The 115,343-nt window shown below is 60.6% G+C and carries 89 protein-coding genes and 6 pseudogenes (2 of these 95 only partly in view); 57 read left to right on the forward strand and 38 right to left on the reverse strand.

The window, feature by feature from the left end:
- On the forward strand, positions 1-820 hold the 3' portion of the coding sequence (locus ACVRRC_RS10190) for a GGDEF domain-containing protein (protein WP_472996938.1). 197 nt of this gene lie to the left of the window's left edge; only the last 820 of its 1,017 coding nucleotides appear in the window; its start codon lies off the left edge, out of view; its stop codon occupies positions 818-820.
- Between the two features lie 54 nt (positions 821-874).
- On the opposite strand, the gene ACVRRC_RS10195 is transcribed toward ACVRRC_RS10190, so the two are convergent.
- A complete protein-coding gene (locus ACVRRC_RS10195; RefSeq protein WP_472996939.1) occupies positions 875-1,558 on the reverse strand; it encodes an SOS response-associated peptidase family protein in 684 nt (227 codons plus the stop codon).
- Positions 1,559-1,645: 87 nt separating this feature from the next.
- Here ACVRRC_RS10195 and ACVRRC_RS10200 point away from each other — a divergent pair, with 87 nt between their 5' ends.
- Positions 1,646-4,735, forward strand: coding sequence for an error-prone DNA polymerase (locus tag ACVRRC_RS10200; protein WP_472996940.1), 3,090 nt, complete (start codon positions 1,646-1,648; stop codon positions 4,733-4,735).
- A 186-nt stretch (positions 4,736-4,921) separates the two neighbouring features.
- Positions 4,922-7,510, forward strand: coding sequence for a putative bifunctional diguanylate cyclase/phosphodiesterase (locus ACVRRC_RS10205; protein WP_472996941.1), 2,589 nt, complete (start codon positions 4,922-4,924; stop codon positions 7,508-7,510).
- Between the two features lie 333 nt (positions 7,511-7,843).
- Here ACVRRC_RS10205 and ACVRRC_RS10210 read toward each other — a convergent pair whose 3' ends face one another.
- The gene (locus ACVRRC_RS10210; RefSeq protein WP_472996942.1) at positions 7,844-8,551 is read right to left on the reverse strand and encodes an endonuclease; all 708 of its coding nucleotides are present in this window, start codon (positions 8,549-8,551) and stop codon (positions 7,844-7,846) included.
- 103 nt (positions 8,552-8,654) lie between these two features.
- The gene (locus tag ACVRRC_RS10215) at positions 8,655-10,868 is read right to left on the reverse strand and encodes an ATP-binding protein (RefSeq protein ID WP_472996943.1); all 2,214 of its coding nucleotides are present in this window, start codon (positions 10,866-10,868) and stop codon (positions 8,655-8,657) included.
- A gap of 505 nt (positions 10,869-11,373) precedes the next feature.
- On the opposite strand from ACVRRC_RS10215, the gene ACVRRC_RS10220 reads away from it, so the two are divergent.
- The gene (locus ACVRRC_RS10220; RefSeq protein WP_048328966.1) at positions 11,374-12,174 is read left to right on the forward strand and encodes an NYN domain-containing protein; all 801 of its coding nucleotides are present in this window, start codon (positions 11,374-11,376) and stop codon (positions 12,172-12,174) included.
- Between the two features lie 62 nt (positions 12,175-12,236).
- Positions 12,237-12,578, forward strand: coding sequence for a DUF6968 family protein (locus ACVRRC_RS10225; protein ID WP_048328967.1), 342 nt, complete (start codon positions 12,237-12,239; stop codon positions 12,576-12,578).
- A gap of 118 nt (positions 12,579-12,696) precedes the next feature.
- Here the strand turns inward: ACVRRC_RS10225 and ACVRRC_RS10230 are convergent, their stop codons facing one another.
- Positions 12,697-13,029, reverse strand: coding sequence for a type II toxin-antitoxin system HicB family antitoxin (locus ACVRRC_RS10230; RefSeq protein ID WP_472996944.1), 333 nt, complete (start codon positions 13,027-13,029; stop codon positions 12,697-12,699).
- Positions 13,030-13,400: 371 nt separating this feature from the next.
- On the opposite strand from ACVRRC_RS10230, the gene ACVRRC_RS10235 reads away from it, so the two are divergent.
- Positions 13,401-15,071, forward strand: a complete 1,671-nt coding sequence (locus ACVRRC_RS10235) for an ATP-binding cassette domain-containing protein (RefSeq protein ID WP_472996945.1) — start codon at positions 13,401-13,403, stop codon at positions 15,069-15,071.
- A 61-nt stretch (positions 15,072-15,132) separates the two neighbouring features.
- Here the strand turns inward: ACVRRC_RS10235 and ACVRRC_RS10240 are convergent, their stop codons facing one another.
- Positions 15,133-15,729: a TetR/AcrR family transcriptional regulator gene (locus ACVRRC_RS10240; protein ID WP_472996946.1), complete on the reverse strand. Its 597-nt coding sequence runs from the start codon at positions 15,727-15,729 to the stop codon at positions 15,133-15,135.
- Positions 15,730-15,965: 236 nt separating this feature from the next.
- On the opposite strand from ACVRRC_RS10240, the gene bdcA reads away from it, so the two are divergent.
- From bdcA to ACVRRC_RS10255, 3 genes are all read left to right on the forward strand, one after another.
- Positions 15,966-16,679 carry an SDR family oxidoreductase gene (bdcA, locus tag ACVRRC_RS10245; protein WP_472996947.1) on the forward strand — a complete coding sequence of 238 codons (714 nt, stop codon included), beginning with the start codon at positions 15,966-15,968 and terminating at the stop codon, positions 16,677-16,679.
- Positions 16,680-16,711: 32 nt separating this feature from the next.
- On the forward strand, positions 16,712-17,392 hold the full coding sequence (locus ACVRRC_RS10250; protein WP_472996948.1) for an NADPH-dependent F420 reductase: 681 nt from the start codon (positions 16,712-16,714) through the stop codon (positions 17,390-17,392).
- A 256-nt stretch (positions 17,393-17,648) separates the two neighbouring features.
- Positions 17,649-18,128: a VOC family protein gene (locus ACVRRC_RS10255; RefSeq protein WP_472996949.1), complete on the forward strand. Its 480-nt coding sequence runs from the start codon at positions 17,649-17,651 to the stop codon at positions 18,126-18,128.
- 194 nt (positions 18,129-18,322) lie between these two features.
- Here the strand turns inward: ACVRRC_RS10255 and ACVRRC_RS10260 are convergent.
- The 3 genes and pseudogenes from ACVRRC_RS10260 to ACVRRC_RS10270 all read right to left on the reverse strand — a co-directional run.
- A pseudogene (locus ACVRRC_RS10260) lies at positions 18,323-18,454 on the reverse strand (LuxR C-terminal-related transcriptional regulator); the annotation flags it as partial.
- 21 nt (positions 18,455-18,475) lie between these two features.
- Complete coding sequence (locus ACVRRC_RS10265; protein WP_472996950.1) at positions 18,476-19,045, reverse strand: autoinducer binding domain-containing protein; 570 nt, start codon at positions 19,043-19,045, stop codon at positions 18,476-18,478.
- Positions 19,046-19,232: 187 nt separating this feature from the next.
- Complete coding sequence (locus tag ACVRRC_RS10270; protein WP_472996951.1) at positions 19,233-19,400, reverse strand: hypothetical protein; 168 nt, start codon at positions 19,398-19,400, stop codon at positions 19,233-19,235.
- 786 nt (positions 19,401-20,186) lie between these two features.
- Between ACVRRC_RS10270 and ACVRRC_RS10275 the strand changes: the two genes are divergently transcribed.
- From ACVRRC_RS10275 to ACVRRC_RS10295, 5 genes are all read left to right on the forward strand, one after another.
- Positions 20,187-21,503, forward strand: a complete 1,317-nt coding sequence (locus ACVRRC_RS10275; RefSeq protein ID WP_472996952.1) for an ImmA/IrrE family metallo-endopeptidase — start codon at positions 20,187-20,189, stop codon at positions 21,501-21,503.
- Positions 21,504-21,533: 30 nt separating this feature from the next.
- Entirely contained in the window at positions 21,534-23,144 is a 1,611-nt protein-coding gene (locus ACVRRC_RS10280) for an adenylosuccinate synthetase (protein WP_472996953.1), read from the forward strand.
- A gap of 12 nt (positions 23,145-23,156) precedes the next feature.
- Complete coding sequence (locus ACVRRC_RS10285; RefSeq protein ID WP_472996954.1) at positions 23,157-23,810, forward strand: DUF7002 family protein; 654 nt, start codon at positions 23,157-23,159, stop codon at positions 23,808-23,810.
- The gene (locus tag ACVRRC_RS10290; protein ID WP_472996955.1) at positions 23,807-24,364 is read left to right on the forward strand and encodes an AAA family ATPase; all 558 of its coding nucleotides are present in this window, start codon (positions 23,807-23,809) and stop codon (positions 24,362-24,364) included. The genes ACVRRC_RS10285 and ACVRRC_RS10290 overlap by 4 nt, the downstream gene beginning before the upstream one ends.
- A gap of 402 nt (positions 24,365-24,766) precedes the next feature.
- Positions 24,767-24,889 carry a hypothetical protein gene (locus ACVRRC_RS10295; protein ID WP_472996956.1) on the forward strand — a complete coding sequence of 41 codons (123 nt, stop codon included), beginning with the start codon at positions 24,767-24,769 and terminating at the stop codon, positions 24,887-24,889.
- A 53-nt stretch (positions 24,890-24,942) separates the two neighbouring features.
- On the opposite strand, the gene ACVRRC_RS10300 is transcribed toward ACVRRC_RS10295, so the two are convergent.
- The gene (locus ACVRRC_RS10300) at positions 24,943-26,511 is read right to left on the reverse strand and encodes an SNIPE associated domain-containing protein (protein ID WP_472996957.1); all 1,569 of its coding nucleotides are present in this window, start codon (positions 26,509-26,511) and stop codon (positions 24,943-24,945) included.
- Positions 26,512-26,715: 204 nt separating this feature from the next.
- Here ACVRRC_RS10300 and ACVRRC_RS10305 point away from each other — a divergent pair, with 204 nt between their 5' ends.
- From ACVRRC_RS10305 to ACVRRC_RS10325, 5 genes are all read left to right on the forward strand, one after another.
- The gene (locus ACVRRC_RS10305; RefSeq protein WP_472996958.1) at positions 26,716-29,691 is read left to right on the forward strand and encodes a toll/interleukin-1 receptor domain-containing protein; all 2,976 of its coding nucleotides are present in this window, start codon (positions 26,716-26,718) and stop codon (positions 29,689-29,691) included.
- 384 nt (positions 29,692-30,075) lie between these two features.
- On the forward strand, positions 30,076-30,345 hold the full coding sequence (locus ACVRRC_RS10310; RefSeq protein ID WP_472996959.1) for a hypothetical protein: 270 nt from the start codon (positions 30,076-30,078) through the stop codon (positions 30,343-30,345).
- Positions 30,346-30,434: 89 nt separating this feature from the next.
- Positions 30,435-31,649 carry a DNA cytosine methyltransferase gene (locus ACVRRC_RS10315; protein ID WP_472996960.1) on the forward strand — a complete coding sequence of 405 codons (1,215 nt, stop codon included), beginning with the start codon at positions 30,435-30,437 and terminating at the stop codon, positions 31,647-31,649.
- Complete coding sequence (locus ACVRRC_RS10320; protein WP_472996961.1) at positions 31,646-32,296, forward strand: Eco29kI family restriction endonuclease; 651 nt, start codon at positions 31,646-31,648, stop codon at positions 32,294-32,296. Before ACVRRC_RS10315 ends, ACVRRC_RS10320 begins: the two co-directional genes overlap by 4 nt.
- A 112-nt stretch (positions 32,297-32,408) precedes the next feature.
- Complete coding sequence (locus ACVRRC_RS10325) at positions 32,409-33,176, forward strand: GIY-YIG nuclease family protein (RefSeq protein WP_472996962.1); 768 nt, start codon at positions 32,409-32,411, stop codon at positions 33,174-33,176.
- On the opposite strand, the gene ACVRRC_RS10330 is transcribed toward ACVRRC_RS10325, so the two are convergent.
- The 3 genes from ACVRRC_RS10330 to ACVRRC_RS10340 form a co-directional block, all read right to left on the reverse strand.
- Positions 33,157-33,588, reverse strand: coding sequence for a very short patch repair endonuclease (locus tag ACVRRC_RS10330; RefSeq protein ID WP_472996963.1), 432 nt, complete (start codon positions 33,586-33,588; stop codon positions 33,157-33,159). The genes ACVRRC_RS10325 and ACVRRC_RS10330 overlap by 20 nt on opposite strands.
- Before the next feature lie 261 nt (positions 33,589-33,849).
- Positions 33,850-34,389 carry a hypothetical protein gene (locus ACVRRC_RS10335; RefSeq protein ID WP_472996964.1) on the reverse strand — a complete coding sequence of 180 codons (540 nt, stop codon included), beginning with the start codon at positions 34,387-34,389 and terminating at the stop codon, positions 33,850-33,852.
- A gap of 86 nt (positions 34,390-34,475) precedes the next feature.
- Entirely contained in the window at positions 34,476-34,802 is a 327-nt protein-coding gene (locus ACVRRC_RS10340; protein ID WP_472996965.1) for a hypothetical protein, read from the reverse strand.
- A 752-nt stretch (positions 34,803-35,554) separates the two neighbouring features.
- On the opposite strand from ACVRRC_RS10340, the gene ACVRRC_RS10345 reads away from it, so the two are divergent.
- The 3 genes from ACVRRC_RS10345 to ACVRRC_RS10355 all read left to right on the forward strand — a co-directional run bounded on the left by ACVRRC_RS10345 (position 35,555) and on the right by ACVRRC_RS10355 (position 39,106).
- Complete coding sequence (locus ACVRRC_RS10345) at positions 35,555-36,511, forward strand: hypothetical protein (protein WP_472996966.1); 957 nt, start codon at positions 35,555-35,557, stop codon at positions 36,509-36,511.
- Positions 36,512-36,587: 76 nt separating this feature from the next.
- Positions 36,588-37,733 (forward strand): protein NO VEIN domain-containing protein, encoded by a 1,146-nt coding sequence (locus ACVRRC_RS10350; RefSeq protein WP_472996967.1) that lies wholly within the window; start codon positions 36,588-36,590, stop codon positions 37,731-37,733.
- Positions 37,734-37,912: 179 nt separating this feature from the next.
- Positions 37,913-39,106 (forward strand): HNH endonuclease, encoded by a 1,194-nt coding sequence (locus tag ACVRRC_RS10355; protein WP_472996968.1) that lies wholly within the window; start codon positions 37,913-37,915, stop codon positions 39,104-39,106.
- A gap of 184 nt (positions 39,107-39,290) precedes the next feature.
- Here the strand turns inward: ACVRRC_RS10355 and ACVRRC_RS10360 are convergent, their stop codons facing one another.
- A complete protein-coding gene (locus ACVRRC_RS10360) occupies positions 39,291-40,253 on the reverse strand; it encodes a bifunctional GNAT family N-acetyltransferase/nucleoside diphosphate kinase regulator (RefSeq protein WP_472996969.1) in 963 nt (320 codons plus the stop codon).
- A 428-nt stretch (positions 40,254-40,681) separates the two neighbouring features.
- Here ACVRRC_RS10360 and ACVRRC_RS10365 point away from each other — a divergent pair, with 428 nt between their 5' ends.
- From ACVRRC_RS10365 to ACVRRC_RS10380, 4 genes are read left to right on the forward strand one after another with little or no spacing between them, the layout of a single operon-like run.
- A complete protein-coding gene (locus ACVRRC_RS10365; RefSeq protein ID WP_192476772.1) occupies positions 40,682-42,817 on the forward strand; it encodes a TonB-dependent siderophore receptor in 2,136 nt (711 codons plus the stop codon).
- 11 nt (positions 42,818-42,828) lie between these two features.
- The gene (locus ACVRRC_RS10370; protein ID WP_170801203.1) at positions 42,829-43,113 is read left to right on the forward strand and encodes an iron uptake protein; all 285 of its coding nucleotides are present in this window, start codon (positions 42,829-42,831) and stop codon (positions 43,111-43,113) included.
- Between the two features lie 10 nt (positions 43,114-43,123).
- Positions 43,124-44,806: a PepSY-associated TM helix domain-containing protein gene (locus ACVRRC_RS10375; RefSeq protein WP_472996970.1), complete on the forward strand. Its 1,683-nt coding sequence runs from the start codon at positions 43,124-43,126 to the stop codon at positions 44,804-44,806.
- Complete coding sequence (locus ACVRRC_RS10380; protein ID WP_472996971.1) at positions 44,799-45,116, forward strand: DUF3325 domain-containing protein; 318 nt, start codon at positions 44,799-44,801, stop codon at positions 45,114-45,116. The genes ACVRRC_RS10375 and ACVRRC_RS10380 overlap by 8 nt, the downstream gene beginning before the upstream one ends.
- A gap of 119 nt (positions 45,117-45,235) precedes the next feature.
- Here ACVRRC_RS10380 and ACVRRC_RS10385 read toward each other — a convergent pair whose 3' ends face one another.
- The 3 genes and pseudogenes from ACVRRC_RS10385 to ACVRRC_RS10395 form a co-directional block, all read right to left on the reverse strand.
- On the reverse strand, positions 45,236-46,537 hold the full coding sequence (locus ACVRRC_RS10385; RefSeq protein ID WP_061373346.1) for a HipA domain-containing protein: 1,302 nt from the start codon (positions 46,535-46,537) through the stop codon (positions 45,236-45,238).
- Complete coding sequence (locus tag ACVRRC_RS10390) at positions 46,537-46,818, reverse strand: helix-turn-helix domain-containing protein (RefSeq protein ID WP_042919813.1); 282 nt, start codon at positions 46,816-46,818, stop codon at positions 46,537-46,539. The genes ACVRRC_RS10385 and ACVRRC_RS10390 overlap by 1 nt, the downstream gene beginning before the upstream one ends.
- Before the next feature lie 555 nt (positions 46,819-47,373).
- Positions 47,374-47,472, reverse strand: a pseudogene (locus ACVRRC_RS10395) (helix-turn-helix domain-containing protein); the annotation flags it as partial.
- A 1-nt stretch (position 47,473) separates the two neighbouring features.
- On the opposite strand from ACVRRC_RS10395, the gene ACVRRC_RS10400 reads away from it, so the two are divergent.
- Positions 47,474-47,716: a DUF3325 domain-containing protein gene (locus ACVRRC_RS10400; protein WP_174862124.1), complete on the forward strand. Its 243-nt coding sequence runs from the start codon at positions 47,474-47,476 to the stop codon at positions 47,714-47,716.
- A gap of 414 nt (positions 47,717-48,130) precedes the next feature.
- Here ACVRRC_RS10400 and ACVRRC_RS10405 read toward each other — a convergent pair whose 3' ends face one another.
- The 4 genes from ACVRRC_RS10405 to ACVRRC_RS10420 all read right to left on the reverse strand — a co-directional run bounded on the left by ACVRRC_RS10405 (position 48,131) and on the right by ACVRRC_RS10420 (position 54,160).
- Positions 48,131-49,948 (reverse strand): pyruvate kinase, encoded by a 1,818-nt coding sequence (locus ACVRRC_RS10405; protein ID WP_472996972.1) that lies wholly within the window; start codon positions 49,946-49,948, stop codon positions 48,131-48,133.
- A 228-nt stretch (positions 49,949-50,176) separates the two neighbouring features.
- Positions 50,177-52,387 carry a TonB-dependent receptor gene (locus tag ACVRRC_RS10410; protein WP_230624877.1) on the reverse strand — a complete coding sequence of 737 codons (2,211 nt, stop codon included), beginning with the start codon at positions 52,385-52,387 and terminating at the stop codon, positions 50,177-50,179.
- A gap of 251 nt (positions 52,388-52,638) precedes the next feature.
- Complete coding sequence (locus tag ACVRRC_RS10415; RefSeq protein WP_221293319.1) at positions 52,639-53,589, reverse strand: FecR family protein; 951 nt, start codon at positions 53,587-53,589, stop codon at positions 52,639-52,641.
- A gap of 46 nt (positions 53,590-53,635) precedes the next feature.
- Positions 53,636-54,160, reverse strand: coding sequence for an RNA polymerase sigma factor (locus ACVRRC_RS10420; protein ID WP_170801193.1), 525 nt, complete (start codon positions 54,158-54,160; stop codon positions 53,636-53,638).
- A gap of 273 nt (positions 54,161-54,433) precedes the next feature.
- On the opposite strand from ACVRRC_RS10420, the gene ACVRRC_RS10425 reads away from it, so the two are divergent.
- Positions 54,434-56,344, forward strand: coding sequence for a sigma-54-dependent Fis family transcriptional regulator (locus ACVRRC_RS10425; protein ID WP_472996973.1), 1,911 nt, complete (start codon positions 54,434-54,436; stop codon positions 56,342-56,344).
- A gap of 138 nt (positions 56,345-56,482) precedes the next feature.
- On the opposite strand, the gene aldA is transcribed toward ACVRRC_RS10425, so the two are convergent.
- Positions 56,483-57,919 carry an aldehyde dehydrogenase gene (gene aldA, locus ACVRRC_RS10430; RefSeq protein WP_472996974.1) on the reverse strand — a complete coding sequence of 479 codons (1,437 nt, stop codon included), beginning with the start codon at positions 57,917-57,919 and terminating at the stop codon, positions 56,483-56,485.
- 16 nt (positions 57,920-57,935) lie between these two features.
- Positions 57,936-60,092: a PQQ-dependent dehydrogenase, methanol/ethanol family gene (locus ACVRRC_RS10435; RefSeq protein ID WP_472996975.1), complete on the reverse strand. Its 2,157-nt coding sequence runs from the start codon at positions 60,090-60,092 to the stop codon at positions 57,936-57,938.
- A gap of 517 nt (positions 60,093-60,609) precedes the next feature.
- Here ACVRRC_RS10435 and ACVRRC_RS10440 point away from each other — a divergent pair.
- The 4 genes and pseudogenes from ACVRRC_RS10440 to ACVRRC_RS10455 all read left to right on the forward strand — a co-directional run bounded on the left by ACVRRC_RS10440 (position 60,610) and on the right by ACVRRC_RS10455 (position 63,739).
- Complete coding sequence (locus ACVRRC_RS10440) at positions 60,610-62,610, forward strand: TonB-dependent receptor family protein (protein WP_472996976.1); 2,001 nt, start codon at positions 60,610-60,612, stop codon at positions 62,608-62,610.
- A 126-nt stretch (positions 62,611-62,736) separates the two neighbouring features.
- Complete coding sequence (locus ACVRRC_RS10445; RefSeq protein WP_048330453.1) at positions 62,737-63,009, forward strand: hypothetical protein; 273 nt, start codon at positions 62,737-62,739, stop codon at positions 63,007-63,009.
- A 278-nt stretch (positions 63,010-63,287) separates the two neighbouring features.
- Positions 63,288-63,476: pseudogene (locus ACVRRC_RS10450) on the forward strand (hypothetical protein); the annotation flags it as partial.
- Between the two features lie 53 nt (positions 63,477-63,529).
- Entirely contained in the window at positions 63,530-63,739 is a 210-nt protein-coding gene (locus tag ACVRRC_RS10455; protein WP_472997001.1) for a hypothetical protein, read from the forward strand.
- Positions 63,740-63,859: 120 nt separating this feature from the next.
- Here ACVRRC_RS10455 and ACVRRC_RS10460 read toward each other — a convergent pair whose 3' ends face one another.
- Entirely contained in the window at positions 63,860-65,431 is a 1,572-nt protein-coding gene (locus ACVRRC_RS10460; protein WP_049340161.1) for a sensor domain-containing diguanylate cyclase, read from the reverse strand.
- Between the two features lie 195 nt (positions 65,432-65,626).
- Here ACVRRC_RS10460 and ACVRRC_RS10465 point away from each other — a divergent pair, with 195 nt between their 5' ends.
- The 9 genes from ACVRRC_RS10465 to ACVRRC_RS10505 all read left to right on the forward strand — a co-directional run bounded on the left by ACVRRC_RS10465 (position 65,627) and on the right by ACVRRC_RS10505 (position 76,943).
- A complete protein-coding gene (locus ACVRRC_RS10465) occupies positions 65,627-66,337 on the forward strand; it encodes a response regulator transcription factor (RefSeq protein WP_472996977.1) in 711 nt (236 codons plus the stop codon).
- Complete coding sequence (locus ACVRRC_RS10470) at positions 66,334-67,677, forward strand: HAMP domain-containing sensor histidine kinase (protein WP_125842913.1); 1,344 nt, start codon at positions 66,334-66,336, stop codon at positions 67,675-67,677. The genes ACVRRC_RS10465 and ACVRRC_RS10470 overlap by 4 nt, the downstream gene beginning before the upstream one ends.
- A 139-nt stretch (positions 67,678-67,816) precedes the next feature.
- Positions 67,817-69,895 (forward strand): TonB-dependent receptor domain-containing protein, encoded by a 2,079-nt coding sequence (locus ACVRRC_RS10475; RefSeq protein ID WP_472996978.1) that lies wholly within the window; start codon positions 67,817-67,819, stop codon positions 69,893-69,895.
- Positions 69,896-70,065: 170 nt separating this feature from the next.
- Positions 70,066-70,320 (forward strand): hypothetical protein, encoded by a 255-nt coding sequence (locus ACVRRC_RS10480; protein ID WP_019406913.1) that lies wholly within the window; start codon positions 70,066-70,068, stop codon positions 70,318-70,320.
- Complete coding sequence (locus tag ACVRRC_RS10485) at positions 70,317-71,945, forward strand: PepSY-associated TM helix domain-containing protein (RefSeq protein WP_472996979.1); 1,629 nt, start codon at positions 70,317-70,319, stop codon at positions 71,943-71,945. The genes ACVRRC_RS10480 and ACVRRC_RS10485 overlap by 4 nt, the downstream gene beginning before the upstream one ends.
- Positions 71,942-72,280, forward strand: a complete 339-nt coding sequence (locus ACVRRC_RS10490) for a DUF3325 domain-containing protein (protein ID WP_019406911.1) — start codon at positions 71,942-71,944, stop codon at positions 72,278-72,280. Before ACVRRC_RS10485 ends, ACVRRC_RS10490 begins: the two co-directional genes overlap by 4 nt.
- Before the next feature lie 396 nt (positions 72,281-72,676).
- On the forward strand, positions 72,677-74,050 hold the full coding sequence (locus ACVRRC_RS10495; protein ID WP_472996980.1) for a hemolysin family protein: 1,374 nt from the start codon (positions 72,677-72,679) through the stop codon (positions 74,048-74,050).
- Positions 74,047-75,063: a CNNM domain-containing protein gene (locus ACVRRC_RS10500; RefSeq protein WP_423566258.1), complete on the forward strand. Its 1,017-nt coding sequence runs from the start codon at positions 74,047-74,049 to the stop codon at positions 75,061-75,063. The genes ACVRRC_RS10495 and ACVRRC_RS10500 overlap by 4 nt, the downstream gene beginning before the upstream one ends.
- 158 nt (positions 75,064-75,221) lie before the next feature.
- Positions 75,222-76,943 (forward strand): potassium/proton antiporter, encoded by a 1,722-nt coding sequence (locus ACVRRC_RS10505; protein WP_472996981.1) that lies wholly within the window; start codon positions 75,222-75,224, stop codon positions 76,941-76,943.
- Positions 76,944-76,977: 34 nt separating this feature from the next.
- On the opposite strand, the gene ACVRRC_RS10510 is transcribed toward ACVRRC_RS10505, so the two are convergent.
- On the reverse strand, positions 76,978-77,166 hold the full coding sequence (locus tag ACVRRC_RS10510; RefSeq protein WP_125842915.1) for a hypothetical protein: 189 nt from the start codon (positions 77,164-77,166) through the stop codon (positions 76,978-76,980).
- 650 nt (positions 77,167-77,816) lie between these two features.
- Between ACVRRC_RS10510 and ACVRRC_RS10515 the strand changes: the two genes are divergently transcribed.
- Complete coding sequence (locus ACVRRC_RS10515) at positions 77,817-78,539, forward strand: helix-turn-helix domain-containing protein (protein ID WP_472996982.1); 723 nt, start codon at positions 77,817-77,819, stop codon at positions 78,537-78,539.
- A 27-nt stretch (positions 78,540-78,566) separates the two neighbouring features.
- On the opposite strand, the gene radC is transcribed toward ACVRRC_RS10515, so the two are convergent.
- Positions 78,567-79,073 (reverse strand): RadC family protein, encoded by a 507-nt coding sequence (gene radC, locus ACVRRC_RS10520; RefSeq protein ID WP_472996983.1) that lies wholly within the window; start codon positions 79,071-79,073, stop codon positions 78,567-78,569.
- On the opposite strand from radC, the gene ACVRRC_RS10525 reads away from it, so the two are divergent.
- Complete coding sequence (locus ACVRRC_RS10525; RefSeq protein ID WP_368735198.1) at positions 79,072-79,218, forward strand: hypothetical protein; 147 nt, start codon at positions 79,072-79,074, stop codon at positions 79,216-79,218. The two genes, radC and ACVRRC_RS10525, sit on opposite strands and share 2 nt — an antisense overlap.
- A 973-nt stretch (positions 79,219-80,191) precedes the next feature.
- Here the strand turns inward: ACVRRC_RS10525 and ACVRRC_RS10530 are convergent.
- A complete protein-coding gene (locus tag ACVRRC_RS10530) occupies positions 80,192-80,500 on the reverse strand; it encodes a DUF736 domain-containing protein (RefSeq protein WP_045159537.1) in 309 nt (102 codons plus the stop codon).
- Between the two features lie 880 nt (positions 80,501-81,380).
- On the opposite strand from ACVRRC_RS10530, the gene nirK reads away from it, so the two are divergent.
- The 6 genes from nirK to ACVRRC_RS10560 are packed head-to-tail and all read left to right on the forward strand — an operon-like array spanning position 81,381 to position 88,014.
- Positions 81,381-82,760: a copper-containing nitrite reductase gene (nirK, locus tag ACVRRC_RS10535; RefSeq protein ID WP_219853309.1), complete on the forward strand. Its 1,380-nt coding sequence runs from the start codon at positions 81,381-81,383 to the stop codon at positions 82,758-82,760.
- Between the two features lie 31 nt (positions 82,761-82,791).
- Complete coding sequence (locus ACVRRC_RS10540) at positions 82,792-82,917, forward strand: hypothetical protein (RefSeq protein ID WP_256069373.1); 126 nt, start codon at positions 82,792-82,794, stop codon at positions 82,915-82,917.
- A 9-nt stretch (positions 82,918-82,926) separates the two neighbouring features.
- Entirely contained in the window at positions 82,927-83,778 is an 852-nt protein-coding gene (locus ACVRRC_RS10545; RefSeq protein ID WP_019406900.1) for a c-type cytochrome, read from the forward strand.
- A gap of 56 nt (positions 83,779-83,834) precedes the next feature.
- Complete coding sequence (locus ACVRRC_RS10550; protein WP_048329016.1) at positions 83,835-85,196, forward strand: cbb3-type cytochrome c oxidase subunit I; 1,362 nt, start codon at positions 83,835-83,837, stop codon at positions 85,194-85,196.
- On the forward strand, positions 85,193-86,005 hold the full coding sequence (locus tag ACVRRC_RS10555; RefSeq protein WP_045159540.1) for a CbbQ/NirQ/NorQ/GpvN family protein: 813 nt from the start codon (positions 85,193-85,195) through the stop codon (positions 86,003-86,005). Before ACVRRC_RS10550 ends, ACVRRC_RS10555 begins: the two co-directional genes overlap by 4 nt.
- Positions 86,006-86,007: 2 nt before the next feature.
- Positions 86,008-88,014: a nitric oxide reductase activation protein NorD gene (locus tag ACVRRC_RS10560; RefSeq protein ID WP_472996984.1), complete on the forward strand. Its 2,007-nt coding sequence runs from the start codon at positions 86,008-86,010 to the stop codon at positions 88,012-88,014.
- Between the two features lie 90 nt (positions 88,015-88,104).
- On the opposite strand, the gene ACVRRC_RS10565 is transcribed toward ACVRRC_RS10560, so the two are convergent.
- The 4 genes and pseudogenes from ACVRRC_RS10565 to ACVRRC_RS10580 all read right to left on the reverse strand — a co-directional run bounded on the left by ACVRRC_RS10565 (position 88,105) and on the right by ACVRRC_RS10580 (position 93,024).
- On the reverse strand, positions 88,105-90,102 hold the full coding sequence (locus tag ACVRRC_RS10565) for a methyl-accepting chemotaxis protein (protein WP_061373402.1): 1,998 nt from the start codon (positions 90,100-90,102) through the stop codon (positions 88,105-88,107).
- 405 nt (positions 90,103-90,507) lie between these two features.
- Positions 90,508-90,767 (reverse strand): annotated as a pseudogene (locus tag ACVRRC_RS10570) (tyrosine-type recombinase/integrase); the annotation flags it as partial.
- Between the two features lie 422 nt (positions 90,768-91,189).
- Positions 91,190-91,591: a response regulator gene (locus ACVRRC_RS10575; RefSeq protein WP_045159543.1), complete on the reverse strand. Its 402-nt coding sequence runs from the start codon at positions 91,589-91,591 to the stop codon at positions 91,190-91,192.
- A 20-nt stretch (positions 91,592-91,611) separates the two neighbouring features.
- Positions 91,612-93,024: an ATPase domain-containing protein gene (locus tag ACVRRC_RS10580; RefSeq protein ID WP_011913479.1), complete on the reverse strand. Its 1,413-nt coding sequence runs from the start codon at positions 93,022-93,024 to the stop codon at positions 91,612-91,614.
- 1,681 nt (positions 93,025-94,705) lie between these two features.
- Here ACVRRC_RS10580 and ACVRRC_RS10585 point away from each other — a divergent pair.
- The 5 genes and pseudogenes from ACVRRC_RS10585 to ACVRRC_RS10605 form a co-directional block, all read left to right on the forward strand.
- Positions 94,706-95,040, forward strand: a pseudogene (locus ACVRRC_RS10585) (Hsp20/alpha crystallin family protein); the annotation flags it as partial.
- Between the two features lie 98 nt (positions 95,041-95,138).
- Positions 95,139-97,980: pseudogene (gene clpK, locus ACVRRC_RS10590) on the forward strand (heat shock survival AAA family ATPase ClpK).
- Between the two features lie 236 nt (positions 97,981-98,216).
- Positions 98,217-98,684, forward strand: coding sequence for a phosphate-starvation-inducible PsiE family protein (locus ACVRRC_RS10595; protein ID WP_011913477.1), 468 nt, complete (start codon positions 98,217-98,219; stop codon positions 98,682-98,684).
- Positions 98,685-99,012: 328 nt separating this feature from the next.
- Entirely contained in the window at positions 99,013-100,794 is a 1,782-nt protein-coding gene (locus ACVRRC_RS10600; RefSeq protein ID WP_472996985.1) for a monovalent cation:proton antiporter-2 (CPA2) family protein, read from the forward strand.
- A gap of 220 nt (positions 100,795-101,014) precedes the next feature.
- Entirely contained in the window at positions 101,015-101,983 is a 969-nt protein-coding gene (locus ACVRRC_RS10605) for an LLM class oxidoreductase (RefSeq protein ID WP_236450573.1), read from the forward strand.
- Between the two features lie 228 nt (positions 101,984-102,211).
- On the opposite strand, the gene tcyN is transcribed toward ACVRRC_RS10605, so the two are convergent.
- From tcyN to ACVRRC_RS10625, 4 genes are all read right to left on the reverse strand, one after another.
- The gene (gene tcyN / locus ACVRRC_RS10610; protein ID WP_236450572.1) at positions 102,212-102,970 is read right to left on the reverse strand and encodes an L-cystine ABC transporter ATP-binding protein TcyN; all 759 of its coding nucleotides are present in this window, start codon (positions 102,968-102,970) and stop codon (positions 102,212-102,214) included.
- A complete protein-coding gene (gene tcyL, locus ACVRRC_RS10615; protein WP_014596854.1) occupies positions 102,970-103,638 on the reverse strand; it encodes a cystine ABC transporter permease in 669 nt (222 codons plus the stop codon). The genes tcyN and tcyL overlap by 1 nt, the downstream gene beginning before the upstream one ends.
- A complete protein-coding gene (gene tcyJ, locus ACVRRC_RS10620; protein ID WP_472996986.1) occupies positions 103,635-104,429 on the reverse strand; it encodes a cystine ABC transporter substrate-binding protein in 795 nt (264 codons plus the stop codon). The genes tcyL and tcyJ overlap by 4 nt, the downstream gene beginning before the upstream one ends.
- 104 nt (positions 104,430-104,533) lie before the next feature.
- Positions 104,534-105,538, reverse strand: a complete 1,005-nt coding sequence (locus ACVRRC_RS10625) for a D-cysteine desulfhydrase (protein ID WP_243363862.1) — start codon at positions 105,536-105,538, stop codon at positions 104,534-104,536.
- Between the two features lie 103 nt (positions 105,539-105,641).
- Between ACVRRC_RS10625 and ACVRRC_RS10630 the strand changes: the two genes are divergently transcribed.
- On the forward strand, positions 105,642-105,926 hold the full coding sequence (locus tag ACVRRC_RS10630) for a DUF5710 domain-containing protein (RefSeq protein WP_230624821.1): 285 nt from the start codon (positions 105,642-105,644) through the stop codon (positions 105,924-105,926).
- A 140-nt stretch (positions 105,927-106,066) separates the two neighbouring features.
- Here the strand turns inward: ACVRRC_RS10630 and ACVRRC_RS10635 are convergent, their stop codons facing one another.
- From ACVRRC_RS10635 to imuA, 4 genes are all read right to left on the reverse strand, one after another.
- On the reverse strand, positions 106,067-107,494 hold the full coding sequence (locus ACVRRC_RS10635; RefSeq protein ID WP_011913468.1) for a hypothetical protein: 1,428 nt from the start codon (positions 107,492-107,494) through the stop codon (positions 106,067-106,069).
- Between the two features lie 317 nt (positions 107,495-107,811).
- Positions 107,812-110,892, reverse strand: a complete 3,081-nt coding sequence (locus tag ACVRRC_RS10640) for an error-prone DNA polymerase (RefSeq protein WP_472996987.1) — start codon at positions 110,890-110,892, stop codon at positions 107,812-107,814.
- A complete protein-coding gene (locus tag ACVRRC_RS10645; protein ID WP_472996989.1) occupies positions 110,889-112,301 on the reverse strand; it encodes a Y-family DNA polymerase in 1,413 nt (470 codons plus the stop codon). Before ACVRRC_RS10645 ends, ACVRRC_RS10640 begins: the two co-directional genes overlap by 4 nt.
- Positions 112,302-112,309: 8 nt before the next feature.
- Entirely contained in the window at positions 112,310-112,927 is a 618-nt protein-coding gene (imuA, locus tag ACVRRC_RS10650) for a translesion DNA synthesis-associated protein ImuA (protein ID WP_019406884.1), read from the reverse strand.
- A gap of 327 nt (positions 112,928-113,254) precedes the next feature.
- Here imuA and mtnA point away from each other — a divergent pair, with 327 nt between their 5' ends.
- Both mtnA and gyrA read left to right on the forward strand, forming a co-directional pair.
- Positions 113,255-114,331, forward strand: a complete 1,077-nt coding sequence (mtnA, locus tag ACVRRC_RS10655) for an S-methyl-5-thioribose-1-phosphate isomerase (protein ID WP_017245658.1) — start codon at positions 113,255-113,257, stop codon at positions 114,329-114,331.
- A gap of 212 nt (positions 114,332-114,543) precedes the next feature.
- A protein-coding gene (gene gyrA / locus ACVRRC_RS10660; protein ID WP_019406882.1) for a DNA gyrase subunit A crosses the window boundary here: on the forward strand, positions 114,544-115,343 show its beginning. It continues 2,008 nt past the right edge of the window; the window shows 800 of its 2,808 coding nt (coding positions 1-800); its start codon is at positions 114,544-114,546; the stop codon falls past the right edge of the window.

Below are 115,343 nucleotides of genomic sequence, written 5' to 3' on the forward strand. Positions count from 1 at the left end.
TATTTGCGAGACGCCTCGCGATATCGCCTTTTGTAGCCATACCATTTTGCAGGCCGATTCGCTGATCGTGCCCGATGCACTGAAGGATCCAAGATTCAGTGACAATCCGTTGGTTCTATCCGCACCGCGGGTGCGACTTTATGCCGGCCACCCAATCGTCATCAACGGGTTCCCCATCGGTTCGCTATGCCTGCTTCACCCGCGCCCGCGCGAGCTGAGCGATCGGGAACAGGCGATGCTCAGGGACCTCGCGACGCTTGCAGAGGGGTACGTCGTCCAGCGCATGCAGAACACCCATATTCGCACGCTTTATCAGGCGCTGGATGCAGAGCGGCTAAGGGCGATGACCGATCCGCTGACCCGCGTTTGGAACCGCGAGGGACTCGATTACCTGGCGCCGGTTCTGCTCAATGCCGCAGGCGCCAAGCTTATTGGCGTGCTGTGCTGTGACCTCGACCATTTCAAGTCGATCAACGACCGCCACGGCCACGCGACCGGCGACGAGATATTGGTACAGACCGCCCGCCGCCTCAAATCCGTACTGCGCGCAGACGATGTGCTCGTACGCTTGGGTGGCGAGGAGTTTGCCGTGATGCTGCTGGTCAACCGTGCCGAAGAACTGCAGGTTCTGGCGGAGCGGGTTCGTACGGTATTGCTCGATAAGCCCTTCATCTGCGGCTCAAGTACGATTACTGTCACGGCCAGCGTTGGGATGGCGCTCAAGCGTGAAGAAGAAGGCGTCGAAGGCACGTTCCGGCGGGCGGACGAGGCGATGTATCGGGCAAAGGCCAATGGCCGAAATCGCATTGAGCAGGCTTGAGGCTGATCCGCTTTGCAACTGATCTCGAGCGGCAGCATTCGCTCGCCTAGCGATTCACGCTATCGGCTCGATCAGATGGGGACCTTCGTTCCTCGGGTTACCCACCTCTCGCCCCACCGGATGCCAGACGAACGCATCGGTTGCAACTGCATGCCCCTGGAGCAGCGCGTCGGACTCGGCGGCGCCGATGTCCGAAAGCCACGCACGCGCATCCAGTGCGTCGAGCACGACGGGGCGCCGGTCGTGAATGTCGAGCATCCCGCCCTGCGAATCGGCCGTGATGATCCGGAAGCCGTCGTCTACGCGGGGCTCGCTTGCTGCGGCAGAGAACTGACCGATCGCTGGGATGAACAGCGGCGCGCTGTCGCCCCGGCGAATGTAATAGGGCTGCTTGGTCTTCTGACACTCTACCGGACACCACTCATACCAGCCGTCGGCACATAGCAGCGCACGGTTCGGCCAGACCTGCCGGAAGTACGCGCTATGCGCGACCTTCTCCCGGGTCGCATTGATGTCGCTGCGCACGGGGGCCTTCGCCCAGCTGGGCGTCCAGCCCCACCGTTCAGGGCTCCATACCAGACCCTCGCCAACACGCCTGAGCAGGTCCACACGCGAGTGCGGCGCGACATTGTAGCGGCCAATCTCCTCGGTGGGCGCACGCCCGAACAGGCTGGCCTGGACACCGAGCGACGCCAGGTATTTCTCGGCCGCACGATGCTGGGCCAGTCGTCCGCACATTGATCCTTCCTCCTGTCGCTTCTCGATTGACGCGTTTGGACGTGCTCAAAATATACTGTATGCATATACAGTTTTTGTGATGTCTCCATGGACAGCGCCGATTCCACTCCCACTCGCTATGCGGAACTGCACTGCCTGAGCAACTTCTCGTTCCATCGCGGCGCATCCAGCGCGGCCGAGCTGTTCGAAAGGGCTCGCCAGCTAAATTACGAGGCGCTCGCCATCACCGATGAGTGCAGCCTGGCCGGCATCGTGCGGGCGTGGCAGGCGTCGAAGGCGACCGGCGTTCGCCTGATCGTCGGCACCGAGGTAAGGCTAGTCGATGGCGCTCGGCTGGTGCTGCTGGCTCAGGATCTGGTCGGCTATCAGCGGATCTGCGCGCTTATCACCCAGGCACGGCGGCGCGCCAGGAAGGGGAGCTACGTGCTTCACCGCTCCGACTTCGACAGCGGGACCGAGGGGATGCTTGCGCTCTGGGTCCCGAATCCGGACGAAGCGCAGGAGCAGGGCAACTGGCTGAAGTCGGTCTTCGATTACCGCTGCTGGATCGCGGTGGAGCTGCATCGCGAGTGCGACGATGAGCGCAAGCGGTCGGATCTCATGGCATTGGGCGAGCGACTTGGGATGCCCCTCGTGGCCTCGGGCGACGTGCACATGCATGTGCGGGGTCGACGGGCGCTGCAGGACACCGTGACCGCGATCCGGCATCACTGCGCGGTTGCCGACGCCGGCGCCTATCTGTTCCAGAACGGCGAGCGCCACCTGCGTACGCGGCAGGCGCTGGCCGATCTCTATCCGTCAGGGCTGCTGTATGAGTCGGTCCGGATCGCAGCGCGTTGCACCTTCGATCTTGGCCAACTGCGCTACGAGTACCCGCACGAGGTCGTGCCGCAAGGGCGATCGGCCACTGAGTGGCTGAGGCAGCTCACGTTCGAAGGCGCGAACTGGCGCTGGCCGAACGGGATCCCGGACAAGGCACTGGCGCAACTGGAGGCGGAACTCGGACTGATCGAGGACCTGCAGTACGAGAGCTACTTCCTGACGGTCCATGACATCGTCCGCTTCGCCCGAAGTAGGGCCATCCTGTGCCAGGGCAGGGGATCGGCTGCCAACTCGGCCGTGTGCTTTGCACTGGGCATCACCGAGCTGGACCCGACCCGTATGAGCATGCTGTTCGAGCGATTCATTTCCAAGGAGCGCAACGAGCCGCCGGATATCGACGTGGACTTCGAGCACGAGCGGCGCGAGGAGGTGATCCAGTACATCTTCGATCGCTACGGGCGCGAGCGGGCGGCCCTGACGGCGGTGGCCAGCACCTACCATTTCGCCGGCGCGATTCGGGACGTGGGCAAGGCCCTTGGCCTGCCACCCGAGCATGTCGACGCGCTGGCCAGATGCTGTGGCAGCTGGAGCGACCACATGCCGTCGCCACAGCGGCTTGCCGAAGCCGGATTCGATTCGCAGAACCCGACGCTGCACCGGGTGCTGGTGCTGACCTCGCAGCTGGTCGGCTTTCCCCGGCATCTGTCCCAGCATCCGGGTGGCTTCGTGATATCGGAGCATCCGCTGTCCACGCTCGTGCCGGTGGAAAACGCGGCCATGAAGGACCGGACCATCATCCAGTGGGACAAGGACGATATCGATGCGCTTGGGCTGATGAAGGTCGATGTCCTGGCATTGGGCATGCTGAGTGCGATCAGGCGCTGCCTGGACCTGCTGCGCACCAACGACAGGCGCGACCTGACGTTGGCCACCATCCCGGCCGAGGACCCGCAGACCTACGCGATGATCAGTCGCGCCGACACACTCGGCGTGTTCCAGATCGAGTCCCGGGCCCAGATGGCCATGTTGCCCAGGCTCAAGCCCAAGACCTTCTATGACCTGGTGATCGAGGTGGCGATCGTTCGGCCCGGGCCGATCGTCGGGCAGATGGTCCATCCCTACCTGCGCCGGCGCAACGGCGAGGAGGAGGTGACCTACCCGAGCGAGGAGCTTCGCGAGGTCTTCGAGCGAACGCTGGGGGTGCCATTGTTCCAGGAGCAGGTCATGCGCCTGGCCATCGTTGCGGCCGGCTATACCGCCGGCGAGGCCGACCAGCTACGCCGCTCGATGGCCGCCTGGAAGCGCCACGGTGGGCTCGAGCCCCACCAGCAGCGGCTGAAACAGGGCATGCTCGAGCGCGGCTACGACGAGGCCTTCGCAGAACGCATCTTCGAGCAGATCAAAGGCTTTGGCAGCTACGGTTTTCCAGAGTCCCATGCGGCCAGTTTTGCGCTGCTGACCTACGCCAGCTGCTGGCTCAAATGCCACGAGCCGTCAGCGTACGCCTGTGCATTGATCAATAGCTGGCCGATGGGCTTCTACTCGCCCGACCAGGTGCTACAGGATGCGCGCCGGCACGGCATCGAGGTGCGGCCCGTGGACGTTACCCGCAGCGACTGGGACTGCACGCTGGAAGAACCTCAGCAAGCGTCACCGGCAATTCGCCTGGGGCTGCGGATGGTGCGCGGCCTCTCGGAACAGGTGGGGCGCTGCATCGAAGCCGAGCGCCGCTGCGCCCCGTTTCGTCACGTTGGCGACCTGTGCCTTCGCGCCGGGCTCGATACCAAGGCGCGCGAACTGCTCGCCGAAGCCAATGCCCTCAGTGCGCTGGCAGGGCATCGGCATCAGGCACGCTGGGACATCGCCGGTGTCCAGGCACCGCTACCGCTGTTCAACTGCGCCGAGCCGGACCGGCCCATCGCGCTGCCGGTCCCTACCGTGGTCGAGGACCTGCACGCCGACTACGCGCGCACCGGCACGACACTGGGGCCGCACCCGCTGTCTCTGCTTCGCGCCACGCTGAAATCGATGCGGGCTCGCAGCTCCAGGGACCTGGCCGAAACGGCACATGGGCAGTTCATTACCGTGATCGGCATCGTCACCGGTCGGCAGCGTCCGTCGACGGCGTCGGGCGTCACCTTCGTCACGCTGGAGGACGAGTACGGCATGGTCAACGTCGTTGTCTGGCGGGACCTGGCCGAGCGCTACCGGCCGGCACTGATGCAGTCGCGGCTGCTGCAGGTCAAGGGCAAGCTCGAGGACCAGGCCGGTGTGAGGCACCTGATCGCCGGGCACCTTCAGGACCGAAGCGATCTGCTCGACGGGCTGGATGTGCGCAGCCGCGATTTTCATTGAGCTCCTGAAACCCAGGCTACCGATTCGGCTCACCCCCAGCCATCGAGGCTCTGGTTGTCCAAAGGCATTGTCGGGCCAACCGCCCGAACGTGAGTGCTAAGCTTCGACCAAACCCATCGCATCAGGCGCTATGGGAGCTCGTTGTCGTTTGTTGTGCTGGCAGTCTGAGTTGTTTGGTGGAGGCGCATGAACGAATCGCTACGGCATGGCTTGAATATCCCGTTACTCTTCGAGGCCGCCGGGTTGTCGCATTGGTCCGTCGACGCCCGGTCTTGGGCAATGCAGTGGTCGATCCCACCGAGCTGGCAATGGCGCGGTGATAATGCGCCGAATTGCCGAAGCCTCGATGAATTCCTGAAAGTCGTCGAGCCCGCCGATAAATCCGCGGTCCAGAGCGCCATAGCCGACGCGCTCGGCGGCGCCGGCATCTGGTCGTTCCAGTGTCGAGTCCGTGAGGGCGCGTCATCGGTGCGCTGGCTCGAGATAAAGGGGCATACGCTCCGCGATGGGGCAACCATGCTGGCGCTGCACGGCGTCGCAGCGGACATCAGCGAGCAGAAGCGCCTGGCCGCCGTTTCCACCGGTCAACAACATGCCCTCGAGATGGCAGTTCAGGGGCAAACGCTGCAGGCAATCCTCGATCGGCTGACCCGTTCGCTCGAAGAGCAGGCGGGAAATCGACTCTGGGCAAGCATCCTGCTGGTGGACGAAGAGCGAGGACACCTCGGCTTCGGTAGCCGCGGCTCGCTGCCTACAACCTTCAGCCAGGCCATCGATGGGCTCGAGATCGCGCCGACCGGGGCCTCATGCGGCGCCGCAGCACATCTCGGCCGACCGGTCATTGCCGAGCACATTGGCAGCGACGCGCATTGGGCAAGGTACCGAGCGGTGGCAGCCGACCATGGCATTGCCGCGTGCTGGTCGGTTCCGATCCGCGCGGTGACCGGCGAAATCCTCGGAACGCTGGCCTGCTACTCCCCGGAGCCACGGCGCCCTGATGCGTTCGAACGCAATGTGATGGACCTCTTGGTCAATACCGCGTCGCTGGTACTGGAACGCGAACGTGAGCGTGCCTACCACCACAGTTTGAAGCAGGACCTCCATGCCAGCGAGGAGCTGTTCCGCTCGCTGGTGCATGCCACGAGCTCGGTTGTCTGGACTGCCAACCAGAACCTGGAGATCGAGACGCCGCAACCTTCCTGGGGTGCGTTCACAGGCCAGACCTTTGAACAGATGAAGGGGTTCGGCTGGGCCGATGCGGTCCATCCCGAGGACGTCGCGGCGGCCATGCACATCGGCCAGGTGATGCGTCGGTCGCTCAAGCCCGCTCATACGGAGTACCGCCTGAAAAGAGCCGATGGGGCCTACCGGCACATGAGCGGCTATGCCGTGCCGATCCTGGCCGCCGACGGGACGGTTCGCTACTGGGCTGGCAGCTATACCGACGTGACGGAACGCAAGGAGGCCGAATCGCGCCTCAACCAACTGGCCAACCACGATCCGCTGACCGGACTGCCGAACCGCTCCTACCTGGATCGCCACCTGCAGGAGCTGTTCAATTTCACCCCCGAGGACGCCTGCGTGGCGATCATGTTGATCGACCTGGACGATTTCAAGCAGGTCAACGATTCGCTGGGGCACGGTGCCGGGGATTCGATGCTTTGCGAGGTTGCACAGCGGATTACTGACGTGCTGCCCGCGGGTGACCTGGTCGCGCGTCTTGGCGGCGACGAGTTCGTGATCGTGGCCCACGTTCGAGACTGCAATGCGGCGCTCGCGTTGGCCGGCAGCCTCATCGCCTGCATTGAGGCTCCGCTGGTCGTCGGCTCCGATACCTTCCACTCGGGGGCCTCGATCGGTGTCAGCCTGTTCCCGGAGCAGGGGCATACCGCCGCCGACCTGATGCTCAGCGCGGACATCGCGATGTACCACGCCAAGAAGGCAGGCGGGAGCAGGGCGCAGCTGTTCGATCCGCAAATGCGCGAGCAGGCCCGGTCACGTATCGCGCTGAGCGCCGCATTGCGGACCGCGGTCGAGCGCGAGGAGCTTCATGTCGTGTACCAGCCGAGACTTTGCCTGCATGACATGCGCATGGTGGGCGTCGAGGCGCTGGTTCGCTGGAATCGGCCGGAGTCTGGCCCGGTATCGCCGCTGGACTTCATCCCGGTTGCCGAGCAGATCGGGCTCATCGATACGCTAGGGCAGTGGGTGCTGGAGACGGCCTGCCGGGACATCAGCCAGCTCAACGCCAAGCAGGAAAGCGCTCTGGAGCTGTCGGTCAACATGTCGCCGGTGCAATTGCGTACTTCAGCGTTGATCGAGCGGACCCAGTCGGCGCTGGTGCGTAGCGGTTATCCCGCAACCTCGCTGGAATTCGAAGTGACCGAAGGCGCCTTGATAGACGACACCGAGGCATCCCGCCAGGTAATGGAAGGCCTCAAGGCACTGGGCGTGCGGCTTGCCGTCGACGACTTCGGTACCGGCTACGCGGGCCTGTCCTATCTGCGCCGGTTTCCGATCGATGTCGTCAAGCTGGACCGGTCCTTCGTGACAGGGATCGCGGGCGACGTCGACCGATATCTCTTCACGCGCGCAATCGTGGACATGGCTCGATCGCTAAAGCTGCATGTGGTGGCCGAGGGTGTCGAGGATGCCGATACACTGGAGCTGCTGCGAGAAGTTGGATGCGACGAGGCGCAGGGCTATCTGTTTGCGCGCCCACTATCGCTGGATGAGCTCGCCCAATTCGCCAAGCGCGGCCCCGGGTTGCCGTAGGTCGCGAAAAGGCATATCGACCCAAATTCGTCTTAGAAAGCAGTTGACAAGAACAATTATGCACATCCGTCTGCCGCATCGGCGCGCCTGCCAGACGGGCCAATGCGACGAGATGGCGCAGCTCGATAAGTGACTGATTTATAAAGGGGAAGGCGAGGTGAACAAAATCTCGCCGATCTGTTTGTGATCCGCGCCAGACGGGCGTTTGCGACAGCCATCCAAAATTTGCTCACAGTGTTATCCACAGCTTCTGTGGATAACGATCTAAATCCTAATAGCAGCGGGGTTTTGCAGCATCCAGTTCGTCTGCCGCTTCAGGTTACGCATGCATTGTTACCGTCTTGCATTCGCCTGCGGGCAACGGGACAGATCGACGGGACCGACAAACGCATTGCCATGACCCATGACGCACGCGATTCGCTGGTTGCGCGCAAGCTCCCACGGCTGCGGCGGGTAGGTCTTGCTCCACGCGCCATAGAGCTGGCGATCCTGCTTCGATAGGCGCAGCTTGTATCGATCGGCCATGTAGAAGTAGGTGCGCGCAATCATGCCGCGTATCGGTTGGCGCGGCATCGCCTTGCGCGCCTTGAAATCCACCACCATGGGGCAGCTCCCGTACTGCGTCGGCTTTTGCGGCAGCCAGGCGAAGCCGTAGTTGCTTCGGTCGCCGTTGATCTCGCCGATGCTGGGCACCAGGTTGTGCAGGTCGGCCTCGGCCCGGCGATAGGTCGCATCCTTTTTCGCACAGTTGGCGCGACCACCGTTCTGCCAGCACTGGCGCTGGTGGCCGATTACCCAGGCGGGCACGATGTGCTCCCACTCGATTCGCTCGGCCCTCTGCCGGTTCTTGCGCGGCACGTACCCGCAACTGTCCAGGTCGACGCGGTTGCCCGAGTAGCGGCATCCGCAATAGAACTCGACCGGATTGGAGGCATAGATGGCCCAGGCGGCCTTCTTGGCCTCGGCGAAGGTCCGCGGCGCGGCAGCGTGGGCATAGGGCAGCACCGAGACGAGCAGAAGAGGAGCAAGCAAACGAGCCATTGGCGCAAAGACATGTTCCGGGAGACTGTACGAATATACAGTGCCAGGGCAGGGTTGGCCGTGGCCAGTTCACGTTTTGCTTGTTGGTTTTTCTTCGTTGGGGCTAGGGCGCGGGCGCGTCGAGCATCGCCGACAGGGTGTCGGCAAGTGCCTCGTGGCTGAATGGTTTTGCCAGGACCCAATATCCCGAACTTGCCATGAGCCGCGTACTGTAGCCCGTCGCCAGGACGATGCGAATGGACGGATAAAGGCGGTGCACCTCATCGGCCAGCGCAACGCCGTCCAGCGGACCCGGCATGACGATGTCCGAGAACAGCACGTCGATATTTGGCTGTTCCGGGTCCGCGAGTCGATCCAACGCGACCGCTGCGTTCGGTGCCTCATCGACTTGATAGCCAAGCTCTTCGAGCATCGCCGTCACGGCATCGCGCACTTCGTCGTCGTCATCGACCACAAGTACCCGGGCCTCTCGGGCCACCCGGACCGCGCTGCGCGATTTCTGGGGCTCGGAGGGGGCCACGGCTTCGATGCGTGGCAGCAATATCGAGATGCGTGTTCCCTTGCCGACTTCGCTATAGACCGAGACCGCGCCCCCGGATTGACGCGCGAATCCATAGACCTGGGCCAAGCCAAGGCCAGTGCCTTCACCGACCGGCTTGGTCGTGAAGAACGGCTCGAAGATATGCGCCTGCACTTCGGGCGTCATTCCGCACCCGGTGTCCTCGACGACGATGCACAGGTAGGGGCCTGGTGAAAGGTTGAAAGGGTTGTCGCAGGGCAGCGAGCATTGATGCAGGTCGATGATAAGCGGGCCGCCTTCGGCCATTGCATCGCGGGCGTTGATCGCCAGGTTGAGGACGGCGAGCTCGAACTGCACGGCATCAACGAATGCCGGCCATTCGTCCTCGGGCAGCCTCATTTCGAGCACCACTCGATTGGGCAGGGCTCCGATCAAGAGTTCGTGCATGCCGAGTATCAGGACACGCAGGTCCACCCGTTCGGGATCGGCCGTTCGGGTCCGACTGAACGTCATCAGGTGCCGAGTAAGACGGGTTGCGCGGCGCGCCGAACGCTGACAACCCTCGATGGCCCGCTTGGCCCTGGGGTTTGAGCTCAGCATCTCGGCCAGCTGCAGGCCCATCGTCATGCTCTGCAATAGGTTGTTGAACTCATGGGAGATGCCGGCCGTCAGGTTGCCAAGTGCCTCGAGCTTTTGCCCCTGCAGCAAGGCCAGATGCGAGCGCTCGGCCTGGATGACTGCATCCCTGACCCTGTCGGCCATCTCCTGACTGGAACGGTGAATCCTCACGCTGGCATCGGCCATCACCCGAGCGGTCCTATCGGTCTCATCGATCCCGGTAACGGGGGGCTCGAACACCTCGCCTCGCGCCAGTGCGCTGGCCGCTTCATCGAGCTGCGCCAGCGGGCGGGTGATCGTGCGACCCACGGCGATAGCCATGGCGATGGCGATTGCCAGCACCAGCAGGATGCCAAGCGCCGCGGCTCCAAGCGGCGCGAGGGCCGTTGCCACGAGGTCGTTGCGTGGGATGCCGACGAGCGCGACCCATCCCGAGGCGTCGGCGTGACTAAAGAATGTCGTGACCTTGAGATCGTCGCGCGTCACCGACATGACCTTCCCATCGACGCCGCCGGAGCTTCGCAACTGGTTAATGAAGTCCGTACTGGCTTGCTCGCCGAAATGCATGTGCTCGTCCCGGGTACGCGCGACGAGGGTGCGTTCTCGATCCAGGATGACGCCTATCCAGCTTTCCGGGAGCGCCTGCTGCTCGAGTACGCTGCTGATCGCCGAGACCGGAAACGTCATGGCCAGGTAATAGGCGGTCCTGCCTTCTCGCATTACCGGTCGACGAATCGCGAAACTACGTTCCCCGGTGGTCGGATCGTCGAACGAATCGCTGACGTCGAGCCTGGCTCCGTTCCTGAACGTTTCGAAAACCGGAGAGCGGGGCAGGGCAGACCCGTACGGAAAGTGGGTGTCGGCCAGAGGCATCCCGTTGGGATCGAAGATCGTAACGCCTGAACCCACGGCATGTTTGGTTTGTTGGAGACGTTGATGGTAGGCGCGCAGATCGCCGCTCACGAGTGTTGGGGACGAAGCGAGCGTGGTGACGATGGCCGCGTATCGGTCCAACTCACGATCGACGGCCAGTGCAATTGCGCGCGCGACCTCAGTCATCCCCTGATCAATCTTCGTTGACTGGGTGCGGTAGACCGAATAGGTGCCAAACAGAGCGAATGCCATTGCCGGAGCAATAATGGCGATGACCAGCCAGACCAGACGGGAACGGATCGACACGGCGCATGTTCCTGAGAAAGCGCAACGTTAGGCCCTGGCGTTTCGCAGGAGAAACAGCGAGACGCCACCGAAATTGGCGTGAATACGGCCGTTCACGCCCCGATTTCAGTATGAGGCATCATGTTACAAATGTTCACCTGATTTCGGATCGACTCCATGGCCCATCGACCAGGCAGGCGATGCCGCGGCTGCGGCCGTGGCTACGAACTGCCTGTCGCTGCTGGGCATCGGTGAGCAGTCGGCCGGTGCCATTGCCCGCGCACTCGAATGCAAGAACTGCCTCAATCGCAAATCCGAAATCGTCTGCGCGGTCGAGCACGCCGGTCGGCCGCTTGCGGCGGACCGTGCAGGCAGAGAGGGGTGGCGTCCCTGCCTCGCCAACGTACCCAGGCTCACGGGTGAGACTTGCGACCGGGATGCACAGGCTCTGGCCATTGCGTTACGATCGGGCATCCGAGGCGCCCGATGATGGGCAGGCCCAAGGGTGACGTGAAGCGAGGCATGGATGGCGTTTTCTGCAACAGGTGAAGCACGCGTCGCGGTACTCGTTGATTGCGACAACGTAACGCCCGAGATTCTTGAGCATGCGCTGCGCGTGATCGCCCAGTTCGGGCGTGTCGTGTTGCGCCGGGGCTATGGCAACCATGGCACGCTTGCCAACCGGTGGCAGGAGGCGCTGGTGCGCCTTGCCTTCACGCCGTGCCTGCAGTATCAGTACGCCGCAGGCAAGAACACCGCGGACATCGCCCTTGCGCTCGATGCGCTCGAGGCACTGTTTGATGCGCGTGCCGACACCTTCTGCCTGGTCACCAGCGACTCGGACTTTGCCTACCTGTGCCGCAAGCTGCGAGAGCGGGGCGCAACCGTCTGCATCGTGGGCGAGGCCAAGACCCCGGATGCACTGAGAAACGCCAGCGACGAGTTCTTCGAATGGACGCGACCGGCGCCGGGGCCGGAGCCGGCGGTCGAATCACCGGAACGTGCGCCGAAGGTGGCCTGCCCGACGAAAACCGAATCCAAGGTCGAACCGCCCAGGCCGCCGGCCAAGCGGCGCCCGCGCTTCGTTGTCGATGCCGTCGCCCTTATGGTGGCGGGCACCAACGAAGGGAAGGTGACGCTCAGCGCCCTGGGCGGATACCTCAAGCGTGCCGATCCCGCGTTCTCGCCCAGCGCATACGGGCACTCGGGACTGCTCAACATGGTCAAGACCTACGATCTTCTCAATGCCGTCCAGGAAACTGGCGGACACTGGAGCGTGAGCCTGGCCAAGGACGCCGGCATGGACGAATCGTCCGCGCTGCACTAAGCAATGCTTCTGCCGGGCGATCACAGGAACTCGGACTTCAGCCCGCCTACAAGGAGACTGTCATGACCATCTTCGTTGAGCGCAGATTCGAAATGGGCGATACGGACGTCGTTGCCCGTTTTTCCACTCCGACAAAGGCTTCGGGTGGCGAATTCCAATGCCACTACGAACTGGACTGGCCGGATCATGAGGACCGCGGTTACGCCTGTGGCGAAGATGGCATCCAGGCGCTCATGCTCGCGATGAAGAAGGTGCACTTCGCGCTGGTCAAGAGTGATGCCTACAGGCAAGGGCAACTGACGTTATGGGGGCAGCCGGATCTTGACCTGCCACCTACCTGGAGTGTCGGTGCTTTGTACTTCGCGGCGATTCGACCCAGTGAAACACCGGGCGATGATGCCTGACGGCACCGGTACGCGGCTGTGACCGCCCGGCAGCCCCGTCACGCGGCGGGGAGGATAATGCTCAGAGGAGGGGCTCGGACCGGGCAAGCACGATACCGGCTCAAAAGGGGTGTAGCGCTCAGGCTTGCGTCTCGCGGGTGAGGACGTCGATCACCCATTGGTTGATGCTCTTGTTCGCCAGTTCGGCCTTCACTGCAACCGATGCGTGCAGTACGGGCTCCAGTCGCAGGCTCAGCTTGCCGGAATAGGGTTTTTGAGGCGCCTTGTTAATCTTCTCGCAGGTGTCCAGGTAATCGTCCACCGCTTCCTTGAATGCCTGTCTCAGCGCCGCGACCGATTCCCCATGAAACCCCACGATGTCGCGGATACCTGCGATGTGACCAATAAACAGCCCGTCTTCGTCGCTGTACTCGATCCGGGCGGCATAGCCCTTATAGGTCATCGGATTCATGGTTTGACTCCTGCCTGCTCGAGGAATGCCTTGGCGCCGCGCGCCTGATAGGGCTTGGCTTCCTTTTCCGGGTGCGGCCGATGGAACCTCGCGGCGTGCCTTGCACACTTGTGCGCTTGATCCCGTAGGGAGGCGACTGCGCAGGTTCAAACCTGCCACGACATCTTGGAGCTGCAAGGGCTGGGCGCGACACCTGGCATATTTGCCAGCTAGTTTTCCGAGCCTTCACCCTTAGGCTGATGGCAAGGCAACGGTCGAGATCGGTGTGCAGAAGTACAGCTTCATGGCGCATGCCTGGCTGAAAGTAACGGTCAGCCCCTAGGGGAGCCGGGACATCTCGCCCGATCCCCCCACCGCCTGCGGGGTACCCAATGACGCAAGCGCTGCAGCAATACCGCCGAGCTCTAACCCTGGCCCGTTCGTACTACCCGAAGGCCTTTACCTACTTCGCGATCGCTTCTGCGATCCTGCTGGCGTTGGCGCTACTGAACGCCACCGTTCCGGTACTGCTTCGCGAGACAACCAACCGGCTCGCCGCGGGCGATGCCATGAGCATTATCCTGGTCACGGCGGCGGCCTATGCACTGTGCTGGACCGGTGCGCAGGTGCTGGAGTGGACCAAGAACATCCTCTCGGCCGCGGTGCTGGTGCGCTGCGATGCGGCCTTCTACCGCGCGTTCTTCGATCACCTGCTCAAGGTGCCACAGGCCGAGCTGCGTAAGCTCGACCAGGGCGTGCTGGTCGCCGATGCACAGCGTTCCAAGGGTGCCTTCAGTGCGCTGACCAGCACGCTGTTTTGGATCGTGCTGCCCACACTGATCGAGCTGCTGTTCGTATTCGCGGTGCTCGCCACGTTGATCGGCGTCGCCTTCGCTGCGTTTTTCATCATGGCCATCGTCGGGCTGGTTGGGCTTTCGGTGCTGCTGTCACGCAAGGCCAAGGGCATCCACCAGCGCATCATGGAATCGAACAACCAGGTGATGTCGCATTTCACCGAGCGGATGCGCCTGGTCGAGGAGATCAAGCTCAACAATGCCCAGCCGCTGGAGCAGCAGCGCTTCGGCACAAAGGTGGGCGGCTTCATCGACAGCGTGACCGTGGGCAACCTGCGCATCGGCCTGCTCATGCTGCTGCAGGTCACCCTCGTCGGTGCGTTGCTCCTGGCCTCGACCCTCTACGTCGTCGGCGAGGTCGCGAAGGGCACCTACACCGTCGGTGACTTCGTCATGATCAACGGCTACGTCATGCAGCTGACGATGCGCCTGGCCCTGCTGGCGAGCGTACTGATCGAGCTGCGCAACCACCTGGTCCTGCTGGACAGGGGCTTTCATTACCTTGACCTGGAAGCCGAGCCCCAAGGCCTCAGGACCCCCGACACCGACGCCGAAGTCCTATTCGAGCTCGAGGGGGTGACCTATCGCGCCGAAGGCCGGACGATCCTCGACAAGGTCGACCTGCAGATCCGCCAGGGCCATACCTATGCGATCACCGGCCCTTCGGGCGCCGGCAAGACGACGCTGCTTCGCCTGCTGGTTGGACTGATCCAGCCGGAAGCGGGCACGGTCAGGGCATTCGGCACGGACACAAGAAGCCTCGACCGCACGGCGTTGCTGGACGCCGTCTCGGTCGTTACCCAGCACCCACTGCTCATCGCCGGGAGCGTGGCCGACAACGTCCGCTACGGCGCGAAGGGAAACCTGAGCGACGACCGGCTCGGCAGCCTACTCGGCCAGCTCGGACTCGACGCCCATGCCGGCGACACCCCGACCACGGACAGACACGTGGGGTTCGATGCCGCTGCCGTGTCGGGCGGCGAGAAGCAGCGCATCGCGATCGCCCGGGCGTTGGCGCGGGGAACACCGACGATCCTCCTGGACGAGCCCACCTCGGCCCTGGATGTCGAGAGCGAGGAGCGCACCATCGATGTGCTCAAGGCCAACGCCCGGACACTGGTGATGATCACCCACCGCCCGTCGGTCGCGTCCAAGGCCGACTACGTCATCCACCTCGCGGGAGACGGGACGGTGCGCATGAACTCATGACGACCCTACCCAAAGGCGCGTCTCGAGCACCAGGGCGCAGCCGCTGTCAACCCAGCACCTCTCAACCTGAGCAGACAAACGATGGCCAGGCCGACAAGGCCTGATCAGCAACGGCCTCTAGCATTTCGCGGCTATATCCAGCTTTGGCCTGAACGGCCATGCCATGGGTCATCGCCATGACAAACGCAGCCAGCACCCCGCAGTTCGCGGTTTCCGGCAGATCACCTTCGGCTTTTGCCTGCTCGAGGCGATTGCGCAGCGCGCGTTCACCTTCGGCTCTAGCATCAATCAACGTCTGCCGTACGGCCTCGGCGTCGTCAGAACCGGCTAGGACGCCATGAATCCCCAGGCACCCGGTGTGCTCGGGATAGCGAGTAGTGAGCTCTGCCGCGCCGCGCAGGATATGTTTGGCCACGTCCCGCGAAGTGGGCTGCAACAGCGCTGCGGTGAAGAACGCAAGGTGATGCTCGTAGTAGCGCGCCAATGCCTTGCGGAAGAGCGTTTCCTTATTCCCGAACGCCGAGTACAGGCCTGGCCGTTCTACGCCCGTGGCTTGCGTGAGATCGGTGTACGACGTGCCCTCATAGCCCTTGCGCCAGAACACCCCAAGCGCAGCGTCTAGAGCCTGCTCCACGTCGAATTCGCGCTGACGACCCATGCTCGACCTCCGTCTTTTTCATAACGATCGATATTAAATTCCTTGACACCCCTGATCAAGCGCAATTAAATAACGATCGTTACGGTACCAATCGTTATGAAATCTCGTATGCGCTTGACCCGGCAAGGGAAAAGGCGCTCCGGGTAAGAGCGAGCAGCTGATCGAGATCGTAGGGGCGGCGCAGGCGCAGCAGATCGCTGTTGCCGCTGTTTATTTCCAGGTTCAAGGAGAATCGCATGTCCAATTTCAAAGGCAAATCCGTTCTGGTATTCGGTGGTAGTCGAGGTATCGGCGCGGCAATCGTCCGCCGCTTTGCATCGGAGGGGGCAACAGTGACCTTCACCTATGCGGGATCGAAACTAGCGGCCGAGCAACTCGCTACCCAGACAGGCAGCCGCGCCGTGGAGACCGATAGCTCAGAGCGCGACGCGGTCATCGCGCGAGTGCGCGATAGCGGCCCGCTGGATGTGCTGGTGGTCAATGCGGGAATCGCGGTCTTCGGCGATGCGCTGGAACAGGACCCCGACGAGATTGAGCGGCTCTTTCGGATCAATATCCATGCTCCGTACTACGCGGCGGTGGAGGCGGCAAGAAAGATGCCTCAGGGCGGACGCATTATCATCATTGGTTCGGTCAACGGCGATCGCATGCCGATCCCCGGTATGGCGTCGTACGCCGTAAGCAAATCTGCACTCCAGGGATTGGCGCGAGGCCTTGCGCGGGATCTCGGGCCGCGCGGCATCACGATCAACGTGGTCCAGCCTGGACCAATTGATACCGATGCGAATCCAGCAGAGGGTCCGATGAAGGACCTGATGCACAGCTTCATGGCAATCAAGCGGCACGGACGACCCGAGGAGGTCGCCGGTATGGTCGCTTGGTTGGCAGGACCCGAGGCCGGCTTCGTGACCGGGGCGATGCATACGATCGACGGTGCGTTCGGCGCCTGAGAACTGGCCTCGCCTTGATGCGCGCGGCTCGAATGATCAGAGGTGACCGACGAATGACAACCATTGGAATCATCGGAGCGGGTGAAGTGGGTAGCCAGATTGCTCGCGCCGCCATCGCATGCGGCTATAGCGTCGCCATAGCCAATTCGCGTGGACCTGAAACGTTAAGGGAGCTGATAAACGAGCTGGGCCCCGCTGCTCGAGCGGAAACAGCCGCAGGTGCCGCCGCCGCAGGCGATGTGGTCGTCGTGGCTGTTCCGCTCAAGCTGGTCAACGACATGCCTGCCAGCGAACTTGTCGGGAAGATCGTGCTTGATACCAATAACTATATGGCTTGGCGTGACGGCCACTTCCCTATCGTTGATTCCGGGGAGAAAACCGTTCATGAGCTTCGTCAGGAGCAGCTTCCAGGCGCAAAGGTCGCCAAGGCGTTCACCCATATTCAGGCTCCACGGATCACCCTTTGGGGAAAGCCGAAAGGCACACCGGGGCGGTTAGCGCTTTCGACATCCAGCGATTACCCAGAGGCCGTCGAATTCGTGAGCCGGCTTTATGATCAGTTCGGGTTCGATACCGTCGACCACAGCCCGCTCAGCGAATCTTGGCGCAGCGCTCCAGGACAACCGGCATGGAAGCAGGATCGACAGACCGAAAGCGAGCTGAGGGCGAACCTCGCTCAAGCCCGGCGTACCGTATCCCCGGATATCGCGTAGAACGTTTCACTTCGGGGCCGGTGCGAAACAGGGCCCAGGTTTCAGCAGGCCAAGGCATCGTACCGTCGTAAGGCAGAGCGCGTGGCATTGCTTGCTGCTCAGGCAGAAGCGGATCAACGAATCAAAACGCGTGCGAAGTCTTATTCTGGTCGAGGTGTCGATTTCTCCGTTGCCTATACGACAAGTCCTGGCAAGCGCGGTGGATTCACGCCGCACATGCTTGCCACCATTTCGTTAAGCAAGACGGAGACCTGCAATGACCAGCAAGAACACGATCTGCCTGTGGTACGACGGTACCGCGCTCGAGGCGGCTACCTTCTATTCCGAGACCTTTCCGGACAGTGCCGTAGGCGCTGTGCATCGTGCGCCAGGCGACTATCCCTCGGGCAAGCAGGGCGATGTCCTCACGGTCGAGTTCACGGTGATGGGGATCCCTTGTCTCGGGCTAAACGGGGGGCCGGCCTTCAAGCATTCCGAGGCGTTCTCGTTCCAGGTTGCCACCGACGACCAGGCCGAGACGGATCGCTTGTGGAGCGCGATAGTCGACAACGGCGGCCAGGAAAGCGAATGCGGCTGGTGCAAGGACAAGTGGGGCTTGTCATGGCAAATCACGCCGCGCGTTCTTACGGCCGCCTATACCAGTCCTGATCGGGCAGCGGCCAAGCGTGCGTTCGACGCGATGATGGGCATGCGCAAGATCGATATCGCTACGATCGAAGCGGCATTGAAGGGCTAATCGGGCCGACGATTCAACGAAAAGCGGCAGCCAAACCGACGCCCAAGCTCCAGGTGCCCGAGCCAGCCGTGAGCGGGCGCTTCAGTGGGACGCGGGCGAGGACGTCGGTGAGCATCGGGCAAGCTTCTGAACAGGGACGAATCGTCACTGTAAAAGGCAACTCAGCGTACACCACGTCCACACCGGTGAAGCCTCTACACCAACCCAAGGGCAGTCGCCATCCCCACGGCCGCGGCGATGTTGCGAGCACCGAGCTTGCACATGACGTTCTCCTGATGGAAGCGAACGGTGCGGGGCCGCAAGCCCAGTATCATGGCGATCTCCTCCTGCGCCTTGCCAGGTGAGGCTTAGAGCAGGCATTCGCGCTCACGCCGTGTTAGCGATCGAGGCCGACAGCCCGCCATCAGCTGCCCGACCCTCAGGTGCAGCGTCGTAGCAACGCCAGATAGCAACAGCGCATCGCGAATACAGATGTCTCGTCCATGACTACCGTCCACCGCCTGGCTAATGCTCAGCAACGCGAGCTGCTCGCCGCGCACATGAACGGGGATCGAGGCGCCCCGACACATATCGATGCCATGCCGCCTGGCGCAGGCAAGGAACGCCGCATCTGCCGCACGGCACGATACCCGCACACCCACGTCCCGCCAAAGAAAGGGCAGGGCACAACTCCGCGCATGACGCACAAGCGGATCGATGCAGTGATAGCCATGCGTGCGATACAGCTGCTGCCAGCAGGCGTGATGATTCGAGAGGAGCAAGGGAGCCGTACCCAGCACGGTGCTGTCCACACGAACGAAGGCGTACTGCCCGATGCCGAGACCCGAAAAGAGCCTGCCCAACACAGCCCGCAGATCATCCAGCGAACCCGCTTCGCTCAGATCATGCAGCGCACGACGGATCAGCTCCAGTTCCACGGCAGTCTCCGGAAGCAATCCAGCCAGGGCAAAACGCCAAGACGAGAACAATCAGCCTCGCCAATGCGTCAACAACGCAAAAGGCACCCAGGCTTAATAAGGCAAACGACGCAAATAGCGAGACGAGCCAACATCGAGCGCCAAGAACAAGATCAGAGCGGGCCGCCCAGGCGGACGGCCCACCGGCTCAGGCTTGCGCCGATTGCGCCCCGAATGCCCGCCGATACAGCACGACCATCTCGTCGAGCAGTTCCTGGGCCGCATAGCCCAGCAGGCGCGCCCGCAGATCGAGGGTCTGCCCGCCGCCGTCCTCGGTCAGCTGAAGCAAAAGCCCCCGGATCATTTCGACACGCATCTCCGCCTCGGCCAAGGGACCGGAAGACGAAACGGCAGACGAACAACGCAAGGGGGCAGTGGAAGGAAAGGCCAGGAGATTGGAAGGATGTTCAGTCATGGCCCACCTCGCAGCGCGAAGTGGCAAAACAACAGCCAGGCGGAGACGAAACGACAGGGTGGGGCGCGGGCGTAAAAAGGAGGTAGTGCATTCTGCTTGTGCTCCTTGGTTCGATTAAGGAGCCACCGCCACCCGTTGTCACGCGGAATGGAGGTGGACCGCACGGGGGTGACAACCGGGAACCAAGGGAACCGGCCAGGCCGAGGCCTGCCCCGCACGGCCCACCATAGAAAAGCGATAGCCGACACCGAAGTGCTGACTAGCCGCTATGGCGCTACCGCGCTCCTAGTTCCCGGGTTGTCACGCCCGGCCGTGGGATCTACCACGACCCGGACAGTCTAGCGCGGGGAATTGGGGGAGGGCAAACAGGCTGGAGCGTAGTGAGGAGTAACTTGAGTGATGGACTCCGAAGAGCGCATTCGGCCAGAAGCGGTCCCTGACTAGCATCTAGCAAAGAGCGAATCAAAGCGTTCCACCGCTTGTCGGCAGGTAGGCAGCTCTGGCAATGTCACCTCGTTGACATTTCTGCACAACCACCCACGCTATTTGGTTAGACGCCGCACGCTGGCGACGCAGCATTGCTAACGAGGCGACGAACAGGGCGTACAGGTTCTTCACCCTGCCACGGAGGCAAGCGACAATGGACAAGTCAACACCGCTGCAGCCTGCCCCAGGAAACGACTCTCCATGAGCCAAAAATTCACTTGGACCAACCCATCGGTTCTAAGCTTTGCTGCGGGTGGAGATCCAGTCGCAGCAATGGAAAACCGAGCGCGACAACTCGTCCTGCAAGCCATGGATAACGGCTGGGGCGGCCCACCTTTTGACCCGTTGGCTCTTGCAACTCTGCTTGAGATACGCACTGAGGCGCGCGGCGATATCCCGGATGCCCGTCTGCGTCCATCCGGTGATGGGCAACTCGTGCTTGAATACAATCCAATGCGTCCTCGTGGGCGGCTCCGGTTCTCAATTGCACACGAAGTAGCGCATTCTCTGTTCGCAGACTGTCGTGAGGAAATTCGCCATCGGGGTGGAGAAACCGCGAGCCGGGCTGACAACTGGCAGCTTGAAGTTCTCTGCAACATTGGCGCGGCCGAACTACTGATGCCGTTGGGCAGCTTCCCTCAGCTCGCTGATAGAGCCCCGACCATTCAACAAGTAGCCGAGCTTCGTAAAACGTATGATGTATCTGTCGAGGCGTGTCTGATAAGAAGCATTAAACTTGCGACGTCGGCAAGCGCAGCGTTTTGCGCGTCCTTTCACCAGGACGATGGAGTATATCGAGTCGACTACGTCATTCCGGCCGCTGGTTGGATTTGCCCGATTCGTCCGGGACAGTCGTTTAGCAACGGAGGTGTTGTCTCAGAAGCCAGCGCGATCGGCTTCACCTCGATCGGCGATGAGGATGTGCAAGGTAGCAGCTATCGAGTTGAGTGCATGGGCTTGGCTCCCTACCCTGGAAGCTTAGTTCCGCGGGTGGTAGGTATCATCCGTCCCAACCAACAAATCGATTTCCACCAACCCTCGTTGACTGAAGTCCTTGGCGATGTACTGACGCCTCATGGGACTGGGCCGAAGCTCATAGCGCACGTCGTTCCCAACACGCCAGCTCAGTGGGGCGGTCGTGGTTTTGCTCACCAAGTAAAAAAGAACTTTCCGACGGTGTGGGATCAGTACCGATCAGAAACGACCGCCGCTGACCATATTCCAGCTCTTGGGCAGGTCTATATTGGGTCGCACGGAAGCGGAGTCAGTTTTGCTCATATGGTGGCCCAAAGAGGCTACGGCCCATCAAAGGGGCAGCGCCTCAGTTATACCGCCTTTGCGACATGCCTTTCTCGCGTACGCGAAAAGGCACTCGAAATAGGCGCATCTGTTCACATGCCGAGAGTGGGTACGGGGCACGGTGGAGCGAACTGGGACGTTATCAAAGAGCTCATAATTGAAGAGTTGGTTGATAAAGGCGTGCGAACCACTGTGTACCAGCTACCTTCCCGAGCTTAACCCCTTAAGAACTGTCGCCAAGGAAGACGGATGAGACCTAAAGCTATCGTTCTATCAGGCCGTGTCTGCGCAGGGAAAACAACGTTAGCGAAACTCTTGGCCGCGAAGTCAGGTGCGGAGCTGGTGAAGACCAAAGAGCTCATACAGCTACTTCTTCCCGGTACGGGCACTTCTCGAAGAGCACGCCATAACGCTGGTCTTAAGTTGGATCGTGAAACCCAGGGCGCATGGGTCGCGGATACGCTTAACGCACGCCTTGTGAATGACAAGGATCTTTCGTTGGTGGTAGTCGATGCAGTAAGGTCAGCCGATCAGATAAGATGCCTGCGTAACAGCGGATGGCTAGTGACCCACGTCCACCTTCAAGCTAGCGAGCCCGTACTGACCAAACGGTACGAGGATCGTGGAAACCCTGTTGAAATAGCGAGCTATGGCGAGGTTTCGGGCTTTTCTACAGAGCGTCACTCAAACGCGTTGGCCAAAATTGCTGATGTGGTAATAGACAGCGACCGTTGTAATCGAGAGGACGTATATGCGCGAGTCATCGCGCGATTGGAGAATCGCCCGATAATCGCCCTTCCCGTGGTGGACGTGCTGGTGGGTGGTCAGTACGGCAGCGAAGGCAAGGGAAATATTGCGCATTATCTTGCTCCTGAATACGACGTTCTCGTTCGCGTAGGTGGGCCGAATGCTGGACATATGGTGTTCAGGGTTGATGACAAGCCCTACACATTCAGGCAACTGCCGTCTGGCGCACTCGGAAATAAAGACGCCACCCTGGTGATTGGCGCTGGAGCTGTGATCAGCTTAGAGATCCTTCTTAGAGAAATTACAGAGTTAGCGTTAACCTTTGAAAAAGTGATTATTGATCCCCAAGCAATGATCATTGACCCAGAAGATATCGAGTGGGAAGAGCAAACGCTAAAATCGGCAATTGGCTCTACCGCACAAGGAATAGGGAAGGCGACCGCCAGAAAAATACTCGACAGAGTCCCGGAATCCAAGGTCCGTCTCGCTAAGAACATCCCGAGCCTTAAGCACTACATAAAGGATTCGATAGAGTTCTTCGCTACATGCCTCTCCGGCGGCAAAAAAATTATGCTTGAAGGAACCCAAGGCACTTCACTAAGCCTTCATCACGGCTATTATCCTCATGTGACGTCCAGAGCTACGACGGCGGCTGCGTGTTTATCTGAAGCGGGACTCTCACCAAGGCACGTGAGAAAGGTCATGATGGTTTGCAGAACCTACCCAATCCGTGTAGGAAACTCAGTGACTGGGAACTCCTCCGGCTTTATGAGTCAGCAGATCGAGTTTAGCGATATTGCGCAAAGGTCTGGGATTCCGGCTTCAGAGCTTTTGCTAACCGAGGTGGGTTCAGTTTCTCACCGACCTCGCCGAGTTGCAGAGTTTGACTGGGCCCAGCTCCGGAGATCGCTGCTCTTGAACGGCCCTACAGATATTGCCCTTACGTTCGCTGACTACATCGACATTAAAAACCGCACTGCTTTTCGCTACGAACAGCTTTCTGACAAAACCCTCCGGTTCATTGAGGAGATTGAAAAAGTAAGCGGGATCTCGGTGTCAATGATTTCTACGGCTTTTAACGAAAGAAATATCATCGATCGAAGAATGTGGTAGTCGAGGACCATAATGCAGCTAAAGGTGTTCGTTGCTCACTATCCGCGCTTGTATCACATGGCCGAGGAGGGTACTTGGTCATCTATCAAAGCGCACGGGTTGCTTAGCACGCTTGCAGTGCTTGATCGCTACAACATCGCTGGATTTGAGCGCCAAAAACTGGAAGAGAGTCACCGCCCTAGCAAGGTGACAGTGGGCGCGGATGGCGACTCAATCGTGTTGAGAGATCAGATTCCGATGCCGCCCAAGCGCCTCGAAGAGGCGCTTGTAGATGGCACCACGCCAGCTCAGTGGTACAAACTCATCAACAGTAAAGTCTTTATGTGGGCTGAGGAGCATCGTCTATTCAAGCTGCTTAATGCACGCGCCTACAAGAAGCTCACTCATGACGTACTGACAATAGACACAGAATCCTTTGTCCAAGACTACGCGGAGAAAATTATGCTCTGCCGAATGAACTCGGGTAATACGTTTCCAATGCCACATCCCCGCGGAATTGATGACTTTATGAGTATTGAGGATTATCCCGTGAAGCGAACGAGCGGGGGGCCAGCTAAAACAGTAGTTGAAGTGGTGACAGACTACAGCATTCCCAATATCAGTGATTACGTTGTGGAGGTTCGTTCAATTCGCGGCCAGGATGTGATCGGAAATATAGCTCTATGAGCTCGACGATCCGGCAGTCAATACTTCTAATAAGTGGGCCACTTGCCGTTGGAAAAACCTCGGTTCGAGAGCTGCTGACTGTAAAGCACGGATATGTCGCAATTCAGTCCAGCTCCTACCTCAGAGAACTGGCAGCAACGAAAGGGATTGCCTGGAATAGGGCGAACCTTCAATTGCTAGGCGATACGCTTGATCTGAAAACGCAGTTTGGCTGGGTGGTTTCGGATATCGCCTTACCGCAAACTAAAGCGAAACCGGAGCAGAAACTCTGGGTATTTGATGCCGTCAGAAAGCCTGAGCAAATTAGCCAATTCCGAAATTACTTCGGCTCCTCAGTAAGGCATGTCCACTTCACCTCTCCTGAGCATGTTCTTAAGAAACGCTACGAGTCTCGGGCCCGATCGGATGATACCGTGCCTTATGAGGAGGCGATTAACCATCCTAACGAGCGGTCTTCGCGCAGCCTTTCGCAGATCGCCGATCGACTAATTAGCCTAGAAGAACTGAGCAGTGAAGATGCAGCCCTGCTTCTCGCCAACTGGGTAGACCTCTAGTCGAGATACTTGCTGACGACCGAATGCTGCTTTTCACAGCGCCCTCAATAGGTCGATGTCAGCTGCTCACGATTGGCAGCTATTGGCTGAAACCTGCCATCGCGACCATTCCCCCGCGTCAGCGATGAGCGCCCCCATGGTCGAGACGGCCCCGGCCGGCTCGATGCGCAGTTCGGCAGCACGACCCGGCCCAGCCGGGTGACGCCTGACTCTTTTGCTCTTTTGCTCTTTTGCTCTTTTGCGCTTTCTCTTCTGCTCTCTTTCCAGTCTTAGAGGTATCGACATCCGTCGGAAAACCCCCGTAACCACACCCCCACCGCAACCTCAGGCACCTACCTACACCGGGCATTTGCCGCTACAGTGCAGGCAGCCCCGTAGTCCGTTGCAAGGATCGCCGTCCGGATGGCTTCACCGTTTCAGCCCAAAAGCCTGATCCTCGATCTGGAAGTCGCCTCCGGCAAAGCCGACCAACCCGACCGTATCTTCATGGTCGGTGGGTCTGCTTTTGTGGGGCTCGTTTCATGATGATGTTGAGCGGGTGAGGGTAGGGCAGTTCCTAGTTGGTTGATCTGCCACTTCTAACTCAGCACTTCCTCTTCCTCGACAACATCCAGCGCAGCCTCAACCTCGATCTGGTGACGCGTCCATTCCGCAGCGATCGCCGGGTTGTCACGGATCTGCTGCTCGATACGCAGCGTTTCACGGAACTCGTGGGCGAGGGCGCTCATGGTCCAGTGGGTCTCGACGCCGAGCGTTTCGAGTTCTTGGCGTATCTCTTCCAGTTCCAGGCGGAAGAACTCCTTGCGCGGGTTGACCTTGTTGATTTGCTGACGCAGGAAATGGCGGTGCAGCTGCTTCTCCAGTCCAGGTGCGTCGTCGCTGAAGATCATGGCGTGTACGTCGAACTCGAAGGGGACGCTCGCATCGCCCAGCTCGCGGATACGATCGAGCGGTTCGAGCCGGCGCGTCATGCCGATCTTGAACACCTCTTCGCCGAAGGAGCCGATGTTGGAAATGACGTAGACGTGGCCGGCTCGCGTCTGCTGCGCCATGGAGAGGGCGCGCTGGTTCTTTTCCTCGGCCGCCTTGAGCTGCTCCTGCAGCGCCGCTAGGCGCGCTTCAAACTCCGCCCGCTGCGCTTCATTGGCCGCAGCAACCTGCTGCTGAGCCTTCTCCATCGCCTTGCGCAGGGTGCTCTCTTCCTTGGCTGCTTCCTTGATCGCGCGCTCGTATTCGCGCCGAGCCTTCTCTTCCTCTCGCATTTGCTCGCGCAGCTGACGCTGCTCCTCGCGCTCGCGTTCCTTCAGCACACGTGCAGTCACCGCCCACTTCAGCTCCTCCAGCCGGGCCTTGAGGTAGTCCTCGGTGATACGGGCATTACGGAACGGGGAGCCGTTGAGGTTCACCAGGGCAAAAGCATCACGGATCTCCTGCTCCAGCTTGCCGTGGTTGTCCGTCTTGGTTCGGGAGAGTATGGAGTCCACCTTGCCGTTGAAGGCATCGGTAACGAAGCGAATGGCGATCTCGCGTCGGTTGGCCTCGACGTAGTCGCAAGTGGCCGAACGGCCGAGCTTGACCATCAGGCGGGAGGATTCCCTCGCCTGCTTCAGTTCCTTCCCGGCCTCGGTGAAACCGAATTCCTCGGCCAGGTCATCGAGCAGGTTGTAGGTCGGCACGATATAGCTGTCGCCGTACCCCTCGATAATGTTCTTCATCGCCTGAGCGGCTTCGGTCAGCTCCTTGGCCTTGCCCATCGCGGCGAAGGCATCGCCGGCGATCTCCTGCGCCCGTTCGTTGGCCATGGCCACGATCCGGTCGGCTTCCGCCACGGCGGACTGGAGTTTTTCCTCGGCCTTTTCGAGCCGATTGCGGGCACCTTGCACCAGGTCGTCCCGTTGCGCCTCCGCTTCGACTCGAAGGCGCTTGGCTTCCGCTTCAACGTCCTGAATGGGCTTGAAGCGCTGCAGTTCCTGAAGCTGCGTCTGCAGGTCGCCGCGCAGGCGCCCCACCTCTCGCTCTAGATCCTCGATCTCGTTCTGACGTGCCTTGAGGTCGAACGTCAGCTCGGAGATGCGGCCCTTGGCCTTGGTGTGTTTGACCAGCAGTACGAATGCTGCGACTACGGCAATGACCAGTAAGAGTTCCATCTCGGCGTCCTTTCCCTTGATTGAGGGCAATGGTACACCGGCGATGATGGCGTTAGGCTATCACTTCAGCGGGAATTGACTTGGCTCAAGGGACGGACTTCGGTGTAGTGTAGGAGTCACTTTTGCTCAAGAACGGACTGATTAGTAACGCCTAGTCTGCCCCATAAGGTTTGGGGTGCGCCCGAAACCAGGGCAAATCAATGTATGCCTTGGGCCGAACTCATCAGGCAGAATGTTATTGAAGACACAGCATCAAATGACGCATACATGATTAGGGAAAAAATGTCAAGCATCAGGGTGTTCATTTCTTACAGCTGGGATAGCCCGGCACATCAAGCATGGGTGAAAAAGCTAGCAGACACTCTGGAAGAGATCGAAGAAATATCGGTCACTTGGGATGGCTATGACCTTGACAGTCTGGTCGACAAAAACTACTTCATGGAGGCAGGAATTCATGAAGCTGACTATGTACTGGTTGTCGGCACGACAAAGTACAAGACAAAGGCAGATGATCGCAAAAATGGAGTGGGGCTTGAGACTTTCCTAACAAGCGCCTTGCACTGGGACGGCATGCTGCGCGATAAGCGCAGTAATTTGATAATGCTGCAGCGCGAGCCGAACTCCACGCCCCGATACTTGTCAGGGCACTTCCATGTTGACTTCACGGAGGACAACCAATTTCCTAGGCGCGTCGAAGAGCTGCTTGCCTTGTTGCAAAACCGAGGCACAGCAGAGCGTCCCAAAAAGCGGCGAAGTCTCGCTGCTTTTGCAGAAGGCTCCTATGATTTCACACGGGTAGAAGAGCTCATTCAGGTCAATCACCCAAATAGGCGCGCTATCGTTAGCGGTCCTGATGGCACCGACTTCTCAGGTAGCAACCGGGTGAAATACGAGTTATGGGAAACAAAATCCCCGGCACTCAGCTACTTCCTTGCGCTGCACGCCAGCGGAACAATCAAACATAGTGTTCAGCATGCTGCAAAGCAATTATTGAAGTCTGGGCTAAACCCTATCGATATCACCGTGCTCCGGCCCCGCGTTGCCCGTCCGGAGCAGGAGCTTATTGCTCGCGCGTTTGCTGAGGCAGGGCTCGCGACTCGAATACACGAATGCACATATAAGGAGTACATCTGGGAGTATTGTATTGATGCCACATTGAAAGGCATTGACCCTCCTAGCCCTATCGAAAATTACACAAATCAGGCTTTGACCTACATGAGCAGCGAGAGTGGAGAACTCGTTCGAGTTGAGTCGGGGCTAGATCACATTGTTGGTGTCCTCCAGAAACCGTCAAGGGTGGCAGCCCACCTCATAGTGGCCCCGGGAGGAATGGGGAAGACCTCGCTGTGTTTGTCTGTCGCCAAGCGACTTCACTTTAGAGAAGACTTGCGCTCCTCGGTCATTCTTATTCAAGCCGAGTCCATCAAGAAATATGTTGCAGAGCGCGGATTGGCCCAATCTCGAATCGAAACGATCTATGATATCTATGAGCTATACGCAAAGTATCAGGGGCACGGAAGACTGTTCGAGCGAGCCACGTTCGACCTCGCGGTTGTGTGCGGCAACCTTACCGTCATCATTGACGGTCTTGACGAACTGACTTCACTTTTTCAAGAACGATTCGATGTCAGTGCCTTCCTAGAATCCCTAAAGCATCTTCACGATCAGCTTGGCAGCTCTCATGTGCTCCTTACGACACGTAATAACGTCGTTGCGGAAGAAACTCGGCTAGAAGCTCTGGCGATTGAGCGCTACGAACTCCTGGGTTTCGACTCGGAGAGTTGTCGGCGCTACGTCAACCGGCGGCTCGCCGGTTATGGCGAGGGTAGGGCGATGGTTGAAAAGGTTATGGCCCAGATTGCCAAGATTCGCATTCGAGATAACGAGGGCAGAATTATTCCTTTCCTTGCCGATATCTCAACGACGGTAGTCGAAGACGAACTGCTCGAAGGAAAAACAGAAGAGTTCGAGGTGTCGGATGATTTGACACCATATCCCTCGAACAACGATCTGACCGATCATATTGTTTACTCTATTTTACGTCGTGAGAAAACACGTCATGACATCGACATTCCGATAGTTGAGGTTGTTGAGCTTGTCTCAGATCTCGTGATTGACTTCGGTAAACGGTGGCCCATTGCTGAGATGCACGAACGACTCAGAATTCTGTATGAGGCCCGAGCGGACTCATTAGCTGCGAAATTTGAACTAAATCCGCTTCTAGTGGTTGCAGGTAACGACATTGAACTTCGCTACTCCTTCCTGAGCTCATACTTCGAAGTGCTACTAATGCTACGCGGACTCCAGCACGCAAGCCTTGAGAAAAGTGCCGTTCGCGCTTTTTCTCGACTGGATCCGGATAGCGAGGAGTCACAGGAGCTCAAGCGTTTCTTTAGAGCAAATCTCGCGAATATCGAGAAGGCGCTCGTTTCCATCGTCCCAAAGCTCCGCGATCAAGCCATTTCGGAGGCCTCCACAAAAATTACAAAAGCGGAGATTGAGTTCGCCAAAGGAGCACTTGCTAGCCTGCTACATCTTTACTTTTCATGTCATAAACAATCGATGCAGGAGACAACGGATAAATTACTTCTCTTCTTTGACCTGCACGAGCGAGACACCTCCCCGCGAACGCTCTCGGGACTGCACATCAAAGGCACATTCCCGGCTATAGACTTATCGAACTTGGTCATCACTCAATCGAGGTTTTATGGCTATCGTAATCTAATGGCGTGCCGGTTCAGTGATACAAAGTTCATGTATTCAATCTTCGAGAATTGCGCAGACCTCGCTATCAAGAACACGCAACTCACCCCTTGCATGATTGACACAACATGTGACTTAGGGGATCTGCAGGAAGCTTTCGCCGTCACGCAGGGGGCTAAGGCGGAAGAAAAGGCGATGATCTCTGCGGAGATCACTCGCTTCTTCCACTCATTTTTTAGAGGTGACCGATTTATCGATAATCGTCGACAGTTCATCAAGTTCTCGAACAAGGTGCCAGGACTTGCAGCGGATAAGTTCGATCGGTTAATTGCAGCTGGGTACATTCTTCATACTAAGGCCAAGACGGTTGCTGATTTTTACGAGATTGCCCCTGAGTTCAAATCGAGCGTTCGTCGATTTTTGAGCGACGGATATCCGGATGCGAGGCTCAAGCGCTTCATTGCAGCGGTGAGTTAAACGGAAAGGGAGTGATGTCTAGATTGAGATTGGCCTGCCTTCATTCCATGGGCATACCATGGGTGCGCACTTCTGGACGAAACCCGCCATCGCCACCACTCCCTCGCGTCAGCGATGAGCGCCCCCTGGGGCGAGACGGCCCCGGCCGTCTCGATGCGCAGCACGCCAGCGCGACCGGCCCAGCCGGGTGACGCCCGATCCTTTGCTCTTTTGCTCTTTTGCTCTTTCTCTTCCGCTCTCTGTTCCAGTCTTAGAGGGGTTACCGGCACCCGTCTGAAACCCCCGCAACCACACCCCACCGCGACCTCACGCACCTACCTACACCGGGCATTTGCCGCTACAGTGCAGGCAGCCCCGTAGTCTGTTGCAAGGATCGCCGTCCGGATGGCTTCACCGTCTCAACCCAAAAGCCTGATCTTCGATCTTGAAGTCGCCCCCGGCAAAGCCGACCAACCCGACCGCATCTTCATGGTCGGTGCCCTGCGCCCCGACACGGGAGAGGAACTAGAACGCAAGGTCGACAAGGACCTGCCCAGCGTCCTCGACGCCTTGGACGGCCTGGGGCAGGGCGCAAGGTTCGTCTGCGCCACAACGCCGGTCCCTCTGGCTTGCGGTATTTTTAACGTACCGTTCCTCCCGGTGATCATGCCTTAAAGAACGTACCAGACATTTCAACGTGTCTGAGATGCATCGCTTTGGTAACATTCAGCGCATTTTTGCGGGTCGATTTCGAGGGCGGGGCAATGAGATCAGTGGAACTATTCGCCGGCGCAGGTGGCCTGGCAATGGGTTGCGAGATCGCAGGCTTCGATCACCTTGCGGTGGTGGAGTGGGACAAATGGGCCTGCGACACCGTGAGGGAAAATAAGCGGCGTGGATATCCGCTGCTGGCGAGCTGGAATCTTCACGAAGGGGATGTGCGCGAGTTCGATTGGAACTCCATCCCGAAAGACATTGAGCTGCTTTCGGGAGGCCCGCCTTGTCAGCCTTTCTCGATTGGCGGCAAGCACAGCGCCCAGGCGGACAAGCGAGACATGTTTCCCGCCACCGTCGAGGTGATCCGGCGCCTGAGGCCGAAAGCGTTCATCGTCGAGAACGTGAAGGGACTCACCCGCGCGACGTTCGCCAATTACTTTCACTACATCCAGCTTCAGCTTGAGTTTCCGGAACTGCCGCCCATCGGCGACGAGGATTGGAGTGTGCACCTCAAGCGCCTGCAGGAGGAGCGAACCTCGGGCAAAACCAAGGGCGTGGGCCTGACGTACAATGTCGTGCCCACTTTGGTGAACGCCGCCAACTATGGCGTTCCTCAAAAGCGCGAGCGAGTATTTCTGGTCGGTTTCAGGGATGACCTCGGAGTGGAGTGGTCATTCCCGGCGCCGACTCATAGCTACGACGCCCTGCTGCATGACCAGTGGGTCACCGGCGTATATTGGTCGCGTCATGGACTGCCGATGCCGGAAGTGCCCGCGAAGCTTGCCGGTCGCGTCGAGAAGCTTCGGGCCGCGAAAACTCCATTGACAACGCTGCCTTGGCGCACCGTCAGGGACGTTATTCATGACTTGCCCGATCCAGAGTCGCCGGCGGCCGAGGCCGTGCCCAATCACCTCTTTCAGGACGGCGCCCGCGTGTATCCCGGACACACCGGCAGCCCACTCGACCTTCCCGCCAAGACGCTCAAAGCGGGCGACCATGGTGTTCCAGGCGGCGAGAACATGCTGGTTCGACGCGACGGCAGCGTCCGGTATTTCACGGTGCGCGAAAGCGCGCGCATTCAAACGTTCCCGGATGGCTATAGGTTTCATGGCAGCTGGACTGAAACGATGCGCCAGCTGGGCAACGCGGTGCCAGTGCTGCTGGCCCAGCGGGTAGCTTCGAGCGTGGCTGAGCAACTGGCCATTGCCGAACTGACCAGGCTGAAAACAACGAGCATGAGCAAGGGAAGGGAAATCGCGTGACTGGAAAGGTAATTCCGTTCAACCCGCTGGATAAAAAGAACCTTGGCGCAAGCGTCGCCGAGGCGTTGTTGACAAAGGAGATCCATCCGCTAGGTGATTTGCCGGCGTTCGAGGGCGCGGGCATTTATGCCATCTATTACTCGGGCGACTTCCCTGCATACGGGCAGGTTTCCCGGTTGAACCGCGACGGAAAGTTCATGCTGCCTATCTATGTAGGCAAGGCTGTTCCGCCCGGCGCACGGATGGGGGCAAATCTTGAGGTGCCGGCTGGTAAGGTTTTGCATAAGCGTTTGAAGGAACATGCCGACAGCATTCGCGCCGCTGAAAACCTAAACATCGACGATTTTTATTGTCGCTTTCTTGTGGTGGACGATATTTGGATTCCGCTTGGTGAGTCGTTGATTATTGCCCGCTTCACCCCGGTGTGGAATTCGCTTATTGACGGCTTCGGAAACCACAACCCCGGCAAGGGGCGGCACGCTGGCATGCGCCCCCGATGGGACGTCTTGCATCCTGGACGGGAGTGGGCCATGCGTCTCGTGGAGCGCCCAGAGTCGCAAGAGCAGATCGCCCAGGATGCCGAAACTTACCTCCGAGTGTTGCCGGCATGCCTTTCAGGTCAATTCATCGAGGCTGAAGGCGAGTAACTCTAATATCTAAAAAGTCAGCCCTGCTGCCGAACGGCAGCGTCTCTGGTTCGACGCTACTGCAGGCGTGCGGCTTGCGGCGTGTGATTTGACTAAGGGAAGTCGAAGAGACATGGAGTATTTCAAGGATCTGGAGTTTGATCTGCCTTCCGCACTGTTGGCGGAATTAGTCGACTTGTTCGAGCAAATGACGCCGGGGCCACTCAATGAGGAAGCGGTTCTAAAGGTGCCGGAGCAGCAGGGGGTCTACCAGCTGTTTTTTGATGGCGATCTGGTCTACGTGGGGAAAACCGACGCGGACGCCGGTTTGAGGCAACGACTGCTGCGCCACGCGAAGAAAATCCGCTCTCGCCGGAATCTGCATCAGAGTCAGGTTGCATTCAAGGCTGTTCGGGTCTACGTGTTTACCGCGATGGATCTCGAGGATTTGCTCATCAGGCATTACCGCGGCGCCGGCGTTTCCCTAGCCTGGAATCTCAGCGGTTTCGGCTCCAACGATCCTGGGCGTAACAGAGACAAGTCCGTGGTTAAGAAGAGCCATTTCGACAGTATCTATCCCATCGACCTAGGTTTTAAGGCGCGTGTCGTTCAGCCTGAAGGTGACCGTAATGTGGCCGAGGTGCTGAGACAATTAAAAGAGCAATTGGCCTACACGGTCAGGTATCAGAATGCCGCCGGTCGTTCCAAACGGCCACATACTGACCTGGTTGAAACGCAGGTCAGCCTGCGTTGGGAGGAGAGCAGTGTTATGAATGTCCTTCGACAGGTTAAAACCGTTTTGGGCGAAGAGTGGCAAATCACGGCGCTGCCTGGTTATGTGATCATCTACAAAGAGAATGAGCGCTATATTCATGGCGAGGTCATTCTGGCTGGATCGTAGTGGCATTCGTCAGGAATGCCCGTAAGCGCCGTTCCAGCGTATCAAGCTCTCGTAGCTCGCACTCCCAGACTACCAACGCGTCCCAGCCCGCCTCATGGAGCTTTTGTAGGTTTAACTGGTCGCGAGCTTTGTTACCGTCGAGCTTTGCCAGCCAAAAAACCCGGTTCGACTTGGGAGTTCGAGCCAGGGCGCAGCCCTCATGGCGATGCCAAAAACAACCATGTACGAAAATGACTTTTCGCTTGCGAGAGAACACCAGATCCGGTTTGCCGGGAAGCTTGGCGTCGTGCAGTCGATAGCGGAAGCCCGCCCCATGCACCAACCGCCGAACAAGCATCTCAGGACGGGTGTTCTTGCCCTTCACCAATGACATGATGTGGCTGCGCTCAATGGTGCTGATCGTGTCAACCATAGCTAAACGGCTCTTAGCCCTGCGTTGTCCGCGTCAATAGTCTCGTGCCAGGCTCGCGCGAAAAGTTGGCGCTAATGTAAACCATAAAAATATCGTGGCCGGCTGGTGGCCGCAGGATAACCTATCCGCAATGCGAACAACGTCAGGCCGCTGAACCCCGGGAATTCGCGCAGCGAGCGCGCCATGATTGCCTCGGAATCCAGTGATGTGTATGACCGTGCGGGCACGCCGGCACTCGTTCAGCAGCAACATCCGTGAACACTACCAATGATCCTTAAAGTTATCAGTCAAGGCGTTCAGTCGGAGCCACGCTAAGAGCCCAAGTGAAAACATTAAAAGAAGAAGCGCTGGTGCTACATAGTATTTGCCTGTCGGGATAAAAAAGTTGGCAACCGCTGCGATAAGAAAGTTCACATAGACACCTCGAGCAATTTTCTCCCTGCTGGAAAGTTGTAATAGGTAGCGCGCAGCCTCGTCTGGTGAATTTTTTAGTATTTTTGCCGTGCGCTCATAAGACTTTCGATCGCTGTTGGCTAAGTGTGCGCCAAATAGCTTAGAACGCCATGTGGGACCGAAAGCATCAAGGGCTCGCTTAATCGACGAGGAAAGTAAAGATGCAAGAATGTCCACATACATGCCAACAACGTAAGCCACGGGCAAGCCAATTGCGATAAGCAATTCCTTGTGTTCTGCGATCTTGATGTCTGGGATAATCGTAAGTTGGTTGCCAATGGGAAGAAGCCATAGGAGGCTCACCAAGCCGACAACGAGATGTTCAACAAGAGCGGCGACAAATTGCATAGTTTTTCCGTGAGAGGCTTAACATGCCGAGAGTGTCCAGGTCGGTCGAGTGGAACGGTGCATACGGCTCGATGTGGATACCATAATTAACCTTGTCCTTTGACGGATTTGGCTATTTGGCTTAATGTTGACACAGTAAAACCAGCAGCGGCTACGCAACCCAAAAGTTTATATTTACTAAGCTCGGCGGCTTGGTAGTAGTCAATTAAGAACATGCACGTGATTATGGCGGTTGCTATCCCGAATAGCATGCGGCCAAAGCAAAAATACACACGTTGCAGGGCCATTGGGATTGTTTGGTCGGGAATGGATGATGGAAGCTTCTCGAAGCCAGAGAACAGAATTAATAAATAGGACGAGAGCCCACCTAAAGCTCCAAATGTAATGACATACAAGAACATATCGTTTGTCATGGGCAGTGTTTCCTTAAATGACTAACTGTGACGATTAATGGCGTAGTTGCTTGTGCCGCTTTGTTGAATAACGTTCCCTGTCCATGCATAGCTCCTGGACGAAATGAGTTCAACATCAGAATCGCGACAATGGGTAGCGGAGCAGACGCGACAGGACTGCTTCGAGACTACGTAATTGCTGGGGAGTGTGTCTATGGTCGGGTGTAGATTGTTCGCTCCCATTATGAGTGGGCCGCTTCTGGCGGAAGCCAGTCATCCCCACCGCCCCCGCGTCAGCGATGAGCGCCCGCTAGGGTCGAGACGACCCCGGCCGGCTCGATGCGCAGCACGCCAGCGCGACCCGGCCCAGCCGGGTGACGCCCTATCTTTACTCTTTTGCTCTTTTGCTCTTTGCTCTTTGCTCTTTGCTCTTTTGCTCTTTGCTCTTTCTCTTCCGCTCTCCGTTCCAGTCTTAGGGGTTATCGACACCCGTCGGAAACCCCCGCAACCACACCCCACCGCGACCTCACGCACCTACCTACACCAGACATTTGCCGCTACAGTGCAGGCAGCCCCGTAGTCTGTTGCAAGGATCGCCGTCCGGATGGCTTCACCGTCTCAACCCAAAAGCCTGATCTTCGATCTGGAAGTCGCCCCCGGCAAAGCCGACCAACCCGACCGCATCTTGATGGTCGGTGCCCTGCACGCCGACGTAACGCTTCGGCGCGACGATACTGGCATCGGCTTCCCGCGGGCACGGGGGAGGGCGTGAGATGAGAGCCATCAGCGACAAGGTTCGTCATTACCGCAAGACATTTAGACCCCCGGTTTACTACGCGCTCGGCTCACTGGCGTTCTGGTTATCCGTCATCTTGGCATCATTGATCTTGGGGCTGACGGCAGCAGATCTATACGTTCGCTTGACGCAGCAGACGGTTTTTCTTGGCAATGCGCAACAGCTCTCCCTACTGTTTTTCGAGATTCCACTTCTGTTCGGAATGCTTCAGGTCTACTTCTTGGGGGCCGAGCGACGGTACCGCCAGCTCCACCCAGGGGCGAGGTGTGTGACGCTTCGAACGCCAACGATGCACTTGGTCAGCGAGAAGCGGGCGTACCTCAGCTCAACGTTTGGGCACGAGGGAACACTTCGCGACCTTGCCAAGCTACTCATTTCGGAGTGGGAGTGGCGGCGCGAGATCCGCAACCGTACTCAAGAACCGCTTTGGCGGCGAGCCGTAGGCTTCTTCGGTTTGCCTTCAGCCGGCAATTTTGCCGCTTATTTGACGGGCATCCTCGCGGTGTTCGCGGCGCTCGTGATCGCAACGATGTCAGCCGAGACTCTGTTTGGATCTATCGATCAGATTCTAGAAGATGCTTGGGCGCTAATCAGGATGCTGTGGCTGGCTATCGTACTGCCATTTGCGCTTTGCGTGCTGCCCGGCGCAGTGATTCTGTCATCGATCAAGAATGTCGGTGAGGCGCTGGTGGAATGGATGAATGATCAATACCTCAGTGACACGGCCTTCTACCGATTCATTTCCGAACTGGTGGAGTTGGACGATCGGGCAGAGCGGCTACTGCTTCGCGGGACGAGCTCGAAACTCTACTGGATGGCTCGTCTGACTATGTCGCCACACCAGGACGTTTCCAAGGTATGGAAACGCATCCGGCGAGCCAAGCGCCTCGGAAAACGCATGAAGCACGCCACGGTGCTGAACACCACCACATGAGCCGCAGTGGAATCCCGATGCGCTCATTAAGTGCATGGAGTTCCGGATAACCATAGCTCGATAAGGACGTCACGTTATGTCCCAGCTTTCCCAGCTTTCCCAGCTCCGCAGCCCCGCCGCCGTGCAGGCTGCCATCGACGAGTTCCTGCAACTCGGTCGCACCAAGTTTCTGGAACGCTACGGCTTCGGGAAGTCGCGCGACTTTCTCGTGCGCGACCCGAAGACCGGTACCGACTGCGATTCGAAGGCCATCGCGGGCGTCGCCTATGGCAAGCAGTTCCCGAGCCAAGGCCCGCTGACGGCCGACAGCTTCTCGGGCGGCGAGGCGACCGTGGTCCCAGCACTGACGAACCTCGGCTTCACGATCATTCGCATCGGCGAGGACTGGTCGGAAGCCGAGGTCGAGGCCACGGTACGTGACTACTTCGAGATGCTCCGTGCCGAGGCGGCTGGCGCGGCCTATAACAAGTCCGAGCACAACCAGGCCCTGAGGCGCGAGCTAAATGGCCGTAGCAAGTCCTCGGTCGAGCTCAAGCACCAGAACATCAGCGCCGTGCTCGACGCGCTGGGGCTGCCCTACATCAATGGCTACAAGCCCCGGGGCAACAGCCAACTGCTGCTACGTAAATCCGTACAAGCGTATGTCCTGAAGCACCAGCAGGCGGTCGGCGCCATCGTCGATGCTTTGGAGGAAGTAAAGCTCCCGAGCGAAAAGACCTACCTGGCAGCGCTCGTCGAAGCGCCCAAGCGCGAGGCGTTTGTCCCTAGCTCCGCCAAGGTGCGAGAGCGCATGCCGCGCAAGTTCGACTTTGCCGCGCGGGACGAGGCCAACCGCAAGCTGGGCCGGGCAGGGGAGCAGTGGGTGATCGAGTTCGAGCAGCAGCGCTTGACGGCAGCGGGCCATCCCGAGCTTTTCCAACGGTTGGATTGGGTATCGGACACCCAGGGCGACGGTGCAGGCTTCGACATCCTGTCGTTCGAAGACGAAGCGCAGCACCGCTTCATCGAGGTGAAGACCACCAACGGTGGAGTGGGCTCATCGTTTCTCGTCAGCCACAACGAGCTTGAGTTTTCGAAGGAGGCAGGCGAGCAGTTCTTCCTGTACCGGGTCTTCCAGTTCAGGCAGGGGCCGCGCCTGTTCACCCTCATTGGTGACTTGGCCCAGCATGTCCACCTCAAGGCCATCGACTACAGGGCGAGTTTCAGGGGCATGGTGGGGTAGGGTTGTGGCTGCTGTCGGCCAATAGCGGCCTGTTACCCGCGCCAGCCGAGCCCGAACTCCGCGCTGATATCGAAGGCCTAAAGCGGTGGCGGGATGGGCTCGCAAATCGACGCAAAAAGGCGTAGAGATTGGAGGCTGAAAAAACTCACCTCTAACCTCGGAAGGGAACATAGAGCCACATGGGATACCCATTTTGCGACAACCCACTTGATGAGTATCTTCCCAAGCTGTTTCAGCTGAAAATAGATGAATTTAACGCTAATTGTATTAGGGCAGATGCAACAGCAACGAAGGAGGAAAGAGATGCCGCCGGGGTTGAAATCGCCAACTTAAGCACAAAAATTCGCGAGCTAAAAAATCACTTCAGATTGCCAGAGCGGGATTTCGATCAATTCAAAAGCTCACCTGAGCTTGCAGTTGAGAAATTTCTACTTGAGAACCCTGAGCCTCCAAGGCCGGAGGCATATGGCTGCAGGCATAGCCAAACGCGTGTAGTTCGGCGAAAGTTTCGCAACGAAACATTGCACGTGGTTACTCAATGCATAACGTGTGGCGCTCAGTCAAAGGCGCTACAGAAGAAAGAATACGACATTGAAAAACTACCAGAATTTGATGAGGGCTTATATAAGCGACTCACGTTTGAATGGGATATTTGGAATTCAGCTCGCCATGACGTTTACGTTGCTGAATTAAACAAGGGGAATAGTCTCCCCGAGTTCGACGAGGTAGGATTTAATGCTGGATTTCAGTTAGAAGACCCGCCTCCCAACTTCGAAGATTGCGACCACAGCCACACTGATGCTCGCTTACGCACTTATAAATCGGGAGGGACTGCTGTCGTTATGCAATGTACTCTTTGCGGGCATCACACAGGCAACGTTAGTAAAAGCAAGTATCCAGACCTATCATCGCTCCCCTCTTTCGATGAATCCCTGAAAGAACGATCCAAGGAAGAGATTACAGCTTGGTACAGAAGAAGAGGAGATGCTTGGAGAATGGCACATCTAGAACATCGAGAACGAATTCAAAGATTGATTCAAGCTGGCGAGTTAGCGACGAAAGACAACTCGAGATTTGGAACCTATTACAAATCTCTGGAATGGGAAAGAACGCGAGTCCGAATTTTTCATAGAGATGACTATGAATGTCAAGCTTGTAAACGACCCGCTGAATGCGTACACCACATCGTTTATGACAGGCTTGGTGCCGAGAATGATTTAGATCTTATATCTCTTTGCAACAGCTGCCACAATTTTATCCACCAAGAACAAAGGCATCTCCAGAATATCCTCCGAATGCCCCCTAGACAAATTCGCGAGTTGCATGAAGATTCAGATGAGTATTCTGAGGATGATCATGCCGAGGACGATTGAATCGCACCTACTAGCTAGACACTTAATGACCGCTTCTGGCCGAAAGCGGGCGCTCAAAAGTGTTTAGGTAGACCAGGGCGATTCACGCGGCCTCCTGACGCGCGCAGCTTGCGCATTCAGTGTTTCCTAGCCAGCCGGCAGTCCGCGTCAACCTGGCGCGGACTGTCAACGGCTAAAAGCACAATCAAAGGTGGAAATGGCCCACCGCCTCTGGCTGGTAAAGCACTTTCCTGATTGCAATCCGGCAGGCCCGATCAGAAATTCGCCAGTCGATGACGTCTCCCTCCCGATAGCCCAGGATTGCAGCGCCGATGTCGGAGCACACGGAGTGCTTTCCGGCGCTGATGTCTTCGTCTTCCGGGTAGACCAAGGCCACTTCGATCTCTTCTTCGTCCACCCGCAGCAGAGCCTTCGAGTTCATCGTGACAACATCACACGCCACCTGCTGCGGCTTGACGACAATGGCCCGCTCTAGCTCGTGTTCGATTTCAACCACGACCGAGCCTCGCTCGATCGCAATCAGACTCTCGAGCCTGGCTTTGTCGATTTCGGTGATATAGATCCTGGTGGAGTCGCCAACGTCACCTGCGCGCAATAACTGAAGATAGCGCCCCTGAGGCATCGAATAACATTTCAATGCAGGCGTTTCGCTCTCAAGCAGAAAGCCGCTGCGCACAAAGGCTTTTACCGAGCGCACGTTGTCCGGGTGGATCTTGGCAATGAGCTTCTCGGCGCGCATGTCGAGAAAAGCCAGTTTCATGCCTTCGCGGATCGTACTGGCGCCGAGGTTCCGGCCCCACTTGTCGCAGTCTCCGATGACCAGGACTATTTCGCAATCTGTGCCGGTCTTGATGAGACGAACGAAACCCACCGGAGCGTCATGCCGGTCATAGGCCATGAAGAATCGGCCGCCCCGGTTGAACAGATGGGTCAGAATCGGTAACTGAGTACGATCGATGGTTTGCTCGATGAAGCGGGAGGTATGACGCGAATCGCTCAGGTAGCAGGTGACACGCTCATCATCCAACCAATCCATCAGCATCAGCGCGTGCGCCCGAGTGATCTCAGGGCACAGGGAAACGAAAGGCTTTTTCATCTTCACCACACGTGTCTGTAAAGAATGAAAGCCCTTCATGGCTAGAGCCATGACGGTTCTTTCGGTAACCGGCCATCTTAAGATATACCGCCGGGAATGCCGAACTGGTGCCTTGCTGCGGCACGCTGACGACCGCGAGATAGTGGGCTCGGGGAGCCCGCGCCTGCACGTAGCGGCCTCGCAACAAACTCCTAAGCGCCTTGGCTTTAAGGCGTTATTCCTTTGGCAGGCAGTGTGCGCGCGCTTTCCGCCGTGAGCGGTTTGCACCGCCACGTCCGCAACATCAATCGGTCGCCCTAGGCCAGTGGGCATCGATCTACGCCCTAGCAACCATCCAAGTAATTGCCATGCTCATGCGATAACGATTATCGTTATGAGAAGTTTTACCGATACCCCCGTTCGCCCCACCGTTTGCGCATTTACATACATGCCGCAGAGAGCGCGGCATTTCTGACTGATCCAAAGGAAAGGTATTGAGCATGGCTGACACTGAGACTCGGCTGATTCGCGCCCGCACGCCCTGGCAATGCAAGACCGGTGCGCTCCTGTTTTGCGTTCCGCTGGCTGCGTTGCCCGCGTGCAGCCTGGCACAGGAGAGCGCCGCGAGTGACGAGCCATTTCGTCTCGCGCCCATCATCGTCAACGCCAAGGGCGCGGCTGACGATGACGCCAATTCGGTGGTTGCCAAGGAGCTATGGGTCGGTGGCAAGGTCGCAACCAGTCTGCTCGATACCCCGGCCTCGGTTTCGGTCATTACCCAGAAGGAAATAGAGCAGCGCAGCGCCAGCACGACCGAGGAGGTCCTGCAGTACACGCCTGGGGTGATCACCGATTATTACGGTACCGACGATCGCAACGACTACTTCCAGATTCGCGGTTTCCAGGCCACCACCTACCGGGACGGCCTGACCCTGGGTTCGATGCGCGGCGTACGCGAGGAGCCCTTTGCCTATGAGCGCATCGAAGTGCTGCGTGGTGCCAACTCCACCCTGTTTGGTCCGGCAGACCCAGGCGGCTCGGTCAACTTTGTCAGTAAGCAACCGCGTTTCGAACGCATTCGTCAGGGATACGTCACTTATGGCTCGTTCGACCATAAGGAAGCGGGCGTGGATGTGGGCGATGCGGTAAATGGCAGTGACACGCTGGCCTTTCGGCTCACTGGCAAGTTGCAGGACAGCGAGCGTGAGTACGATCACTCCCAGGATGACAATGGGTTCGTCATGGGCGGCCTGACCTGGGAACCGACCGCGTTCACCTCGGCCACGCTAATAGTGGATCACCTGCGCCAGGACAATACGCCCAACAGTGGCGGTTACCCGAAAGACCGGGAATATGATCGCGACGCCTTCTTCGGTGAGCCGAGTTACAACTTCCACGATGTCGAGCGGACCAATATCAGCGCCAGCTTCAAGCATGACTTCGACAACGGTTTTACGCTGCGCAGCAATCTGCGTCACAGCGACCTGAGCGATGGGTACGGCTATGTCTATATCAATGACGTGGCTGGGCGCACCGGCCCGTTGGTCGATCGTGGCTACCTGGGTTCTGATGGTGAAGCCGAGCAGTTAAACGGCAATCTGATGCTGCAGTACGATGCTCGCTTCGAGAATATCGATAGCAGCACCATCGTCGGCGTGGAATACCTCGATGCGCATTCCGAAAATGTGTCGGTCTATGGCTCTGCCGATCCCATAGACGTGACCCGTCCGGTGTACCGAGGCGTTTCGCCCGCCATCGTGTACCAGGACAAGGACCAAGACAGCACCATCAAGTCCCTGTTCCTGCAGCAAAACCTGTCGTTCTACGAGCGTGTCATTCTCACACTCGGCATGCGCCATGATTCCATGGACGTTTCCGAAACCGACCACCTCTCCGGGACCCGGTCCTCGGACCGCTTCTCGGAAAACTCTTTCCGGAGCGCGCTGACCTATATCGTCAATGACGAGGTATCGGCCTATGTCAGCATGGTGGAGTCCGTTTCACCACCCGAGGTCGGCGTCACGCCAGAGCGGGGCAGCCAGTATGAGCTGGGTGTGAAATATTCCCCAGCGGCGATCAATGCGCTGTTCTCGGCCGCCATTTACGAGCTGATTCAGGATGACGTCGCCACCGCCGTCGTGCAGCCCAATGGTGCCATTGAGCAGCAGACCGTTGGCGAGCAGCGGGTACGCGGTCTGGATCTCGAGGCCAAGGCCGAGCTGACCGAGAACCTGAGTGTGATCGGCGGCTACTCCTACATGGAAACCGAAGTACTTCGCGGGGCACTGAATGTGTGGGGTGTGGGCGTCGTATCAATCGAGGGCAACGAGTTCGTCTCCGCGCCCAAGCACTCGGCTTCGCTATGGAGCTATTACAGTGTGCCGGGCACCAGTGTCAGTGTCGGCCTGGGCGCGCGTTATGTAGGTAGCTACCACTTCAGCAACTTCAATGATACCGGCGAGAGCGAGGCGACGACCTTGTTTGATGCAGCCTTCAATTACCAGATTGCCAAGGACATGGATCTGGCGGTCAACGTCAGCAATCTTTTGGATGAACAGCATGTCGTGGGTTCCGGTACGGCGGATTACTACAATCCGGGCCGAGAACTGACCGCCAAGCTGAGCTACAGCTGGTGAGCCTGTCAGTCATGTCTCCTGTTGCGCTGGTATCCCGTGTCCTGGCCGCGATCTTCGGCTGCTATGCATTCGTCTGGGGCGTGGTGGCCCTGGGCGTGGCGGCGCTGAATGGGGTAGGGGTCGATTACCATGCCGCCGAGCAGGCGATGATGATGCTGGCCTTCATACTGTACCTCGCGCTGTTTCTCTGGACCTTTGCCGCAGCCAGTCTGTGGCGGGTCTGGCTGGTACTGGCGCTGGGCAGCGTCGTGATGCTGGCTGCTGCCTGGCAGCTGCAGCGCATGATCATCGGATAGGAGCAGAGCCATGCTGAACAGTTTTCGCCAATCCATGGCCTGGGTACACACCTGGTTCGGGTTGGTGCTGGGCTTCGTGCTGATGGTCGTGTTCTTTTTCGGTGCACTGTCGGTATTCGACCGCGAGATCGATCGTTGGGCGATCCCCGATACGCGCTTCGAGCCGCAGCCCATGCCGTCCTACGACAACCTGCTGAAACAGGTATTTGCCGATCTCAAACCGCACCCGGTAGATATGGCGGCAACCAAAGGGCGGGTAATCGGCGACCTGCCGGCGCCGGAGACCATGCCCATGGTCTCGCTCTATGCCTACACCACCCACCGAGATCCGGTGCTGAGCATTGGTGGCGAGTTTGGTATCCCCAACCAGCCAAAGGACCCCGCGGATGATCATCTGCACGTGCATGGCTGGGCGACCATCGACCCCCGCAGCGGTGAGATGTTCCCCGATGACCGGCTCAAGATCGGGAGCAGCTGGTTCTATCCAATGCACTACAGCCTGCAATTAAACTGGAAAAACCTGGGCATCTTCGTGGTGGGGCTGGCCGCGCTCGTGATGCTGGTCGCTCTGGTCACCGGTGTGATCATGCACCGCAAGGTCTTCAAGGAGTTCTTCACCTTCCGTCCGCGCAAGCGGACCCAGCGAAGCGCGCTGGACCTGCATAACATGACTGGCGTGGTGGCGTTGCCGTTCCACTTCTTTTTTGCCTTCACCGGGTTGGTGATCTTCGCGTCGATGTACTACTTCCCAGTCTCCGGAACCCTGCTCAAACCGCTGCATAATCGGCATGAGGTGATCGAGGCGGCGCATACCGGCTTGCCCCATGAGGAGGCCGGTGTACCCGCGCAGATGGCCTCTGTCGATGCCATGGTGGCCGAGGCCAAGCGCATCTGGGCTGCGCGCGATATGCCGGGAGAGGTCGGTCTGCTGACGATCGAGCATCTGAATGACGCCAACGGCTACGTGAGCATCTACCGCGCCGGAAGCGATCGCGTGGCGCTAGTCGGGGAGGGCATTCACTTCAAGGCCAGTACCGGCGAGCTACTGCGCGAAGACCCGCCGAGTGACCCGGTTGGCGCCGTCAATCAGTTTCTCACCGGCTTGCACCTGCAGCACTTCGAACACTGGTTGCTGCGCTGGCTGTACGTGGCGGGCGGTCTGCTGGGCTGTGTGTGCATCGCCACCGGTTTTGTGTTTTTCGTCGAGAAACGCAAGCAGGAGCACGCGCGGCTCGGGCTGCAGGGCTGTCGGCTGGTTGATGCCATGGCGGTCACCACGGTTACCGGCATGCTGCTGGCAGCGGTCGCCATGCTGGTGGCCAACCGGCTGCTGCCTGAGGCCATGCCCGGCCGTGGCGAATGGGAAAAATGGGTGTTCTGGGGGGCCTGGCTGCTGAGTTTGCTGCATGCGCTGTGGCGTAGTGCACCGGTGGCCCAGGCGCGGCACAATCCCGCCTGGCGCGAGCAGTGCTGGGCCGTGGCGCTGCTCTGCGTCGCTGCGGTGCTGCTCAACTGGATCACCACGGGCGACCACCTGATCAAGACGATGCTGCTTGAACCCTACTGGGCCGTAGCCGGCGTCGATCTGAGCCTGTTGGCCTGCGCGCTGGTAGCGCTGTTCACCGCGCGTCGTCTGGCAAGGCCGGTTGAGGCCGCCGACCGCACTCGCATCGGTGGGGTGGCCTATGAGTAATGCCGGTCTGTGGTTGCTGGCGGCCGCCGCCAGCATGGGCTTGGCGACCAACTGGTTGGCGTTGTCCCTGCCGGCGCACTGGCGCCAGGTGTTCAGCGCCGACGAGGTCGCCCCTGACTATCTGCGCACCCTGGGCTGGCTGGCCCTGATGATATCGGCTGTGTGCTGCTTCAAGGCCGACCATCCGTCCATGGCGGTGCTGGTCTGGTTCACCCTGTTGCCGGTCGCCGCCGTAGCAACGGCCATGACGCTGAGCTACCGGCCGGTGCTGCTGCGCCTGTTCTGCCCGGTGTTTCTGCGCACTCGTTAAGAAACAGGCGCTTGTGCGGACGCTCCGCCAAATGTGTAGTCCAAGTCATTCGATGACGGCTGACAAACGTGCCCAGTGATGCTTCAGGGGCTTCGAACCTTACGAGACCGCCAAGCGCATCAGGCGAGGCGCGTAGCCTGGTCCGCAATGATCACCTTGGTAATTGCACGCAAACAGCGTAGTTCCCCGGCAAGCGTTGGCTTGAGCGAAGGCTGCTCACTGCCAAGCTGCTGATGGGCCCGTTCGATCGTCTCGTAGAGACTGCCGGACTCTTTCGTTACGGCATTGCGAAGCCGATCGACCATGGCACTGGCAGTCGCAGCCTTGATCCCCATTCTCCGGCCGGCCTCGACCAGGGCTGAACGGTCGATCTCCGATACCCGCGCGGTCTGGCCGATCGGCCAGGCCAGCGTGCATCCCATTGGCCAGCCATCCCGATCGAACGCGCGTGTCTCGTAAACGGCGGTACTGAGCAGGTCGTAGAAGGGGGCCAAGCCGATACCGTCATGGCTGACGAGAAAGCTCAGATTCTTCAGGTGTGCGTCCGTGTTGCCTACAAGTACGTTGAAGACCAGCCATTGGAAAAGCTGTGCACGCGCGATCGCCGGCGCCGTACACAGATTGGCCAGTAGTGCCAGTTGCTCGACGCTGCCCGCGGTGTACTTGTAGGTCCGATCCAGGCCGAGCAGTTGGCAGGCATCGATGCAATGAATGCGGCTCCAGCCCTGAGTCTCGTGGCGTCGGTCGAAGCGCTGGATCAGGTATACGGGTTGCGGGACGTAGCGGCGCTCGACGGCGGGCACGTTCAGTTTCACCCGCGCGGCCAGGGTCATCACGAACCATTCGTTTATTACCGAGTGGGCGTATGACAGGTCGGGGTGATCGGGTTTGAGGATGTGCGTGGAGGCGGTACCGCCTTCGGGTTCCCGGAGGCCGTCGGGGCCCAGGATGACGGCGAGCTTGTGTTGTGCGCCAGCGAGCGACATCCGTTTCCTGGCTTCATGGGTCAGCGCGATGCTGGGCATCTGCCGGATCCGCCGCGACAGCGCCTCGTCGGACAGGGGATGGGTCGCGTGAGGCCCTTGGGAGGTGCCTTGCGCAAGGAGCGTCACCGAGCCTGCAGACTCGGCGCCGTAGTGCGCCAGCAGTGCGAAGGCATCGTGGGCATCGAGCTGGGCCGAACCGGCCAACAGGGTTCGCTGGCCTTCCTCGGGCAGCAGATTGTCGAAGTACCACTGCACCGGGCGGCTGGTGGCGCCATCGCGTTGCAGCCCTTCGACCAATGGAATGCCCGGGCAAAGCGGATAAGCATCCGGGTGGGCCAGCCATTGCCTGGAATACTCGAACGCCCACAAGCCGTTTGCCTCGTGAAGCGTGCCGACGAACTGGTCGTTGATCCAGGCCTCGAGCGTACGCGACATCAGTTCGCCTCACTCCGGCGCGTCTCGAGCTTTTTCGTTTCTGCCTCGTGCAGGGCTCTGGCTTGCTCCGGTATCTCGGCGGTGAGGCGTATGCCCAACTGGTCCAGGACCTGAAACAGCTTGCTCCACTGCACCGAGTCGTCGCCGCGCTCGACCTTGCCCAGGAAGTTTTCGCTGACGCCTATCGTACCCGCAGTATCGTCCTGGCGCAGTCCGAGTGCCTTGCGCGTAGCGCGCACGAGAGGGCCAATGTCCGATGCGGAACCGAGTGTAATCTTCATTATTAATCCTCACGATCGCGTGGATAATAGTCGAAGCGGCTTGAAGCGCAACACAATCCTCACGATCGTAAGGATAAAAGACCTGAGAAGGGTGGTTAAGAGAGAATCCTCGTGAGCGTGAGGATCTTTGATGCCTGGTGAGCCTGGTTAGCGCGGTTTGGACAAACTGCGGCCTTGGTGTCTTCAAGGCACGGGTGGCGCCAGGATCGCGGGTTCGAGGCTGGATTGGTCAAAATGTCCTCCGCTGAGCTGTGTTTCAGCAGCCGTTAGGAGCGGGATCGCTTGGGCTGCGACCTGTTTGGCCAATCATTGTCCTTGCCGGGAAAGTCGGCGCGCGGCTTGCGAGAAAAACTCCGCGACGTCCACGGCGTCCTGATCGGACAGGACATTGCCATGTCCCAGAGCCCCTTGGACTGAATGCCCATGGGCATGTTGTTGACGGACACCGTTTCCGATTATTTGAATGCGATCGGTACCCAGGCAGCCGACATCGAACGATGGGTACTGATAGTCAGGGCAAAACCGCGCCAGGTAGCGCCGGCTGGTATGGACCAGGTCGCTGTGCTGGCGCCACTGGCGGGGAGTTACACCGAACCATCGGCGGAACGCACGGGAAAAGGCACTGGTTTCCGAATAGCCCAGCAAGGGGGCTATCCTGCCGGCGCACTGGCGCCAGGTGTTCAGCGCCGACGAGGTTGCCCCCGACTATCTGCGCACTCTGGGCTGGCTGCCCCTGATGGTATCGGCTGTGTGTTGCTTCAAGGCCCACCATCCGTCCATGGCGGTGCTGGTCTGGTTCACCCTGTTGCCGGTCGCCGCCGTAGCAACGGCCATGACGCTGAGCTACCGGCCGGCGCTGCTGCGCCGGTTCTGCCCAGTGTTTCTGCGCACTCGTTAAGGGTGCGCGGCTTACTGTAGCTGCAACCCAGTGGTTGATCCGAACGAGCTGCTCGCCACTAACCGGGGCGAGCTTGTTCACCCTGGGAATACCCCGACCATCACTCGTTGTGTGACGCTTGCAGGAACACCCGTTTCCGGCGATCGGCACGCTGCGCCTGTCACCGCTGACCTTTCCATAAAACTCGGATCACCGCCTGGTGTCGCAGCGCAAGTTGAAACCGATGGTTTCGCTCGAATTTGCAACAGCCTGAAGGTCAGGATTTACCCCGCGAACGCGGGCGATGAGGCGCGGCTGAGCAAACTACACGAGGCCGTTAGGCTGCTCGAGCCGGTCCACGGCCGGCGCGTCATCTATCGCGGCTGCAGGCGACCGCCACCTCTTCATGCAGCGCATTGCCTTTGACTACGGTCTTCAGGCCGACCGCGCTCCATCGAGCCGCCTAGCCACTTGCAACGAGCGAAGCAGGTCCCGTTTTTTGGTGCGATGTTCCCGCATGCGGTGCAGCACATCATTGAGGGTCGTCACGGCCTTGAGAATGTACGGCCCTTTGTTGAGCATCACGCACTCGGCGCGGACGCTCATGGCTGCATCGGTTATTTCGGAACGCGCTGGGGCCCCCTTCTTAGCCAGGTTCTCAAGCACCTGGGTTGCCCATATCACTGGTACGTGGGCTGCTTCACACAGACACAGTATCTCTTCTTGGATTTCGGCCAAACGCTCGAAGCCGCTCTCTACCGCAAGATCGCCCCGGGCAATCATGACGCCAAACCGTGGCGAGCGCATTCCGGCGAGCAGCATCGAAGGCAGGTTTTCGAACCCGGCACGGGTTTCGATTTTCAGCACGACTCCTAGATGGCGCGCGTTCAGCCGGTCCAGATGATCGAACAGTTCAATCACGTCCTCGGCGCTGTTGGCGAAGGACATCTGAACGAAATCGGCATGTTTTGCCGCAAACGTCAGTGTTTCAACATCGTCCTTGGTCGGTGCTCGCATCGGAAGGTTGCTGTCAGGGAAGTTGATGCCCTTGTCACTCGCGAGCTTGGCAAGCCCGCTGGCATGTGCGACCTGGGTAATGCGCAAGGTCAGCGCATCGGCAGACGCTTGCTCCACGCGCGCACCGATCTTTCCATCGTCGAACCAAACGGCGTCACCTGCTGCGACCGCCGCCAAGACGTGCGGCAATGTGCAGCCTATCCGCGCGGCCGGACCATTTCCGATGCTCGGCAGATCGATAGGTTGGTCGTCAGCGATCAGCGTCAACAGGTCGCCCACGCGCAGAGTTAAATGCTGCTCGCGTGGCGGCAAGCCGGTAACGCGCATTCGCGCCAGCGTCTTGCCTGCGCGGCGCTGTCTGATTTGCATGCCGTTTGTAAAGTAGGTCGTTTTGCTAAGCTCAGCCAAGCATCCGTCCTGATCGCACGCGACGACTTTCATCTTTCTTCTCGAGCCACGCGCATCGCGAAGCCTAAGCGTATCGCCCGCATGGACCGCCAGCGCCTTATCGCTTTCAACCAGAAAGCAAGCGTCGGTATCAGACTCGTCGCTGGCTGCATTCGTCCAGGTAATACGAACGCAGGCGGGCCTAATGACATGCCCATAGCAATCGCGTTTGGGGCGCACCTTCATCACCCCCGGCGCCTTCGCGATGGGGCCCGTGCGCAATTTGGGGCCAGCAAGATCGAGGGCTACTGTGCATTTACGTCCAAGGGCTTTTTCCGCTGCACGGACATGTTCGATCATTGCACGCCAGCTCTCTGGTTCATCGTGTGCACAGTTAATGCGCGCGCAGTCCATACCTTCGGTAATCAGGGCGTCGATGAGCTCGCGGTCGTGCGCCGCTTCAGAGGGGAGGGTGACCATGATCCGAACCGGCCGTGCGGTCGGAGGTGCTCCAAATAGCGCATCAGCGTGAGCCGCCAACAGACGCCCGCCCTCGTTGAGGTCGAGCCCAAGCGCTTTGGGCGCTGGGCTGTTCGGGTCTTCAAGCCGCTGCAAGACATCTATCACCGACGTCACCGCTGCGAGTGTAGCTGCCTCGGCGCGGCCCAAGGAGGACAACCCGATCTCGGCGAGCTGCGCTTGCATCTCACGCAAGTCATGACGACGAAGACATAGGTACTGCAGCAGGTTCTCGGCGCTTCGCCTGTAACATTGATGAACGCGAAAGTCCTCAAGCGGCGCCAGGCAGGCGTCGCACGTCATCTCGGTTTGGAGCCGTTCAAGTTGCATGCGTAGGTTGCAACCTAGAACCGCAGAGGGACGAGGCGCTGCCTTTTCTGACATCGAAGTCTCCAGAAAGCCCGCGGTCGGAGCGGCCGCTAACGGAAAACACTGACCGGCTGCGGTGCGAAGCGGTTTCATGACAGCCGACCAGTGGGCCGCTCTGAAGAGGCCGGCACGCGACGCATCGGCGCGTACCGGGGTGTCGATGTTCGACGACAACGCCTCAGGCAAAACCTATAGATCGTAACGCAGCGTGAACATGAGCGTCCGTGGGGCGCCGACATCCAAGATGTCGCTTCGGTTATTGGTCACGTACTGCTTGTCGAACAGGTTCTTCACGTAGCCCGAGACTGTCAGTCCTTCGACCAGGACGTAGCTCGCATTAAGGTTGACGAGTGTGTAGTGATCGCTCTTGCGCATATGTGCCACCTGGCCGCTACCATCAAACTCGTATTGGGAGGGCGTGCCTTCCTGGTAAACAACGTCGGTGCCGACAATCAGGCCACTTGCGAGGCGGTAGACTCCGCCAAGCGACGCCTTGTACCTGGGCGCGTAGAGGAACGCTTCCCCGCTCAGGTCATCGCCTTGGGGAGCAAACTCTTTGTAGCGACCGTCGGTATAGGCCAGGCCAGCCGTTAGCGTCAGTTCGCGCGATACGTCCTTTTCAAGGAACGCCTCGAGCCCGTCGATGGAGCTCTCGCCAGCGTTATAGACCTGAAAAAAACTCCCCGAGCTGTCCAGCATGCTGACCTGCTGGTCCTTCCAGTCTGTGTGATAGACGTTCACTCTTGCCCTGAGCGAACGCTCATGCCAAGCCCCTCGGTACGAAAGTTCGTAGTTGGTGGTGTACTCCGGGTCGTAGGCTGTGTGCCCGCCGCCAGCGCGAACGTTGACGCCGCCGCCGCGATAGCCTTTTTGCACCATCAGTCCGACGAATTGATCCTCGGTCGGCTCATACGCCAGGCCAACCTTCGGTAAGAAAGCGTGGAAACGTTCGGAGGCTGATCCGGGACTTGAGAAGTCGTCTTGATCGACAGCGGTATCGTTCTGTTCGCGGTCGTAGCGCAGCCCCATCGTAAGCGTCCAGCGCGGTTGGAACGTCCAGTTGACCTCGCCAAACAGCGCCTGGTTGTCGATTGTAGTGTCGCCGAGCACTGTGCCAAACGATCCGCCACTGACGAGCAGACGGTCGTGGAAGTCGTTTGTGGCCCGTCCAACGTACGCGCCGACGAAGCTGCGCAGCTCCTCCGAGTCGTAACCCAGGCGAAATTCCTGGCTGAGCATCGCGGTATCCTGCGACCGCAGCACGACCCAGTTGGCATCGGCGCTCTGGTCGAAATCCAAGCGTGCGTTGTAGTCGGCGCGGGTGGCCGATGACAGGCTTGTAAGCGTCCAGGCGTCATTGAGCCGGTAGTCGACCTTCGCGGTGAAACTGTCCTGCATTAGCTTGTCGTATGCGTCGGTGTCCTCGCTGATCTTGTAGAACCGCACGCGTCCATTCTCGCGGATCACGGCGTTCTCACCCTGCTTGTTCTCGTTATGTGCATAGCTGAGTAACACATCAAGGTCGTCGTCAGGCAGGATCAGCAGCTTGCCGCGCAGGTTGGAGTTGCGTCGCGGGTTGGCATCACCACCGGTGGCAATATTATCGATGTAGCCGTCGCCCTCCTGATAGTCCACGGCCAAGCGACCCGCTACGACATCCCCCACGAGGCGGCCGCCTGCTGCAACCGCGGCACCGCGTTCGCCGTAGCTGCCGGCATTCGTCTGCATTGATAACGACGGTGCAAAACTCGGGTTCTTGGTTTGAATCACCACGGCGCCGGCTAGCGAGTTGCGTCCCTGCGTCGTTGATTGCGGGCCCATCAGAACCTCGACCTGTTCCACGTCCCAGAGGGGCAAAGGGCTCAACGTGAGCGCGCGGTTGGGCAGCTGGGCGCCATCGACGAAGACTGAGACGGCGCCGTTTAGCGTGGCTGGGCCTTGATCGTCGAAACCCGAGACGGGCACCCCCCGGATGCCCCAGTTCTGGTTGCCGGATTCGGTATAGACACCTGGGGTGCGGGCAAAGACGTCGTTCAGTGTACGGTCACCATGCTCAAGGAAATCCGCCTCGGTCGCGACTACAACGCTCGTCTGAGTCTGCTGAAGCGAGCGATTGATCTTCTCGCCGGTCACCACGACGGCGTCGAGTTCAACAGTGCGGGAAGGGGCGTGTCCTTCACGAAAGAGCGTGACGCTGCGCGAATCGGTAAAACGATAATGGAGACCCGTGCCGGCCAGTATCGCGGCTAGCGCCTGCTCGGGGGAAAACCGACCATTTAGCGGCGCCGATCTAAGACTTTGGGTGATTTCCGCCGGATAAATGACCTGCACACCGCTCGCGATACCGTAAGCGGTCAGCGCTTCATCAAGCGGTGCGGTCGGGATGGAGTACGTGCTCATTTGGACCTGGGAAACGGCCCTGGTGGGCTCAGCCGCTACTGCCGCCAGCGCCACCGGCCCCGAACAGCCCAACGTCACTGCGCAGCAGAGGAGAATACGCGCCAGCCGTGAATGAACGGGACTTGCTTGCGTGCCTGGCGTTTGAAAAACATTTTCCATGTTGTCCCCGAAATAGCATCGATAGTTAAGTGCAGGTGAAAACCGTTCTTACCTAAAGACGCTTCGAGAAATGAAAACCCGCAATGCCTTCCTCAGTTTTTTTCGCGCAGTACGGTGATACCAGCCGGCAGGTCAATCGTTGCCAGGTTCAGGCTGTCTTGAATGTGTCGAAGAGCCTCCTCGGGACGCTGCAGGTGAAACACGCCGCTAACGGCGGCTTGTGACAGCGTGGCATCGGCGATGACGACTCGGCCTGCCCTGTATCGATTGAGCTCATCGACCAAGTCTTGGAGCGGCCGGTTGCGGAATACCAACAAACCGTCGCGCCAAGCTAGCGCCTGCTCAGCGTTGACAGTCGCTGCCAGGCTGGCGGACGTGCCGTCGTACCGCAGGTGCTCTCCGGCATGGAGCAGCTGCTGGTCGCCCGCGTCGAGGCGTACGCCGACTACGCCTTCGGAGCAGGTGACATTGATCCCGCTGGACTGGTGACGGACTTCGAAAACGGTGCCCAGAGCGGTCACGGTGCCGTTACGGGCCCTGACGACAAAGGGCCGATCAGGATCATGTTTGACGCGGAACACCGCAGCACCCCCTGCAAGGTGCACGAGACGCTGCCCGCTGCGGTATTCCACCTTCAGGCGGGTACGTGCGTCCAGTTCCACGACGCTGCCGTCCGGCAGCGTGACTCGCGTTTGCTCCCTCAGGCCCGTGTGATGGTCTGCAAGCAGCTCGCGAGGGTCGGGCGCGAAACCGAGCTGTGATGCGCCTACGAACGCCATGACGATACATGCCGCTGCGGCGGCCGCGATGGCCGATCGCATGCGAGAACGGCGGCGCGGGGGAGCGAGACGAGCAGTCAGTTTCCACAGGAGAGCCGCTTGCTGATAGGCCGCTGCATGCTCGGGGCTGCGTGAACGCCACGCCTGCAAGGCTTGCGCGTCCTGGATGGTAGCCTCGCCGGATGTCAGGCGCGCAACCCACGCATTGGCTTCGCTCGATAGCGTCGCGCAAATGTTCGGGACGGGGCGTGGGGCAAGGCTCATAAGCACGCTTTCCCGCGGCCAGCGCAGGGTTTGTCGAGCATCGCGGTCATTGAGCTGACTCTCCTGTCAGTTTGCGTAGGCGCTCGGTGCATTGATCCAAGGCGCGGTGCACCTCGAGCTCCACTGTGCGCAGGCTGACGCCAAACCGCTCTGCCAAATGCCTATGCGGCAGGCCTTCGATACGTGCCGCCAGGAAAATGTCTCGTCTGCGCTTTGGCATCTCTTCGAGAACTCGCTGTAGCTGCTTGAGGATTTGCGCGTCTTCGATCTGCTTATCTAAAGGAGGGGCTTGATCCGGGACGTCCAGCAATAGCTCGATTTCGACAGGGTCGAGTAGCCGGCGCGCGTGGGCGCGTGCATTGTCGATCGCCAGATTGGTTGCCATGCGGTGGAGGTAGGCGAGCGGATTGGCGACAGGCTCCGCTTCAGGAATGCGATGAAGCTTGAGCCAGGCGTCTTGGAGCAAATCATCGGCAGTGGCTGCACAACCGGTCCGGTTCGTCAGATACTTCGCAAGGCTCTTTCGCTCGGCGAGAAAGCAAGTGAGAAGCGAGGCATATTTTCGCGGCATTGGGGTAGCCGACCGAGAGAGTAATAGGGGCTTAATGCGAGTGATTCGCAATTTAGTGGCCCTGCAACGTTTTGGCAATGGCCATTGAATGGCAAAAGAGGCACGGCGGTATAAGGCTAGAATTCCAACTGACTGAGCCGCCCGCGTGAACGCGTCCATTTGCCGGTGGGCAGCCCGGGCTGGAGTGGCCGTGCTAGGCTTGTCCCTGGCTGCTCCATGGCCGATACGAACAATTACGCATGGCCCGACTCGGCGCCCTGTTTGGAGTCCCGCATGATCGCGCGCCCACCATCCGAGCTCCCAAGCGACCTTTCGGCGTTCGTTGCTACGCACTTCGCTGGCCGAGGCCCCAATCCGGATCGGTTAATCGCCGAATCCTGGTACCGCAGCGTCTACGAGCATGGGCTCGATCCCGCTAAACCTGCCTCTCATGTTCAGCTCGAGCACCACGAGATCCGCCTGCATCAAGAGGAGCACCATGACTTTCTGTCCATCGCGAGCCAGGGCGTGGAAGGGCTCGCGCGGCGCCTGAATCCGGCCGGTTTTGCGGTGCTGCTCAGTGATTGCCGCGGCATCACGCTCGACGCGAGGCTGCCTGGGGAGCACAGCCCCTACGCGGACTCGGGGTTGGTGATTGGCAGTTGCTGGGACGAGTCGCTGGTGGGGACCAATGGCATCGGCACGGGGCTGGCGGCCGGCCAGCCACTGATCATCCACCGGGACGAGCATTTTCTCAGCAGCAACGCCGTGCTGAGTTGCTCGGTGGCACCGCTGTTCGATCCCCAGGGTGCATTGCTGGGCTGCCTCAATGCCTCGTGCCTCAACAGTGGCGGGCCGAAGCAGGCGCAGTACCTGACGCTCCAGTTGGTGAACCTGTACGCGCGGCTCATCGAGAACGCCAGTTTCCGTCAACGCTATGCCGGTTGCACCATGCTGACTCTGGGCGGTGATGCCAGTGATCTGGGCAACGAGCGTTTGCTGGCGATCGATGGCGCGGGCCGCATCCTCGGTGCCAATCGGGCGTCCTTTCAGGCCGCCGGTCAGGGGATCCCTCTGCTGGGGGTGGCAGTCCAGGATGTCCTGTCCATGTCGCTGGATGAGCTGATCACCCTGACGCAGGGCGGCCAGCGCAGTGCATCCTTGTCACTCGCCGGTGGAACGGCAGAGGTCACGCTGCGTATGCCGGCCACCGCCACGCGGCACTCCAGAAATGTGCGCGGGCTGAGGGTGGTTCCCGCAGAGCCGACGCTCGAGCACTTGGCAGGGGAAGACCCTGACCTGCAACGCTCCGTCCAGAAGCTGCGGCGTGTGCTTGATCGCGACATCTCGCTGCTGCTGACTGGCGAAACGGGCACAGGCAAGGAGGCGTTTGCGCGGGCGATCCATCAGGCGAGCTCGCGATCAAGTGGGCCTTTCGTCGCGCTCAACTGTGCCGCGATCCCCGAATCGCTGATCGAGAGCGAGCTGTTCGGCTACCGTGCCGGGACCTTTACCGGTGCCAGCCGGCAGGGAATGAAGGGCAAGCTGGAGCAGGCCAATGGCGGGACGCTGTTCCTCGACGAGATCGGCGATATGCCGGCGCATTTGCAGACGAGGTTGCTGCGCGTGCTGGCCGAGCGGGAGCTGGTGCCGCTGGGCGCTTCGACCCCGGTCGCCCTGGACTTGCAGCTCGTGTGCGCGACGCACCGCGACCTGCCAGCGATGGTCGCTGCGGGGGCGTTTCGTGAGGACCTGTATTACCGGCTCAATGGCTTGACGGTGAGGCTGCCCGCCTTGCGTGACCGTGCGGATCGTAGGGGCCTGATCCGTCGTGTCCTGGCACGTGAGGCCGGGGATGAGCATGTCGAACTGACCACCGATGCAATGGAGCGCCTGGCCACCTACGCATGGCCTGGCAATGTGCGCCAACTGATCAACGTGCTGCGCTGTGCCGTCGCGCTCGCCGACGACGGGATAATTGGTCCCGACTGCCTGCCGCCGGAAGTCGTGTCGGTGCCCGCGGAGCGGTCGTCATCGGCGCCGTCGCTAACGACGACCCGGGATGCAGCCGAGGCGGCCCATTTGCAAACGACACTCGAGCAGCACGGCGGCAACGTCGCATCTGCGGCTCGTTCCCTCGGCATCAATCGCGCCACTCTTTATCGCAAGCTGCACCGTTACGGCCTGGCGGCGCAGCGCAAATGATCTCTCGTATGCGACTCGGTGCTTTCGGTGGCCCGGAGCGGATGGCAGCCCCGCCCATCTAGGATCTGGCGCTGGTCGTCGCTCGACCAAAGGACAAGAACCCCGCCGGGGCGGGGTTCTGGATTACCGCAGCTCAACTCAGCTTTGTAGATACACAGCATGAGTATGGGTGTACTCGTATAGGCCGTGCTTTCCGTCCGCACCGCCGATGCCGGACTTGCGAACGCCGGCGTGGTAGCCCTGCATCGCCTCGAAGTTCTCGCGGTTGATGTAGGTCTCGCCGAAATCCAGGCCGCCGGCTGCCTTCATCGCTGTGGAGAGGTCGCGCGTGTAGATCGAGGAGGTCAGGCCGTACTCGCAATCGTTGGCCAGGGCGATGGCTTCGTCGAGATCGTCGATGATCTGGATCGGGAGCACCGGGCCGAAGATCTCCTGGCGCATGATCTCCATGTCCTGCGAGCAATTGGCAAGGATGGTCGGCTGGTAGTGGAAGCCCTGCCCGAGATCGGCCACGGCGCCGCCAGTGATCAGCTGAGCGCCTTGGTTCTGGGCGGTCCGTACCATCTGCTCGACCTTGCGTAGGCCGGCCTCGTTGATCAACGGCCCCATTTCCACATCCGCTTGGGCGATTGGGTCGCCATAGCGGGTTTCGGCCATGGCCCCGGCGATGCGTTCGATGAACTGGTCGGCCACGCCGCGTTGAACATAGACGCGCTCGGCGCAGTTACAGACCTGGCCTGTGTTAATGATTCGAGAGGCGCGAATAGCCGTAACGGCGAGGTCGAGATCGGCATCGTTCATCACGATGGCCGGGGCCTTGCCGCCCAGCTCCAGGTTGAGCTTGGTAACGTTCGGCGCGGCGGCGGCCATGATCCGTGAACCGGTGCCTACGCTGCCGGTGAAGCTGATCATGTCGATTCCGCTGCTGGTCGTCAGGGCGCTGCCCACGCCGGCGCCACTGCCGCAGACCACGTTGAACACACCGTTGGGCAGGTCGGTCTCGGCCACGAGTTTGGCAAATTCGAAGCAGTTGTTCGGCGTTTCCTCGCTGGGCTTGATGACGATGGTGTTGCCGGTGACCAGTGCCGGCGCCATCTTCCGTGCGATCAGGAAGAACGGGAAGTTCCACGGCAGAATGCCGGCAACCACACCCAGCGGCTTTCGGAATAGGAAGATATTCTCGCCAGGGCGGTCGCTGGTGATGATCTCGCCCTCGATGCGCCTCGCCCACTCGGCCATGTAATCCATGTAGTCGGCCGTGAAGTTCACCTCCACCAGTGCCAGGCTCTGGATCTTGCCTTGCTCTTCGGTGATGACGCGGGCCAGGCGCTCGGCGTTCTGCCGAATCTTGCTGGCGATGGCGCGCAGGTAGCCGGCGCGCTCGTTGGCTGGCTTTTTCGCCCAGTCTTTCTGCGCCGTACGGGCGGCTGCGATGGCGCGCTCGACGGTGACCGAATCGGATTCCGGGACGCGTGAGAGCAGGGCGCCAGTGGCCGGGTTGCGCACCTCGACGAGGTTGTCGCAGCCGACAAAGCTGCCGTCGATATAGTTCTGATAGGTGATTGCGTCAGTCATGTCGATCTCCTGGTGCTCAGTTGCTGGCCGTTTTCTGGGTGGGTTGCGGCAGGTCGTCCGGGCCGTGTTCGAGACGGTCGTGGGCGCGCTTGATCAGGTACTGGTGGATCTGCTCCATCTGCTTCCGATCGAACGCCTCGGCAAAGGAGGGCATGCCATCGGGAATGCGCGCGCCGTGGAGGATGCCGAGGAATTGCTTGTGCGTTTCCGGCGTGAGCATGCGCAGGTCGGGGAGTACGCCGCCGCTGACCGCATGAATACCGTGGCACTGCGAGCAGTAACCGTCATACAGCTTGGCGCCGGCTTCGATTGTCGCAGCATCGGCCGTCAGCGGTGGCGGCTCGGGGGCGTCTTTGCCCGGTGCCGGCTCCTGCAGTTCAGCCGTGCCACCGATCTTGTAGGTCAGCACCTGTGCGTAGGGCTGCACGCCGGCACGCAGCGACAGGGCGCCGGCAAAGGTGGAGAACGCGCCGCCCCAGCCAGCCATGAAGGTCACGTACTGCTCGCCGTCCACGCTGTAGGTGATGGGGGCGGCCATCACACCACTGGCAGCGGGTTGCTCCCAGAGCTTGTCGCCATTGTCGGCCGCGTAGGCGATGACCCGCCCGTCGGCGCTGCCCTCGAACACCAGGTTGCCGGCGGTGGTCAGCGTCCCGCCGTTGAAGATGGTGACGTAGGGCACCTCCCAAGCCTGCTCTTGCTTGACCGGGTCCCAGGCGATCAGCTTGCCGGACCAGGTGTCGGCGTATTTGCCAAGGCCTTCAGGATCCTCGGGCATCATCCCGGTCTTCAGACCCAGCTGGTACATGCTCTTGAACTTGTTGCGCGCGGGCGCATCAGGTACGTGCTCATACCAGGCGGACATGATGTGCGCCGGGATGTAGACGAGGCCCGTGTTCGGGTTATAGGACATAGGGTGCCAGTCATGCGCACCCCAGAAGCCCGGCTGGACCAGCTTGGCCTTCTTCTCACCCTTCCAGTAGGCCGCGGCTTCATCATCGACGATGGGGCGACCGGTCTTCAGGTCCACGCCCTTTGCCCAGTTGATGGGCACGATGTTCTCGGCTGAAAGCAGCTCGCCGGTTGCGCGATCGATGACGTAGAAGAAGCCGTTCTTCGGCGCCTGCATCAGGACCTTGCGCTGTTTGCCGTCGATTTGCAGGTCGGCAAGGATCATGTGCTGGGTAGCGGTGTAGTCCCAGGCGTCGCCCGGTGTCGTCTGGTAATGCCAGACGTATTCACCCGTATCGGCATTGACCGCGACGATTGAGGACAGGAACAGGTTGTCGCCCTTTCCCTCGCTGCGCCAGATCGGATCCCACAGCGAGCCGTTGCCGACACCGATGTAGAGCAGGTTCAGCTCCGGGTCGTAGGCGAAGGAGTCCCAGGCGGTTCCGCCGCCGCCCTGCTCGACGAACGCGCGGCCATGCCAGGTCTTCTTGGCGATCTCCATGCCCTTGCCTTCGGCCGGCTTGTCCGGGTCGCCGGGGACGGTGAAGAAGCGCCAGGCCTGTTTGCCGGTTTCGGCATCGTAGGCGGTGACGTAGCCGCGCACGCCGAACTCGGCGCCGCCGTTGCCGATCACGACCTTGCCATTCACGACCCTCGGCGCGCCCGTGATGGAGTAGCTGCGTTCCTTGTCGTAGCGGGTGTCGACCGACCAGACGCGTTCACCTGTCTTGGCGTCGATGGCTTCGAGGCGGCCGTCGAGCACGCCGACATAGACCTTACCCTTCCACACGGCGACGCCGCGGTTGATCGCATCGCAGCAGGCTTCACCTGCGCGGGAACGGTCGGACTTGGGGTCATATTTCCAGATCTCCTTTCCGGTGCGCGCATCGAGCGCATAGACGATGGAGAAGGGCCCGGTGGTGTACATCACGCCGTCCACCACGATAGGCGTGGCTTCCACGCCCCGATCGATGTCCAGCTTGTAACTCCAGGCCAGGCCGAGCTTGTCGACGTTCTCGTCGGTGATTTTCTTCAGGGGGCTGTAGCGCTGCTCGCCGTAGTCGCGACCGTGGCTCATCCAGTTGCCGGGTTCTGCGTCGGCATTGGCAATGCGCTGCCCGTCCACATCGGCGGCGTGCAGCGGAAGGGACAGTAACGCGGCAAGGCTGGCGCCAAGCAGGGCGGTGGGCCGTCGGCCCGAACGGGGATCGAACTGATTCATCGAAGGCTCTCTCTTGTTATTGGTTATGGCCGCCCCGTAGGGCAGGTAATCGGAGAGAGCAACCGCTGTGCCAGCCGTTCCAATCTGGCCGCAAAGCTAGAACTGGCGCTGGCTGACGCGATCCAGGTCGTCCACGGTTGAGGCGGCCTGTCGCACCAGGACCGTTGCACGGCTGCGACAACTGTCGCGTCTTGGCGACACGGCAAAGGGCGCACCCAGGCTGCGAGACCACCATCTGTATGCGGAGCGGCAATTCAGAACGCACTGCCGGAACAGCAGGACAACGGGTTGAGGGTTGTTTCGAAGGCATGAACGGTAAACGGTGAGGTCGTCAGGCTCGCTTGGCATGTGCGTTGCGTTAGTGACGCTAAGGGAGGATTTCCCGCTTCAGGCCGTTTCTGTAGTTTGGAACACGTGTGCCAGAGCGCCGGGCTCCAAGCTGTCCATTCGCTTCCTGCTCGCCGGGCGTTTCAACGGAGGTCGGCGACACGTCACTCAATAACAACAAGGCTCAATCATGCATCGACTACTGCTAGCCGGATCGCTCTCGTTGGTATCCGGTTCACTGCTTGCCCAGATGGGCGAGCCGCTCACGCTCGATCCCCTGTGGGTGAGCTCGCCTCGAGCAGAATCGGACTGGTTTACCTTGCCGATGGCGGTGTCCGCCGTCGACGCGCAGGACCATCCGGGCGAGCAGTTGCTCAGCCTCGACACCCTGTTGGCGCCTGTACCGGGCGTGATCTCGCAGAGCCGCTACAACGTGGCGCAGGGCATGCGCCTGTCGATTCGCGGCTTCGGTTCCCGTTCCAGTTTTGGCGTGCGCGGCGTGCGGGTGCTGGTCGACGGGGTTCCCTTGACGATGCCTGACGGACAGACCGAAATGGACGGCCTCGATACCTCTCTGGTCGAGCGTATCGAGGTGATTCGTGGCCCCTCGTCGACGATGTACGGCAATGCCGCCGGTGGCGTTCTGGCGATTCAGACGCGACAGCCAGGGGACTCGCCGCGCACTCAGGTCGAGGTGACAGGCGGCGAACTGGGCTATCGCCGGATGCGCGCGGAAACCAGTGGCAGCACCGGAGCATTGGGCGCCTTGCTGGCGATCAACGCAACGCAACTCGACGGCTACCGCAGCCACGGGACGGCCGAAACCAACCACCTCACCGGCAAGCTGCGCTGGCAGGGGCAGGGTGGCACGCTCGGTTTCACCCTGCATGCGATCGATAACCGGGCCGAAGACCCCGGTGGGCTGACCCTGGATCAGGTCCGGGCCGATCGTTCCCAGGCGCGGCCAGAAAGCCTTCAGTTCGATTCAGACGAGACCGTTGAGCAGCAACGCCTTTCGTTGGTTTGGGATGGTAAGGCCGCAGGCGACGATACCTACCAGCTGCGCGGTTATTACGGCCAGCGGGAGTTCAGCAACCGCCTCCCGTTGCGCTCCAATGGTCAGACAGCCTACGACCGATGGTTCGCCGGGGTGGGTGCCCAGCGTACCTTTCACCGTGAGCTGGCGGGCTTGCCCCATCAGTTGACCGTCGGGATGGATCTGGAGAGTCAGCGGGATGATCGCTCCCGAAACGACAACTTGCCTGGCGGAATCGCCGGCGTCCTTACTCAGCGCCAGCGCGAAACGGCAGACAGCCGGGGTGTGTTTATCGAGGATCAGGTGAACCTGGGCGATGCCTGGTTGCTCACCGCAGGTCTGCGCTATGACAGCGTGCGGCTCGAGGCCAAAGACCGCTACCTGAGCGACGGCGATGCCTCGGGGGAGCGCAACCTGGAGGACTGGAACTACAGCCTGGGCCTGAGCCGGCAGCTGGACGCCCATCATGTGGCGTACGTGCGTTACGCGACCTCGTTCGAGACGCCGACGATCAACGAAATGGCCAATCCAACCGGAGGCGGCTTTAACCCATCGCTCGGGCCTGCGAAGTCGGTCAATCGCGAGGTGGGCGTCAAGGGAGAGTACCCGGGGTTGCGCTACGAAGCGGTGTTCTACAGCATGCGCATCGAGGACGAACTGGTTCCGGAAGTCGACGGGCGAACCTTCTACACTAATGCGGGCCGCTCCAGCCGCGACGGCGTCGAGCTTAGCGCGGACTGGCTGGTAGGACACAATTGGCGGCTGACTGGAGCGTGGAGCTACAACCGCTATCGTTTCGAGCAATTCCAGGGCTACGACGGCAACCGCATCCCGGGAATTCCGCAGCAGAGCCTTTTCGCTGAGGTCAGCTACGACCGCAGCGATTGGCATGCACGGGTCAACATCAATGCCTATGACCGTCAGTACGCGGACAACGCCAACCTCGACCGCGTGCCCGGCTATGCAGTAGCCAACGCCCGCCTGGGCTGGCGGTTGCAGTGGGGCCGTCAGCAGTGGGAGCCCTACATTGGTATCGACAACCTGTTCGATCGCGACTACTTCGACAACCTGCGTATCAACGATAATTTCGGCCGCTACTACGAGCCTGCCCCTGGCCGCACGATCTACGCCGGGGCGAAGCTGACGTTCGAGTAGCTGTCTGCGACTGTTTCGTAGCGCGTTGGATTACGCCACGCTGCGGTCCTCGCCTGACATTTTGAATCGATGCTTTTCGGGCTACCTATGCGAGTATCCAGTCACATCGACAGGATGGGAGGAATGATGGCGACGTTTGCTGAGAATGTGCTCTCGGAAGAGGCCACGCGAGAACTCGAGGACCAGATCCCGTTCAAGGCCTCGATGGCAACGAAACAGGCGTACCAACGAGCCAGATCGTCCGGCCAAACAGTCGTGGTCTCGCGTAACGGTATGATCATTGCTGAGCTGCCCGACGGCACGCAGCGAGTCCTCGGCCTGTCCAAGCCGCGTCGCAAAGTGAAGGCCGGCGTTACGCATCTGCTAGGTGCAGAGGCGCCAAAGGGTGCGGGAGCCTAGGCTCCGTGTCTTCGCCGGTCCAAACGGGTCCGGCAAGAGTACGATCAAGCACATCCTCGCTCCGGAGCTAATCTACACCTACGTCAACGCGGACGACCTCGAACGCGAAGCCAGAAACCGCGGTGCAATCGATTTCACGCCGTTCAAGGTCGACTGCGCAGAGGATGCCTTCAAGGCTTTTTTTCGTCGAGCATCCGCTCATCGTGCGAGAAGCCCTGGTGGGTCAGACCGAACATTTTTCCATGACCGGTTCGGATCTTTGTCTCAACGGCATGGAGATGAACTCCTATCACGCTTCGGTCATTGCGGACTATATCCGCCATAAACTGCTCGAGCGTGGGGCGAGCTTTACCTTCGAGACCGTCATGTCCGACCGTTCGAAGATCGATTTCATTTGCAAGGCCAGGGCGGCGGGCTACCGAACCTACCTCTACTTCGTCGCGACCGAAACGCCCGAATTCAACATCAATCGGATCGCGATTCGGGTGTCCGAAAACGGCCATGACGTTGCGCCGGAAAGGTGCGCGCGCGTTATCGCCGCAGCTTGGCTTTGCTGCCTGAAGCGATCCTGGCGACGAGCCGAGCGTACCTGTTCGACAACTCGGGTGAACAGGCCGTGCTCGAGGTCGAGATCACCAATGCCTCGGTTGTGGAATACAAGTTCGATGAAATACCGGAGTGGTGCAGTGAGGCTGTCGAGGCGTTAGAACAATTGATTGGCGGGCCTTGATGCGCTTTCGCCAAGGCATGTAGGTTCCGTGCCGCCGGCAACCGCATGAATGTAGTTGCGCATGTCTGAACCTCCAGAGCTGCGAAGCCAGCCGCGGTTCAGTCGCCAAGTGACCCCGCATCACCCCAATGGCTGCCGTGCGATGGCAGGGGCGAGAACCATGCGGTCGCGGCCCGCTTTCTTTGCCTGATAAAGCGCTTCGTCAGCGGCCTTGAAGCTCGCCTCGTGCGAAGCATGGCTGTCGCTGCACGCAATGCCGATGGATACCGTTACCGGTGAGCCTGTAGGGCTTGCGGTTTGCCGCAGACGTGTCATCAGGCGTTCAGCGGCAACACTGGCACCGGTGGCATCGGTCTCGGGCAGCAGCATGAGGAACTCCTCGCCACCCATACGGCAGAGCACATCGGTGGGGCGAGAGCGCTCCGTCATGATCTCGGCGAGAAAACGTAGGACCTCGTCGCCCACATCATGGCCGTGTTCGTCATTGACCCGTTTGAAATGATCGATATCGAGCGCTACCACCGCGTAGCGCTTCTCGAGCAGGTCGAACTGCTTGAGCGCCAGCTCCAGGCCCCGGCGGTTACGCAGACCGGTCAGCGGATCGGTCATGGACGCGGCTTCCAGTGCACCCATCTTCTGCTGAAGCAGGGAAACCCCGGCGAGCATCGCTCCCTTCAATCGCGAGACCTCGAAATACCAGGAATTTACGGTCGAGATACAAGCGGCGGCTTCCGGTGCGCCCCAGTGTTCGGCGGTATCGGCCAGGGCGCGAATGGGTCTGGAGATGAGTCTGGACAGCCACCAGAACACCGCGAGCGAGATCAGGGCGAACGGCACCGCATTGAGCAGCGTGGTCCGCGCCAGCTGCGTGAGCTTTGCATCGATGGCGCCGGTCGGGCGCTGGGCGATGATGCCCCATCCGGTGCTCTGCATGGGCGCGAAGCCGGCAAGCATGTCTACGCCGAGCGTATTGACCACGCGCTGGCTTCCCTCCTGGCCCGACAGCACCTGCCGAACTACCGCATTGCTCGATGCGTTCTGGCCGACCCGCTTGCCGTCTTCATGGAAGATCAGTCGGCCCTGGGTGTCCACCACGTACAGGTACGAGCCGTCGCGGTAGTAATGCACGCCCAGCAGGCCATGCAACGCGTTGCGTTCGCGTAGAAAAAGTGAAGCGCTGATGAAGCCGAGGTAACGGCCATCGGGGGCGAATATGGGATGCGTCACCGCTATAAGGTAGATGCCATCGGTGGCGACGTAGGGTTCGCTGATCAGCGGCACCCGCTCTTTCAGCGCGCGCGTCGCGCCCACGCTGTTGACCTTGAGCCCCACCAGGCTCGCGCTTTCAGGTGACGCCGAGACGATCTGCCCGTCGGCGCTGATGATAACTGCTCGGCTGAACTGCTCGCTCTTGAGTTTGAGTCGTTCGGTCTCGCTGTCCCTCGCGGCAGGGTCATCGAAGCGCGTCGAAAGCACTTCTGCCGCGTAGGCCAGCTCGCGACGGCTGTTTAGGAAAAACTGATCGGTGGTGTCTGCGAGCTTGCGTGCATAGGCCCGGTTTGCTTCCAGGGTCTGCTCGAACAGCTGGTCACGCTGCGAGGTGTACCCGGCTAAGAAGCTGTTCGCGAAGGTCAACAGGCCCGCGACGAGCGCCAGCAGCAGTGTGAGTTTTTGTAGATCCAGCCGAAACATGACTCGCCATTCTCCAGAAACGTATTGGCGCGGACCATTGGATTGCTACCGTCAGGTTTGTTGCGAGCGGAATTCAAAGGCGAGCAATGATACAGGCATTGTGCCGCCAAGCGCTGGTTCATGAGGAAAACAGGCTGGCGGCCAATAGGTGTTCGTGGATAATAATCGATCTCATTCTCTCTGCGCGTTCAGCCGATGCCCGATACAACCGCTCCTGGAGCTCATCTTTTGGCCGTCGAAGATGACCCCGAATTCGCCCGTCACCTGGTAGATCATCTGGAGTCGATCGGTTATTCGGTCACTCATTGTGCGGATGGCGAGGCGGGTCTCGCGCGGGCTCAGATTGAGCATTTCGATCTCATCCTTATGGACATCATGCTGCCCGGCGCTACTGGGCTGGACGTGCTGCAGCAGTTGCGCCGTCGTCGTCGCGTGCCGGTCATCCTGATGTCCGCGTTGGGCAACGAGCAGGATCGCATCACCGGTTTCAGCCAGGGTGCCGATGACTATCTGCCCAAGCCTTTCAGCCTGCTTGAACTGAGCGTACGCATCGAGGCGGTGCTGCGCCGGGTGGCATACGAGCGTTCCGATGGCCTGCCCGCACTGGATTGCGAACATCTGCATTTCGATGAGCAGAGGCGGGATGTGGGAATCGCTGGATGCTGGGCTGGCCTGACGCCCAGCGAGTACCGCGTGCTTGCGATGCTGTGGCAGCACGCTGGTACGGCGTTGAGCAAGGCACACCTTTATCAGCAGGCATTGCACCGTAACTATTCAAGCCATGATCGCAGCCTGGATATGCATGTCAGTCATCTGCGCCGCAAACTGAAGGCAATCGGTTGCACGGCACTACAGCTGGAAACGGCTTGGGGCACCGGCTACATGGTGACGCGAGGCCAGCGATGAGCCTACCGTCACGTCACTCATTGTTCTGGCGCCTGGCGTTACTGCAGATCGGCTTCTGTTTGTCGATGATCTGGCTGAGCCAGTCATGGACGCAATATGTGCGTGATCGCAGCAGCTACTTGCCAAGCGAGACGCGAGAGCAACTGCTGCAATACGCTGCTGACGCCGAGAGAAACTGGCGCGCCGGTGGTCGCGAAGCTGTGCATCGCTGGCAGGAGGAGTTCCGCCAGGCGCAAGCCACCTGGGCCGTTGTGGTCAATCCCGAAATGGATTCACTGAGCATGCAGCCGCTCGGCCTCGATGACTACGCGCGGCTGAAAATGGTGCGGGGCATTGACTGGCGGATTAGCCGCCGCAGCACAGAGCCGCCTTACCTGAGTGTTCCGTTCCCGGAGCATCCGGATGGCGGGCAGCTGATACTGCAGTTGCCCGAGCGGCTGATGCCCAGCACCTCGATGTTCCTGCTGCAGGTGGTCATCAATATTGTCGTGCCAGGCTTGCTGGCGCTGCTGTTGTGCGGGCTGATCTACCGACTGCTGATCGAACCTTTGAAACGGCTCCAGGCTCAGGCCAATGCGCTGCGGGCGGACCAGCTCGGCATGCGCGGGGGTGCGCTGATTGCCCGTCGCGATGAGCTCGGTGAGCTGGCTCAGGCATTGGAGCACATGGCCGAGCGGTTGCAGAGCGCCGTGTCTTTCCAGCGTCAGTTGCTACGCGACCTGTCCCATGAGATGCGTGCACCGCTCAGCCGCCTGCGTGCGGCTGCCGATCGTGGATGTCGTGCCGATGCGCTCAGCTGTCGGGTGACGCAGGAAGTGAAGGGTATGGAGCAGTTGATCGGCGGCAGTCTCGAGCTCGTCTGGTTGGATACCGAGCGCCCCTCACTACCGCGCGAAGAGGTTGATGTCGGCGCACTGTGGGACGTATTGCGTGACGATGCCTGTTTCGAATCCGGCTGGGCGTCGGAGCGGCTGCCATGCGATCTTCCCGAGCAATGCCGGGTCAGCGCCAACCTCAATGGCCTGGCCCAGGCGCTGGAAAACATTCTGCGCAACGCGATCCGTCACTCGCCACGCGAGGGGAGCGTGCGCCTTGCGGGACGTCTGGAAGGACAGCACTGGCACCTCTGGATCGAAGATGAAGGACCTGGAGTGGCGCCAGATCAGCTGGAGATGATCTTTCGACCGTTCACTCGCCTGAATGCAGCGAGGCCTGGAGGGGATGGCTTTGGTCTCGGATTGGCTATCGCCCGGCGCATGGTGCAGCTGCAGGGCGGCGAACTCTGGGCAGAGAACCTCGATCCCGGGCTTCGGCTGCATCTGACATTGCAAACTGTATAGTTTGTAAATGCACTTTACTCCCAAATGAGAATGAATAGCATTGCTCGCGGCATGACGGCCTCGTGTGCCGCCACGCCTTGCCTGCGGCCATCTGGCGGACCGCAGAAGACGTTATGGCTTCTCAGGGAGACGGGTGTACATGGTCATTTTCAATCGACAACGGCTGGCTTGTGCAATTGCTGCGGCCTGGATGAGTGCGCCGGCGTGTGCGCAGGACCCGCTAGAACTGCAGCCCACGACGGTGGTGACTGCGGCCGGCCACGAGCAGAACATCGCGCAGGCGCCTGCAAGCATTTCGGTGATTACGCGCGAGCAGCTTGAGGCGCAGTCCTATACCAGCGTGATCGATGCCATGAAAAACGTTCCTGGCGTTTACGTTTCCGGCGGTGGAAACCAGCAGGACATCACCATCCGCGGCATGGGCAGCGAATACACCCTGGTTCTGGTGGACGGCCGCCCGATTTCTGCCGGGCGCCAGACGCAAACCAACGGTACTTCCGGCGGCAAGCAGCAGCTGGCCTTGCCGCCGCTTGCCATGATCGAGCGTATCGAAGTCATTCGCGGGCCGATGTCTTCGCTTTACGGCTCCGAAGCGATGGGCGGTGTGATCAACATCATCACCCGCCGGTCTTCCGGTGAATGGGCGGGCACCGTCCGCGGCCAGAAGATGTTTTCCCAGAACGACTACAACGAAGACGAGTACCACACCGAGCTGTTTGCCGGCGGCGCGCTGATTCCCGGGCTGATGGGCCTGCAGTTGAGCGGTGCCTATACCCACACCTACGAAAGCGACTATGTCGGTGGCGAAGCCTTCAACGCGGGTGAAAGCAAGCCGGAGGCCCGTGAAAGAAATGTCGGTGCTGACCTGTTCCTGACGCCTACCGAGGCCGACAGGTTTACCCTGGGCTACCGCGAAGTCACGCAGAAATCTCGCCATACCGCAGGCAAGAGTTCCCCAGTGACGACAAGCCTGCCCGAGGGTGAGGCGACCACGAACCGTTTCGAGAAGGAGGTCTGGACGCTGTCGCATGAAGGCAACTATGGCGACTGGCTGCTCAACAGTTACCTGCAACGCGACGTGTCCGAGCGCGTGCAAGACCTGTCGATGGAAGAGACGGTCAATATCTTCAATACCCAGGGGACCTATTTCTGGGGTTCGCACACGATCACGCTGGGCGCACAGTACAAGGACGAGGAGTTCGTCAACGGCCAGAACGTGCTGTTCAACGACGGCATTGCGGGTGGCGTGCATGAGGCCGACCGCTGGCTCGCGGCGATCTACGGTGAAGTGGAGTGGGGCATCACCGATGACTTCGCGCTGACCACCGGGCTGCGCTACAACGATGACGAGTTCTTCGGCGGGCATCTGTCGCCGCGGGTTTATGGTGTCTACAGCCTGACGCCCACGCTGACGTTGAAAGGCGGGGTGTCGACCGGTTACAAGCAACCGACCTTGACCCAGGCGACCGAGGGCTTCGGTGGCCGGACCGGTGGCGGCGGATCGCCGAACGTCGGTTCCAATGGCCAGCCGTTGCCGCGCGCGCTGAGCATCGGTAATCCCGATCTGGAACCCGAAACCAGCACCAGCTATGAAGTTGGCTTCGTTTTTGACGACCCCTCGATTGGCCTGGGGACCAGCGTGATGCTGTTCCATACCGTCTACAAGGATAAGATCGCCGAAGATCGCTTCTGCACCAGTCCGAACGCCGCCAACAACAATGACGTAGCCAACTATGCCTGCAACTTCGGCGGCAATAATTTCTATTTCCTGAGCACCACCCGCAACATCGATAAGGCGGTCATCCAGGGGCTCGAATTCACGCTCGACTACGCCATCACCGATGATCTGAGCTGGACGAGCAGCTACACCTTCACCGATTCCGAGCAGAAGAGCGGGGAGTTCAAGGGTGAACCGCTGAACAAGCAACCGCGGCACATGTTCAACACCAACCTTGATTGGCAGATGACGGACAAGCTCAACCTCTGGTCGCAGTACAACTACCGCAGCCGGACCTCCGATTACCTGAGCCGCACCAGCATGAGCGAAGGCACTCCGGGATACGGCTTCGTCGACATCGGGGCGGTGTATGGGCTGAGCCGAAACGTCGACCTGACTGCCGGGCTGTACAACGTCGCGAACAAGGAAGTGGCCAATGATGACTACGAGGTGGTCCTCGATGGACGCCGCCTGGTCGTGGGCGTAACGGTCGACTTCTAGACGCCGGACGCAAGTGGCGCGCTTCACCGGCGCCACAGCGCATCGAAGCCGCTGCCCGACCGGCCGAACGCCTGTGTCGGGCGTTTTCGTATGAGTTCAGCTGTTTCCCTCCGGAGCCTGACGTGAGCCGTTTCGTAATCCGATCGAAAAGTGCATGGCGCGATATCACCATGCGTTCCGCCCTCGCCATTCTCGGTGGCTACGCCTTCACCTATGCATTCACTGCAGCGCTGGCGAGACTCCTGCCGCTGTCTGCAGCCGATGCACTGGTTGTCGCGACGCTGCCGGCCTTTCTTGTCTACACCATTGCCCTCCTATGGGCTTTTGCGGCGCGTGACCTACGGCGGGTCTGCTGCGGCGTACTGCTGGCCGTGCCGTTGGCCGTGATTGGCTTCTGGCCGCAGCTGCAGGAGCGCATCGGATGAAGAAGCAGAGTTTCACGCAGTCGATGGCATGGCTGCATACCTGGTGCGGTCTGCTGCTTGGCTGGTTGCTGTTCGCCATTTTTCTTACCGGCACCCTGGCTGTGTTCGACAAGGAGATCGACGGCTGGATGCGCCCGGAAGTGCAGCGGTATGTGGGCACCCAGGAGGACGCGCTGCAACGCGCCGTCGCTTACCTGCAGGCGCGTCACGCCGATGCGCCGAGCTGGAATATCAACCTGCCGACCGAACGTTCGTCGAACCTCAGCGTATCGACCGGCGAGCAGCGTCGCGGCGGCGGGCAGCTACTCGACCCGGTTACCGGCGAGCCGATCTCTGCGCGGGAGACGGCGGGTGGCGGATTCTTCTTTCGCTTTCACTTCACCCTGAACATGCCGCGCAATATTGGCATCTGGGTAGTCGGGTTGGCGGCCATGGCGATGCTGGTGGCGCTGATCAGCGGCATCGTGATCCACAAGAAGATATTCAAGGATTTCTTCACCTTCCGCCCCGGCAAGGGGCAGCGTTCCTGGTTGGATGCGCACAACGCCAGTGGCGTGCTGCTGCTGCCCTTTCATCTGATGATCACCTACACCGGATTGGTAATCTTCTACCTGCTGTATATGCCCGCCGCGGTGGATGCGCTGTATGAGGGCGACCGGCAGGCGGCCAGCCGCGATCTGCGAGGTGGTGCTGTGGAGCAACAGAGCGAGCGCGCGCCTCTCGGCCGGCGTGGTCAGCGACCTGATGCAGGAATCGGTCAGATGAGGGCAGGGCGCTCCGACGTCACTGCGCAGTCGGCAAGCGCAGTGCCCCTGGCGCCGCTCGGGCCGATCCTGGCACAGGCCGAAGCGGCGATGGGCCCGGTCGGCGGGCTGTCCATTCAGAATCCGGGGCGGCCCGATGCGCGCATCGACGTGCGCCCCGTGCTCGGTAACCGAATCGAACTGACCAAAGGCCACAGCATGTCATTCGATGGCGTCAGGGGCGTCGTGCTGCGCATGCCCGACGAGAGCCGGCCGAGCCTGCTCACACAAAGAGTCATGGCTGGGCTGCACTTCGCCCAATTCGGCGGATATCCGATGCGCTGGCTGTACTTCCTCTGCGGCATAGTCAGCTGCGCCATGATCGCCACCGGCCTGGTGCACTTCTGCATCAAGCGGCGGCGCAGGTATGCCGAGCAGAGCGCCGCAACGCAACGTTTCCATCGCCTGGTCGAGTCGCTCAACCTGGCCGTGGTGGCCGGCCTTTCCCTGGCCTGTATCGGCCTGCTGTGGGCCAATCGCCTGTTGCCGGTTGAACTGGCCAAGCGTGGCGAATGGGAGGTGCGCGTGTTCTTTCTGATCTGGATGATCGCACTGGCCCATGCGCTGTGGCGACCGACGCTGCGCGGCTGGGCCCAACAGCTGGTGCTATTGGCGCTGCTCTGCGTGACGTTGCCGCTGCTGAACATGGCGACTGCCGGCGGCGCGCCGTGGGCGGACACGACGCGGCTTTGGTTGGAGCTAACCTGCGTGGCAATGGGAGCGATCCTGTTGTGGCTGGCGCGCAAGGTCGGTCTGCGTGCCGGTGCTGCGCAGTCGGCGCCTTTACGAGCAACGCTGATACCGAAGGAGGTGCATCCATGATGCTGCCGTTCGTGGCTGGCCTGCTGCTCGCCTATGGCGGGATGGTCGGGCTTTGTCAGGGCATGGAGCGCAACTTCAAACTGGTCTGGAAGCGCGTGCCGTCGTCGGTGCTGCGCCATGCATTGCGCATGACAGGCGCAGCCTTACTGGTGGGCAGTTTCGCCAGCTGCGTCTGGGCCTGGGGTTGGGCGATGGGGCCGGTCGGTTGGTTCGGAGCGATCTCGCTGGCGGCACTCGTGCTGGCATGGCTGCTGCCATATCAGGCCCGACTTGCCGTGGTCTTTCCTGTCGTAAGCATTCCGCTGTGGCTGTTGGCTTGGACGGTGATGTGCTAACAACAATGCGGGCGCAGTAATCCAAGCAAAAATCGCTTGTGGTTAAGGTGATTGTCTGCTGGTGATACGTTGGTGTGAGCTTTTGCGCAGCCAGGAGCCTTTTTGTCGGCAGCGGACACGATGCGTTTTGAGCGGGTAGGGTCCGATTGGCTTGGCTCTACCGCCGGCCAATCGGTGATTGCATTTGTATTCAAATGTTGAAAAGTCCATTTACCGTGCTTGGTGCCCGCGGAATTCGGGGGCTGCGTTCGCATTACCCGTTTCGATGAACAACGTGGCCCGGGGCTAGCGAAGGAATATAATGGCGTCCCCTAGTCACGTCGGATCCATTGTGGACACGTCGAGCCCCAGCGGTTGTAGATGCTCTTCTGAAACGCCATATGTCGAGGTGATCCGGTGATCGAACCGACCCTCACTCTTGTGTTTGGCACCCTCGTTATCCTGGCGATCATTGCGGCAAACGGCTACTTCGTCGCCCAGGAATTCGCCTTCATGGCCGTCGACCGTACGCGGCTCGCAGTACTGGCGGCCGCCGGAAACGTCTCCGCCAAGCGTGCTCTCGACGTTACCAAGCGAACCAGCTTCATGTTGTCCGGTGCCCAATTGGGCATCACCGTGACGGGACTTCTAGTCGGTTTCGTAGCAGAGCCGCTTGTTGGGCAGTCGCTCGCTGTCCTGCTGGGCGGGGTTGGCATTCCGTCCGAGGTTGGTGTGACCGTAGGTACGCTGCTCGCCCTGGTAGCCGCCACGATTATCCAGATGATATTTGGCGAGCTTTATCCGAAGAACCTGGCAATCGCCAATGCCGAGCCCCTGGCCAGAGGTCTTGCCCGCTCGACTCAGATCTACCTTACGGTATTCGGCTGGCTAATCGGCTTTTTTGACAAGTCCGCCAACCTTTTCTTGCGCATGCTGCGCATAGAGCCCGTGCATGATCTGGACGTGAGCGTCACGGCTGAGGACCTGCCGCATATCATTTCCAACTCGCGTGACAGCGGGGACGTTCCCGTTGAGCTTTCGCTTATGTTGGACCGTATTCTCGACTTTCCCCAGCGGGACGTCGAACACGCCATGATTCCTCGGTCACAGGTCGACTGGCTGACGCCCGAGACGACGTTGCACAAGCTGCGTGAACTCATGGCGCGTGGTCACACACGTTATCCGGTCATCCACGAGGACACACCGGTCGGTGTCATTCACCTCACGGATGTCCTGTTACGGCTGTCAGCTGGCGAGACTGAAGACACCGTTGAAACGGTAATGAGACCGGCCACGGTTGTTCCCACCCTCATGGCGCTACCCGATGCCCTTGCCGAACTGATTCAAGGCGGCAACCAGATGGCCTGCGTAATCGATGAATACGGCAGTTTCGTGGGCGTCCTGACGCTTGAGGATCTGGCTGAGGAAATCGTCGGCGAAATCACCGATGAACATGATGAAGTGAGCGCTGATCCGGTGATAGCGGGCGGTAACGGCGTCTGGCTCATGAATGGCGACGTACATCTGGACGAGGTCGAACGCGCATTAGGCCATGACCTGCATCGTGAGGAGGTCGAAACCATTGCCGGCCTGTTGATCGCAGAGCTGGGTGCACTGCCATCCGAAGGTGACGTCGTGACGATAAGCTTGCCTAAGGCTCCTTCAGAGCTTGTTTCCGATCTGTCCGTGGAGCGTCAGCTGGCGATCGAGGTGCTGCGTGTAGAACGTTATGTACCGACTCAGGTGCGAGTCACCCTTGTAGAGACGATGGGGCAGGAGCGATCGCAATGAATGACCCACTGATCGTCACCTTGGTGACCATTGCCCTCATCGGTCTTAGCGCAATATTCGTCATCATCGAGTTCGCGCTGCTGGGTGCGCGTCGTCACCGTCTCGAGGAACTGGCGCCGACCAGCAGCTCCGCACGAGCTGCGTTGCGAGGCATGAATGACCTGACCCTGATGCTCGCAGGAGCGCAGCTCGGCATCACGTTCTGCACCTTCGCGCTCGGGGCCGTGACCAAGCCCGCCGTCGACAATTGGCTCGGCCCGCTGTTAATCGTTGCTGGCCTGCCTGATTGGTTGGTCGGTGGCGCGTCCTTTGCGCTTGCGCTTTTCCTCGTGACTTTCCTGCACCTGGTTGTTGGCGAGATGGCACCCAAATCCTGGGCGATTGCGCACCCGGAACGTTCGGCGCTTGCCGTGGGGCTCATATCGCGTGGCTACATCTGGCCTTTGCGACCACTGATGAGGTGGGTCAATTCAATTGCCAACCGACTGGTCAAGGCCTCCGGCGTCGAGCCTGTCGAGAGCGCCGCGGTGGGCGGGCAGGACATTGCCACCATTCGCAAACTCGTCGAGCATTCTGCCGAGGTCGGAACTCTCCAGCCAGGCCTACAGCAGCAGATTTCCAGTCTTATCGATCTCGGCAGCTTGCCAATCGACGAGCTGGTGACGCGTGACGCCGCCCCGGTACATGTCAGATTTGAGGCGTCCGTGTCGGAGGTACGTGCCATCGCCGCACGGTCGGGTCACCTTCGTATCCTGATCCTCGGTACCCGCGACGAGCTGCCGTTGGTCGTTCACCTGCGTGACACTCTGCTTGAGCCCGATTCGCGGCCAGCGCGTGAAATCGCTCGCCGGGTTTTCGTCCTGGACGCGAAAACCCCGGTCTATGAGTCTCTCGCACGCATGAGGAAATCTAGCGTGCAGTTTGCTGTGGTCATGCATGACGGGCGTCTGAAAGGGGTGATAACGCTCGCCGATATATTGGAACGCATATTGCCCCTCGCGACTGCTTCGTAGGCCCGAGCCCGGGGATAAGCGAAGAAACGAGTCGGCGCGCGATAGCGCTGCATCCACACTCGACTCCCTATCGGCCCGCTTTGATTACGCGACATGAGCACCACTCCAACCCACGGACATGGGCTCGCGATGAGCGCAACTAATCATGAGGAACCCAAGTGTTTGCGATCGACAAACTCCTTTTGCTGGCTGCCGTACTGATCCTGTTCGGTGTGCTGTCGAGCAAGGTTTCGGCCCGACTTGGGCTACCCGTCCTCGTCATGTTCCTGATCACCGGCATGCTCGCCGGAGAGAACGGTATCGGCGGTATCGTTTTTGATAATGCCGTCGCGGCACATGCGCTTGGGACCTTGGCGCTGGCGCTTATCCTCTTCGACGGTGGCCTTCAGACCCCGGTTTCCTCGATCCGCAGTGTTTGGAAGCCAGCGTCGCTGCTCGCGACAGTTGGCGTGATGGCGACAGCAGCGATTGCGGGGCTCGCCGCGGCATGGATGCTTGACCTTCCCGTGCTGGAAGGGATGCTCCTGGGCGCCATCATCGGCTCGACGGATGCGGCAGCGGTGTTTTCGCTGCTAAGAAACGCGGGCGTGCACATCAACAGTCGTCTGAAGTCGGTACTGGAGATCGAAAGTGCGTCGAACGATCCAATGGCCATCTTCCTGACGGTTGGACTGCTGGAGGTTCTGGTCAACGGCATGCCGTTAGGATGGGGCCTGCTGCAGATGTTCCTCTTGCAGATGGGCGTTGGCGCGATCGTTGGCGTTGGCGTTGGATGGTCGGTGCTCAAGCTTCTAAGCCGGATCAAGCTGGTCGCGACCGGCCTCTATCCGGTCCTCGTAGCCGCCGGCGGCCTGCTCGCATATGGCGTTTCGGCAAACTTAGGGGGAAGCGGCTTTCTGGCGATCTTTGTCGCTGGGGTAATGATCGGTAACCACAAGTTTGTTTTTCAGCGCAGCACATACCTCTTCATGGATGGGCTGGCATGGCTCAGTCAGATCACCATGTTCGTCGTCCTTGGCTTGCTCGTCGATCCAATATCGCTGCTCGATGTCTGGTTCGAAGGGTTGGTGATCGCGGTGGTGCTTGTCCTGCTGGCCAGACCACTGGCGGTCGCTCCACTGCTTGCGATTTTCGGTTTTAACAGTAGAGAGATGGCGCTGGTTTCCTGGGTAGGCTTACGCGGTTCGGTTCCGATTATCCTCGCCATCTTCCCGCTGCTGTTCGGACTCCCAAACGCGCCCCTGATATTCAACGTCGTGTTTTTCGTGGTTCTGCTTTCGGCCACGGTGCAGGGGTCAACGCTGCCCTTGGTCGCACGCCGGCTTGGGCTGACCGAGAAACCGCCGGCCTCGCCGGCCGCGACGCTGGAGATCTCCTCCTTGCACGATGTTGATGCAGAAATTGTCGAATACACACTGGGCGACGATGCACGGGCGGCAGGCCGGCTGATCTCTCAAATGGCGTTGCCCGAAGGCGTGGTCGTCGCAATGATCACGCGCGGCTCGGCCGTGATCCCACCACGAGGCTCGACGCGCCTGGAGGCGGGTGATCATCTGTTCGTGGTGCTCAAGCCGAACAACCAGCCATTCGTTGACTGCGTATTCTCTCAGGCCGTAGAGGCATCCAGAACGGACCTGCCGAGCCTTGAGCTTAGGCTCAAGGGCAGCACCAAGGTCGAGGACGTATGGAATTCCTATGGCATCGAACTGGAAGCCGAGTCGGAGCAAACGCTCGACCACGTAATGAAGCATGCCCTAGACGGCCGTGCAGCCCAGGGCGCCGAGCTCATGTCCGGCTCTGCCTTGCTTACGGTACGCGAGGAGATGCTGGGCCGCATTACGACAGTTGGCATCCAAGCAATGCCTGCCAGCCGTTCGTAACTGCCTTCGGGCGAAGCGGGAGCGAGTGCAAGCATTACGCCTTGTGCTTGGTACCCTTCGTGTCCGGGCGCGAGTGGCGAAGGGTGAGCAGGGTGTTGGGGTTGTTGTAGTCGGTTGTTCTGGCTGCACGATCTCGATCGGCGGCGCGCAGGTCAAGCACGACGCCTGCGCCGACCACGCCGACGCTTAGCACGGCGCAAAGAACCATTATGGGTGTGTTCATGAACGTCTCGCAGAATGGAAGGTGATCGGCGACTAAATTGGGGGCGTCTCGCTGGCTTTTCAACGCCTTGGAGTTGCCCCGCGAGATGTTCAAGGAAACGTTGCCCCGCATCGCTTGCATGCGATCCGATGGGATCGGCGTAGGTCAGAAACGTGCAGGCCACCCATCTCCAGGGGCGCGCTACAGGTGGGGCACCGCCAGAGCCAAACCCTTAACAGGTACACCAGTAAGCCGATTCCAAACGCCACCCCGGCCTCCACGATGCCGAACGCCTCGCTTTCATGAGTGGTGTAAGCGAGTACAGCAAAGCCAGTCAGCACAACGAGCGTCGATGCGAGGCTGAACTGTCGCCTGCGGCGCTCAAAGGCTCGTGCGGTGTCGTCCCTGAAATGTATTTTCATTCGCGTGTCTTTCGTCGGCTTGCTCGCTCGTCCTGCTACACCAAGACGCGAAGCTTATCTAGAACAAAATAATTGCATTTAAAGCGCAACGCTATTCATTGGTTTTGATTCTTCCCGTAAGGCACGCTCTTGGCCTCCGAATTGGCCAGGAGAATGGACGGTGTTCTTCACTACAACAACGCGCAACGCGCCGACGCGCTTGTGACCACCGTGTCCGCGGGTCACGCTCTCCCGTGCCAACAGTGCGTCATGTCCGGCATCTGTCTGCCATCCGTGCTTGCCGTTGACGATCTTCCTACCGATCAAACTCGGTTGCGTACGTTGACGTTGGCGAAGGGACAGATCCTGTTCGAAGCAGGCCAACAGGCAACCAGCCTTTATGTAGTTCGGTCCGGGACGATTGGCACGACGAGCCCGAACCACTATGGGGTCCAACAGATACTTTTCTTCAGCTTGGGCGGTGATCTGGTCGGGGCGTCAGCACTTCATGAGGACGAGTACCAGACGAGCGCTCGAGCAGTGCAGCGTACCGCTTTGTGTGAGTTCCCCAAGGAATTACTGCTCCAATCGAGCGAAGCCAATGGCGGCCTCGTCCGCTTCCTGCGCCGTGCTCTTAGCAAGGAGCTGAACAGCATTCGCTGTGCTCGGCTCCAGCTCGCCACGCCCCGGGCCGACACACGGGTGGCGAGCTTCGTGGCTTGGTACGCAAGCGCATTGGCCGAGCGTCGCCTGGCGGCCAACCGGTTCCATTTACCCATGTCCCGGGTCGAGATAGCGAATCATCTTGGACTCGCGGTCGAATCGGTCTCCCGAGCCCTTGCCGATCTTCGCGCCGAGGACGTGCTCGAAACACACGGACGGGAAGTTCAGATCCTCGACTCTCGCCGGCTGCGCGAGCTTGCGTGCAGCAAGCAGTTCCGCCGTCCCGCAGGCGCGTCCGCGTCTCACAACTGCGTAGCCTGGACCCGTTGAGAGAGGGGGCTTGCGCCCCCTTGTTGATTAGACGAGCCCGCACTCGGCCAGCGACGTCGACGCATGGCCAGCCACGATCACATGGTCGAGGGTGCGCACATCAACGAGGTCGAGCGCCTGCTTTAGGCGTCTGGTAAGTGCCTTGTCCGCTTCGCTAGGCTCGGGATGTCCGCTTGGATGATTGTGCGAAAAGATTATTGCCGCTGCGTTGAGGCGCAGGGCCTCCTTCACCACTTCGCGGGGGTACACCGAGGCCGTGTCGACCGTGCCGCGAAACAGTTCGACGTACTCGATCAGCCGATGCCGGTTATCCAGGAAAAGGGCAGCGAACATTTCGTGTTCGAAGCCAGCAAGCTTGGCCTGCAGGAAGTTCTTGACGATGTCCGGCGACGTGAATGCTGCGCCTCGCTTCATCTTCACGTCGATGGCTCGCCGAGCGGCGTCGAGGATCTGTTCAGGGGATGCCGGTACATAACGGCCCGCATCGTCTCGAACCAGCAGAATGGATTCGGCGGAAGAAATGACGTTCGACATGTCGGTGCTCCGGTTGCTCGGGCGAGATTGCCCGGAACCGACTCGGCACGGTGCAGCGCAAGCAGTCAGGGGGCGAAGCCGGCGCCAGCCGCGAAAACGCGACGCGGATGAAGCCCTTGACGGCGAGCACACCGTGACAAGGTGAAGGAAACAGCAAGTCCGCCCATCAACTCTCTGGCACGATATGACAGGCAGCGCTGCAAGCTGAGCGCGCAGGCATTGCGCCCCTCATCGGCCAATGCCGACCTCGATTGGCCGCACCTAATGCAGCTGACGAACAAGCCAGCCTGGCGCGCGAAACTGACGGAACGGAGGCCGCAGCAATGAAAACGGGCGAGACGATACGGCTGGGCCTACTGTTGATGCTCATAGCCGTTTCATTGGGCGGATGCCTCGACTACCGTGCCGGACGACATTGGGTGGCGGATGGGGACCGGGAGTGGGTGAGGGTGGACAAGCCGGTAACGCTTCACGGCAGTACTTTCGAGTCGCCGTATATGGTTTGGGCGCAGCAAACCTGCAGTTCGACTGTGACCGTGGAAATCCAGAAGAGCGCGGAAGGGTCAACTCATTCGCTCTTCCTCGTCCCGATTTTGCCAGGCGACTAGGTTGGCAATCCCGCCAAGACGAGCATTGTCGTTCGTGGTCCAGGCTTGTCTGCCGGCTGCTGGAATGGAAAAGAACCTCGCATTTCGATCGAAGCGAATGGGATGGCGGTGCCCGATGCACAGGTGTCGTCGTGCAAGAAATCGGAGGCCTGCTGTTATGTGGACGTTCCTCGCAGCCGTGAGACGCTCGAGTCGTTGAAGATTGCGATCGATGGGCCGGATGGGCAATGCGCCTACCCGCCGTTAGTTCTGCGCAGCACACGCCACATGTGCTTGCGCGGAACCCGCTTCGGCGGATCTGAACGTTGTTCTTACTAGAGGCTGTGACCGAAGTCGTCCAAAGCGCGGGCAAAAAAAAGCGCCCCTTCGGGCGCCCAATGCTCTTTACTAGGCCGTAAAGAGCCAGCAGTGCGGGGTCGTTACACCCCGCGCAAACCGTAGCGCATATGGTCCAGCGCATGTGGAACTGGCTCACAAAAAGGCGCCCTGTATTGCCAGGGCGCCTTCTCGTCACTCGGCCTTGCTTCGGCTCCACATCAGCACGTGGGAGCCTTCGGATTCCTCCAGGAGTCGCGCGTATACGGTGGCGGGGAAAGCCGGATCATCGAGCGTGACCGACAGGTAGGGGCGATCGTTCTGGCTGAGCTTCTTCCAGGCGGCCCCGATCTCGACCCCGCCCGAGGAGAGGATTCGATAATCTGGCGCATTGGCTGTGCTCTTGTCGTTGGGCACGAAAGCGATCTTCGCTTTGAGCGTCAGGGTATGCAGCGTGCCGGTGAAGCCGTCGTTGAGGGTGGTGAAGGTGCCGATGTTGGCCATGGTGTTTCTCCTTTCGGATTGAGGGCCGCGCCTATCGCGTCCTCGTTGTGATCCGGTCGGTGGGAGAGGGCGGGCCGCACTGCCTGCAGCCGTAACGCAGAGAAGGACCGCAAGGACCGAACAATTTGCCTCGCGAGGAAGCCGGGTACCGGCGGGGAAATTGTTGGGTTCGACGGTTGTGGCCACAAAGCCCGAACCCTCCAGGATTCACTACGCGCAGAGGACGTCTGGGCGGCGCTCAGGTATAGGGAAGCGCCAGGTAGAACCGATCACCGCGCGAAAGCCGGCGATTCGATTACGCGCACGCCCGTCGCCAAGTTGCCCGCACACTGCCAGCCGGGCAGTTGTCCGATCGGCTACCTCGACGGACTTGGGGCGAATCGACAGAAGCCTGGACGATCCTGCCCGGTATGGTGTGCCTCGATTGACTATCCAGCGACCTGCGGGAGCACAGTCCCGCGAGCTAGGTCGTACGTTCCGCATCAGCGGTGAAAGTCGACAGGGGCAGTCGGCGAAAGCACTGCGCTTCGAAAGACCTGCTGACTGCGAACTGTTGCGACGTGACGACAAGATGTAACGGGTTATTTGCTGCCGTTCATCGATTAATCAAATATTTTTAGGCTGCCAAAAAGGCAGCGGCCGGAAGTAATTCTGTAAAAAATGCAGTTTTGGGGGCGCAGGTATTAGACTCGGCGCTGATCAATCGGGGTTTTTTATTGATCATGGTCAATTCCAGCGTACCGCAGAGTTAATCCTTCGTTTAATCAAGAAAAGTTGAATTTTCAATTCAATTTTATTGATCGTATTATTATCGGAAGGATTCTGGAAAAGCGAAGCGCTCTGTCTAGACTGCGTCTCAAAGGGTATGAGGAGCACGCAGATGCGCTCGTTGCTGGCAATTGCTTCATTAACCGTTTCGCTGTTTTTCGTTCCTCAAACGTGGGCGCAGAAAGCATCTTCCGATGTTTCATATCGACCGGATGTGACGATCACGCTTAGGACGGATATCGCCGACGGCAAGCTTGTATATGTAAGCGAGTCAGGCGCGACGCGTGGCCAGGTCAATCCGGATATCAAAGTTCCGGAGGGCGCGGTAGTTCAAATTAACCTCGTCAATGGCGACGGGGCGGTACATGATATTGTCGTTCCGGAGTTCGATACCAGTTCCAGTGAAGTTTCCGGCAAAGGCGCAGCGACGGCCGTCGTGTTTCGGGCGACGCGCAACGGGAATTTCGAGTACTACTGCAGCCTGCCGGGGCACAAGGCTGCCGGCATGGTCGGGCGGTTAATCGTCGGTGATGGCCCCGACCCAGTCGCCCAGCAGGGCAAGGACCTGACCATGGACCCCTCGAAAGTGGGTGAGCCGGTCGGCAAGCGGGAACCGAAGAACCTGACGATCGATCTGCGCACCACCGAGGAGGAGGGTCGCCTGAGCGACGGCAGCAGTTACCGTTTCTGGACATTCAACGGCACAGTGCCCGGGCCGATGATGCGTATCCGCGAAGGCGATACCGTCACGCTGAACCTGACGAACGAGCCCGACAGCAACCACATCCATTCCATCGATCTGCATGCGGTGACCGGCCCCGGCGGCGGCGCAGCCGTGACCCAGGCGGCCCCCGGGCAGACGCGCTCGTTCACGTTCAAGGCGCTCCAACCAGGGCTGTACGTCTATCACTGCGCAACGCCGATGGTCGCTCAGCACATCACCAATGGGATGTATGGGCTGATCCTGGTGGAGCCCGAGGGTGGGCTCGCGCCTGTCGACCACGAGTTCTATGTGATGCAGGGCGAGCTCTATACCGCAAGTCCGCGGGGCGAGCGCGGGCTGCATGAGTTCTCGCTGGACATGCTGCTGCGCGAGACGCCGCAATTCATGATGTTCAATGGCGCGCTCGACGCGCTGACCAAAACCCATCAGATGACGGTAAAGGCCGGCGATAGCGTGCGCATCTTCTTTGGCGTCGGTGGGCCGAACCTTATCTCCAGCTTCCACGTCATCGGGGAGATTTTCGACCGGGTGTACGACCAGGGGTCGCTCACCAGTGCGCCTTTGACCGACGTGCAGACAACGCTGGTGCCTGCAGGCGGGGCCACAATGGTCGAGTTCGTTGCCGATTACCCAGGTAAGTACACGCTAGTCGATCACGCGCTTTCTCGGGCCGAAAAGGGGCTGGCAGGCGTACTGACCGTGACCGGCGAGGGCGACTCGTCGATCTTCTCCAGCCCGGAGCCGATCGACCCGCATTCCGGACATTGAGTCCCACCGATATCTGTCCTGAGGAGGCGCCATGCAGGCTCGCAAGCTTTATCGCCCGTTGAAACTCCTGAGTGCCGTCGTGCTGCTACTGATGTTTGGGGCCATGCTCTACGCGTTCTCGATGACGTTCATACACTGGACCGGCATCAACGTCTGAGGGGGCGCCATGAACAATCGTCAAGCGAGGCTTTTTGCCATAGCAGCAACTGGGGTGGCCGCGCTCGTGTTTCTCGGGCTCACCCTCGACAGCCACCGCCAATTTCCGGAGCTGACCAACGCCCAGAACATCACGCCGCAGGTCAAACACGGCATGGATGTATGGCACAAGTACAACTGCATCAACTGCCACACGCTGTTCGGGGAGGGGGCCTACTACGCCCCGGATCTTACGAAGATCACCCAGCATCGGGGCGAGCCTTACCTCAAGGCCTACATGCGGGACCCCTCGAAGTTCTACGACGAGAAGATCCATCGCCGGTTGATGCCCAGGCAGGACCTGTCCGAGGAGGAGATCAGCGATCTGATCGCCTTTCTCGACTGGGTGAGCAAGGTCGACAATCAGGGGTGGCCACCTCGTCCGATACTCGTGACCGGCAGTTTCGTACCCGGCGCCGACACCCTGGCGCAAGGCAGCGCTGGTCGTGACGATGCACCGCCCGGAGCGCGGCCAGTGGCGGCCGATGACGACGAGCGCGCACTCGGCGAGAAGGTGTTCCGCACGGCCGTACCGGCCTGCAACGCCTGCCACTCCACTGCGCCCGGGGCGGACATGGCAGGGCCGACACTTGCCGGGATCGCCACACGTGCGGCACGGATCGTGGAGTCGCCTGACTACCAGGGGCAGGCGAAAGACGCCCGCGGCTATATCCATGAATCGATCGTGTCGCCCAGCGCGCACATCGTGCCTGGCGCGATGTACTCGGCGGACGGGACGTCCTTCATGCCCACCGGTTACGACAAGAGCCTGACGCCGGAACAGATTGACCAGCTAACGGCATTTCTCGAAACGCTCAAGTGACCTGCACGGCCAGGCCCTGCCTGGACCGACTCACGACCGCTCAAGGGGAAACTACGATGCGCTATCAGTCTCAATCGGTCGCCTATTGGTATTTCGCCGTTGCGATGGTGCTGTTCGGGCTGCAGCTGGTTTTCGGTCTGCTCTCGGCGACCAAGTACATCGGGCCCGATCCGCTGCTGTATATCCTGCCGTTCGACGTCACCAAGGTCATACACACCAACCTGCTTATCGTGTGGGTGCTGACGGGCTTCATGGGCGCCACTTACTGGATGATTCCGGAAGAGTCACGTGCCGAGCTGCACAGCACCAGGCTGGCCTACCTGCAACTGATCCTCTGGACGCTGATGGGCGTCACCGCGATCATCGGCTACCTGTTCCGCTACGGCACCGGCAACAAGCTGCTGGAACAGCCGCTGCCGCACAAGATCGTGATCGTCATCTGCATGCTTATCTTCCTCTATAACGTCGGGATGACGATTCGCAAGGCTCGGCGCTTCACCACCACCGAGGCCGTGCTAATGATTGGCTTCGTCAGCGCAGCGCTGCTGTACTTACCGGCGCTCCTGCATTACGAGAACTACACGGTGTCGATCTTCTACCGCTGGTGGACCATCCACCTGTGGGTCGAGGGTGTGTGGATGATGATCATGGGTGGTTTCCTGGCCTATCTGCTGATCCGCCTGTCCGGTGCCGATCGCGAGGTCATGGAGAAATGGCTTTACGTCATCGTCGGGCTGGTCTTCATCGCAGGTATTCTCGGCACCGCGCACCATTACTACTGGGTTGGCGTGCCCAGCTACTGGCTACCCATCGGCGGGCTGTTCAGTGCGCTTGAGCCCCTGGCGCTGGTAGGCATGGCCGCCTATGCCTACGGCGCGATTCGCCGTTCGGGACTTGCCCACCCCAACACCCTGGCCTTGCACTGGACAATCGGCAGTGCGGTGTTCTCGCTGTTCGGCGCGGGCTTGCTTGGCTTGGCGCACACCTGGCCGAGCGTCAACAAGTGGACTCACGGCACGCTGATCACCGCGATGCATGGTCACGCAGCGTTCTACGGCGCCTACGCGATGATCGTCCTGGCGATGATCACCTACGCGCTGCCTGCGCTGACGTCGGGACGGCGCGAGCAGGGCAGCAGTTTGGGCTACTGGGCATTCTGGCTGCAGATCAGCGGCATGTTCGGCATGACGCTGTCGTTCGCCACCGCGGGGATTGCGCAGGTCTACCTGGAGCGGATCATGGGAATGGGCTATCTGGATGCACAGCTTAAGATCCAGATCCACTTCGTCATGCTGATCGCAACCGCCTCGCTGTTCACCGTGGGCGTGGCCCTATTCATCTTTGACTTCTTCCGGCATGCGCCGCGCATGGTGGCGAGCGAACCGGCCGTCAGCGGAACGGAGGTTCATTCAACGTGAGCCTTCCTGAAAATGCTGCGCAGCTGCAAGCCAGTCCGGCACCGTTCTACCTGCCCAGCGGCAACGAGGTCACACTGTTCGAGCACTGCCATGCCCGTGGCTTAGCGGTGATGCTCAAGGGGCCGACGGGTTGCGGCAAGACCCGCTTGGTCGAGCACATGGCCTGGCGCCTGCAGCGCCCTCTGATCACCATCGCCTGCCATGACGACCTGTCGGCCAGCGACCTGATCGGCCGCTTTCTAATCCGTCACGATGGCACGGCTTGGCAGGACGGCCCGTTGACCCGGGCGGTACGCGAAGGCGCCATCTGCTACCTGGACGAGATCGTCGAGGCAAGGCAGGACACCGTGGTGGTGCTGCATGCGCTAACCGACCACAGGCGAGTGCTGCCGATCGACAAGACTGGCGAGCTGCTCAGCGCGCCGTCCGGCTTCCAGCTGGTGATTTCCTACAACCCGGGCTATCAGCGGATGCTCAAGGACCTCAAGCCCAGTACGCGGCAGCGGTTCGTGGCGATGGACCTGGATTTCCCGGAAGCGGACATAGAAGCGCAGATCGTGCAGTACGAGAGTGGTGTGGATGCGGCAACGGCGCGTTCGCTGGTAGCCCTTGCTGGCCGCCTGCGCGCCTTGCGCGACCGTGGCCTGGTAGAGGTGCCCAGCACCCGCCTGCTGGTAGCGGCAGGCGCCCTGTGCGCACAGGGAATCGATGTTCGCCAGGCGTGCCGGGCGGCCATCGTTGCGCCGCTCTCGGATGACGAGTCACTGGTCGGTGCAATGCGCGACCTGGTCGACGGCTCCTTCGTATAGCCATGGCCGAGGCCGAAGAGGTCATCACCGACGCCGCGCGGCATGCCACCGTGTTTGCCCAGCGGTTGTGGCGCCGTCATCGGCCACCGGCTTGCTCGCCACCTGTATTGTCAATCGCACAGGTGAGCGAGCGGCTCGACCTTTTGGTATCAGCCTTTCTCGGACATAGTGTTCGGCTTCGGGTGGCGCAGACGCCGGCACGCCTAACCTGGCTCGCACGCTGGTATGGTCGTGGTCAGCCCATGCAGCGCGACGCGATGCCGGCAACCGATGGCGCGAGCATCTGGCTGCCACAGAGCCTCGGCATTGCCGATCATGACCGTGCGTTCACGCTGTACAAGGCGATGGCGCTGCTGCAGGCGGCGCGCATTCATCGCGGCAGTGCGTCGGTGGGCTGGCGCGACCTGAAACCGCTGGCCGGCGCGCTCTACCGGCTCATCGAGGCGCACGCCTGCGAGCGTCACGTGTTGGCCGAGCTACCCGGATTTGCCGGCGCGATCACGGCGTTGCGTGCCGAATGCCTGGTGCGGCGTCCTCCCTCGGCATCCATCGCCGCACCGCTGCGGTCGCTGGATGCCCGCGCCCGACGGTTGCTGGCCGGGCAAGCACCTGGCTTCGCCTGCACGACAGAGCCCGGTGAGTCGCTGAGCTTGGCCAAGGAGCTTCTGGAGTACTGGCAGTTGCCCGAACCGGGCAGCGCCATCCGCGAGCCGCTATATGTTGATTGGTGGCTGGGCGGGCTGCTCGAGCCGCTACCCGTTGTGCCGGCACCGGGCCCGACCGCGCAGCAGTCAAGGGATCAACCTGCCCGTAGCACCCGCCTGCAGCGACGGCCCGAGGTGCGCAAGGCGGGTGACGATGAGCAGCGCGAGGACGAGCGGGGTCCACTCATGGTGCAGCTCGACGAGCCACACCCGCATGCCGAGGATCCCATGGGCCTGCAGCGGCCGATCGATCGGGACGAGGACGACGATGCACAGCTGTATGGCGAACTGGTCAGCGAGCTGAAGCAGGCGCGCCTGGTCAACTCACCGGGCCGGCCGGCTGAGGTCCTGCTGTCCGACGATCCGCCCGATAGTCCGTACAGAGAGGGGCCGGGCGCTGCAACGTCCGGCAGTGGCGCCTGCTGTTACCCCGAGTGGGACTATCGCGCCGGCTGCTATGTCATTCAGGGCGCGCGCGTTCGTGAGGGGCAGGCGGGGCAGGGGAGTCGCAGCTGGGTCGAGCACACTTTGGAAACCCACCAGGCGCTGATCCAGGGTATCAAGCGGCGCTTCGAGCTACTGCGGGCCCGGCGTCTGTGGCTGCGTAAACAGCCCGATGGCGATGAGCTCGATCTAGATGCCTACGTCGAGGCGGCCGCCGACCAGCGTGCCGGCCATGGCTTGGGTGACCGCCTTTATCGACTGCAGCGGGCAGCACAGCGAGACCAGGCGATTCTCTTGCTGATCGATATCAGCGGGTCGACCGATAGCTGGATCGCGGCTGGCCGGCGGGTAATCGATGTTGAGCGCGAAGCACTGCTGCTGGTTTGCATTGCCCTGCAGAGCCTCGCGGTGCCCTACGCCGTGCAGGCATTTTCCGGACAGGGTCGCGAGGGTGTGGTCGTGCGTCGGGTCAAGGACTTCGATGAGGCATTCGACGAAGCGGTGGCCTTGCGGATTGCAGCACTTGAACCCGAGCACTTCACGCGCTGTGGTGCTGCCATCCGGCACGCCACCGCCAGCCTGATGACGCAGCAGGCGGGGCATCGGTTGTTGCTCATGCTGTCCGATGGCAAGCCCAGTGACGACGATGCCTATGGCGGGCGCTACGGCGTCGAGGACAGCCGGCAGGCGGTGATCGAGGCCTCACTGCAAGGCGTGTCGCCGTTCTGCTTGACGATCGACCGCCAGGCCGGTGCTTACCTACCTCGCATCTTCGGCGCGAGCCGCTACGCACTGCTGCCGCGTGCGGAACTGCTTCCAACGGTGCTGCTGGACTGGATGCGGCGGCTGCTGCAAGGCTAGAACGCAGAAGCGCGAGTTGGGGGCAACTCCCTGTCGTAGTAAATTGCCTGCAGAAAGGCCCCAGCGGGGGCCTTTTTTGCGATCGCTCTATCAGCGCACCCTGAATCGATTGACCAGGGCCGTCAGCCGGGCATTGGTGCCAAGCAGGGACTCGGTGCTTCGGTCGACGCTCACACCGCTCTCGACCAGCTCGTCGACAACATGCCTCACGGCGACCATGTTCCGGTTGATCTCCTCGGCGACGGCGCTCTGCTCTTCGGCTGCGGTGGCGATCTGGGTGCTCAGGTCATTGATGTGAACGACCGAACTGGTCATCTCATCAAGGCCAACGGTGACCTGAGCGGTTTTGTCCGCGGTCGCCTGGCAGCTGGCCTTGGTCTGTTCCATCGCCTGCACGGCGGAACCGACCGCATCCTTCAGTCGTTGCAGCGTTTCATTGATTTCGGACGTGCTCTGCTGGGTGCGCGCTGCAAGCGCGCGAACCTCGTCGGCGACGACCGCGAAGCCACGTCCCTGTTCGCCGGCTCGGGCCGCCTCGATGGCCGCATTCAGCGCAAGCAGGTTGGTCTGCCCCGCGATGTCCCCGATGACGCCCAATACGTCGTTGATGCGCTGGGCGTCGGCTTGCATCGCCTGCACTTTCGCCGTTGCGCTTTCCACCTCGCTAACAAGGGAGCGTACGCTGGTCGATGCATCGTCGACCACCAGCTTGGAGGAGACTGCGTTGTGATTGGCCGTCTGGGTGAAGGTCGCCGTGTCGCTGGCGCTCTGGGCAACCGATTCAGCCGTCGAGCTCATCTCGTTGATGGCCGTGACGGCCTGGTCCGTTTCCGAAGCGTGCCGGCTCAGCGCTTCATTGGTCGAACGCGATAGCTGCTTGAGCTGGGCGATCTCGGATTGGATCTGGGTGGTGGCATCGCTTACATCGATCATCATCTTCTGCAAGTAGCCGATGAAACCGTTGACTGAGCGGCCTACCTGGTCGACTTCGTCCTCGCCCTTGATATCGATACGTTTGGTCAGGTCGGCGTCGCCCGCGGACAGGGAATCGATGTTTATCTTCAGGACCGTAAGTCGCTTCATTAGCTGGCTGATCGCAACCAGCATCAGCGCAAGCAGGACAATCACCATGGGGATCTGCAGGAAGGCGAGCGTCCCGAGCATCTCATCGCTTCGTTCCTCGAGTTTGGCAGTCGGCAGGGCTGCGGCGAGGAACCACGGCGTACCTTCGATTGGCTCAATGAAGAAACTGAACGCGTCGCCGGCCTTGCTGGTGTACAGGTCGCGGCGCAAGGCTTGCGTCGGGCTGGTGAGAGCCTTTTGCACCGCCGCGATGAACGGCGATTGGCTGGCCAGTTCCGACACGTTGCGCAGCACCATGTCCGAGCCAAGCTGCGGCTGGTTGCTGAGGATCTTGCCGTCGGCCTCGACGATCATGACCTCGCCGCCGATCTCGTCCTGCTTCTCGGCCACCAGACGGTTGAAGAAGCCTAGGGTCAGGTCGATAGTCGAGACGCCCCAGGGCGTGCCGTCCTTATAGATGGTCATGGCGCAGTTCGTGCGCGGCTCGGCACTGGCGTCATCCTGGTAGGCCGCGGCCCAGACACATTTGCCGCGCGGCGCCTGCAGGCCCCCCTTATGCCAGGGCTCCTCGAAGTAGTTGCGCGATTCGGCCGAGTTCCAGTGGGTATTGACGATCAGTTTCCCGGACGCATTGCGGTGATAGAAGGTGCTGTGCTTGGCGCGACCCGGCGTGCGGACCTCGGGAAGTGGCCAGATCCCACCACCGAAAACCTTGATGTCGCCGTACTGGTCCACGAGACCCGGCAGGACTCGATCGATCTCGTCACTGGCGAGCATCGGCACCGTCTGGGTGATACTGCGTGCCTGCGCCTCGACACGGGCCAGTTCCATCGAGATGTGTTCGCCGATCTCGGTGACCTGCGACATGACGATGGTTTCGCCTGCCTCCATAAGCTGTGGGGTAACGAAGCGCTTGATGCCCAGCATCGTGAGCAGCATGACCAGAAGAACGAAGCCGATGAAGGCGGCTGTGTAACGAGCTTTGATGGTACGCAAAGAGAGCATGGATCCTGAACCTTGAGACAGCCTGTCCGAAGCGGTGCACGGCAATGGTGCGCTATCGGCTTGTTGACCGATTAGTTAAGAAATCGGCGACTAGCGGTCGCAAGGGCTCAGGGCAGGCTTCACACACTGCGTGTAAATAGAAGTAGAGGGCTCGGCTGGGAGCAGATCCTGTGGTGGGAGTCTTGCGGGGACCCGTTGAGCATCGTTGAACATCGTAGGGCGTTGATTGCAGTAGGACGCCGTTAAAAAAGTTTTTAAAAACAAGACGATAGGTGTTCGATAACCCGCATGGGGTGCAAGGGGTAGAGTGTTCGAATCACTCCGTCCCGACCAAATAACTCCACGACTTAGGCCAGTTCAGAGATGAGCTGGTCTTTTTCGTTTCAGGGACTTTTGCGGGACTTTTCATCCTGCCTTCCTCCTCAGTATCGTCAGCGCCGGTCCCCTCGAATCCGTTGCCGATATCTTGTTGGCCTCATCGATCAGCTTGCCCAGTTCGGCCTCCAGGAGTGGCTGGTGATGCTGCCTTTTTTTGTGGCCCAACAGGTCCTTCCTGTCTTCCTCCGTCACGCCGACGGCGCGAAGCCTGCGACCGAACGTGTACTTAAGGTCATACACGCGGATCGACGCAAACCCGTTGGTGCTGCTCGGTTGAAGCGCTGCTCAGACAGCGGGCCAGTGCCGCGGCGACGAGGGAGGCGTTCGATACACCTTCTTGGGTGCGAGCTCGTCGAGACGACCGGCGTGTTCGGGCTCGATGAAAAGGTTCAGCCGCGTGCGTCTCATAGTTCGCCGTGACTCTGCTGGTCAATCGCGCCGAAGAACCGCAGGTCTTGGCAGATCGAGTTCGAACTCATAGCGTCTTGCTCGATGGGCCATTCGTATGCGGCTCGAATGCCATTGGCGTCACGGCCAGCGTGGGATGGTGCTCAGGCGCGAAGACGAAGGCGCGGAACGCACGTTCCGGCGGACGGACGAGGCGATTATTGCGCAAAGTCCAATGGCCGAAATCGCATTGAGCTGGCTTGAGCCTGAGCCACCACTTGGCAACTGATCTTGAGCGGCAGCTATCCGATCACAGCGGAGATCAGCGTCGGCTGTCTGAGCCGCCGGCCGGTGCCCCGGACTTGGGTTCCCCAATCAGGTCGATCACGATGTCGATGAACTTGGTGACATCGAAGGGTTTTTGCAGAATATGATCGAAAAGTCCTGGGGCCTGGCTGGCCAGCCCAGCGTGGCCGCCGCTCATGAGCACGATCGGAATATGTGACCACTCAGCGTGTCGGCGAATCTCCTCGGCCAGCTCCAAGCCATTCATCAAAGGCATCATGAAATCGCATACAACCAGCGATAGTCCTTCGCGATGCAAGGCGTCCAGTGCCTTCTTGCCATTGCTTGCTTGCGTGACCATGAAGCCTACGTCTTCAAGCGCAAGGGTCAGGACCTCGACAATCAAGTATTCATCATCGACTACCAAGACCGTTGTCATGGATAAAACCTTATCGACCGCTAGCGATCTTGCGGTGTGTGTGTGCCGTTCGACGTCAATGAGTAACCACCCAGTCCGATCTGGGCGGACAGCGTGGTGCGCTCATAGGGGCCGTTGCGGCGTTTTATGATCCTCAGAGTTGGCTCGCTGGTGCCTGGCCCCTCGGTGAAGCCGGCCAGAATGACGTTATCGAACAGGCTGCAAAGCTCTGCCGGAGGCGCCACGGGGGCATTCGCAGCGAAGAAATTGAGCTCCCACGTTGCCACCATCGTGGTACCCAGTGCGCGCGCCTCGTTCACCAGAGCGCTGACGAATTCCAATTGTCGGCCTTGCTGCAAGCTGGGGCGTGTTAGCGCGGCCAATGTGTCAATTACGATGCGAGAAAGCTGCTTGTGTCTGATCCGGGCGAGCATATCCAACGCCATCCGATCAGGAATGAACTGTGTCGTTGGTTGCCAGTGAAAGTCGAGACGCCCTTGCTCAACCGGCTTTTCAAGCCCGAGCTCAAGCTGACCTGATTTCCTGAGCAGTTGTTCGGGCGACTCGACGAAACCGAAGAAAGCCCCATGTTCGTCCGGTGCCGCGCCGGCAAGGAAATTGAGCGCAAAAGTCGTCTTGCCTGCACCGGAGGGACCAATGACCAGCGTTGCGCTGCGCTCGATGAACCCGCCACCCAAGGCTTCATCCAGGCCCCCAATGCCGGTTGGTAGCATTCGCTCGCCGAGTGAGAGTGGGGCAGTTGGCTGGCTCAACAGTGCTTCGATTCGAGGATAAATGGCAATTCCATTGCTAGTGATCTCGTACTCGTGCTCCCCGGAAACATAGTCCGAGCCCCGGTACTTGTGCACGCCGAGCCGGCGATAGGAGCGCATGCCGACCCGTTCTTCCTTGAGGGAGAACACGCCATCAACCATCGTCAGCTCCGGGCTGCCATGATCAATCTCTGCACTGGTCAAAAGCAGCGTGGTGCAACCGGCAAAACTGGCGTGTACCTGAAGCTCGGCGACAAACTTCTTCGTGTTCAGTGGGGTGTCCGAGCGGCTACGGACGTTCATCAGCCCGTCGAGGACCAGAAGGGTGGCCTTGTGCCGGATGATCTCGCGGCGAAGCAGCTTCAGGACCTCGTCGAGCCCCTCGTTCTCGAGTGTGTCGAAGGCGCTGACGTACAGCATGCCTGCGCCTATCTCGGCTGAGTTGAAGAAACTGAGCGTCGACAGGTACTGGAAGAGGCGGTCGTGCGGCTCTGAAAGGAGCGAGGCGAAAATGACTTTTCCGCCTTGGGCCGTGTGATGGAAGGCGACCTGGTTAGCGAAGATGGTCTTGCCCGAACCCGGTCGTCCTTGAATTAAATAAGCGGCCCCGGCGACGAAACCGCCGTGGGTAATGGCGTCTAGACCATCTATACCGCTTTCCAAGCGCTCAAGTGCTTTCACGTCAATCTGCCTGGTGAATGAGGGCGTTGGGGAATTTGTCTCGGGGCCTGGCTACAAGTGCGCCGGATGTACGATTTGGCCGACGCAGGAATGCTTCGAACCGGCACATTTTTCGTTTCCCGTTGCGATAGCGGACATGTCAGGTCGCTCAGAGTAACCAGGCGTAACGTTAAACCTGACTATGAAATAAAGCGGGCAATGTAACACAGGGTTTGTACCGTCTGCCGCTGACGTTAATGAGTCGGTGATTTAGGCAATGGGCTCGACATGGGAACCCTCTTTTCTCGGGTTTTGCTGGGGATTCGATCTATACCAAGCTGCCCAGCGAATTACCGCCGTGCCGCCCGCGGGAACTTGGTCGCGCGTTTCGGCGGCGACGAGTCCGTGATCTTGGCCCGCAGCACCGCCTTGGAACTAGAATGGGCCTGATCGCCCTGCATCGAGGCCCCCGCTGGTCGACGGTTCCAATACCTCTCACTCGGGCGCCTTGATCGGGATCCGCCTTTTCCCCGAGAGGGGCATACCGCCGCGGACCTTATGCTTAGCGCGAACATCGGCTCGCAACCCCAAGCAGGGAAGGGCTCTGGCGCGGTCGGTAAACTGTTGCCGCTGCAATTGCGTACTTCAGCGTTGGTAGAGCTGACCCCAGCCTGCGCAGGCGCGCACCGGTTTCCACGCAAGCTGGTTGGAACTCGAAGTGACCGAGGGCGCCCTGATAGACGACGCCAAGGCATCCCGCCCGGTAACGGAAGGCGCAGGCGCAAGGCGTCCGGCGTGCGGGCGACGACTTCGGTACCGGCTACGCGGCGCCGGTCCTATCTCGCCGATCCCCCATCGACGTCGTCAAGCTGGACCGGTCGTGACGGGAATTGCGGGAGACGTTGACCGGTATTCTTCACGTGCACCATCGTGGATATGGCTCGCTCGCTGAAACTGCATGTCGTAGGGTGTCGAGGATGCCGAGATAATGGAGCTGTTGCGAGTAGTGGGACACGACTAGGGGCCAAGCTATCTTTTCGCCCCTATCGCTCGATTCGCCAGGCTGCCGTAGATCGCGAAACGGCAGAACGACCAAAATCCGTCTTAAAAAGCTGTTGACAAGAACAATTATGCACATATGGCTACCACTTCGGCGCGGCTGCCTAACCGGCTGATGCGACGCGTTGGCGCAGCTCGATAAGTGACTGATTTATAAGGGGTAAGGCGAGCTGAACAAAATCTCGCCGATCTGTTTGCGATCCGCGCCAGACGGGCGTTTGCGCCAGCCATCCAAAATTTGCTCACAGTCTTATCCACAGCTTCTGTGGATAAGGATCTAACTCCTAACCGTAGCGGGGTTTTGCAGCGCCAAATTGACCCGCATCAGAATAGGCGGGCATTGTTACCGTCTTGAGAACGGCGGGAGAGGTCGATGGGGGCGGTATAGGCGTGCTATTGCCGATTCACGCATCGCGTTTACGATCTCGGTTCTAGATGTTTGCCACGTACCCTGCCACCTAACGCTCTCGCAATTATGCAGCTGAGAATCAGAATCACACTCATCGAATGCCTCTTCGACTGCTACCCCTGTGCCTGATCGCACTCGGCATTCGCCGTACGAAGCCCAGATATTTCTTGACTTTTAGCAGTTCCGGCGCAGAGTTTGTAAAGTACTGTAAAAAACCCCTTGGGCTTGGCTGAATTTGGTTTTCCGGCGCTTGTCATGCCGCGCTTGCCGTTCGATTGGCTAGGCATGCTGAAGCTGGCGTTGGATATTCAGGAAACCGGTAAGCAGCAGGATTTCCCTCGACGGTCTCGATGTCGAGGAAAAGGACATCCAGATCACGCCCGACAACGACGTGCCGATGGTGCGAGGTGAAAGCGCCAGGAGCAAGAGAAGAGCGAAGCGGCTTTTCTCGTGTCGAACTTCCCTACGGCAGTTTCCAGTGTGCACTGAACCTGCCCGACGATACCAACCAGGATTCGAAGCGCGAAGCAAGTGCACCGAAGCACGGCCGTTCGATTCCGATTGAAGCTGAGTCGGATATTTCCATTGCGGTCGCCACGAGGTCCACCAGGAAACGAGGCGCCGCGGCCTGCGGCCCTCGTCATCTCAATGACCAAGGAGCGTCCGCATGGCCAGGAAGCAATGTCAAATCTGCGGCCAACCCGCCACGGCGCGGGTGGAAGCCAATCTCAATGGTCGCCTCACCACCATGCTGTTGTGTGACGATCACTACCGCCAACTGGTGCGCCAGCAAAAGCGCGCCATTTCCCCGCTGGAAGCCCTTTTCGGCTCGCGCAGCGGCCTGTTCGAAGATTTTCTCGGCAGCGATTTCTTCCGCATCGGAGAAGAGTCGGCACCGGCTGCAGCCGCTGCCGATGAAGTGGACGATGCGCCGTTTGGCGAACCAGCCTCCACAGCATCTGGCATGCCGCGCCGTCGCGGTAGCGGGTTGGCCAGCCGCATCAGCGAGCACTCCGAGGCGCTGTTGCAGGAAGCCGCCAAGCATGCCGCGGACTTCGGTCGCTCCGAAGTCGATACGGAACACCTGCTGCTGGCGCTGGCCGACAGCGATGTGATCAAGACCATCCTGAGCCAGTTCAAGATCAAGGTCGATGACCTCAAACGCCAGATCGAAGCCGAAGCCAAGCGCGGCGATAAGCCGTTCGAAGGCGAGATCGGCGTGTCGCCGCGGGTGAAGGATGCGCTCAGTCGCGCTTTCGTCGCTTCCAATGAATTAGGACATTCCTACGTCGGGCCCGAACACTTCCTGATCGGTCTGGCCGAAGAGGGCGAGGGGCTGGCCGCCAACTTGCTGCGCCGCTATGGCCTCACGCCGCAGGCCCTGCGCCAGCAGGTAAACAAGGTGGTCGGCAAAGGTGCGGAGGATGGCCGCGCCGAGACGCCGACCAATACGCCGGAGCTCGACAAGTATTCGCGCGATCTCACCAAGATGGCCCATGCGGGCAAGCTGGATCCGGTAATCGGCCGCGCGCAGGAAATCGAAACCACCATCGAGGTGCTGGCGCGGCGCAAGAAGAACAACCCCGTATTGATCGGCGAGCCTGGCGTGGGCAAGACCGCCATCGTCGAGGGGTTGGCGCAGCGCATGGTGGCCGGCGAGGTGCCCGAGACGCTGCGCGACAAGCGCCTGGTGGAGCTGAACATCAATTCCATGGTGGCCGGCGCGAAGTACCGTGGCGAGTTCGAGGAGCGGGTGCAGAAGGTGCTGAAGGAGATCTCCGAGCACCAGGGCGAGATGATCCTCTTCATCGACGAGGTGCACACCATCGTAGGTGCCGGCCAGGGCGGCGGCGAAGGCGGGTTGGATGTGGCCAACGTCTTCAAGCCGATGATGGCGCGCGGTGAGCTGAACCTGATCGGCGCGACGACGCTCAACGAGTACCAGAAGTACATAGAGAAGGACGCCGCGCTGGAGCGGCGCTTCCAGCCGGTCATGGTGCCCGAGCCAACGGTGGCGCAGACCATCATGATCCTGCGCGGCCTGCGCGATACCTTCGAAGCGCACCACAAGGTCAGCATCACCGAGGACGCGATCATCGCGGCCGCCGAGCTGTCCGATCGCTACGTCACTGCGCGCTTTTTGCCGGACAAGGCCATCGATCTGCTCGATCAGGCTGCCGCCCGCGTGAAGCTGTCGGCGACGGCCCGCCCCGTGGCGGTGCAGGAGTTGGAGGCCGAGCTGCACCAGTTGCGCCGGGAGCAGGACTACCTGGCCTCCCGCAAGCAATACGACAATGCGGCGGAGGTCGGTAAACGCATCGAAACCAAGGATGCCGAACTCAAGACGCAGGTCGAGGACTGGGAGCGCGAGCGGGGCTCGGGCAGCGCCGAAGTCAAGGCGGAACACGTGGCCCAGATCGTCTCGCGTCTGACCGGCATCCCGCTCAATGAGCTGACGGTGGAGGAGCGCGAGAAGCTGCTGCACCTGGAGGAGCGTCTGCACGAGCGCCTGGTGGGGCAGGACGAGGCGGTACGCGGTGGCGGATGCGGTGCGGCTGTCGCGCGCGGGTCTGCGCGAAGGCAGCAAGCCCGTGGCCACGTTCCTGTTCCTGGGTCCCACCGGCGTCGGCAAGACCGAACTCGCCAAGGCGCTGGCCGAGTCCGTCTACGGCAACGAGGGCGCCCTGTTGCGCATCGACATGTCGGAGTACGGCGAGCGTCATACCGTGGCGCGGCTGGTGGGCGCTCCGCCGGGCTACGTCGGCTATGACGAAGGCGGCCAGCTCACGGAGAAGGTCCGTCGCAAGCCCTACAGCGTGCTGCTGCTCGACGAGATCGAGAAGGCCCACCCCGATGTCTACAACATCCTGCTACAGGTGTTCGACGACGGGCGACTTACCGACGGCAAGGGTCGCGTGGTGGACTTCACCAACACCATCATCATCGCCACCTCCAACCTAGGCTCCGACATCATTCAGCGCCGGCTGAAGGCGCGCGGAGCGGCCGGCGAGGAGTACGAGAAGACCAAGGCAGAGGTGATGGACGTGCTGCGCGGGCACTTCCGCCCCGAATTCCTCAACCGCATCGACGAGCTCATCGTCTTCCATGCGTTGGGCAGGGAGGAGATCCGCCACATCGTCGGCCTGCAACTCGATCGCGTGGCCCGCAGTGCCGCAAGCCAGGGCGTAACGCTGACGTTCGATGGGACGCTGGTCGATCACTTCGCGGAAGAAGGCTACAAGCCCGAATTCGGCGCTCGCGAGCTCAAGCGACTGATTCGCAGCGAGTTGGAAACGGCACTGGCGCGCGAGATGCTCGGCGGTGGCATCGGCAAGGGCGATCACGCCTATGCACGTTGGGACGACAAGGCGGAGCGGGTCGCGTTCGACCGCAAGCAACCCGCTCCGACCAGCGCCGAAGCACCCTCTGGATCTGCGCAACCGCCGGGCCCGCCCAGGGAGTCGAGCAAGGGAACGCGCAAGAAGAAGTCCGAAAGTGGCAAGGCATGAAGCACGGGGCTGCCCTAATCCTGAAAATGGGAGACGGGCAGCCCGTCCATCCAGGTGCGGCGTCCCTGCGTGCGCGTGGGGGAGTACGCGCCGCATCCTGTCGTGACGACCTGTTGGTCTGCCGATATCGCCCGCCAAATGACCACGTGCTTCGGCATGGACGAAGGCCTGGACTGGCGCAAGAGGCGTAGCGACCGCGATTTTTTAGGAGTGGCCTGTTTCTGAAGGAGTGGCGCATGAACAGCAATCAGACCGGGACGACACTTGAACGACTCCGCCGTGACTGGGCGGTGATGACGTTTTACGAACGCTTCGAGCAGGCCGTCGCCATCATCCTTTCAGCGGTGATCGCGGTGATTATCCTGGTGTCCCTGGTGCAGCTGATTCAGATTGTCTTCAGCCTGCTGATCATCGATGCATTCAATCCGCTCGACCACAAGATCTTCCAGAGTGTGTTCGGCATGATCATGACGCTTCTGATCGCGATGGAATTCAAGCACTCCATCGTGCGCGTGGCCTTGCGCCGTGACAGCATCATTCAGGTCAAGACGGTCATCCTGATCGGGTTGATTGCCCTGTCCCGCAAGTTCGTGATTCTCGATCCCGATGTCGGCCCGGCCAAAGTCGCCGCATTGGCCGGCGCCACTCTGGCCCTGGGGCTGACCTATTGGCTGTTGCGTGAGCGCGATGACCGAATCGTCTAGGACGCCACGGCTGCCAGCGGGTGGCCCAGGCCACAAACGTCGAGTCTGGCTACGGCATCGCTTGAGCGACCGCCTGAAGACAGCACTGCCGGTTTGGACTTCGATCGGTATCGCCGCACTCGCCGGCGGCCTTTTACTCGGCGAAAGGGGGCTATGGATCGCCCCGGGAGCAAGCCTACTTGCCTTGTTATTCGAACCGGCGGCAGCTGCAGCGCCGACGCTGAAGTTGTACGGCGCACGTGCCATCCGGTCGGGTGAAGCACCCAAAATCGAGGGTGTACGAACGTTTACCTGTAACCGCTCCTGATATGGGCTGAGGGTCAAGGCTATGACCGCTGAAGGCAACGCAGGACAATTATTGAGTGTCATTACGTTGCTTGCCGCCGCCGTGGTGGCAGTGCCGCTGCTCAAACGCATCGGGTTCGGCTCGGTGCTGGGTTACCTGGCGGCGGGAATGATGATCGGTCCCTTCGGACTGCAACTGATCCATGACCCCCACACCATCATTCAGGTGGGCGAGTTGGGTGTGGTGATGTTTCTTTTTGTGATTGGACTGGAGCTGAAACCCTCGCATCTATGGGAATTGCGCGGGCAGATCTTTGGGCTGGGCAGCCTGCAGGTGGTGGTCTGTGCTTTTCTGCTCACCTTCGTCGGCATGGCCTTTGGTTTCCCCTGGCAGGTGTCGTTTGTGTGCGCGGCCGGTTTCGTACTCACATCCACGGCCTTGGTTATGCAAGTCCTCTCGGAGCGCGGTGACATAACCGAGCCGAGGGGGCAGCGCATCGTGTCCATCTTGCTGTTTGAAGACTTGTTGATCGTGCCGTTACTGGCAGTGGTGGCTTTTCTGGCGCCCACTGAAGTGGTGCATGAACCCACTTCACCTCTTTGGCAGCGCATAGGTATCGCCGCCCTGTCTTTGGGCGCGCTGGCTGCCATCGGATTGTGGCTGCTCAATCCCTTGTTTCGAGTATTGGCTCAAGCCAAAGCGCGCGAGGTGATGACCGCCGCCGCGCTACTAGTGGTGCTGGGCGCAGCGCTGCTGATGGAAATCGGCGGGCTTTCAATGGCGATGGGGGCGTTCGTTGCCGGCGTGCTGCTGTCGGAATCCACCTTCCGCCACCAGTTGGAGGCCGACATAGAGCCGTTTCGCGGTCTGCTGCTGGGGCTGTTTTTTCTTGGCGTCGGCATGGCGTTGGATCTGCAAGTGGTGGCCACGAACTGGATGCTCATCACCTCTGGTCTGCTGGCGCTGATGCTGGTCAAGGCGCTGTGTATTTATGCGGTCGCGCGCCTCGCGAATAGCTCCCATGGCGACGCGCTGGATCGCGCCGTGCTTATGGCGCAGGGTGGCGAATTTGCTTTTGTGTTGTTTGCCGAGGCGCTCAAGCTCAGAGTCATCAGTCCCGAAATCAACGCCAATATGACGGCTATCGTGGTGCTCTCCATGGCCGTTACGCCGGTCACCTTATTGCTATACAGGCGGTTTGCGCGCGCGCAAAGCGTTTCGATGGACGGCGTGGAGCCCGCACATAATCTGCAAGGCAATGTACTCATCATCGGCTTTGGCCGCGTGGGCCAGATTGCCTGCCAGGCACCGCTCGCTCAGGGAGCGAAACTTTCCATTATCGAAATAGATCCGGAGGTGATCCGCGCCGTGGAGCCCTATGGTTTCAAGGCCTATTACGGTGATGGTGCCCGCCATGAAATATTGCATGCTGCCGGCGCCCATAACGCCCGCACCATCATCGTTTGTGTAAATGACAAAAAAGCCGCGACACGCATCGTCGAAAGTACGCGGAACTACTGCCCGCAGGTGAAGTTGCTGGTGCGTGCCTTTGACCGCGAACACGCGCTGGAGCTGGTCAAGCACGATGCCGACTACATAGTGCGGGAAACCTTTGAGTCGGCCCTGCTGCTCGGACGTCAGGCCGTGCTGACCCTGGGAGCGTCTGAGCACGAAGCCGACGCGGTGACCGAGGCAGTGCGCATGCGCGATGCCGAGCGTTTTGCCCTGGAGACAGCGGGTGGTCTGTTTGCCGGGCGAGCATTGGTACTGGGAAACATCGAGCGTATCGAACCGCCGAACCAAGAAGCGCGGGACGCCCAGTGAGCATTCATTCGGGATCGTATGGGGCTGTCGCCGTCGACCGTCTCGCTCTGGATCGCTGCCTTGCAGCAGGGGTAGCTGGTGACCTCGCAACGCATCGCCCCCGGACTATCACAAACGCCCTGCGCGGAGTTCCAGGTGGCCTTGATAACGCTGATTTGATATCCGCTTGCAAGGATTTCTCTCAGCTCCTCTACATCTTTTGAAATAGGTAGGAGGGCGCATGTTCACTCCGAATTCCATTCCCTATCAGCAACAACCTGGCTTTCAGCGCACATACCGCCAAGGCCGCCTGACCCTGGGTCTTTTCTTCCCCCTCGAAGCCTTTGCCGGTGATACGCCGAGCATGCTCGACCAGGCGAGACTGGCCCAACGTGCCGACAAGCTGGGTTTTTCTGCTCTCTGGTTTCGCGACGTGCCGCTACGCGACCCCAGTTTCGGCGATTCGGGTCAGGTCTTCGATCCCTGGGTCTGCCTGGGTTTCATGGCCGCACACACACGCACGATTGCGCTGGGTACCGCCTCGATCATCCTGCCAATCCGCAATCCCCTGCATACCGCCAAGGCTGCAACCAGTGTCGATCAGCTCAGCGGTGGCCGCCTGTTACTCGGTGTGGCTTCTGGTGACCGGCCGGTGGAGTTCCCCGCATTCGGTGTCGACCCGGAACAACGCGACAGCCTGTTCCGCGAATACCTTCAGGTATTTCGCGAGGTTCAGCGCAGCAGTTTCGTGCCTTTGACCTGGTCCGGAGGGGCGCTTGAGGGCGCGGATCTGATTCCCAAGCCGACCACGGCGGAAATTCCTTTCTTTGTCACCGGCCATAGCCGCCAGACGCTGGAATGGATCGCCCGCTACAGTCATGGCTGGATCAGTTATCCGCGCGCACCGAAGACTCAGCAACTGATTGTCGAGAGCTGGCGCACTGCGGTTCGTGCCGAATGTGGTGAGCTGTTCAAACCCTTCACCCAGTCGCTATACATCGATCTGGCAGATAATCCGCAGACACCACCCCGCCCGATCCACCTGGGCTATCAACTAGGGCGATATCACCTGATCTCGTTGCTGGAAAGTTTGCAGGAGATCGGGGTTAACCATGTGATCGTCAATCTGAAATACGGCCAGCGCCCCGCGAGCGAGGTTATCGAAGAGCTCGGCCAGTTCGTTCTACCGAACTTCGTCCTGTCAACATGAGCGACAAGATTCTGGCGAGCTACACAATTCGCTTCAGCTTTTTCTCATGCGCAAAATCGGCATTGCTACGATCGAGGCGGCGTTGAAGGGAAAAGGGCATTCCAGCCGAGTCGCGCCGATGGCTCAGCGGAGTACCCGGAAAGATGATCCCAGACGAGAGATGGCAGAAGATGAACCAGACCGGGCAAGCCGATCGCAAAGCGGCGAAGGCACTGGCAATCGGGCGATCTAGTTCACGTGGTTGCCGCCAATGAACTTGCTCAAAAACTGTCGCGTGCGTTCGTGCTGCGGTGCACTGAGCAGCTGCCTGGCGTCACCCTGTTCAACGATGACGCCGCCGTCGATGAAGATTGCCCTGTCGGCCACGTCGCGGGCAAAGCTCATCTCATGAGTGACGATGACCATGGTGCGCCTTTCCTCGGCCAGACCGCGGATGGTGGCAAGCACCTCGCCGACCAGTTCCGGATCCAGCGCCGAGGTCGGCTCGTCGAACAGGATCACGTCGGGCTGCATCGCGAGCGCGCGGGCAATCGCCACGCGCTGCTGCTGACCGCCGGAGAGGCGCCTGGGATACGCATCTTCCTTGCCCTCCAGGCCGACCTTGGCCAGCAGTGCCCGGCCGCGCTCGATGGCCTTGCCGCGAGGCTCCTTCTTCACCTGCACTGGGCCTTCGATGACGTTCTCGAGGGCGGTCCGATGGGGGAACAGGTTGAAGTTCTGGAACACGAAGCCGACGTGCTGGCGCAGCTCGCGGATCAGCCCCTGCTGTGCCTTGAGCGGCCGGTCTGCGTCGATGTGGATCTCACCCACGCAGATCTGCCCGCCGCTGGGTTGCTCCAGCAGGTTGAGGCAGCGCAGCAAAGTGGTCTTGCCCGAACCGCTGGGGCCGATGATCGCCAGCACCTCGCCGGGGGCGATGTCCAGGTCGATGCCCTTGAGCACCTCCTGGCCATTGAAGGATTTTCTCAGGTTGCGCACGGTGATCATCAGGCGTCCTGCTCGTGGCGGTTGACCCTGTGTTCCAGGCGTCCCTGGAAGTACGCCAGCACGCTGGCCAGCAACCAGTAGATGAGCGCAGCGGCCAGGTACATGGTGAAGATCTCGAACGTGCGCGCAGTGATCAGCTGCGCCTGGCGGAACAGCTCCGGCACCTGGATGGTGGCAGCCAAGGCGGTGTCCTTGACCAGCGAGATGAAGCTGTTGCCCAGCGGGGGCAGGGCGGTGCGTGCGGCCTGCGGCAGGATGGCCCGGTACAGGGTCTGCGCGCGGCCCATGCCGATGCTGGCTGCCGCCTCCCACTGGCCACGGTCGATGGAGGCGATGGCGGCGCGCAGAATCTCCGCGGTGTAGGCCGCCATGTTCAGCGAGAAACCGATCAGCGCCGCCGGCAGCGGGTCGAGCTGGATGCCCAGTTGCGGCAGTCCGTAATAGATCATGAACAGCTGCACCAGCAGCGGCGTGCCGCGGAAGAACGAGACATAGACCCTCGCCAGCCACTGCAGCGGCCAGAACGCGTACAGCCGCAGCAGCGCCAGACCGAAGCCCAGCAGCAGGCCGAAGAACATCCCACCCAGGCTCAGGACCACGGTCCACCACGCGCCCTTGAGCAGGAAGGGCAGGGAGTCCAGGACCAGCTGCAGGCTGCCCTCGATCATTGCGTGACGTCAGCCCCGAACCACTTCTCCGATAGCTCTTTGAGCGTGCCGTCGGCGCGCAGCTTGGCTATGGCTTCGTTAATGGCGGCGAGCAGCTGCGGGTTGCCCTTGCGCAGGGCAACGCCGGACTCCTGGCGGGAGAAGGCTTCACCGGCCACCGCCAGGCGATTGCCGGTTTTCTCGACCATCTCGAAGGCGGCCAGTCGGTCGACTAGGATCACGTCGATGCGGCCGACGGCGAGGTCCTGGAACTTGGTCGGGTCATCGTCATAAGTGCGGATATCGGCCTGAGGCACGTTCTCCTTCAGCCACTGCTCGTAGTTGGTGCCCAGGCCAACCCCGACCTTCTTGCCGGCGAGGTCGGTCGGACGCTTGATGCTGTCCGCATCGGCCTTGCGGGTGAGGGCCTGGATGCCGGAGACGGTGTAGGGCGTGGAGAAGTCGTATTTCTGCTTGCGCTCCTCGGAAATGGTCACCTGGTTGATCACCACGTCCAGGCGCTTGGATTCCAGGGCGGCGAGAATGCCGTCCCACTTGGTCGGCTGGAACTCGGCCCTGACCCCCAGCTCCTCTGCCAGCGCATTGGCGAAGTCCACCTCGAAACCGGTCAGCTCACCGCTTTCGTCCTGGTAGTTGAAGGGCGGGTAGGTGCCTTCGAGGCCGACCTCGAGGGTGCCGTTGGACTTGATCTCATCCAATAGATCGGCCGCTAATACCGGCATGAACAGGCTTCCGAGCAGCAGGCTCAGACTGCCGAGCAGGAAATGGCGACGCAGGATCGCAAACGTCATGGCGGGCCTCCAGGGGAACGGAAAGGTCACACAACTCTAACGACGGACATTTATTCGAGAAAATAATTAGAAAGCATCAGAATCAACGCTAAAGGAATATGGCGTTATGCACCCAGTGCCCATGGATAATAGGCGAACAATGCCGGGGCACCACCGGTGTGCAGAAACAGCAGCGGGCCCGTTCCGGGGAAGGCGCCCCGGGCCAGCCCGTCGAGCAGGCCGGCGAAGGCCTTACCGGTATAAACCGGATCGAGCAGCACGCCTTCGTGTTCGGCCAGCAGGCGGATCGCGGCCAGAGTGGCGGCATTCGGTTCACCGTAGCGCGGGGCGAAATACTGGTCCCACAGTTCGACCTGCAAACCTGCTGGAACCTGGACGCCGAGCAGCTCGGCGGTGCGCTGCAGCAGCTCCTCGACCTTGGGCCGCTGTGTCGCCTGTGGCCGCGACACCGTGACCCCGACCACCCGGCTGCTCGGCCGGGCATGCGCCAGCGCCAGCGCCAGGCCGCTGTGGGTTCCGGCGCTGCCGGACGCGAGGGCCACGGCGGCAAAATCCTCGCCCGCGCCATGCATCTGCTCGGCCAGCTCCAGGCCGGCGCGTACATAGCCCAACGCACCAAGCGCATTGGAGCCACCGATGGGCACCACGTAGGGTTTGCGCCCAGCGCTGCGCAGACGCTCGGCCGCCGCCTGCAGCAACTCATCGGCGTTATCCAGGTTGGTGACCGCTTCGACCTCGCTGCCGAACAGGTCGAGCAGCAGGCGGTTGCCGTTGCCCAGGTAGTTGTCCTCGTTCGTGCCCAGCGGATTCTCCAGCAGCGCCAGGCAGCCAAGACCCTGGCTGGCCGCCAGGGCTGCGGTCTGGCGCACATGGTTGGATTGGATGGCACCGGCGGTTACCAGCACATCGGCGCCCAGAGCCAGGGCGTCGGCGCCGAGGTATTCGAGCTTGCGCGCCTTGTTGCCACCGAAGGCCAGCGGGGTGAGGTCGTCGCGCTTGATCCAGATATCACGACCCAGGTGACGCGACAGCCGCGGCAAGTGTTCCAGGGGCGTGGGGGTGGTGATCAATTCAAGGCGCGGGAAGCGGGCGAGGGCGTCGGTGAGCATCGGGCAAGCTTCTGAACAGGGACGAATCATCACTGTAGAAGGCAATCTGAAGGTGCAGCAAGGCGATATGGGCGCAGTGCTGACAGGCCGCGCATCGCCACGCATGTCAGCCGGCTTCACAGGCCTCGGTGCAGCCTTGTTATTCTTCGGTCGCTACACCAGAGCCCGGCGAAGCCAGGGCAGACTCACCCGTCTCAGGAAAACCCGTGTGGCTCGCGTTGACTTGAAGGTTCCGTTTGCGGAGAAGGACGAGGCTAAAGCGCTTGGGGCCCGCTGGGGTCCACAGGCAAAAGTCTGGTACGTGCCCGAGGGCAACGAAACGGCGCCAACCTTGAGACAGCCTCTGTCCGAAGCGGTGCACGGTGATGGTGCGCTATGGGCTTGTTGACCGATTAGTTAAGAAATCGGCGACTGGTCGCCCGGGTTCAGGGGCGCACCTCATATTGCTGCTTTGATGCGGAGACTACGGAGCCTGTCCCATCGCCGTTTGCGTTGCTCACTGGCGGGCTCAGTGGGGCGGCAATGGGTTCATCCCCGTCGCCACAGGCGGCTCAGTCGATGCCAGGCGGAGTGTTGTAGCTCTGGTGGTTCAGGCCAGTGGGCCTTCTTGCTTTCGCATTGCACGATGCCGTTGGTGCCAAGCCTCAGGCGCCACCGCTGGGCCGATGGAAAGTGCTCGCCCGGATTGGTGTGCAACAGCAACAGGTTGTAGTCGTGCTGCTTCTCGATGGGGTGGGCCTGGACTGAACCTTTGTTGTCGTCGCTAGCGGAGTCATCGCCTTCTGTCTGGGCGAACAGCTTGTTGTGGCTCGCCTGGATCATTGCGCAAAGCTGTTCGCAATCCAGCGTGAGTCGCTCCCGAATCTCGTCGTGCTCCAGTGCTGCCTTGTCCAGGGTCATCAGCACGCGATAGCAGATGATTTGCCGCTCCTCGTTGGTCGCCCACTTGCCCGAGTGTTCTCGAACTAACGGTGGCAGATCGGGCAGCTTGCGATAGTCGAGCCAGACCCGTTGCTGCGCGAGTACCTTGCGGGTGTAGGGCATCAGCAAGCGAATCTTCCAGCGCGGCTTGCCTTTGCGCAGTCTGCGGGTGATGGCCGTGATCATGTCGTCGCGCAGCAGATCGCGAACGGCATAGACCAGCGCGATCACCAGCAGAAGGGTGAGCGAGAGTTTCTCGCTGGCGCCGCGCGCGTTGAACAGGAAGTACGTGAAGAACGACATGATCAGCATCGTCGACATCGCCTTGACCAGCTTGTGGGTGCCGGCCCCCAGCTCCGTGACCTTCGAGCGCAACATCACCGGATACTCCAGCAGCCGGTGATACAGCGCCATGCGGTTCCATATCCGTGTCGGGGTTCCGTGGAAGTCGCTCAGGTACTCGCGCTCCTTGCGGTATCTACGTTCCTGGCGCAGGAATTCCGCCACCGATTGCTTGAGCTCTTCATCGATGGCCGCGTAGCCCTCTAGGGTCATGCTTTCCAGCAGGAATTGCTCGGCATGCCATGAGAAATAGATGTCCATCTGACGGAAGTAGCGCTGCTGATTGCTCTGTTTCGGGTTGGATTTGCGCAAACGTTGCGCAAAGTTCTGACTAAGCCGCAGGGCACGCGCTATGGGCTCTGCCACAGCTCCGGACGTGAGCATCTGCTGGCGCAGCCGCTCCATTGAAGCCTGATACTGGAAGAACCAGGAGCCATACATGATTTCGTAGTGCGGAGAGAGCAGTACGAAGGATTGATCAGCCTTGCTGATGCGGTCCTTCGATGGCATGCCCAGCAGCCCGAAACTGTGCGTCAGGGTAGTAAAGAAAAACTGCTCTTCCGACAGGGTCCATGCCGACAGGTTGCTTTCGTGCGGAGTGAACAGATACAGCTCGATCTTATGCCGTCCAGGCTGCTTCAGCGTGCGGGTCAGCTGCAGACGGAAATCACCTTTGCGCTTGAGTGAAAACACGGAACCCCCAATGACCGTGGAACGCCGCCAGCTTACCAAGCTTCCGCTGGGAGGTACGCCAAGTGGCGGGCGGGCACGGCGCTGACCGGCTATCGGCTTGTAAGTGATTAGTTAGAAATGGGCGGATGGCGGTCGCCCGGATTCAAGGCAGGCTCCACACGCTCATATATAAAAGCCGGCAGCGCTGTTGGGAGCGCCGCTAGCCGCCGCTGCTTTGTTGACGTTCACCACGGCGGGTCTTCATTCGAGGCATCGGAGAAGTAATGCCTTGTTCCCGCCATGCGCCTCCTCTCCGGCTTGCTGACGGGGCCGCTCGATCACTGAAAATCGCGGCTACGCACATCGAGCCCTGTGAGCAGGGGCGTGAGGTCGCTCAGGCGGCCGGCGATGAGATGTCGTACGCCGCTGGCCGACTCCAGATGGCCATCCACACGAAGCAGTTGAGACTGGAGCAAGGGTCGCCTCTGGCGCTCGGCCAGGTCGCGCCAGACCACCACATTGACCATGCCGAACTCGTCCTCCAGGGTGACGAAGATGACACCGCTGGCGGTCTGTGGGCGTTGTCGGCCGATCACCAGGCCGGCAACGCTGACCGGGCGGCCATGCTCGATCGTGCCCAGTTCCCGAGAACTGCGGCAGCGCCGGGCCTTGAGCTCATCTCGTAGCAGGAGCAAAGGATGCGGCCCCAGCGTCGTGCCAAGGGTCGCGTAGTCGTTGAAAAGGTCTTCACCCACCGAAGGCAATGGCAGGTTGATGGAGGTTTCCTCCGGTGCGGGCAGGCTGGCGAACAGCGGTAGCTGTGGTTCGATTCCGGCAACGGCCCAGCGCGCTCGATGGCGATGGCCGGCCAGGCCGCGGAGGGCGCCGGCATCGGCGAGCTGCTCGCGCGCACGCGGTTCGAGCTCGGCGCGAAGGCACAGGTCATGGATATCTGTGAATGGCTGGCGTTGGCGTGCGGCTTCGATGCGCTGGGCATCGGCTTCCCGAAAGCCGCGCACCATGCGTAGCCCCAGGCGGATGGCCGGCTGTGCCTGGCGGCTTGGCTCGAGGCTGCAATCCCAGCCGCTGTGGCGAACGTCCACCGGGCGGATTTCCAGCCGGTGGCGACGGGCGTCCTGGAGAATCTGGTCAGGGTTGTAGAAGCCCATCGGCCAGCTGTTGATCAGGGCGCAGGCAAATGCAGCCGGCTCGTGGCGTTTCAGCCAGCAGCTGGCATAGGTGAGCAGGGCAAAACTCGCCGCGTGTGATTCGGGAAAACCGTAGCTGCCGAACCCTTTGATCTGCTCGAAGATCCGCGCGATGAAGTCGGGCTGGTAGCCTTTGGCGAGCATTCGCTCGGTCAGTCGCACGCGGTGAGGCTCCAGGCTGCCGTGACGCTTCCAGGCGGCCATGGCACGGCGCAGCTTGTCGGCCTCGTCTGGAGTGTATTCGGCCGCCACGATCGCCAGTTCCATCACCTGTTCCTGAAAAAGGGGCACGCCAAGGGTGCGCTCGAACACCGGTTTCAGTTCTTCGGACGGGTAATCCACCTCTTCTTCCTTGTTACGTCGGCGCAGGTAGGGATGCACCATGTCGCCCTGGATCGGTCCGGGGCGGACGATGGCGACCTGGATGACCAGGTCGTAGAAGGTCTTCGGGCGCAGGCGTGGCAGCATGGCCATCTGTGCACGTGATTCGATCTGGAACACGCCGATCGTATCGGCCCGACTGATCATCTCGTAGGTGGGCTTGTCCTCCGCGGGCAGCGTGGCGATGGTCCAGCGCGTGCCGCGATAGCGTTCGATCAGGTCGAAACAGCGACGTATCGCGCTGAGCATGCCCAGTGCCAGCACGTCGACCTTGAGCAGACCGACCGCATCGAGGTCGTCCTTGTCCCACTGGATCACCGTGCGGTCGGCCATGCTGGCATTCTCGATCGGTACCAGAGTGTCGAGCGGCTGTTCGGAGATCACGAAGCCGCCAGGGTGCTGGGACAGGTGACGGGGAAAGCCGATAAGCGCATCGGTCAGCACCAGGACCCGGCGCAGAACCGGATTGTCCGGGTCGAAGCCGGCCTCGCGCAGTCGCGAGTCGTCGGGTATGTGCTCACTCCAGCGTCCACAGCAGCCGGCCAGGGCGTTGATCTGGTCCGGCGGCAGGCCCAGCGCCTTGGCGACATCCCGCAGGGCGCCGGTTGCGCGGTAGCTGCTGGCGACGGCGGTGAGGGCGGCGCGATTACGCCCGTAGCGCTGAAAGACGTACTGGATGACCTCCTCGCGGCGGTCGTGCTCGAAATCCACGTCGATATCGGGTGGCTCGTTGCGCTCGCGGGAGAGGAAACGCTCGAACAACAGTTTGCTGCGCACCGGGTCGAGTTCGGTGATGCCCAGTACGAAGCAGACGCTCGAGTTGGCCGCCGAGCCCCGACCCTGGCAGAGAATGCCCCGCTCGCGGGCGAAGCGAACGATGTCATGCACGGTCAGGAAATAGCTTTCGTAATGCAGGTCGCCGATCAGCTCCAGTTCATGTTCGATCTGCGCGCGGGCCTTTTCCGGGATGCCGTCCGGCCAGCGCCAGCGTGCGCCATCCTCGACCAGCTTGCGCAACCATGAGGTGGTGTCATGTCCAGGCGGGACCAGTTCGTGGGGGTAGTGATATTTCAGCTGATCGAGCTGGAAATGACAGCGCTGGCTGATGCGAAGGGTTTCGGTGAGCAGTGCGGCCGGATAGAGCTGGGCCAGCTCCTCGCGCGACCGCAGGTGGCGTTCGCCATTGGGAAAGAGGTGGCATCCGGCCTCGGCGACCGGCAGATGGTGGCGGATGGCGGTCATGCAGTCCTGCAATGCCCGGCGACCGCGGGCATGCATGTGCACGTCGCCACAGGCCACGGCGGGTATGCCCAGGCGTGAAGCCTGGGTCAGGGATTGCCGCAGCTGCAGCGCGTCGTCCGGCCCTCGATGCAGTTCGATGCCGAGCCACAGCCGCTCGCGAAAACGTTCGAGCAGCCATCGACCGTCGGTGTCGGCGCCGGCGTGACCGGGTAGCCAGATCGCCAGCAGTCCCTCTAGCGACCCCTCGCTCAGGTCTTCGCGCAGCGCCTGGTAACAACCTTTCTCGGCCCTTCGGCGGGCACGGGTGATCAGCTGGCACAAGGCCTGGTAGCCGGTCAGGTTTTCCACCAGCAAGACCAGTTTGGGCCCGCCCTCGATCTGCACCTCGCTGCCGATGATCAGCGGCAGACCGGTGTCCTTCGAGGCCTGCCAGGCGCGCACGATACCGGCCAGGCTGCATTCGTCGGTGATCGCCAGAGCGTCATAGCCCTGGCGCTTGGCGCGCTCGAAGAGTTCGCGCGCGCTGGATGCTCCCCGCTGGAAGCTGAAGTTGGACAGGCAGTGCAGCTCGGCGTATTCGGCGTTCATGCGAACCAGCCGTGCAGCAGCAGCGGCCCGCCGGTAAGGGCGCGAAACGCCCAACCCTGTTGGCCGGTAGTGGTTTGCACCCGATAGTAGTCGCGCCGCGCGTCGGCACCATCCCACCAGCCGGACTCGATGCGCTCGGGGCCAGCCAGGGTGAGCAGACCCTCTTCGCGCAAGGGCTGCGGGGTGCCCAGCAGCCAGCCGGGGCGCAAACCTACTTGAGGCAAGGGTTCGGTGTGGGCGAGGCTGCTTTCCCGCCAGGCGCATTCCGGGCGGTGGTCCGCTCGTGCGCTCAGCGAGACTACGGCGTCGTCGCCCAGTCGGGCGCGGAGGCGTTCGCGCAGTTGCTCCCAGGGCACATTCTGCTGCGGGCGCTCGTCGAACAAGGCCTGATGGGCCGGCGTGAAGGCTGGCAGATCGCGAGCCAGCAGACGCACGGCCAGGACGGGGGCCGGCAGTTGCAGATGCTCGAGGCGGCCACGGGTCAGTTCGAACAGCATGGCGGGCTCGCGTTCGGTACTGAGCAGGCCGACCGGCACCTCGCTGTCGGGCAGGGTGCGATGTTCCAGGTACAGACTGAAACGCTGGACGCCGCTGTCCCGCCCGGCGAGAAAGGCGGCCAGGTCGGCGGTCAGTCTGCGCAATGGAAACAGCAGGGCCTGGTGGGACTCCACCTCGAAATTCAGTTCGATGCGGGTGTCGAAGACATCCGGCGGGCGGTAGAACTCCAGAGGTAGCGGCCGATGCCCGAGCAGGGTGTCGAGCTGAGCCAGCACTTCGGCCGGAAAGCGTCTGGCCAGGCTGTCGCGCGGCAGGGCGAGCAGTTGATGAAGATGGCGCAGGCCCATGCGTACCAGCGATGTGCTGACTTCGCGGGGCAGGCCGAGGCGCTCGATCGGCAGTACCCCGAGCGCCTGATGCAGCGCGGCCGTATCGGTCACGGCCAGCCCATCATGGGCATTGGCGAGGACGCGCGCGGCCGCCGGGTTGGGTGCCAGGGTGATGCGGTGGCGGAAGCCCAGGTCTGTGAGTTCCTCGCGCAGACGCTTCTCGAATCGTGGCCAGGGGCCGAACAGGCCGAGGCTGGAATGCACCTCCAGCAGCAGACAGCGCGGGTAGTGCAAGCTGACCTGGGCGCTGTAGCCGTAACCCCAGGCCGCCAGAAACTGCTGCCAGCGTTCGATCATCAGCGGGTCGTAATCGGCAGTGGCGAAGTCGTGGGTCAATGCCTGGGCTGCGACCAGCGATTGCCCTGGTTTGAGGCCGAGCTTGCGGGCGGCGGTGTTGACAGCCTGCAGCACGCGGCGCTGTGGCGGGCCGGCGAGCAGAACCAGTGGTGCGGCGGCATCGTCGCGGTGGCGCAGGATGCCGTCCATGGCCAGTTGCGGCAGTAGAATGCAGGCCCAGAGCATCGTCGCACCTATTGCCAGGCGCTGGCTGGTAGCGGCCGGGCCGGAGCCAGGCCGCCGCGGCACTTGATGACCCGTAGTTGCACCGGCTGTGCCTCGAGGGTCAGGCGCAATGCCGCAGGCGACGGATTTTCCGCTTCGCGCAGCGGACGATAGGCAAAGGCCAGGGTCTGGCCGGTTTCGGCGGCTATCTGCAGACGTCGCAGGGCGCGGTCGTCGGCCTGTCGCGGCCAGCACAGCACGGCGGCGCAACTGCCGGAGCGCAGGCACTGTTCGGCGCTCCACAAGGCATCGCGGTCCTTGGCCTGGACGATGACCAGATGGCGCAGATCCACTCCAGCCGCAAGCCAGGCCTGGGGGCAGGGACGATGGGGCGGGGCGACCAGCACGACACGTTCGCCTGCGCTGGTCAGCCTGGCGAGCGTCGGCCACAGCAGGCGTAGCTCGCCGATCCCCGGGGCTGCGAAAAGAATTTCGCTGAGTGCCGAATCCGGCCAGCCGCCAGCGGGCAAGAGCGCATCCAGCATGGCATGTCCGGTCGGTTGGGCCGCCGTAGGAGATGCAACGGACTGGCCACGCCAGATGCGGCGAGCATCCAGCAGGCGGTCAAGGGCGACCACGGAAGACATGAGTACGGCATCCAGATAACTGTATATAGGTACAGTATTAGGCGGCTCGTGCCTGGTCAAGTTGGCTCGGATGGACGCGCGTATCCGGTGGGTCTGCTGACAGGTCGAGCGGCGCTGCCCGGGGAAAACAGCCAGAACCAGGCATCAATAGCCGTCGCTTGTACTTGGAAAATCAGTGCATTAGCATTCGCGCCCGGGATGCGAGGCCTCACTGTTCCCGGCCATATCGAGATAGAAAGCCCGGTTCGGTCGCGAGCCGGGCTTTTTCTTTGCTGTGCGGGGCGCATCATGGGTCCTGCTTCGACGAAGCTGAACGAGGGAAATGCCATGCGCGAGCGCCTGCTGGCCGCGGAAAAGGTGAAATCGATCGAGTGGCATGGCGATCGCCTGAGCCTGCTCGATCAGCGCAAGCTGCCGACCGAAGAGGTCTGGCACAGCTGCGATTCTGCCGCTGCGGTCGCTGACGCCATTCGCAACATGGTCGTGCGCGGCGCGCCTGCCATCGGCATCAGTGCGGCCTATGCGCTGGTCCTGGCTGCCCGTACGCGCATGGCGGCCGGTGGTGATTGGCGGCAGGCGCTGGAGGAAGATGTCGCGCTCCTTGCTGCATCGCGTCCCACGGCGGTCAATCTGTTCTGGGCGCTGAATCAGATGCGCGAACGTCTCGAACGCCTCAAGCCAGGCGAGGATCCTTGCGCGGCGCTGGAGGCCCAGGCCATCTCGATACATGAGAGCGATCGGGAGGCCAATCTGGCCATGGCGCAGTTCGGTGTCGACCTCATTCGTCGCCATCAGGGCAATCCGCAGAACCTGCTTACTCACTGCAACACCGGTGCCCTGGCGACCGGCGGTTTCGGCACCGCGCTCGGTGTCATCCGCGCGGCGCATCTCGACGGGCTGGTGGAGCGCGTCTACGTGGACGAAACCCGCCCCTGGCTGCAGGGTTCTCGCCTGACTGCCTGGGAGCTGCTGGGCGATGGCGTGCCGGCCACGTTGAACGTCGACTCGGCGGCCGCCCATCTGATGAAGTCGCGCGGTATTTCCTGGGTGATCGTCGGGGCGGATCGCATCACTGCCAACGGCGATGTGGCGAACAAGATCGGCACCTACCAGCTTGCGGTGCTGGCGATGCACCACGGCGTGCGTTTCATGGTGGTGGCGCCCAGTTCGACCATCGACATGGCTCTGGAAAGCGGTGACGAGATCCTCCTCGAGGAGCGTGCCGGCAGCGAGCTGCTGGAGGTCAATGGCCAGCGCTTTGCCGCCGAGATCGAAGTTTTCAATCCCGTGTTCGACGTGACGCCGGCCGATCTCATCGATGCCATCGTCACCGAGAAGGGGGTGGTCGAGCGCCCGAACGCCGCGAAGATGACCGAATTGATGAACCGCAAGCGGTTGCACTGAAATCGCTGCCGACCTTGCGCGCCATCTCGATGGCTGCGCATGTCCTTCGCCTCGGCAAGCTCTGCGAGGCTCCTGCCTGAGGGGCTCCAGGTTATTCCGCAAGGCTCGCTGGCTCGGTTTTGCTGTGCGCAAGGCTCAGCTTATGGCCGCCGTCTGTGTTACCATCCCGCGCTTATCGCAGGACCCTGCTGACTATAAGGAACCAGGCTTCCATGGGCGAACTGGCCAAAGAAATCCTCCCGGTCAATATCGAAGACGAGCTCAAGCAGTCCTACCTTGATTACGCCATGAGCGTGATCATCGGCCGTGCGCTGCCGGACGCGCGCGATGGCCTGAAACCGGTGCACCGTCGCGTGCTCTACGCCATGAGCGAGCTGGGCAACGACTGGAACAAGCCGTACAAGAAATCCGCCCGTGTGGTCGGTGACGTGATCGGTAAGTACCACCCGCACGGCGACTCCGCGGTGTACGACACCATCGTGCGTATGGCGCAGCCGTTCTCGCTGCGCTACATGCTGGTCGATGGTCAAGGCAACTTCGGTTCGGTCGATGGCGACAGTGCCGCGGCAATGCGTTACACCGAAGTGCGCATGGCCAAGCTGGCGCACGAGCTGCTGGCCGACCTGGACAAGGAAACCGTCGACTGGGTGCCCAACTATGATGGCACCGAGCAGATTCCGGCAGTCATGCCGACCAAGATCCCCAACCTGCTGGTCAACGGTTCCAGCGGTATCGCGGTCGGCATGGCCACCAACATTCCGCCGCACAACCTGGGCGAAGTCATCGATGGTTGCCTGGCTCTGATCGACAACGCCGATATCACCATCGATGAGCTGATGCAGTTCATTCCCGGCCCCGACTTCCCCACCGCGGGCATCATCAACGGTCGCGCCGGCATCATCGAGGCCTATCGCACCGGTCGTGGCCGCATTTATATCCGTGCGCGCGCCGATATCGAGGACATCGACAAGGTCGGCGGCCGTCAGCAGATCGTCATCACCGAGCTGCCGTA

Source organism: Stutzerimonas sp. LR2 (genome assembly GCF_055755175.1).

What these genes read in the sequence shown, in the direction of transcription:
- ACVRRC_RS10340 (WP_472996965.1), bottom strand. Translation starts at nt 34,802, where the DNA reads ATGACAAACGATATGTTCTTGTATGTCATTACATTTGGAGCTTTAGGT.
- ACVRRC_RS10250 (WP_472996948.1), top strand. Translation starts at nt 16,712, where the DNA reads ATGATCAGAGGTGACCGACGAATGACAACCATTGGAATCATCGGAGCG.
- radC (WP_472996983.1), bottom strand. Translation starts at nt 79,073, where the DNA reads ATGTCGAACGTCATTTCTTCCGCCGAATCCATTCTGCTGGTTCGAGAC.
- ACVRRC_RS10325 (WP_472996962.1), top strand. Translation starts at nt 32,409, where the DNA reads ATGGAGTATTTCAAGGATCTGGAGTTTGATCTGCCTTCCGCACTGTTG.
- tcyJ (WP_472996986.1), bottom strand. Translation starts at nt 104,429, where the DNA reads ATGACGTTTGCGATCCTGCGTCGCCATTTCCTGCTCGGCAGTCTGAGC.
- ACVRRC_RS10385 (WP_061373346.1), bottom strand. Translation starts at nt 46,537, where the DNA reads ATGTCGCGTACGCTCGAGGCCTGGATCAACGACCAGTTCGTCGGCACG.
- ACVRRC_RS10390 (WP_042919813.1), bottom strand. Translation starts at nt 46,818, where the DNA reads ATGAAGATTACACTCGGTTCCGCATCGGACATTGGCCCTCTCGTGCGC.
- ACVRRC_RS10405 (WP_472996972.1), bottom strand. Translation starts at nt 49,948, where the DNA reads ATGCAACTTGAACGGCTCCAAACCGAGATGACGTGCGACGCCTGCCTG.
- ACVRRC_RS10475 (WP_472996978.1), top strand. Translation starts at nt 67,817, where the DNA reads ATGGTCATTTTCAATCGACAACGGCTGGCTTGTGCAATTGCTGCGGCC.
- ACVRRC_RS10315 (WP_472996960.1), top strand. Translation starts at nt 30,435, where the DNA reads ATGAGATCAGTGGAACTATTCGCCGGCGCAGGTGGCCTGGCAATGGGT.
- ACVRRC_RS10230 (WP_472996944.1), bottom strand. Translation starts at nt 13,029, where the DNA reads ATGAATCCGATGACCTATAAGGGCTATGCCGCCCGGATCGAGTACAGC.
- ACVRRC_RS10240 (WP_472996946.1), bottom strand. Translation starts at nt 15,729, where the DNA reads ATGGGTCGTCAGCGCGAATTCGACGTGGAGCAGGCTCTAGACGCTGCG.
- ACVRRC_RS10640 (WP_472996987.1), bottom strand. Translation starts at nt 110,892, where the DNA reads ATGAACGCCGAATACGCCGAGCTGCACTGCCTGTCCAACTTCAGCTTC.
- ACVRRC_RS10550 (WP_048329016.1), top strand. Translation starts at nt 83,835, where the DNA reads ATGCGCTATCAGTCTCAATCGGTCGCCTATTGGTATTTCGCCGTTGCG.
- ACVRRC_RS10575 (WP_045159543.1), bottom strand. Translation starts at nt 91,591, where the DNA reads ATGACAACGGTCTTGGTAGTCGATGATGAATACTTGATTGTCGAGGTC.
- aldA (WP_472996974.1), bottom strand. Translation starts at nt 57,919, where the DNA reads ATGACTGACGCAATCACCTATCAGAACTATATCGACGGCAGCTTTGTC.
- ACVRRC_RS10270 (WP_472996951.1), bottom strand. Translation starts at nt 19,400, where the DNA reads ATGCGTGTCGAAATGATCCGGGGGCTTTTGCTTCAGCTGACCGAGGAC.
- tcyN (WP_236450572.1), bottom strand. Translation starts at nt 102,970, where the DNA reads ATGATCACCGTGCGCAACCTGAGAAAATCCTTCAATGGCCAGGAGGTG.
- bdcA (WP_472996947.1), top strand. Translation starts at nt 15,966, where the DNA reads ATGTCCAATTTCAAAGGCAAATCCGTTCTGGTATTCGGTGGTAGTCGA.
- ACVRRC_RS10365 (WP_192476772.1), top strand. Translation starts at nt 40,682, where the DNA reads ATGGCTGACACTGAGACTCGGCTGATTCGCGCCCGCACGCCCTGGCAA.
- ACVRRC_RS10515 (WP_472996982.1), top strand. Translation starts at nt 77,817, where the DNA reads ATGTCCGGCATCTGTCTGCCATCCGTGCTTGCCGTTGACGATCTTCCT.
- ACVRRC_RS10290 (WP_472996955.1), top strand. Translation starts at nt 23,807, where the DNA reads ATGAGCTCGACGATCCGGCAGTCAATACTTCTAATAAGTGGGCCACTT.
- ACVRRC_RS10205 (WP_472996941.1), top strand. Translation starts at nt 4,922, where the DNA reads ATGAACGAATCGCTACGGCATGGCTTGAATATCCCGTTACTCTTCGAG.
- ACVRRC_RS10305 (WP_472996958.1), top strand. Translation starts at nt 26,716, where the DNA reads ATGCCTTGGGCCGAACTCATCAGGCAGAATGTTATTGAAGACACAGCA.
- ACVRRC_RS10510 (WP_125842915.1), bottom strand. Translation starts at nt 77,166, where the DNA reads ATGAACACACCCATAATGGTTCTTTGCGCCGTGCTAAGCGTCGGCGTG.
- ACVRRC_RS10280 (WP_472996953.1), top strand. Translation starts at nt 21,534, where the DNA reads ATGAGACCTAAAGCTATCGTTCTATCAGGCCGTGTCTGCGCAGGGAAA.
- ACVRRC_RS10525 (WP_368735198.1), top strand. Translation starts at nt 79,072, where the DNA reads ATGTCGGTGCTCCGGTTGCTCGGGCGAGATTGCCCGGAACCGACTCGG.
- ACVRRC_RS10625 (WP_243363862.1), bottom strand. Translation starts at nt 105,538, where the DNA reads ATGCTCACCGACGCCCTCGCCCGCTTCCCGCGCCTTGAATTGATCACC.
- ACVRRC_RS10300 (WP_472996957.1), bottom strand. Translation starts at nt 26,511, where the DNA reads ATGGAACTCTTACTGGTCATTGCCGTAGTCGCAGCATTCGTACTGCTG.
- ACVRRC_RS10600 (WP_472996985.1), top strand. Translation starts at nt 99,013, where the DNA reads ATGACCGCTGAAGGCAACGCAGGACAATTATTGAGTGTCATTACGTTG.
- ACVRRC_RS10530 (WP_045159537.1), bottom strand. Translation starts at nt 80,500, where the DNA reads ATGGCCAACATCGGCACCTTCACCACCCTCAACGACGGCTTCACCGGC.
- ACVRRC_RS10200 (WP_472996940.1), top strand. Translation starts at nt 1,646, where the DNA reads ATGGACAGCGCCGATTCCACTCCCACTCGCTATGCGGAACTGCACTGC.
- ACVRRC_RS10460 (WP_049340161.1), bottom strand. Translation starts at nt 65,431, where the DNA reads ATGTTTCGGCTGGATCTACAAAAACTCACACTGCTGCTGGCGCTCGTC.
- ACVRRC_RS10485 (WP_472996979.1), top strand. Translation starts at nt 70,317, where the DNA reads ATGAAGAAGCAGAGTTTCACGCAGTCGATGGCATGGCTGCATACCTGG.
- ACVRRC_RS10345 (WP_472996966.1), top strand. Translation starts at nt 35,555, where the DNA reads ATGAGAGCCATCAGCGACAAGGTTCGTCATTACCGCAAGACATTTAGA.
- ACVRRC_RS10370 (WP_170801203.1), top strand. Translation starts at nt 42,829, where the DNA reads ATGTCTCCTGTTGCGCTGGTATCCCGTGTCCTGGCCGCGATCTTCGGC.
- ACVRRC_RS10480 (WP_019406913.1), top strand. Translation starts at nt 70,066, where the DNA reads ATGCGTTCCGCCCTCGCCATTCTCGGTGGCTACGCCTTCACCTATGCA.
- ACVRRC_RS10350 (WP_472996967.1), top strand. Translation starts at nt 36,588, where the DNA reads ATGTCCCAGCTTTCCCAGCTTTCCCAGCTCCGCAGCCCCGCCGCCGTG.
- imuA (WP_019406884.1), bottom strand. Translation starts at nt 112,927, where the DNA reads ATGTCTTCCGTGGTCGCCCTTGACCGCCTGCTGGATGCTCGCCGCATC.
- ACVRRC_RS10630 (WP_230624821.1), top strand. Translation starts at nt 105,642, where the DNA reads ATGTCAGCCGGCTTCACAGGCCTCGGTGCAGCCTTGTTATTCTTCGGT.
- ACVRRC_RS10540 (WP_256069373.1), top strand. Translation starts at nt 82,792, where the DNA reads ATGCAGGCTCGCAAGCTTTATCGCCCGTTGAAACTCCTGAGTGCCGTC.
- ACVRRC_RS10470 (WP_125842913.1), top strand. Translation starts at nt 66,334, where the DNA reads ATGAGCCTACCGTCACGTCACTCATTGTTCTGGCGCCTGGCGTTACTG.
- ACVRRC_RS10375 (WP_472996970.1), top strand. Translation starts at nt 43,124, where the DNA reads ATGCTGAACAGTTTTCGCCAATCCATGGCCTGGGTACACACCTGGTTC.
- ACVRRC_RS10360 (WP_472996969.1), bottom strand. Translation starts at nt 40,253, where the DNA reads ATGGCTCTAGCCATGAAGGGCTTTCATTCTTTACAGACACGTGTGGTG.
- ACVRRC_RS10335 (WP_472996964.1), bottom strand. Translation starts at nt 34,389, where the DNA reads ATGCAATTTGTCGCCGCTCTTGTTGAACATCTCGTTGTCGGCTTGGTG.
- ACVRRC_RS10435 (WP_472996975.1), bottom strand. Translation starts at nt 60,092, where the DNA reads ATGAATCAGTTCGATCCCCGTTCGGGCCGACGGCCCACCGCCCTGCTT.
- tcyL (WP_014596854.1), bottom strand. Translation starts at nt 103,638, where the DNA reads ATGATCGAGGGCAGCCTGCAGCTGGTCCTGGACTCCCTGCCCTTCCTG.
- ACVRRC_RS10420 (WP_170801193.1), bottom strand. Translation starts at nt 54,160, where the DNA reads ATGCCGCGAAAATATGCCTCGCTTCTCACTTGCTTTCTCGCCGAGCGA.
- ACVRRC_RS10645 (WP_472996989.1), bottom strand. Translation starts at nt 112,301, where the DNA reads ATGCTCTGGGCCTGCATTCTACTGCCGCAACTGGCCATGGACGGCATC.
- ACVRRC_RS10210 (WP_472996942.1), bottom strand. Translation starts at nt 8,551, where the DNA reads ATGGCTCGTTTGCTTGCTCCTCTTCTGCTCGTCTCGGTGCTGCCCTAT.
- ACVRRC_RS10545 (WP_019406900.1), top strand. Translation starts at nt 82,927, where the DNA reads ATGAACAATCGTCAAGCGAGGCTTTTTGCCATAGCAGCAACTGGGGTG.
- ACVRRC_RS10490 (WP_019406911.1), top strand. Translation starts at nt 71,942, where the DNA reads ATGATGCTGCCGTTCGTGGCTGGCCTGCTGCTCGCCTATGGCGGGATG.
- ACVRRC_RS10275 (WP_472996952.1), top strand. Translation starts at nt 20,187, where the DNA reads ATGAGCCAAAAATTCACTTGGACCAACCCATCGGTTCTAAGCTTTGCT.
- ACVRRC_RS10415 (WP_221293319.1), bottom strand. Translation starts at nt 53,589, where the DNA reads ATGAGCCTTGCCCCACGCCCCGTCCCGAACATTTGCGCGACGCTATCG.
- ACVRRC_RS10445 (WP_048330453.1), top strand. Translation starts at nt 62,737, where the DNA reads ATGGCGACGTTTGCTGAGAATGTGCTCTCGGAAGAGGCCACGCGAGAA.
- ACVRRC_RS10605 (WP_236450573.1), top strand. Translation starts at nt 101,015, where the DNA reads ATGTTCACTCCGAATTCCATTCCCTATCAGCAACAACCTGGCTTTCAG.
- ACVRRC_RS10410 (WP_230624877.1), bottom strand. Translation starts at nt 52,387, where the DNA reads ATGAGCACGTACTCCATCCCGACCGCACCGCTTGATGAAGCGCTGACC.
- ACVRRC_RS10500 (WP_423566258.1), top strand. Translation starts at nt 74,047, where the DNA reads ATGAATGACCCACTGATCGTCACCTTGGTGACCATTGCCCTCATCGGT.
- ACVRRC_RS10355 (WP_472996968.1), top strand. Translation starts at nt 37,913, where the DNA reads ATGGGATACCCATTTTGCGACAACCCACTTGATGAGTATCTTCCCAAG.
- ACVRRC_RS10195 (WP_472996939.1), bottom strand. Translation starts at nt 1,558, where the DNA reads ATGTGCGGACGACTGGCCCAGCATCGTGCGGCCGAGAAATACCTGGCG.
- ACVRRC_RS10595 (WP_011913477.1), top strand. Translation starts at nt 98,217, where the DNA reads ATGAACAGCAATCAGACCGGGACGACACTTGAACGACTCCGCCGTGAC.
- ACVRRC_RS10220 (WP_048328966.1), top strand. Translation starts at nt 11,374, where the DNA reads ATGGCGTTTTCTGCAACAGGTGAAGCACGCGTCGCGGTACTCGTTGAT.
- mtnA (WP_017245658.1), top strand. Translation starts at nt 113,255, where the DNA reads ATGCGCGAGCGCCTGCTGGCCGCGGAAAAGGTGAAATCGATCGAGTGG.
- ACVRRC_RS10235 (WP_472996945.1), top strand. Translation starts at nt 13,401, where the DNA reads ATGACGCAAGCGCTGCAGCAATACCGCCGAGCTCTAACCCTGGCCCGT.
- ACVRRC_RS10255 (WP_472996949.1), top strand. Translation starts at nt 17,649, where the DNA reads ATGACCAGCAAGAACACGATCTGCCTGTGGTACGACGGTACCGCGCTC.
- ACVRRC_RS10440 (WP_472996976.1), top strand. Translation starts at nt 60,610, where the DNA reads ATGCATCGACTACTGCTAGCCGGATCGCTCTCGTTGGTATCCGGTTCA.
- ACVRRC_RS10380 (WP_472996971.1), top strand. Translation starts at nt 44,799, where the DNA reads ATGAGTAATGCCGGTCTGTGGTTGCTGGCGGCCGCCGCCAGCATGGGC.
- ACVRRC_RS10565 (WP_061373402.1), bottom strand. Translation starts at nt 90,102, where the DNA reads ATGCTCTCTTTGCGTACCATCAAAGCTCGTTACACAGCCGCCTTCATC.
- ACVRRC_RS10330 (WP_472996963.1), bottom strand. Translation starts at nt 33,588, where the DNA reads ATGGTTGACACGATCAGCACCATTGAGCGCAGCCACATCATGTCATTG.
- ACVRRC_RS10295 (WP_472996956.1), top strand. Translation starts at nt 24,767, where the DNA reads ATGGCTTCACCGTTTCAGCCCAAAAGCCTGATCCTCGATCTGGAAGTC.
- nirK (WP_219853309.1), top strand. Translation starts at nt 81,381, where the DNA reads ATGCGCTCGTTGCTGGCAATTGCTTCATTAACCGTTTCGCTGTTTTTC.
- ACVRRC_RS10560 (WP_472996984.1), top strand. Translation starts at nt 86,008, where the DNA reads ATGGCCGAGGCCGAAGAGGTCATCACCGACGCCGCGCGGCATGCCACC.
- ACVRRC_RS10425 (WP_472996973.1), top strand. Translation starts at nt 54,434, where the DNA reads ATGATCGCGCGCCCACCATCCGAGCTCCCAAGCGACCTTTCGGCGTTC.
- ACVRRC_RS10310 (WP_472996959.1), top strand. Translation starts at nt 30,076, where the DNA reads ATGGCTTCACCGTCTCAACCCAAAAGCCTGATCTTCGATCTTGAAGTC.
- ACVRRC_RS10465 (WP_472996977.1), top strand. Translation starts at nt 65,627, where the DNA reads ATGCCCGATACAACCGCTCCTGGAGCTCATCTTTTGGCCGTCGAAGAT.
- ACVRRC_RS10285 (WP_472996954.1), top strand. Translation starts at nt 23,157, where the DNA reads ATGCAGCTAAAGGTGTTCGTTGCTCACTATCCGCGCTTGTATCACATG.
- ACVRRC_RS10225 (WP_048328967.1), top strand. Translation starts at nt 12,237, where the DNA reads ATGACCATCTTCGTTGAGCGCAGATTCGAAATGGGCGATACGGACGTC.